The organism is Streptomyces sp. NPDC005648, from assembly GCF_040605395.1.
Classification (GTDB): domain Bacteria; phylum Actinomycetota; class Actinomycetes; order Streptomycetales; family Streptomycetaceae; genus Streptomyces.
In genome coordinates this window covers 1-115343 of record NZ_JBEXCS010000010.1, presented here as the reverse complement: position 1 = coordinate 115343, position 115343 = coordinate 1, and the positions used below count along the sequence as shown (strand labels likewise).

The 115343-nt window shown below is 69.4% G+C and carries 97 protein-coding genes, 3 tRNA genes and 3 pseudogenes (1 of these 103 running past the window's edge); 55 read left to right on the top strand and 48 right to left on the bottom strand.

What is annotated here, in order from left to right; translation table 11 throughout:
- Positions 1-566, top strand: the 3' portion of a protein-coding gene (locus tag ABZT17_RS08540) for a phosphatase PAP2 family protein (protein ID WP_356345379.1). It extends 235 nt beyond the left edge of the window; 566 of the gene's 801 nt are visible here — the last part of the coding sequence; the start codon falls outside the window, past its left edge; its stop codon occupies positions 564-566.
- The gene (locus tag ABZT17_RS08535; protein WP_356345377.1) at positions 563-1507 is read left to right on the top strand and encodes a DMT family transporter; all 945 of its coding nucleotides are present in this window, start codon (positions 563-565) and stop codon (positions 1505-1507) included. The genes ABZT17_RS08540 and ABZT17_RS08535 overlap by 4 nt, the downstream gene beginning before the upstream one ends.
- Positions 1508-1540: 33 nt before the next feature.
- Here the strand turns inward: ABZT17_RS08535 and ABZT17_RS08530 are convergent, their stop codons facing one another.
- Positions 1541-2401, bottom strand: coding sequence for a phospholipid scramblase-related protein (locus ABZT17_RS08530; protein WP_356345375.1), 861 nt, complete (start codon positions 2399-2401; stop codon positions 1541-1543).
- A gap of 109 nt (positions 2402-2510) precedes the next feature.
- The gene (locus tag ABZT17_RS08525; protein ID WP_356345373.1) at positions 2511-4568 is read right to left on the bottom strand and encodes a phosphocholine-specific phospholipase C; all 2058 of its coding nucleotides are present in this window, start codon (positions 4566-4568) and stop codon (positions 2511-2513) included.
- A gap of 370 nt (positions 4569-4938) precedes the next feature.
- Between ABZT17_RS08525 and ABZT17_RS08520 the strand changes: the two genes are divergently transcribed.
- From ABZT17_RS08520 to ABZT17_RS08490, 7 genes are all read left to right on the top strand, one after another.
- Positions 4939-6156: a hypothetical protein gene (locus ABZT17_RS08520; RefSeq protein WP_356345371.1), complete on the top strand. Its 1218-nt coding sequence runs from the start codon at positions 4939-4941 to the stop codon at positions 6154-6156.
- Between the two features lie 529 nt (positions 6157-6685).
- Entirely contained in the window at positions 6686-7678 is a 993-nt protein-coding gene (locus ABZT17_RS08515) for an alpha/beta hydrolase (RefSeq protein WP_356345368.1), read from the top strand.
- Positions 7679-7691: 13 nt separating this feature from the next.
- Positions 7692-7964 carry a hypothetical protein gene (locus ABZT17_RS08510; RefSeq protein WP_356345366.1) on the top strand — a complete coding sequence of 91 codons (273 nt, stop codon included), beginning with the start codon at positions 7692-7694 and terminating at the stop codon, positions 7962-7964.
- Positions 7965-8012: 48 nt separating this feature from the next.
- On the top strand, positions 8013-8402 hold the full coding sequence (locus tag ABZT17_RS08505; RefSeq protein ID WP_356345364.1) for a nuclear transport factor 2 family protein: 390 nt from the start codon (positions 8013-8015) through the stop codon (positions 8400-8402).
- Between the two features lie 26 nt (positions 8403-8428).
- Positions 8429-9127 carry a type 1 glutamine amidotransferase domain-containing protein gene (locus ABZT17_RS08500; RefSeq protein WP_356345362.1) on the top strand — a complete coding sequence of 233 codons (699 nt, stop codon included), beginning with the start codon at positions 8429-8431 and terminating at the stop codon, positions 9125-9127.
- Positions 9128-9268: 141 nt separating this feature from the next.
- Positions 9269-10138 (top strand): helix-turn-helix transcriptional regulator, encoded by an 870-nt coding sequence (locus ABZT17_RS08495; RefSeq protein WP_356345360.1) that lies wholly within the window; start codon positions 9269-9271, stop codon positions 10136-10138.
- A 134-nt stretch (positions 10139-10272) separates the two neighbouring features.
- Positions 10273-11205: an NADP-dependent oxidoreductase gene (locus ABZT17_RS08490; RefSeq protein WP_356345357.1), complete on the top strand. Its 933-nt coding sequence runs from the start codon at positions 10273-10275 to the stop codon at positions 11203-11205.
- Between the two features lie 84 nt (positions 11206-11289).
- On the opposite strand, the gene ABZT17_RS08485 is transcribed toward ABZT17_RS08490, so the two are convergent.
- On the bottom strand, positions 11290-12159 hold the full coding sequence (locus ABZT17_RS08485; RefSeq protein ID WP_356345355.1) for a helix-turn-helix transcriptional regulator: 870 nt from the start codon (positions 12157-12159) through the stop codon (positions 11290-11292).
- A gap of 57 nt (positions 12160-12216) precedes the next feature.
- A complete protein-coding gene (locus ABZT17_RS08480; protein WP_356345352.1) occupies positions 12217-13089 on the bottom strand; it encodes a helix-turn-helix transcriptional regulator in 873 nt (290 codons plus the stop codon).
- Between the two features lie 310 nt (positions 13090-13399).
- Between ABZT17_RS08480 and ABZT17_RS08475 the strand changes: the two genes are divergently transcribed.
- The 8 genes from ABZT17_RS08475 (at position 13400) to ABZT17_RS08440 (ending at position 21915) form a co-directional block, all read left to right on the top strand.
- Positions 13400-13534, top strand: coding sequence for a carboxymuconolactone decarboxylase family protein (locus ABZT17_RS08475; RefSeq protein WP_356345495.1), 135 nt, complete (start codon positions 13400-13402; stop codon positions 13532-13534).
- A gap of 62 nt (positions 13535-13596) precedes the next feature.
- Positions 13597-14613 (top strand): zinc-dependent alcohol dehydrogenase family protein, encoded by a 1017-nt coding sequence (locus tag ABZT17_RS08470; protein ID WP_356345350.1) that lies wholly within the window; start codon positions 13597-13599, stop codon positions 14611-14613.
- A 59-nt stretch (positions 14614-14672) separates the two neighbouring features.
- Entirely contained in the window at positions 14673-15044 is a 372-nt protein-coding gene (locus ABZT17_RS08465; protein WP_356345348.1) for a DUF2255 family protein, read from the top strand.
- Positions 15045-15111: 67 nt separating this feature from the next.
- Positions 15112-16698 (top strand): Na+/H+ antiporter, encoded by a 1587-nt coding sequence (locus tag ABZT17_RS08460; RefSeq protein WP_356345345.1) that lies wholly within the window; start codon positions 15112-15114, stop codon positions 16696-16698.
- A 441-nt stretch (positions 16699-17139) separates the two neighbouring features.
- Positions 17140-17496 (top strand): amidohydrolase family protein, encoded by a 357-nt coding sequence (locus tag ABZT17_RS08455; RefSeq protein ID WP_356345343.1) that lies wholly within the window; start codon positions 17140-17142, stop codon positions 17494-17496.
- Positions 17497-17514: 18 nt separating this feature from the next.
- The gene (locus ABZT17_RS08450) at positions 17515-18501 is read left to right on the top strand and encodes an aldo/keto reductase (RefSeq protein ID WP_356345341.1); all 987 of its coding nucleotides are present in this window, start codon (positions 17515-17517) and stop codon (positions 18499-18501) included.
- 586 nt (positions 18502-19087) lie between these two features.
- Positions 19088-19462 carry a hypothetical protein gene (locus tag ABZT17_RS08445; protein ID WP_356345339.1) on the top strand — a complete coding sequence of 125 codons (375 nt, stop codon included), beginning with the start codon at positions 19088-19090 and terminating at the stop codon, positions 19460-19462.
- Positions 19459-21915 carry a caspase family protein gene (locus ABZT17_RS08440; RefSeq protein WP_356345337.1) on the top strand — a complete coding sequence of 819 codons (2457 nt, stop codon included), beginning with the start codon at positions 19459-19461 and terminating at the stop codon, positions 21913-21915. Before ABZT17_RS08445 ends, ABZT17_RS08440 begins: the two co-directional genes overlap by 4 nt.
- Positions 21916-22025: 110 nt before the next feature.
- Here the strand turns inward: ABZT17_RS08440 and ABZT17_RS08435 are convergent, their stop codons facing one another.
- Entirely contained in the window at positions 22026-22814 is a 789-nt protein-coding gene (locus ABZT17_RS08435; protein WP_356345335.1) for a hypothetical protein, read from the bottom strand.
- A gap of 784 nt (positions 22815-23598) precedes the next feature.
- Here ABZT17_RS08435 and ABZT17_RS08430 point away from each other — a divergent pair.
- The 5 genes from ABZT17_RS08430 (at position 23599) to ABZT17_RS08410 (ending at position 28102) form a co-directional block, all read left to right on the top strand.
- Positions 23599-24519: a hypothetical protein gene (locus ABZT17_RS08430; protein ID WP_356345333.1), complete on the top strand. Its 921-nt coding sequence runs from the start codon at positions 23599-23601 to the stop codon at positions 24517-24519.
- A gap of 42 nt (positions 24520-24561) precedes the next feature.
- Entirely contained in the window at positions 24562-24735 is a 174-nt protein-coding gene (locus tag ABZT17_RS08425) for a hypothetical protein (protein WP_356345330.1), read from the top strand.
- A 294-nt stretch (positions 24736-25029) separates the two neighbouring features.
- Positions 25030-25158, top strand: coding sequence for a hypothetical protein (locus tag ABZT17_RS08420; protein ID WP_356345329.1), 129 nt, complete (start codon positions 25030-25032; stop codon positions 25156-25158).
- A gap of 740 nt (positions 25159-25898) precedes the next feature.
- Positions 25899-26900, top strand: coding sequence for a helix-turn-helix domain-containing protein (locus tag ABZT17_RS08415; RefSeq protein ID WP_356345327.1), 1002 nt, complete (start codon positions 25899-25901; stop codon positions 26898-26900).
- A 464-nt stretch (positions 26901-27364) separates the two neighbouring features.
- Complete coding sequence (locus ABZT17_RS08410; RefSeq protein WP_356345325.1) at positions 27365-28102, top strand: type VII secretion system-associated protein; 738 nt, start codon at positions 27365-27367, stop codon at positions 28100-28102.
- 14 nt (positions 28103-28116) lie between these two features.
- On the opposite strand, the gene ABZT17_RS08405 is transcribed toward ABZT17_RS08410, so the two are convergent.
- Entirely contained in the window at positions 28117-29637 is a 1521-nt protein-coding gene (locus ABZT17_RS08405) for a protein kinase (RefSeq protein WP_356345322.1), read from the bottom strand.
- A 404-nt stretch (positions 29638-30041) separates the two neighbouring features.
- Here ABZT17_RS08405 and ABZT17_RS08400 point away from each other — a divergent pair, with 404 nt between their 5' ends.
- The gene (locus ABZT17_RS08400; protein WP_356345320.1) at positions 30042-30584 is read left to right on the top strand and encodes an RNA polymerase sigma factor; all 543 of its coding nucleotides are present in this window, start codon (positions 30042-30044) and stop codon (positions 30582-30584) included.
- Positions 30585-30606: 22 nt separating this feature from the next.
- On the opposite strand, the gene ABZT17_RS08395 is transcribed toward ABZT17_RS08400, so the two are convergent.
- Positions 30607-31113: a hypothetical protein gene (locus ABZT17_RS08395; protein WP_356345318.1), complete on the bottom strand. Its 507-nt coding sequence runs from the start codon at positions 31111-31113 to the stop codon at positions 30607-30609.
- A gap of 897 nt (positions 31114-32010) precedes the next feature.
- On the opposite strand from ABZT17_RS08395, the gene ABZT17_RS08390 reads away from it, so the two are divergent.
- The 3 genes from ABZT17_RS08390 (at position 32011) to ABZT17_RS08380 (ending at position 33836) form a co-directional block, all read left to right on the top strand.
- Positions 32011-32235 (top strand): hypothetical protein, encoded by a 225-nt coding sequence (locus tag ABZT17_RS08390; RefSeq protein WP_356345316.1) that lies wholly within the window; start codon positions 32011-32013, stop codon positions 32233-32235.
- Positions 32236-32393: 158 nt separating this feature from the next.
- Positions 32394-33020: a response regulator transcription factor gene (locus ABZT17_RS08385; protein WP_356345314.1), complete on the top strand. Its 627-nt coding sequence runs from the start codon at positions 32394-32396 to the stop codon at positions 33018-33020.
- 57 nt (positions 33021-33077) lie between these two features.
- Positions 33078-33836, top strand: a complete 759-nt coding sequence (locus tag ABZT17_RS08380; protein ID WP_356345312.1) for a type VII secretion system-associated protein — start codon at positions 33078-33080, stop codon at positions 33834-33836.
- Between the two features lie 1504 nt (positions 33837-35340).
- Here ABZT17_RS08380 and ABZT17_RS08375 read toward each other — a convergent pair.
- The 15 genes from ABZT17_RS08375 to ABZT17_RS08305 form a co-directional block, all read right to left on the bottom strand.
- The gene (locus ABZT17_RS08375; RefSeq protein ID WP_356345310.1) at positions 35341-36603 is read right to left on the bottom strand and encodes an MFS transporter; all 1263 of its coding nucleotides are present in this window, start codon (positions 36601-36603) and stop codon (positions 35341-35343) included.
- Between the two features lie 427 nt (positions 36604-37030).
- On the bottom strand, positions 37031-37279 hold the full coding sequence (locus ABZT17_RS08370; protein ID WP_356345308.1) for a cytochrome C oxidase subunit IV family protein: 249 nt from the start codon (positions 37277-37279) through the stop codon (positions 37031-37033).
- 3 nt (positions 37280-37282) lie between these two features.
- Positions 37283-37717 carry a cytochrome c oxidase subunit 3 gene (locus ABZT17_RS08365; protein ID WP_356345306.1) on the bottom strand — a complete coding sequence of 145 codons (435 nt, stop codon included), beginning with the start codon at positions 37715-37717 and terminating at the stop codon, positions 37283-37285.
- Positions 37718-37869: 152 nt separating this feature from the next.
- Positions 37870-38586, bottom strand: coding sequence for a hypothetical protein (locus ABZT17_RS08360; RefSeq protein ID WP_356345303.1), 717 nt, complete (start codon positions 38584-38586; stop codon positions 37870-37872).
- A 224-nt stretch (positions 38587-38810) separates the two neighbouring features.
- Positions 38811-39815: a DUF4331 family protein gene (locus tag ABZT17_RS08355; RefSeq protein ID WP_356345301.1), complete on the bottom strand. Its 1005-nt coding sequence runs from the start codon at positions 39813-39815 to the stop codon at positions 38811-38813.
- 424 nt (positions 39816-40239) lie between these two features.
- A complete protein-coding gene (locus tag ABZT17_RS08350) occupies positions 40240-40416 on the bottom strand; it encodes a hypothetical protein (RefSeq protein WP_356345299.1) in 177 nt (58 codons plus the stop codon).
- 290 nt (positions 40417-40706) lie between these two features.
- On the bottom strand, positions 40707-41645 hold the full coding sequence (locus ABZT17_RS08345) for a hypothetical protein (protein ID WP_356345297.1): 939 nt from the start codon (positions 41643-41645) through the stop codon (positions 40707-40709).
- Positions 41646-41936: 291 nt separating this feature from the next.
- Positions 41937-43442: a GMC family oxidoreductase N-terminal domain-containing protein gene (locus ABZT17_RS08340; protein WP_356345293.1), complete on the bottom strand. Its 1506-nt coding sequence runs from the start codon at positions 43440-43442 to the stop codon at positions 41937-41939.
- A 433-nt stretch (positions 43443-43875) separates the two neighbouring features.
- Complete coding sequence (locus tag ABZT17_RS08335; RefSeq protein ID WP_356345290.1) at positions 43876-44748, bottom strand: LysR family transcriptional regulator; 873 nt, start codon at positions 44746-44748, stop codon at positions 43876-43878.
- A 389-nt stretch (positions 44749-45137) separates the two neighbouring features.
- A complete protein-coding gene (locus ABZT17_RS08330; protein WP_356345287.1) occupies positions 45138-46292 on the bottom strand; it encodes a D-alanine--D-alanine ligase family protein in 1155 nt (384 codons plus the stop codon).
- A gap of 179 nt (positions 46293-46471) precedes the next feature.
- Positions 46472-47266: a M15 family metallopeptidase gene (locus tag ABZT17_RS08325; RefSeq protein WP_356345285.1), complete on the bottom strand. Its 795-nt coding sequence runs from the start codon at positions 47264-47266 to the stop codon at positions 46472-46474.
- Between the two features lie 65 nt (positions 47267-47331).
- On the bottom strand, positions 47332-48576 hold the full coding sequence (locus ABZT17_RS08320) for an MFS transporter (protein ID WP_356345283.1): 1245 nt from the start codon (positions 48574-48576) through the stop codon (positions 47332-47334).
- 472 nt (positions 48577-49048) lie between these two features.
- Positions 49049-50452: an RICIN domain-containing protein gene (locus ABZT17_RS08315; RefSeq protein ID WP_356345280.1), complete on the bottom strand. Its 1404-nt coding sequence runs from the start codon at positions 50450-50452 to the stop codon at positions 49049-49051.
- 295 nt (positions 50453-50747) lie between these two features.
- On the bottom strand, positions 50748-52226 hold the full coding sequence (locus tag ABZT17_RS08310; RefSeq protein ID WP_356345278.1) for a M1 family metallopeptidase: 1479 nt from the start codon (positions 52224-52226) through the stop codon (positions 50748-50750).
- A gap of 491 nt (positions 52227-52717) precedes the next feature.
- On the bottom strand, positions 52718-54079 hold the full coding sequence (locus tag ABZT17_RS08305; protein WP_356345275.1) for a mycothione reductase: 1362 nt from the start codon (positions 54077-54079) through the stop codon (positions 52718-52720).
- A 1384-nt stretch (positions 54080-55463) separates the two neighbouring features.
- On the opposite strand from ABZT17_RS08305, the gene ABZT17_RS08300 reads away from it, so the two are divergent.
- From ABZT17_RS08300 to ABZT17_RS08270, 7 genes are all read left to right on the top strand, one after another.
- Positions 55464-56537 (top strand): aromatic ring-hydroxylating dioxygenase subunit alpha, encoded by a 1074-nt coding sequence (locus ABZT17_RS08300; RefSeq protein ID WP_356345273.1) that lies wholly within the window; start codon positions 55464-55466, stop codon positions 56535-56537.
- The gene (locus tag ABZT17_RS08295; protein ID WP_356345270.1) at positions 56534-56719 is read left to right on the top strand and encodes a hypothetical protein; all 186 of its coding nucleotides are present in this window, start codon (positions 56534-56536) and stop codon (positions 56717-56719) included. The genes ABZT17_RS08300 and ABZT17_RS08295 overlap by 4 nt, the downstream gene beginning before the upstream one ends.
- A complete protein-coding gene (locus ABZT17_RS08290) occupies positions 56716-57651 on the top strand; it encodes a PDR/VanB family oxidoreductase (RefSeq protein ID WP_356345268.1) in 936 nt (311 codons plus the stop codon). The genes ABZT17_RS08295 and ABZT17_RS08290 overlap by 4 nt, the downstream gene beginning before the upstream one ends.
- 173 nt (positions 57652-57824) lie before the next feature.
- On the top strand, positions 57825-58793 hold the full coding sequence (locus tag ABZT17_RS08285) for an ABC transporter substrate-binding protein (protein WP_356345265.1): 969 nt from the start codon (positions 57825-57827) through the stop codon (positions 58791-58793).
- The gene (locus ABZT17_RS08280; protein WP_356345263.1) at positions 58790-59563 is read left to right on the top strand and encodes an ABC transporter permease subunit; all 774 of its coding nucleotides are present in this window, start codon (positions 58790-58792) and stop codon (positions 59561-59563) included. The genes ABZT17_RS08285 and ABZT17_RS08280 overlap by 4 nt, the downstream gene beginning before the upstream one ends.
- The gene (locus ABZT17_RS08275; protein WP_356345260.1) at positions 59560-60339 is read left to right on the top strand and encodes an ABC transporter permease; all 780 of its coding nucleotides are present in this window, start codon (positions 59560-59562) and stop codon (positions 60337-60339) included. Before ABZT17_RS08280 ends, ABZT17_RS08275 begins: the two co-directional genes overlap by 4 nt.
- 20 nt (positions 60340-60359) lie before the next feature.
- On the top strand, positions 60360-61178 hold the full coding sequence (locus ABZT17_RS08270) for an ABC transporter ATP-binding protein (RefSeq protein ID WP_356345257.1): 819 nt from the start codon (positions 60360-60362) through the stop codon (positions 61176-61178).
- Here the strand turns inward: ABZT17_RS08270 and ABZT17_RS08265 are convergent.
- The 13 genes from ABZT17_RS08265 to ABZT17_RS08205 form a co-directional block, all read right to left on the bottom strand.
- On the bottom strand, positions 61147-63291 hold the full coding sequence (locus ABZT17_RS08265; RefSeq protein ID WP_356345255.1) for a discoidin domain-containing protein: 2145 nt from the start codon (positions 63289-63291) through the stop codon (positions 61147-61149). The genes ABZT17_RS08270 and ABZT17_RS08265 overlap by 32 nt on opposite strands.
- Before the next feature lie 139 nt (positions 63292-63430).
- Entirely contained in the window at positions 63431-65026 is a 1596-nt protein-coding gene (locus tag ABZT17_RS08260) for an alpha-amylase family glycosyl hydrolase (RefSeq protein ID WP_356345252.1), read from the bottom strand.
- Positions 65027-65056: 30 nt separating this feature from the next.
- On the bottom strand, positions 65057-65917 hold the full coding sequence (locus ABZT17_RS08255) for a carbohydrate ABC transporter permease (protein WP_356345249.1): 861 nt from the start codon (positions 65915-65917) through the stop codon (positions 65057-65059).
- Positions 65914-66870 (bottom strand): sugar ABC transporter permease, encoded by a 957-nt coding sequence (locus ABZT17_RS08250; protein WP_356345246.1) that lies wholly within the window; start codon positions 66868-66870, stop codon positions 65914-65916. The genes ABZT17_RS08255 and ABZT17_RS08250 overlap by 4 nt, the downstream gene beginning before the upstream one ends.
- Positions 66871-66875: 5 nt before the next feature.
- On the bottom strand, positions 66876-68225 hold the full coding sequence (locus ABZT17_RS08245) for an extracellular solute-binding protein (protein WP_356345243.1): 1350 nt from the start codon (positions 68223-68225) through the stop codon (positions 66876-66878).
- A 110-nt stretch (positions 68226-68335) separates the two neighbouring features.
- Complete coding sequence (locus ABZT17_RS08240) at positions 68336-69331, bottom strand: LacI family DNA-binding transcriptional regulator (protein WP_356345241.1); 996 nt, start codon at positions 69329-69331, stop codon at positions 68336-68338.
- 92 nt (positions 69332-69423) lie between these two features.
- On the bottom strand, positions 69424-70155 hold the full coding sequence (locus ABZT17_RS08235; RefSeq protein ID WP_356345238.1) for an alpha/beta hydrolase: 732 nt from the start codon (positions 70153-70155) through the stop codon (positions 69424-69426).
- Positions 70156-70459: 304 nt separating this feature from the next.
- A complete protein-coding gene (locus ABZT17_RS08230; RefSeq protein ID WP_356345236.1) occupies positions 70460-71134 on the bottom strand; it encodes a GntR family transcriptional regulator in 675 nt (224 codons plus the stop codon).
- A gap of 41 nt (positions 71135-71175) precedes the next feature.
- On the bottom strand, positions 71176-72174 hold the full coding sequence (locus ABZT17_RS08225; RefSeq protein WP_356345233.1) for a proline racemase family protein: 999 nt from the start codon (positions 72172-72174) through the stop codon (positions 71176-71178).
- A 12-nt stretch (positions 72175-72186) separates the two neighbouring features.
- Complete coding sequence (locus ABZT17_RS08220; protein ID WP_356345230.1) at positions 72187-73083, bottom strand: dihydrodipicolinate synthase family protein; 897 nt, start codon at positions 73081-73083, stop codon at positions 72187-72189.
- Between the two features lie 31 nt (positions 73084-73114).
- Positions 73115-74512: an FAD-dependent oxidoreductase gene (locus tag ABZT17_RS08215; protein ID WP_356345227.1), complete on the bottom strand. Its 1398-nt coding sequence runs from the start codon at positions 74510-74512 to the stop codon at positions 73115-73117.
- Positions 74505-74807: a (2Fe-2S)-binding protein gene (locus ABZT17_RS08210; protein WP_356345226.1), complete on the bottom strand. Its 303-nt coding sequence runs from the start codon at positions 74805-74807 to the stop codon at positions 74505-74507. Before ABZT17_RS08210 ends, ABZT17_RS08215 begins: the two co-directional genes overlap by 8 nt.
- Positions 74804-75955: an FAD-binding oxidoreductase gene (locus tag ABZT17_RS08205; protein WP_356345225.1), complete on the bottom strand. Its 1152-nt coding sequence runs from the start codon at positions 75953-75955 to the stop codon at positions 74804-74806. Before ABZT17_RS08205 ends, ABZT17_RS08210 begins: the two co-directional genes overlap by 4 nt.
- A 121-nt stretch (positions 75956-76076) precedes the next feature.
- Here ABZT17_RS08205 and ABZT17_RS08200 point away from each other — a divergent pair.
- Positions 76077-76442: pseudogene (locus ABZT17_RS08200) on the top strand (hypothetical protein); the annotation flags it as partial.
- A gap of 17 nt (positions 76443-76459) precedes the next feature.
- Here ABZT17_RS08200 and ABZT17_RS08195 read toward each other — a convergent pair.
- Complete coding sequence (locus tag ABZT17_RS08195; protein WP_356345223.1) at positions 76460-77131, bottom strand: hypothetical protein; 672 nt, start codon at positions 77129-77131, stop codon at positions 76460-76462.
- A gap of 223 nt (positions 77132-77354) precedes the next feature.
- Between ABZT17_RS08195 and ABZT17_RS08190 the strand changes: the two genes are divergently transcribed.
- Both ABZT17_RS08190 and ABZT17_RS08185 read left to right on the top strand, forming a co-directional pair.
- On the top strand, positions 77355-78011 hold the full coding sequence (locus tag ABZT17_RS08190; RefSeq protein WP_356345220.1) for a helix-turn-helix transcriptional regulator: 657 nt from the start codon (positions 77355-77357) through the stop codon (positions 78009-78011).
- Positions 78012-78043: 32 nt separating this feature from the next.
- The gene (locus ABZT17_RS08185; RefSeq protein WP_356345492.1) at positions 78044-78574 is read left to right on the top strand and encodes a toxin-antitoxin system, toxin component; all 531 of its coding nucleotides are present in this window, start codon (positions 78044-78046) and stop codon (positions 78572-78574) included.
- 25 nt (positions 78575-78599) lie between these two features.
- On the opposite strand, the gene ABZT17_RS08180 is transcribed toward ABZT17_RS08185, so the two are convergent.
- The gene (locus ABZT17_RS08180) at positions 78600-79622 is read right to left on the bottom strand and encodes an alpha/beta hydrolase (RefSeq protein WP_356345216.1); all 1023 of its coding nucleotides are present in this window, start codon (positions 79620-79622) and stop codon (positions 78600-78602) included.
- Between the two features lie 218 nt (positions 79623-79840).
- Between ABZT17_RS08180 and ABZT17_RS08175 the strand changes: the two genes are divergently transcribed.
- Entirely contained in the window at positions 79841-80068 is a 228-nt protein-coding gene (locus tag ABZT17_RS08175; RefSeq protein WP_356345214.1) for a hypothetical protein, read from the top strand.
- Between the two features lie 24 nt (positions 80069-80092).
- Here ABZT17_RS08175 and ABZT17_RS08170 read toward each other — a convergent pair whose 3' ends face one another.
- On the bottom strand, positions 80093-80779 hold the full coding sequence (locus ABZT17_RS08170) for a 4'-phosphopantetheinyl transferase superfamily protein (RefSeq protein WP_356345490.1): 687 nt from the start codon (positions 80777-80779) through the stop codon (positions 80093-80095).
- A gap of 144 nt (positions 80780-80923) precedes the next feature.
- Positions 80924-81784, bottom strand: coding sequence for a metallophosphoesterase (locus ABZT17_RS08165; RefSeq protein WP_356345211.1), 861 nt, complete (start codon positions 81782-81784; stop codon positions 80924-80926).
- A gap of 291 nt (positions 81785-82075) precedes the next feature.
- Between ABZT17_RS08165 and ABZT17_RS08160 the strand changes: the two genes are divergently transcribed.
- The 3 genes from ABZT17_RS08160 to ABZT17_RS08150 all read left to right on the top strand — a co-directional run bounded on the left by ABZT17_RS08160 (position 82076) and on the right by ABZT17_RS08150 (position 85843).
- A complete protein-coding gene (locus ABZT17_RS08160; protein WP_356345208.1) occupies positions 82076-83203 on the top strand; it encodes an ATP-grasp domain-containing protein in 1128 nt (375 codons plus the stop codon).
- 148 nt (positions 83204-83351) lie between these two features.
- Entirely contained in the window at positions 83352-85040 is a 1689-nt protein-coding gene (locus ABZT17_RS08155; protein WP_356345206.1) for a carbohydrate binding domain-containing protein, read from the top strand.
- 113 nt (positions 85041-85153) lie between these two features.
- Entirely contained in the window at positions 85154-85843 is a 690-nt protein-coding gene (locus tag ABZT17_RS08150) for a hypothetical protein (RefSeq protein ID WP_356345204.1), read from the top strand.
- Positions 85844-85850: 7 nt separating this feature from the next.
- On the opposite strand, the gene ABZT17_RS08145 is transcribed toward ABZT17_RS08150, so the two are convergent.
- The 4 genes from ABZT17_RS08145 to ABZT17_RS08130 are packed head-to-tail and all read right to left on the bottom strand — an operon-like array spanning position 85851 to position 92305.
- Positions 85851-87101 carry an alpha-L-fucosidase gene (locus tag ABZT17_RS08145; RefSeq protein WP_356345201.1) on the bottom strand — a complete coding sequence of 417 codons (1251 nt, stop codon included), beginning with the start codon at positions 87099-87101 and terminating at the stop codon, positions 85851-85853.
- A gap of 4 nt (positions 87102-87105) precedes the next feature.
- Positions 87106-90150, bottom strand: a complete 3045-nt coding sequence (locus ABZT17_RS08140) for a glycoside hydrolase family 38 C-terminal domain-containing protein (RefSeq protein WP_356345199.1) — start codon at positions 90148-90150, stop codon at positions 87106-87108.
- Between the two features lie 56 nt (positions 90151-90206).
- The gene (locus ABZT17_RS08135) at positions 90207-91544 is read right to left on the bottom strand and encodes a 6-phospho-beta-glucosidase (protein ID WP_356345196.1); all 1338 of its coding nucleotides are present in this window, start codon (positions 91542-91544) and stop codon (positions 90207-90209) included.
- Positions 91541-92305: a DeoR/GlpR family DNA-binding transcription regulator gene (locus ABZT17_RS08130; RefSeq protein ID WP_356345488.1), complete on the bottom strand. Its 765-nt coding sequence runs from the start codon at positions 92303-92305 to the stop codon at positions 91541-91543. Before ABZT17_RS08130 ends, ABZT17_RS08135 begins: the two co-directional genes overlap by 4 nt.
- A gap of 129 nt (positions 92306-92434) precedes the next feature.
- Here ABZT17_RS08130 and ABZT17_RS08125 point away from each other — a divergent pair, with 129 nt between their 5' ends.
- The 8 genes and pseudogenes from ABZT17_RS08125 to ABZT17_RS08090 all read left to right on the top strand — a co-directional run.
- Positions 92435-93487, top strand: a complete 1053-nt coding sequence (locus tag ABZT17_RS08125) for a carbohydrate kinase family protein (protein ID WP_356345194.1) — start codon at positions 92435-92437, stop codon at positions 93485-93487.
- A 47-nt stretch (positions 93488-93534) separates the two neighbouring features.
- Complete coding sequence (locus ABZT17_RS08120) at positions 93535-94812, top strand: extracellular solute-binding protein (protein ID WP_356345191.1); 1278 nt, start codon at positions 93535-93537, stop codon at positions 94810-94812.
- A 34-nt stretch (positions 94813-94846) separates the two neighbouring features.
- The gene (locus ABZT17_RS08115; protein ID WP_356345484.1) at positions 94847-95821 is read left to right on the top strand and encodes a sugar ABC transporter permease; all 975 of its coding nucleotides are present in this window, start codon (positions 94847-94849) and stop codon (positions 95819-95821) included.
- Positions 95818-96690, top strand: coding sequence for a carbohydrate ABC transporter permease (locus tag ABZT17_RS08110; protein WP_356345189.1), 873 nt, complete (start codon positions 95818-95820; stop codon positions 96688-96690). Before ABZT17_RS08115 ends, ABZT17_RS08110 begins: the two co-directional genes overlap by 4 nt.
- A gap of 27 nt (positions 96691-96717) precedes the next feature.
- Positions 96718-97653 carry an alkaline phosphatase family protein gene (locus ABZT17_RS08105; protein ID WP_356345186.1) on the top strand — a complete coding sequence of 312 codons (936 nt, stop codon included), beginning with the start codon at positions 96718-96720 and terminating at the stop codon, positions 97651-97653.
- Positions 97650-100640, top strand: a complete 2991-nt coding sequence (locus tag ABZT17_RS08100) for a glycoside hydrolase family 2 TIM barrel-domain containing protein (RefSeq protein WP_356345184.1) — start codon at positions 97650-97652, stop codon at positions 100638-100640. Before ABZT17_RS08105 ends, ABZT17_RS08100 begins: the two co-directional genes overlap by 4 nt.
- Positions 100641-100689: 49 nt before the next feature.
- Positions 100690-102525 (top strand): LamG-like jellyroll fold domain-containing protein, encoded by a 1836-nt coding sequence (locus ABZT17_RS08095; RefSeq protein WP_356345181.1) that lies wholly within the window; start codon positions 100690-100692, stop codon positions 102523-102525.
- 20 nt (positions 102526-102545) lie between these two features.
- Positions 102546-103901, top strand: a pseudogene (locus ABZT17_RS08090) (PHP domain-containing protein); the annotation flags it as partial.
- A 47-nt stretch (positions 103902-103948) separates the two neighbouring features.
- Here ABZT17_RS08090 and ABZT17_RS08085 read toward each other — a convergent pair.
- The 3 genes from ABZT17_RS08085 to ABZT17_RS08075 form a co-directional block, all read right to left on the bottom strand.
- Positions 103949-106177 (bottom strand): DEAD/DEAH box helicase, encoded by a 2229-nt coding sequence (locus ABZT17_RS08085; protein WP_356345178.1) that lies wholly within the window; start codon positions 106175-106177, stop codon positions 103949-103951.
- Positions 106178-106448: 271 nt separating this feature from the next.
- Entirely contained in the window at positions 106449-106970 is a 522-nt protein-coding gene (locus ABZT17_RS08080; protein WP_356345482.1) for a hypothetical protein, read from the bottom strand.
- An 85-nt stretch (positions 106971-107055) separates the two neighbouring features.
- A complete protein-coding gene (locus ABZT17_RS08075; protein WP_356345176.1) occupies positions 107056-107406 on the bottom strand; it encodes a metallopeptidase family protein in 351 nt (116 codons plus the stop codon).
- Between the two features lie 85 nt (positions 107407-107491).
- Between ABZT17_RS08075 and ABZT17_RS08070 the strand changes: the two genes are divergently transcribed.
- The 4 genes from ABZT17_RS08070 to ABZT17_RS08055 all read left to right on the top strand — a co-directional run bounded on the left by ABZT17_RS08070 (position 107492) and on the right by ABZT17_RS08055 (position 109445).
- The gene (locus tag ABZT17_RS08070) at positions 107492-109078 is read left to right on the top strand and encodes a metallophosphoesterase (protein ID WP_356345173.1); all 1587 of its coding nucleotides are present in this window, start codon (positions 107492-107494) and stop codon (positions 109076-109078) included.
- Positions 109079-109158: 80 nt separating this feature from the next.
- A tRNA-Glu gene (locus ABZT17_RS08065) sits at positions 109159-109231 on the top strand.
- Between the two features lie 41 nt (positions 109232-109272).
- A tRNA-Asp gene (locus tag ABZT17_RS08060) sits at positions 109273-109347 on the top strand.
- A gap of 24 nt (positions 109348-109371) precedes the next feature.
- A tRNA-Phe gene (locus tag ABZT17_RS08055) sits at positions 109372-109445 on the top strand.
- 68 nt (positions 109446-109513) lie between these two features.
- Here ABZT17_RS08055 and ABZT17_RS08050 read toward each other — a convergent pair.
- Both ABZT17_RS08050 and ABZT17_RS08045 read right to left on the bottom strand, forming a co-directional pair.
- Complete coding sequence (locus tag ABZT17_RS08050) at positions 109514-109912, bottom strand: hypothetical protein (RefSeq protein WP_356345171.1); 399 nt, start codon at positions 109910-109912, stop codon at positions 109514-109516.
- A 112-nt stretch (positions 109913-110024) separates the two neighbouring features.
- The gene (locus ABZT17_RS08045) at positions 110025-110636 is read right to left on the bottom strand and encodes a response regulator transcription factor (RefSeq protein WP_356345169.1); all 612 of its coding nucleotides are present in this window, start codon (positions 110634-110636) and stop codon (positions 110025-110027) included.
- A 208-nt stretch (positions 110637-110844) separates the two neighbouring features.
- Here ABZT17_RS08045 and ABZT17_RS08040 point away from each other — a divergent pair, with 208 nt between their 5' ends.
- The 3 genes and pseudogenes from ABZT17_RS08040 to ABZT17_RS08030 all read left to right on the top strand — a co-directional run.
- Entirely contained in the window at positions 110845-111171 is a 327-nt protein-coding gene (locus ABZT17_RS08040; RefSeq protein ID WP_356345167.1) for a hypothetical protein, read from the top strand.
- Positions 111172-111229: 58 nt separating this feature from the next.
- A complete protein-coding gene (gene hrpA / locus ABZT17_RS08035) occupies positions 111230-115213 on the top strand; it encodes an ATP-dependent RNA helicase HrpA (protein ID WP_356345165.1) in 3984 nt (1327 codons plus the stop codon).
- Positions 115214-115241: 28 nt separating this feature from the next.
- A pseudogene (locus ABZT17_RS08030) lies at positions 115242-115343 on the top strand (ATP-binding cassette domain-containing protein); the annotation flags it as partial.

Below are 115343 nucleotides of genomic sequence, written 5' to 3'. Positions count from 1 at the left end.
CCCTGGTGCACCTCGCGAACACCTACTACGCGACCGTCCACTTCCCCGCCACCACCGCCTTCCTGGTCTGGCTGTACCTGAAGCGCCCGGCGCACTACGTCTGGGCCCGCCGGGTCCTCGCCACGGTCACCTCCGCGGCCCTCGTGCTGCCCTTCGTGTTCCCGCTGGCGCCGCCCCGGATGCTGGCCGCCACGGGCCTGATCGACACCGCGAAGGTGTACGGCCCCTCGGTGTACGGCCCGCCGTCCTCGGACCATCTCTCGAACCAGTTCGCCGCGATGCCGTCGCTGCACTTCGGGTGGGCGCTGATGGTGGCCATCGGCCTGATCGTGGCCACCCGTTCCCGCTGGCGCTGGCTGTGGCTGCTGCACCCGGTGATCACCCTCCTGGTGATCGTCGGCACGGCGAACCACTACTGGCTGGACGCGATCGTCGCCACCGCCATGCTCGGCGCGGCACTCGCCCTGATCCACCGTCCGCAGCGGACGGTCACCACGGCCGGACGGGGCAGCGAGAAGCTCGCGCCCGTGGCCGACGACAAGATCCTCGTGGGAGCCGGCCGATGAACGCCACCGTCCTCGCCATCGTCCTCTCGCTGTTCTCCGCCGTCGCCTACGCGGCCGCCGCCGTCGCCCAGGAGCGGCTCGCCTCCCGCAACCCCGGTTCCGGCCTGGGACGGATGCTGAGCTCGGGCGCCTGGTGGGGTTCGGTCCTGCTCAACGGCTCCGGCGCGCTCCTGCACGTGGTGGCCCTCAAGTACGGTCCGCTGACCGTCGTACAGCCGCTCGGCGCGCTCACCCTGGTCGCGGCGGTGCCCATGGGGGCGCGGATCGCCGGACGGAAGGTGAGCGCCGTGGAGTGGCGGGGCACCGCGCTGACGCTGCTCGGGCTGGCCGCGATCCTGGTGACGGCCTCCGGGAAGGCACCGGAGACCGTACTGAGCACGTCCGAGGCGGTGGCCGTCGCCGGCGTCACCGCGGCCCTGATCGGTCTGTTGGCCCGCCCGGGCTCCCGCCCCGGCCTGCGCCACGCCACCGCGTCCGGCTTCGCCTCCGGTGTCGCCTCCGCCCTCACCCAGACGGTGACGGTGGCCGCCACGGACCGCTCCGGCTCCCTGCTGAGCTGGCAGGTCATCGGGGTGGCCCTGCTGGTCGCGGCCTTCGCGGCGGCCGGCCTCCTGCTGTCCCAGACCGCCTACCAGGACGGCCTCGGCGCCCCCCTGGCCATGGTCACCCTGGCCAACCCGGTCGCCGCCGCCGCCATCGGCCTCAGCCTCCTGGGCGAGCGCCTCCAGGGCGGCCCGGCGGGAGTGCTGCTCGCCCTCGCCGGCGCCGGCCTCGCGTCCTGGGGCGTGGTCCTGCTGAGCCGGGTCGCACCGGAGGCGGTACTGGTGGACGAGGAGCACCCGGTGGCGGCGGTTCTGGCCCTGAAGCCGGAGACGGCTCTGCTGGAGAACCCGATCCTCCCCAAGCAGCCGGCGGACCCGAACTACCTGACCCCGCTCTGAGCGGCGCCGTCAAAGGGGCCCGGCAGGCCCCGCTCAGCCCAGCCCGCGCGAGTCCTGCTTCAACGCCGTGTCCACCGTCAGCGCCGTGGCCACGACAAGACTCAGCAACGGCTCGGGCAGCTGGTAGTGGATCTGCAGCACATAGTTGTCCGCGGTGGTGAACATCGTCTTGGCGAGGCCCTCCCACGTCTTCGTGATCCGGGCGACCTCGTTCTCCGCGTGGTCGACGATCGCGAAGTTCCAGGCCCGCCAGTTCTCCGCCTTGATCGCGCCGATCTTCTGCCCGTCCACGTTCATCGCGAAGTTGATCTTCCCGATCATGTTCTCCTGGACGATCTCACCGACCGGCGAGCCGTCCGGACGGGACACGATCACCCGGGACTTGAAGACCTTCGCGGGCCGGGTCAGCACCAACTGCGGCTGACCGTAGGCGTCCCGGATCTCCAGCCGGTGCGTCATGAACTGGTCGAGGCTGGAGACGAAGCGCGCCACCTTCTTCAGCGTGCTCTGCCCGACCTCGGTCACCGAGCCGATCTGGTTGCCGTTCTGGTCCATGACCTTGTACTCGTTGGTCAGCTCGATCAGCTTGGCCTTCTGGTTGACCACCAGAACCGGCTCGGTGAACAGGGTGCCGCCGCCGGGGCCGCCCCCGGCGACCCCGGCCTGCTGCTGCACCTGACGCTGCACCCGCGGGTCCGGCCCCGCGGACTGCTGCGGAACCTGCTGCTGCGGCATCTGCGGGGCGGCGGGCGGCTGTTGGGGAACAGCCTGCGCCTGCTGCTGGTCCGCATGGGTGTGCTGGGTCCACTGGGCGCCGTCCCAGTAACGGAGGGTCTGCGGCGCCCCGTGCGGATCCGGATACCAGCCTGCAGGAGTGTTCGAATGCGTGGTCACCGGGGCACACTACCCCGCGTCCACCGGCACCTGAACAGCCCCCCGCGATACGGTATTTTCCCCCACTGACTTCGCTCGAGCGGGGGACCCCCGTCCCTTCACCGGCAGTTCACCCGGTGATGATCGCGGGGTCGCTCACCCCCGGCCGCCCGTTCTCGACATGTCCGGCGAAGCGCCGTACGAACGCCGCGTCCGCCTCGGAGGTCACGGTCAGGTCGTACCAGCGCCGGCTCGCCGCGAGGTCGACGGTGTGCCGGACGGTGGCCCCGGGCCGGACCGTGAACGTGCGCGGCCGGCAGCCGTATCCGCCGGCCAGCTTCAGACGGACCGTGCCGGAGCCCTTGTTGGTGAAGCTCAGCTCGAGGTCGTCGCCCTTGTGGCGGGCGGTGACCTCGGGCCCGGCGGCCTTGTTGTCGCCCTTGAACGCGCGCAGGAACCCGTTGGGGCCGTGCACGGTCAGGTCGTACGAGCCCTTGGAGTACGCCGAGTTCCAGGTGTCGGCGACGGTCTTGCCGGCCTCGGTGGTGTAACTCCACGGCCCGTCGGCGCGGTTGCCCGAGGTCACGAGGAAGGCGGCGCCCGCCTTCGCCCCCGAGGCGAAGGTGAGCGTGAACTTCCCGGCGGCCGGGTCGGCCGAACCGTCCACGTACGGGGTGTACTTGAGCGGACGCGCCGGGCGCAGGCCGCGCTCCTGCCGGGGCAGGGAGCCCTTGGCCGGCGGGGTCGGCACGTAGTCGGGGTGACGTTTGTCGTCCGGCGGCAGGTAACCGTCGGTACCGGGCAGGGCGACCGGCCTGGTGTCCTTGTGGGAGAAATCGAACGCCGAGGTCAGGTCGCCGCAGATGGCGCGCCGCCAGGGCGAGATGTTCGGCTCGTGGACGCCGAAGCGGGCCTCCATGAAGCGGATGACGGAGGTGTGGTCGAACGTCTCGGAGCAGACGAAGCCGCCCTTGCTCCACGGCGAGACGACCAGCATCGGCACCCGCTGACCGAGCCCGTAGGGGCCGGCGACATGGCTGCTGTCGCCCTTGAAGAGGTCCGGGCCGAGGTCGACGGTCGACTTGCCCTGCGCGGCGGACGTCGGCGCGAACGGCGGGAGCAGGTGGTCGAAGAAACCGTCGTTCTCGTCGTACGTGATGAACAGGGCCGTCTTCGCCCACACCTTCGGGTCGGAGGTGAGCGCGTCCAGCACCTGGGAGACGTACCAGGCGCCGTAGTTGGCGGGCCAGTTGGGGTGCTCGGTGAAGGCCTCGGGGGCGACGATCCAGGAGATCTTCGGCAGCCTGCCGCCCTTGACGTCGGCCTTGAGCTGGTCGAAGAAGCCCTCGCCCTTGCGGGCGTCGGTGCCGGTGCGGGCCTTGTCGTAGAGCGGATCGCCGGGTGCCGCGTTCTGGTACTGCTTGAAGTAGAGCAGCGAGTTGTCGCCGTAGTTGCCGCGGTAGGCGTCCTGGATCCAGCCCCAGCTGCCGTTCGCGTCGAGGCCGTCGCCGACGTCCTGGTAGATCTTCCAGGAGACGCCGGCCTTCTCCAGGCGCTCGGGGTAGGTGGTCCAGCTGTAGCCCACCTCGTCGTTGCCGAGGACGGGCCCGCCGCCCTGGCCGTCGTTGCCCGTGTAACCGGTCCACATGTAGTAGCGGTTCGGGTCGGTCGAGCCGATGAAGGAGCAGTGGTACGCGTCGCAGATGGTGAAGGAGTCGGCGAGCGCGTAGTGGAACGGGATGTCCTCGCGGGTCAGGTACGCCATCGTCGTGGAGCCCTTGGAGGGGACCCACTTGTCGTACTTGCCCCCGTCGAAGGCGGCGTGGCCGTCGTTCCAGCCGTGCGGGAGGTCCTGGATGAAGGCCAGGCCGAGGTCGTCGGCGTCCGGGTGGAAGGGCAGGATGTCCTTGCCGCTCGCGTCCGCCTGGTACCAGACCGGCTTCCCGTCCTGCCGGGTCACCACCGGCCGCGGGTCGCCGTAGCCGCGGACGCCTCTGAGGGTGCCGAAGTAATGGTCGAAAGAACGGTTCTCCTGCATCAGGACGACGATGTGCTCGACATCCTCGATGGACCCGGTGCGGTGGTTCGCGGGCAGCGCGGCGGCGCGCTCGATGCTGTTGGACAGGGCGGTGAACGCCGTGGTCGCGCCCGCGAGTTGCAGGAATCGGCGCCGGTTGACTTCGGGCATGGGTGAGTGCCTCTTCTCATCCTGAGGTGCGGATGGCCGGAACAAGACGGAATGCGCGCGGTGCGAGTTTTCCAACAGCAGCAAACGTCAGGGAAGGGTCCGGTGGCGTCTGTGTGAAAGTCGTCGGTACGCGCGGGTGTTCGGCCCCCGGCCCGGCGGCGGACGCGGGAGACGCCGGCGCTTCTCCCCCACGGAGGAAGCGGTGTCGTACGTGTGGCCGACCGGCGCCTGTCTGATCGATCGCAACTGCTGTACAAGTGAGGGCTGTGCACATCGGTCGGCCCGTGTCCGGGGAGGGCACAGGGGTCCGCCGACCGGGTTCGATCCGACCGATCGTCTCCACCCGACCGATCGTTTCAAGGGGGGCATCATGCGCGTACGTCTGCGTGCCTGGATCCTGTTGGGCGCGGGCCTGCTCGCCGTGGGCACCGGACCGGCGTACGGGGCCGGCGCTTCACCGGCCGCGCCGGCGGGGTCCGTGCCGTACACCGTGCGGGACCTCGGCACTCTGGGCGGTACCCGCAGCGAGGCGACCGCCATCGACAGCACCACGGTCGTCGGCAGCTCGCTGACGAGCGGCGACGCCTCCGAACACGCCTTCGTGTACGACCTGCGCGGCCACACGATGACCGACCTCGGCACGCTGGGGGGCTCCAGCCGGGCGACCGGCGTGGCGGGGAACCACATCGTCGGGGAGTCGGACCTGACCACCGGTCAGACCCATGGCTTCGTCTACGACATCCGGACCCGCCGGCTCCTCGACATCGGCACGCTCGGCGGCAGCGGCTCCGACATCACCGGTATCGACGGTGACACCGTGGTGGGGACGTCGTCGCTGTCCGGCGACGCGGTCGCCCACGCGTTCGCGTACAGCCTGCGCACCGGGACCATGACCGATCTCGGCAGCCTCGCCGGCCCGTCGGGCGCCAGCACCGCGGCGGCCGTCGACGACGGGATCGTCGTGGGCAACTCCTCGCTGCCGAACGCTTCCGCCGGCGCGACGCACGGATTCGCGTACGACCTGCGCACCCGGACGATGACCGATCTGGGCACCCTGGGCGGAAGCTCCAGCACGGCCGGCGACATCAGCGGTTCCACCGTGGTCGGTCAGTCCCGAACCGCCGGCAACAGCCTGAGCGGATACGCCTACGACCTCCGCACCGGCGTCCGCACCGACTTGGGGTTCCACTTCCTGATCGCGCAGCTGGTCAGCGGGCACACGGTCGTCGGCGGTGACAGCCTGCTCTCCAGCTCGTACGACCTCAGGACGCACACCACCGCCACGATCGGCTCGGGGCGCGGTGTCACCGAGGTCAGGCAGATCTCCGGGAAGCTCGTGGTGGGTGACAACTTCGCCCCCAACTCCTTCGCCTTCGTCGCCCGCGTCGACAACGGCGACTTCACCTACCTGGACTCGCTCGGCGGCCTCAACTCGGCCGCGGCGCAGGTCAACCGGCACGGGGTCGTGGCGGGCAGCGCGGCCCTGCCGCCCGCCGACCCGTCCACCGCCAACGGCCCTTTCCACGCAGCGGTCTGGGTGCCGCGGAAAGCGACCCGGGCCAACGCAGCCGCACACCGGCCGTTCTGATCACCGCGCCTTTTCGACCGCGGTCGAACTGCGCCCCCGCACCCCCGGCTCGGGCCGACGCCGGCGCCGAAACAAGGAGCCCGGCCCGTCCGGCAGGCAGTCACGCTGGTGAGGGCCACCCCGGCGGGATGTGAGGAAGGCGCCGGCTTCGGCCCGCTCGACGCGCCGGACCGGGTGACCTGGGCGCTGCGCCGTGCGCAGCCGGCCGTGCGGGCACTCAAGGAGCGGGCCTGCGCCCCTTGGGCATGGCGGCCGCGCACTACACGCTCATGATGTCCGTCCGTGCCGAACCAGGGCCGGCCGGAGCGGAGTCGCCCGTCACCTGAAGGCGACTCCGCAGGCCATCGCCTCCCTGGTGCCCCCCTGGAGGGTCACGAGGGGGCCGTCGGCGGCAGAGCCGCCGGAGTGAGTTCGGCCGGCATCCGATGGAGCAGGGCATGGACGACGGACCGCTCGGCGGAGGTGAGAACCACGAGACCGAGGCCGGATTATTCATATCCAGGGGACGATTTCTTCCCCCCCATAGCGAGTGGACATCACCTCACCACCGGCGAATCATGGTGTCCGGACCGCCAATCGGCGGAACACCGGCGAAAAGGGGACAGGCGCCATGGTCGAAGTCGTTTCGTTCAGGAACAAGGAAATAGAAATAGCGGGACACCTTCATCTTCCGGACGACTTCGACGAAAAGAAGAAGTACCCGGCCCTGGTCGGAATTCACCCGGCCGGTGGCGTGAAGGAGCAGACCATCGGCCGATACGCCGAGCGGCTGGCCGCCCACGGATTCGTCACCGTGGTCTACGACTCCTCTTATCAGGGAGCGAGCGGCGGCGAACCGCGCCTTCTGGAGGACCCGCCGACCAGGGTGGAGGACGCCCGCTGCGCGGCGGACTTCCTCACCGCTCTCCCCTACGTCGACACCGACCGGATGGGTGTCTTCGGCATCTGCGCCGGTGGCGGTTACGCGATCAGCGTGGCCCAGACCGAGCGCCGCTTCAAGGCCGTGGCCACGGTCAGCGCGGCTCCGATGGGCGAAGGCTCCAGGGCCTTCCTGGGACACCTGTCCCCGGTGTCCGAGCAGATCAAGACACTGGAACTGGTCGCTCGGCAGCGCACGGCGGAGGCGAGGGGGGCGGCGCCCGTCTACGCCCCGTTCGTCCCGGAGACGCTGGAGGAGATCGACGACAACACGCCGGATCTCCTGCGTGAGGGATACGACTACTACCGGACTCCGCGTGGCGCGCATCCCAATTCCAAGGGCCGTTTCCTGCTTTCCGGCATGGACAAGATGTACGCGTTCTCGGCGTTCGACCAGATTCCCCAGCTGCTGACCCAGCCGCTGCTTCTCATCGCGGGCAGCAAGGCGGACACAAAGGTGTTCAGCGACCAGGCCTACGAGCTTTCCAACGGCCCGAAGGAACTGTTCGTCGTCGACGGCGCGACCCATATCGCGATGTATGACGTTCCGGAGTACATGGATCAGGCGCTCACCAAAATGGTGAAGTTCTTCGCCGTCCTTTAGAAGAGATATCACCATGTCCCGTCCCGGCGGCCCCACCGTCGCGATCGCCTTTCATTCGGGCCACGGCCACACGGCGGTCATCGCGGAAGCCGTGGCACGTGGTGCCGCCGACGCGATCGTCTTCGGCGCGGCGACGTACATGGGCACCGCCTCCGCTGCCTTCCACGCCTTCGCCCAGGCCGGCAGCAAACGCTGGTTCCACATCGCCACCGCGGAGCACCTCGGCGCGCGTGTCGCACGGCAGGCCGCGATCTTCCGCGCGGGCCGTGACGCCCTCGCCGCCTGAGCACGGGAACCCTTTCCGCCTCACCCACCCCCCGCAAGGAGTACCCCCATGTCCGAGTCCCCGAGCCTCGCTCTCATCCGCCGGGTCTACGAGTCCCGCATGGCACCCGAGGTCACCAAGGAGGTGATGGCTCCGGACTTCGTCTGGGACATCACCCCCGGCTTTCCGAACAGCGGTGTCTACCACGGCTGGGACAGCGTGGCGAAGGACTTCTTCGGCAGGATGACGGGCTACGAGTCCTTCGGCGCGGTGCCCGAGGAGTTCTTCGCGGACGACGCCGGCCATGTCTTCGTCTACGGCCACTACCACGCCGAGACGAAGACCGGGAACAAGGCCGATGTCCGGTTCCTGCACCTGTGGACCGTCCAGGACGGCCAGGCGGTGCGAATGCGCCAGATCGCCGACAGCCACGTCCTCCAGGAAGCCCTCAAGGGCTGACCCTCCCCTCTTTCAGGAGCAACCCCATGGCGAAGATCCTCTTCGTGATCACCGCGTCCGACCACTGGACGCTGGCCGACGGAACCCGCCAGCCGGCCGGTTTCTGGGCCGAGGAGGCCATCGGCCCCTACCAGGTCTTCAAGGAAGCCGGATACGAGATCGCGGCGGCGACCCCCGGCGGTGTGCCGCCGACCGCAGACGCCCTCAGCCTCACCGCGGACTTCAACGGCGGCGAGGAAGGCGCCGAGCGCATGCGCACCGCGCTGCGGGAGGCCACCGAGCTGGCGCACCCAATGCGCATCGAGGACGTGAACATCGACGACTACGTGGCCGTCTTCTACCCCGGCGGCTGGGGTCCGATGGAGGACCTGCCCGACAACGCCGCCTCCGGCAGGCTGCTCACCGACTGGCTCGCCTCCGGCAAGCCGGTCTCCCTGGTCTGCCACGGCCCCGCGGCCCTGCTGGCCACCATCGGCCCCGACGGCACATCCCCCTTCTCCGGCTACCGCCTGACCGGGCTGTCCAACGCCGAGGAGAAGCAGAACGGTCTCGCGGACCGCGCCAAGTGGCTGCTGCAGGACCGCCTCGTGGGCGAACTCAAGGCCGACTACCGCGAGGCCGACCCGTTCACCCCGCATGTCCAGGTCGACCGCACCCTCTACACCGGCCAGAACCCGTACTCGGCCGTCCCCCTCGCCCAGGAGCTGGTCAAGGCGCTGGGCTGACGATCCGGAGACACCCGCGCCGGTGGCCCTGCGCGCATCGCACCCGGGCCGCCGGCCGTCGCCGCCCCACCCCTGGCCGATCAGGCAGGGTACGGATCCGTCCCCCTCACAGGATGCTGCGTCTGTGCCAGTCTGAAGCCCATGAACCGCAATCCGCATCTGAACGAGCTGGGTGAGTTCCTCAAGGCGCGCCGTGCCGAGCTCACCCCCTCCGATGTCGGTCTCCGCGGCGGGCCACGGCGGCGTGTGAAGGGGCTGCGCCGTGAGGAAGTGGCACTCCTCGCCGCGATCAGCACCGAGTACTACACCCGGATCGAACAGGGCCGGCTCCAGGCATCGGCTCCCCTCCTCGACGAGATCGCCCAGGCCCTGAGACTGAACGACGCCCAGCGCACCTATCTCTTCGACCTCGCGGCGAAGGAGAGGGTACGTCCGTCCGCGTACCGGGAGCGCCAGCAGGTCGACCCGCAGCTGCAGCGCATGCTGGACGATCTCAGCGCCTCCCCGGCCTTCGTCATCGGCCGGTGCACCGACATCCTCGGCTGGAACCAGCTCGCCGCCGCCCTGTGGACCGACTTCGGCCGCTACCCCGTACAGGAGCGTGTGTTCGTCCGGCTGCTGTTCACCGAACCCTGGATGCGCGAGCTGTACGTCGACTGGGAGGAGGTCACCCGGCTGGCCATCGCCCAACTGCGCATGGAGAGCGCGCGCTACCCCGACGACCAGCCCCTGACCGCGCTGGTCGAGGAACTCTCCGCCCAGGACGCGCAGTTCCGGCAGTGGTGGACCGAACACGACGTCGCGATGCGGGGCAAGGGCGTCAAGAAGCTGCGGCACCCGGTGGTGGGCGAGCTGACCCTCGACTGGAACACGCTGACCTGCGGCACGGACCCCGACCAGCACATCATCGTGTGGAACGCCGAACCCGGCAGCGCCTCCCACGACGGGCTGCGCCTCCTCGCCTCCTGGGCCGCCGACCAGAAGCCGACGGCGTCCGACGCGGCGACCTGAACGCCCCTCGGGGGGAAGGACGCGTCCCCCCTGTAGCCGTATCCCCGCCAGGATTCCTCCCCTTTTCCGGGCCTGCGCGAGACGGAAAGGTCGGACACCTCAGCGACCGTGGGTCAGACAACGAGGTGTTTCGCATGAAGGCTGTAGGTTTCACGGAATTCGGTGGGCCGGAGGTGCTTCAGGTTCTTGAGCTGCCTGCCCCGGATGCCGGTCCGGGCGAGGTGCGCGTCCGGGTGCGCGCCGCGACCGTCAACGCGGTCGACGCCCTCCAGCGCAGGGGACCCGCCCGCTCTCCGGACGCCCGGCCGCCGTTCGTGCCCGGCATGGAAGCGGCCGGCGTCGTGGACCAGATCGGCGCGGACACGGACACGGACCTGCGCGTCGGTGACCAGGTGACCGCGATCGTGCTCGCCGACGGCTCCCACGGCGCCTACGCCGAGCAGGTCGTCGTCCCGGCACAGTCCGTGGTGCGCGCACCCCAGGGCGCGAGCGACGTGCAGGCCGCGACCCTGCCGATGAACGGTCTGACCGCGCGCCTGGCGCTCGACACCCTCGGCCTGGAGGCAGGGCAGACCGTCGCCGTCACCGGGGCAGCCGGCGCGGTGGGCGGTTACGCCGTCCAGCTGGCCAAGGCGGACGGGCTGCGGGTGGTGGCCGACGCGTCGGAGCAGGACGAGACCCTGGTCAAGGGGTTCGGCGCCGACATCGTCCTGCGCCGCGGCGCCGAATACCCGGACCGGGTCCGCGCGGAGGTCCCGGAAGGCGTCGACGGACTCCTCGACGCCGCCTCGCTCGGCGCGCTCGCCGCCCGGGCGGTGCGTGACAAGGGCCGGGTGGTCACGCTCCTCGGCTACGACGGTCCCGGTGAGCGGGGCATCGTCTACGAGCCGATCGTCGTGTTCCGCTACGCCCGGGAACACGCCAGGCTCGACCGGCTGCGGCAGCAGGCGGAGGACGGCCGGATCACCCTCCGGGTCGCCAGGACGTTCCCGGCGGAACAGGCCGCCGAGGCACACCGGGTCCTCGCGGCGGGTGGTGTCCGGGGCCGGCTGGTCCTGACGTTCTGACACGGGCCACGAGCGGGCGCCGTATGGGCGCGGCTCGGTGACCACACCGGGCCCCGCCCGTCCTCGGGCGCCTCCCCGGACGGCTCAGGCTGCCGTATCGTCCGCGGGCTGTACCGGATCCGCGGTCCACGACGCCAGGAACAGCAGCCCGTCGTGCGACGGGGTTCCCGGTTCGGCGGTGGCGATCAGCAGCTTCTGCGCGGGGTCGGCGGCGCAGGTCAGACTGTCCCAGTCCAGGGTGAGGTCACCGACGAGAGGGTGGCGCAGCCGCTTCGTGCCCATCCGCAGGCCGTTCATCTGACGGCCCGCCCACCACTGCCGGAAGTCGGCGTCGGCGACCGACAACTCGCCTACGAGCGCGGTGAGTCCGGGGTCACCGGGGTACCGGGCTGCCTCCAGACGCAGCTGGGCCACGCAGGTCCGGGCGTTGGTCCGCCAGTCGAGGCAGAGCTCCCGGAAGGCCGGATCGGTGAACATCAGCCGCGCGTAGTTGCGCTTCTTCGCGGGGACCCTGCCGAAGTCGGTGAGCAGAGCGACCGCCAGCGGGTTCCAGGCGAGGATGTCCAGGTGCCGGCCGACGACGAGTGCGGGGCTCGTGGTCAGCTCGTCCAGAAGGCGTCTGAGCTGCGGGTGGGCCCTCTGCGCCGGCCGACGGCGCGGTTCACGGGCGCCTCCCGCCGCCAGCTCGAACAGGTGGTCGCGCTGGGCGTCATCGAGACGCAGGGCGCGGGCGAGCCCGGCGAGCACCGTCCTCGGCACGGCGGCGCGCCCCTGTTCCAGCCGCGTGTAGGAGTGGGTGCTGATCCCCACGAGGTGGGCGACCTCCTCACGGCGCAGCCCGGGCACGCGACGGAGCGTCCCGGACTCGGGCAGACCGACGGCGCGCGGGCCGAGTCGGCCCCGGCACTCCTTCAGGAATTCTCCCAGTTCCGGCAAACGCGCTTCGGTGTACATAGCAGCGAGTGTCACAGTATTCAGTCGAAATGTAAGGGGGAGGTTTTTCTCCCCGGGTCAGCCGGCCTGACCGACCGGAGATTCGCCCGGCCGACTGCTGGTGGCCCGCGAGGCGAGGGCGCGCAGTCCGTCGTACGACGGGCTGCCCGGTTCCGCCGTCCAGACGACGAGTTCCTGGTCGGGATCGCTGCCGCAGACGAGGGTGTCCCAGTCCAGGACGAGTTCGCCCACGAGCGGGTGGTGGAACCGCTTGACGCCCTGCCGGCGCGGCGGCACACGACGGCTCCCCCACCACTGGCCGAAGTCCCGGTCCTCCACGGAGAGTTCGCCGACCAGGCTGATCAACTGCGGATCCTCGGGATATTCGGCGGCCGTCATGCGCAGATGGGACACACAGTCACGGGCGACGGCCCGCCAGTCCGCGTAGAGCGTCCGCATGGCGGGATCGGTGAAGAGGATGCGGACGCAGTTGCGCCTGTTTTCCGGCACCTTCGCGAAATCGGTGAACAGGGCGGCGGCGAGCGGATTCCACGCCAGGATGTCCATACGGCGGCCGAGCACCATACCGGGACTCGCGGTGAGATCGTCGAGCAGGCGGCGCAGCTGCGGGTGCGCCGTCTGCGCGGCCGGCCGGCGGTGCCGGGCCCGTGGCCGGCCGCCCAGCTCGAACAGGTGGTCGCGCTGGTGGTCGGACAGGTGCAGGACATGGGCGAGCGTGGCCAGCACCGATGCCGACGGCTGGATGCGGCCCTGCTCCAGCCGTGTGTAGTGGTCGGTGCTGATGGTGGCGAGCAGGGCGACTTCCTCCCTGCGCAGGCCGGGCACCCGGCGGCCGCCGGTGTCGGGCAGACCGACGGTGCGCGGGGTCAATTCGGCCCTCCGCGCCTTGAGGAATTCTCCCAGCTCATTCGGATGCCCGTCGCCGGTCATGACGCCAGTGTGGCATCACCCGGCCACCGGGAGGGGGGTAAGGATTTCTCCCCTGGATAAGCAGTTACCCGCATGGAATTCTCCCCTTTGCGGGTTTCCGGGAAAGTGACAGAGTCGGTGACGTGCCGGGATACCGGGATGATGAGCGACCTCTGGAATCCGGAATTCCCCCGGTGACCCGCGCACTCCCCCCACCCGAATCCACGCCAGGAGCACCCCACCTCATGTCCGAACGGAAGAAGTTCGCCCCGCCGGCCATCCAGGAGTTCGCCCCCAAGCTCGCGGAGGTGACCGACACCGTCCTGTTCGCCTGGAGAACGGTGTCACCAAGGACGAACTGATCGAGGTCATCACCCATCTGGCGTTCTACGCCGGATGGCCCAACGCCATGACCGCGATGACGCAGCTCAAGGAGATCGTGGAGAAGGCGGAGCGGTCGGGCTGACGCCTGAGGGACGCGCCCGCCCCTGACGGCACGACAGACACGGATACAGCCGGGAAGACACCATGCGAGCAACCATCATTCACGCGCCGGGCGACATCCGGGTGGAGAACGCCCCCGAGCCGGCCATCACGGAGCCGACGGACGCGATCGTCCGCACCGTCGCCGCCTGTGTCTGCGGCTCCGACCTGTGGAGCTACCGGGGCGTCCTGCCGGTCGCCGGACCGTGGGCGATCGGTCACGAGTACGTCGGTGTCATCGAGGAGGTCGGCAGCGAGGTCTCGACCATCAGGCCGGGGCAGTTCGTCATCGGTTCCTTCGTGGCCTCCGACAACACCTGCCCCAACTGCCAAGCCGGGTACCAGACTTCCTGCCTGCACGCGCAGCAGGTGAACGGCGCCCAGTCCGAGTACGTCCGCATCCCGCTCGCCGACGGCACGCTGGTCGCCACCCCCGAGCAGCCGGACGAGGCGCTGATCCCGAGCCTGCTCACCCTGTCCGACGTCATGGGCACCGGCTGGTACGCCGCCAGGGCGGCCGAGGTCAGGCTCGGTTCCACGGCCGTGGTCGTCGGTGACGGCGCGGTCGGCCTGTCCGGTGTCATCGCCGCGAAGGAGCTGGGCGCCGAGCGCATCATCGCCATGAGCCGGCACGCGTCCCGGCAGAAGCTGGCCCTGGAGTTCGGCGCCACCGACATCGTCAGCGAACGGGGCGAGGAAGGCGTCGCCCGCGTCAGGGAGCTGACGGGCGGCGTCGGCGCCGACTCGGTCCTGGAGTGCGTCGGCTCGCAGGAGTCGATGCACCAGGGCCTGCAGTGCGCGCGCCCGGGCGGCAACGTCGGTTTCGTCGGCTTCCCGCACGACACGCGGATCGGCGGGCAGGAGCTCTTCTTCTCCCACGTCGGCCTGCGCGGCGGCCTCGCCCCGGTGCGCTCCTACCTTCCCGACCTGATCGGCCGCGTCTTCGACGGCCGTATCGACCCGGGCAGGGTCTTCGACCTCACCCTGCCCCTGGACGAGGTGGCCGAGGGCTACAGGGCCATGGACGAGCGGCGCGCCATCAAGACGCTGCTGCGCCCGTGACATTCCAGCGGCCTTGACGCGTCGCACCCCCACCGGACCACGAGGACGGGAACACACCGATGACGCACTGGACGGGCGAGGAGCTCGACCGTATCGCCGGGGCCGACGAACTGGAGATGGCCCCGCTCCGGCCTGACGGCACCCTGCGCGCACCGGTGCCGATCTGGGTGGTCCGTGACGGCGACGACCTGTACGTCCGCTCCTTCCGGGGTGAGCGCGGCGGCTGGTGGCGCACCGCCGTCGCGACCCATGGGGGCCATGTCCGCTCCGGCGGCGTCGACAAGGACGTCACCTTCGCCGAGGTGCCGGACCCCGGCACCAACGACCGCATAGACACGGCGTACCGGAGCAAGTACGGCCGTTTCGGCGGCGCGTACGTCGATCCCATGGTGGCGGCAGGCTCCACGACACTGCGGCTGCTGCCCAGATGACCAGGAAGATCCCCGCCCGACGCGCTGTGCCGTCATCGCCGGCCGGCCCCGCACCGGAGTAAGTGTCATGCTCGGTCTCGAACTCGTCGTAGTCCTGGGTGCGGCCGTGCTGGCGGGGAACTTCCTGGGTCAGCGCTACCGTGTCGCACCGCCTGTCGTGCTGCTGGTCCTCGGCGCCCTCATCGGCCTCGTCCCGGCCGTCCGCCAGACCCAACTCCCGCCCGAAGTGGTGCTGTTGCTCTTCCTTCCCGTCCTGCTGTACTGGGAGAGCCTGACGACATCGATGCGGGAGATCCGCTCGAATCTGCGCGGCATCGTCCTGCTCAGCACGGTCCTGGTGATCCTCACCGCGGGGGCGGTGGCGGTCGCGGGCCACGCACTGGGACTGCCGTGGGGGCCGGCCTGGGCCCTGGGCGCGGCCGTGGCGCCCACCGACGCGACAGCGGTGAGCGCGCTGGCGGGGTCCCTGCCGCGCCGTCAGATCACGGTCCTGCGTGCGGAAAGCCTCGTCAACGACGGTACCGCGCTGGTGATCTACGGCCTCGCGGTCGGTATCACCGTGGGCGAGGAGCACCTCACCCTCCCGCATGTGGGCGCGCTGTTCCTGCTCGCGTACGGCGGCGGGGCCGCGGTCGGTGTCGCGGTCGCCCGGGTCAACATGAACCTGAGGCGCCGGCTGGACGATCCCCTGCTCGGCAACCTCGTCATGATCCTGGCGCCGTTCACGGCGTATCTGCTGGCCGAGTTGATCCACGCCTCGGGTGTTCTCGCGGTCGTGGTGAGCGGCCTGATCATGGCCCAGGTGGCGCCCAGCCTCATCCGGGCCGAGCACCGCCGCCAGGCGCTGGCCTTCTGGCCGCTGGCCACATTCATCATCAACGGCGCGCTGTTCGTCCTGGTGGGAGTGGAACTTCAGTACGCGCTGCGGCACTTGAGCCGGTCCGACCTCCGGGACGCCCTGATCGCGATCGGGGTGGTCAGCGTGGTCCTCGTCGCGGTCCGGTTCGCGTTCCTGTTCTCCTCCGCCTATCTGATTCGCGCGATCGACCGGCGCCCCGAGCAGCGCGAGCGGAGAATGAGCGACCGGGCGCGCGTGGTCAGCGGGCTGGCCGGCTTTCGGGGCGCGGTGTCGCTGGCGGTGGCACTGTCCGTGCCCGAGACCCTCGACTCGGGTGCGCCGTTCCCCGGCCGGGCGTTCATCGTCTTCGTCACCTCCGGCGTCATCGTGGTGACCCTCGTGGTGCAGGGGCTGCTGCTGCCCGGTGTGGTGCGCTGGGCCCGGCTGCCCCGCGACACCTCCGTGGACGAGGAGCAGATCCTCGCCGAGACCACGGCGACCGAGGAGGCCATCAAGGCGCTGCCCCGGCTCACGGCCGAACTGGGCACCACCCCCAAGGTCGCGGAGTGGCTGCGGCAGGAGTACGAGGCCAACCTGGCGACGGTACGGGCCCGGGGCGCGGGCACCGACGACGATCCCGCCCTGCTCCACAACCGCCACTACACCGACCTCCGGCTCGCCCTCATCGCCACGAAGCGCGCGACCGTCGTCCGGCTGAGGGACGAGGCGCAGATCGACGACACCGTGCTCCGCCGGCTCCAGGCGGCCCTGGACGCCGAAGAAGTGCGGCTGGCCGGAGGCGAGCAGGTGGAGTAGAGGAGGCGACCGCCTCGCCCCCCATGTCCCGTTCCCAGCCCAGGAGAAGGAAGCCCGGCGCCATGACCTCCGGCCTCATCGACGTCCACGCCCACCACCTGCCCGACTTCTACGTCGAGCAGGCGACCGCGGCGGGCCACGCCCGTCCCGACGGCATGGGCGGCTGGCCGTCGTGGTCCGTGGGCGACCATCTGGAGCCGATGGACCGCAACGGCATCGACACCGCGATGCTCTCCCTGTCCTCCCCCGGCGTGCACTTCGGCGACGACAAGGCGGCCCGTCTCCTCGCCCGGCGCGTCAACGAGTACACCGCCGAACTGGCACGCGAGCACCGCGCCCGCTTCGGCACGTTCGTGTCGCTTCCGCTGCCGGACGTGGACGGCGCGTTGGAGGAGATCCTGCACCCCACCTCACCGGCTGTCCTGACCCGCGAATCTCCGGGTGATCGTCCCGCACTGCGGCGGCGCGATCCCGGTCCTGGCCGACCGCGTCGGCGAGTTCATGCGGCTCTTCGTACCTGCACAGGAGGCGCCGCCGCACGACGCCGTGCGGCAACCGGGGTCCCTGTACTACGACATGGCGGGTACGGCCTTCCCACGCCAGGTTCCCGCGCTGCTGAACGTCGTCGACCCCGACCGCGTGCTCTTCGGCAGCGACTACTGCTGGACGCCGGCGCCACTCGCGGACGCCCACATCACGGCGATCGACGCCGCCGCCCCTCCGGCCGAAGGCACCACATGGCGTTCGCTCACCACGGCCAACGCCCTGCGTCTGTTCCCGCGGATTCCGCCGCGCTGACATCCTGAAGGAGGAAGCATGCACACGCGCACCCTCGGACGCGACCTACGGGTCTCCGCCGTCGGCCTCGGCGCCATGGGCATGTCCCAGAGCTACGGCCCCAACCCCGGTGACCGCGGCGACATGATCGCCGTGCTGCGCGCGGCCGTCGATCTGGGGGTCACGTTCTTCGACACCGCGGAGGTGTACGGCCCCTACGTCAACGAGGAACTCGTCGGAGAGGCCCTGGCCCCGGTGCGCGACCAGGTGGTCATCGCCACCAAGTTCGGATTCCGCATCGAGAACGGCGCGGCCGTCGGGCTGAACAGCCGTCCCGAGCAGATCCGCTCAGTGGCGAACGCCTCGCTCGAACGGCTCGGGGTCGAGCGGCTCGACCTGTTCTACCAGCATCGCGTCGACCCCGAGGTGCCCGTCGAGGACGTCGCGGGCACGGTGGGCGAACTCGTCCAGGAGGGCAAGGTCCGCTGCTTCGGACTGTCGGAGGCCAGTGCGCGGACCATCCGGCGCGCCCACGCGGTCCACCCGGTGACGGCGGTGCAGAGCGAGTACTCGCTGTGGACCCGGGACCCCGAGCCGGAGGTCCTGCCGACGTGTGCGGCACTCGGCATCGGATTCGTGCCCTTCAGCCCGCTCGGCAAGGGGTTCCTGACGGGGGCGGTGGACGCCTCGACATCGTTCGCGGCCGACGACGTCCGCACCACCATCCCGCGCTTCACGGCCGAGAACCGGGCGGCGAACCGGGCCCTCGTCGCGCACATCACCGCCCTCGCGCAGGCCAGGGACGCCACACCGGGTCAGGTGGCCCTCGCCTGGCTGCTCGCCCGGCATCCCTCGATCGTGCCGATCCCCGGAACCCGGCGTACCTCGCGCATCGAGGAGAACACCGGCGCCACGCGTGTCCCGCTCTCCGCCGACGACCTGTCGGACCTCGACGAACTCGCGGGACGCATCGGGGTCCAGGGGGACCGCTACAACGAACACCACATGTCTCTGCTGGACAGGTAGCGGATCAGCGGTCGGCCCCCGTCGAGGGCGCCCTTCGTGTGCGGCAGGGCGCCCCCGGCCCATGGCCACAGGAGCACCTTGCCCCGGGGACAGTGGATCAGGGCGCTGACCAGCCTCTTCGCAGATGGATCAAGAGTGGGCGACTCTGACGGGGCTCTGTTTCGATCTCGGTCGAGCTGCGATGGGGACGCCTGCCTCCGCTCGGTGCCGGTCGTATGAGGGCCTCCAGGACGGCAATCCTGGGGACTCTGCCGGCGTCGACGGAGGTCGGTTCCGGATGCCGTCCGGCCCGATTTGAATCTAGGTTCTGATGTCTTGGGCCGGGACGATAGTGGCATCCGGCTGGACCGCGGGATCGACTTCGTCACCGGTTGATTGTGTCGGTGGGAAGCAGCAACGGGTGACGGTGAGTTCCGGAACACCCCATCAGCACGGCGGATCCAACCGGGACCAGCACCTCGCGTGCACGTGATGAACGAACCGGAGCCATCTGCCTGTTCGGCGTTGGCAGGAGCCTGGGCCTGGCCGTGCCGCGTACTGCACACTGTTTTCCACATGATCGGGGTCCGACGGTCGGGGGACGGCAATGCTGGACGTGGCACTGAAACTGGTCAACGACAATCCCGACAGCGCCGCCGCCATCGGTGAAGCGGATCTGGCCGGGATACGTCATCAGCTCAACACGGAGCCCGAGTTGCGCGGTCGCGTGCGTCTCGTGCGCAAGGCGCCTGAAAACGAGCAGATGGGGGCGGGGATCGGGTTGCTCACCGTCGCCATCGGCAGCAGCGGTGCTGTCACTGCTCTCGTCCGCTCGCTCCCGGCGCTCCTCAAAGCCCGGCGGGCTGCGGCCACGGTGGAACTCTCACTCCCCGACGGCCGAAGCGTGAAGATCACCGCGGACTCCGCCGGTGACGCTCAGTCTCTCCTGGACACCGCGTTGCGGAACCAACAGCAGCCGTGACCCTCCGGCTGCCCGACCCTCGGGGCTCCCGTGCGGTCCTGATCGGCACCTCCCGGTATGACAGCAGCGACCTGCCCGACCTCCTCGCAGTGCGCAACAACCTGGAGGTCCTTCAGGAGTTGCTCACCTCGGACTCCTTCGGCGGTTTCCCGCTCCAGCGGTGCACCGTTGTCCAGGACGCCGCAGATCCCCGCTCGGTCTGCGCCGCGGTCCGCGAGGCCGCTCTGACCGCCACCGATGCGCTGCTGGTCTACTTCTCCGGCCACGGCGTCCTCAACGAGAACCTGGACGAGCTCCACCTCGCGCTGACCGGCACGGACGAGAGCGACCTGAGGTGGACGTCCATACCGTTCCAGGCGATCAGGGAGATCTTCGAGGCTTCGCCTTGTCCCAACAAGATACTGATCCTGGACTGCTGCAACAGCGGCCAGGCCCTGGACCCGCTGATGGGGGTCCAGACCAGACCGCGCGACACGCTGCGTATCCGGGGCACGCACATCCTGACGTCCTCGGCACGCGACTTCCCCTCGTACGCGCCTGTCGGCGAGCGCTACACCGCCTTCAGCGGCGAACTCATCCGCCTGCTCCGCGACGGACTGCCGGACAAGCCGGAACTGCTGACACTCAGTGAGGTATACGGACCTCTGTCCCAGGCTCTGGATCAACGCGGCTACCCGGTACCGCGTCAACAGGGCTCGGACGGGTACAACCAACTCGGCCTGGTCCGCAACAGAGCCGCCATCGTGCAAGCCGGAGCCGCGGGCCAGCCGGCGCCGAATGACGACGCCGAAACCGCCGACGAAACTGCAGTCGGCGAAATCCGTTTCAGACCGAGCCGCATATTTCATCGGATCCGCGTGTGGGGCATCGGACTCCCTGCCTCTCTTGCTTTGCTGGAGGCCGCGTACTCGACCGGGGCCATGAAGGACAAGACCCTCGATCTGACCAAACCTACCCAGGTGATCGCGATGCTGGCAGTCGTAAGCATCGTCGCGGTGGGCTCGGCCCTGGGAAAGAAGTATCCGGGTGACTATTCGCTGGTGCTGAGCCCAGACGGCGTGGAGGTGCAGTACTCGGGCTCAGAGCACTTCTCCTATCCCTGGCACCGGATCAGCCGGTGCTGGGTACGGCGGAGACCGGCGACCCGGCTGCGCGGCCCGCGGTACGACCTGATGGTCCGGCCCATGCCGGGAGTCTTCCCGCAGATGGCGAGCCGGACCACGCCAGGTCCTCATCAGGAGGATGCCGAAGACACCCTCCGCTTCGCGGAACTGCGCAGGCTCACAACAAGCCCGTCGGCCGTCGAGGCCGCACTTGCCCAGTATGCAGGGACAGCATGGACTCCCAGCGCGGAGATCGCAGTACAGCAGGCTCCGAGCCCTGAGCCACAGCAAGTGTTCACCTCTGACCGCCGTGTCTTCGCAGCCGTGGCGCTGGTCGGCGCAGTCCTGGGGTTCAACTTCCTGCGCGCCGCATTCGCCCGGCCCATGGACGTGACAGCGCTGGCCATGTGCGCGCTGGCCCTCGGCACGACCTGGTTCGCCGCATCTCGACTCATCCGGCCGGTAAGGCTGGTGATCGGCGCGGCCGGGCTGACTCTGACACGTGGTGAGCTGGAGATCGCATACGCCTGGACGGAGATCGAACGGATCGGAGTGGTCAACTGGCCACGCGGCGCCCGCCTTTTCGGGCTGCTGGCGATCCAGCCCACCGGGAGCGTCGAGGGCATGGCGGACCGCACGAACATGCTGCTGCCGAAGCTGGCGCCCAAAGCCCTGACCCTGTGCCTGCTTCAGGAAGTCACGCTTGCCCCGCAGCGGCTCAGGGACGCCCTGGCGCGGTACGCGGACAGGGAGCAGCTCGCTCTGCCGGACGAAGCATGGCTGCGCACGTCGGCCCAGGCACCAGCACCGCCCAGGACCGGCGCCACGTTCCGCGGCCGACAGCCGATGGAGTTCTCCGCGCTGATCGGCTTTGCGCTGTTCATCCCGTTCATGATCGGCTTAAATGTGGCCGGGCCGAAGGCCACAGGATGGGCCTACGACCTCACAGACCTGCTGCTGGCTCCGCTCTTCTGCGTCGGTCTTCCTGCGTATTTCCTGACCGGCAGACAGCATGTGCACTTCCATGTGGGCCCGTCGGGCATCACGCTCAGCGCGCTCGGAAGGCGCTGGTTGCACATTCCATGGGGGGACGTGGACCGCATCGGTATGGTGGTGTGCCCCGACCCGCAGGAGCACGCCCTGATCCTGTGGCCGCGTCCCGACACCACCGTGCCCAGGTTCCTGTGGCTGCCTTTCCAACGGCGGTACGGCGGCCTGTGCATCCTGACCCTGGAGAAATACCGGATCAAGGCCCCTCCCGAACAAGTGAACCAGGCCATCGCGCACTACGCAGGCCGGCGACACTCCCGTATGGCGACACTGCGTTATACAGCCCCGAAGAAGAAATGACGCTGCGTCATCTTGCCGAAGCCGGGTGGGCGCCGACATCACGTGACCGCTCCGGCACGGACGCGTACGCAGTCTGGGCATGATCAGCCAGCCGAGTACGAGGCAGCACCCTACGCTGACTCAAGACCCTTGGCCGACGGATCACCGGCCGGCAAAGCACCGGCAGGAAAGTCGGGACGGTTCACTTCCACGAGACCCATGTATGTGGTGCGCCCCCATTGGGCCGTGCAGTCGACCGACATGCCATACGGCAGGAGGCGTTCCTCGAGCCGTACCATCCTGGCCTGCAACGCTCTGCGACTCATCGGTCCCTCTGCCGAGCCGAGCATCAGACACAGGTCGTGACAGCACCACGGCCGTGACGTGAAACAAAGGAGGTCGAAAAGGACCTGCTGGGAGCGATGTTGGGGACGGAGAAGGGCGTACTCCCACGCATCCGCCATTACCCGCTGCCGTGCGGGCTGCCTCATGTCCAGCCACCGGCGTTCCGCGGCGATTCTGCTGCCAAGCTCTTTGGGGGACGTGTTGCGGGGAACGACGTTGGCGGCCCCCGCCGACAGGAGTTCCGAGGGCTCTGTGTGGTCGGGTACGAGCACAATCACGGAGGAAATGTTGCTGAGCACCCGCACGCGTTCTTCGAGGCCTTCGCTCCAGCGGTGACTCGGGACGTCCAGGACGGCGAGCGGAGTGCCGGCCTCGTGCTGCAGCAGGGCGCTGTAAGCGTGTTCGGAGCCCCACGCGTGGCTCAAAGGAGGCATTACATGCTGACTGCGCAGGGCACGGAGCAGGGGTGCCGTCTCCTCTCGCGCGAGCGAGAAAATGACGCTCACGGGGTAGGTGACGTTCTCCTCGGTCGAGGGTGAGCGAGTGGCTGTGTCGCGGATTTCAGCGGTGAGCATGAAAGTGCCTCTGCCAGCCACGTCTCGTAGGGATTCGAGAAGGAGCGTTTTCACAGGCAGAGTGCTCCACCTTGGCCGTACAGCCCGCCAATGGGGCAACCGCACCCGAGGGGGCAGGCGTACCCGTTCTTTCCCGCATCGCCTTCTTGCCTCCGTCCGACATTGACCTGGGTTCGGTGCTCTACGCGCGACCGGGAACTGCACGCTTCACGCGGCAGGAGCCATGACAGGGAACCCACGCATCCGCGCCGCGCCGTTGCAGGAGCGTCGCCCGGCTCTTGAGAGGTACGCAGCGACCGAACGCGCACCACCGTAGGGCGCTGGGCGTTGCGCTGCGGCTGGCGAAGTCCCGACCGGGCACGAACGGGAGCAATGCTTTCCCTTTCGTGCCCGCCCGGTCATCCGCCCTGTGACTCTCGGCACAGCAAATACCACCGCCCGTAGCAGAGCTTGGTGTTCTCCTGCGGGTGCCATAGCACGGCTGTCCACAAGGGCTGAAGAATGATCCGGAAATGCCTCTACGGCCTCGCCGCGCTCTGCTGCTCCACGCCCGTGGTCGTGATGCGCGCCGCCTGCGCCGACAGGCCCGGGGCCGGTACGAACGGGAAGCCTTGTGGGCCTTTCGGTGCCTGACTCGCTCAACGAGCAGCTTTGAACCACGAGCCCGCTCCTACAGTCGCCCTTGCCGCCATCCAGGGGGCAGCAGTTTTCAGCGCACGCCTCTCGGGTGCTGTTACCGCCCCCGTGCGTGCCTGTATCTCCCAACACTCCTCAGGAGAACGCGATGAACATGCCCGACGAGTTCTCCGACCGTGAACGGGGCACAAGCTGGGCGCCGTCATCGTTCGGGACATCTGGCAGTACCCGATACCGGGTGCAGTCCGTGCCAAGTGCTTCCGCGTTGATCAACCCGCCAGGCGTGCGAGGCATCGCATGGGACCGGCTCCGGTTATGGCGCGACTACGCAGACCGGTATCGCGAAGCGATCGCCATCGTGGGAGGGTCGGCGGTGGCCCAGTCTTCGGCACGAGCCGGCAGTATCCGCAGCAACGATGTCGGCGTGCTCGCCGACCTGGCGGCTGTCCATCTGTATCTGACGAGTGAGCGGCGAAACCTCGACGAGGCACTGTCCGAGGGGGCCGTGGATGGACTCCTGTCTCTCGCCCGGTGCGTCGCATCGGGACTGCGTCGGCTTCCTGCCTTCCGTGGTCCTGCGACCGTACGCACAAGCACGGTCGGACCTGTGGCGGACTGGTATCGCGAGAACCGGTTCGTCACGGAGCAGGCTTTCTGGACCGCTTCAGCATCGGCAGCTGCGCTGGATGAGACCGGACCCGGTTTCGTCGTATGGTCGCTGACCGCCCGTCTCACCAAGGCCGTTGACCCGTCTGCCCCGGATCAATTGATCTTCCTTCCTGGCACTCGGTTCAAAGTACTGCGGGTGATGGACGGGCTACGGCCGTTGGTGCTGCTCCGCGAAATGGTCCCGTCAGAGCCGGAGTCCGAAGGCCATGCGAACGACGCCGACGGGCAGGAACCCACGTGGCTGGACGCGAGCACGTTGGAAGAGCTTGAAAGGAGGACGTCCGGCCCTCAGACGGCGAGCCCGTCCCAAACGCCGGAGTCTTCCACCATCGCCGGTCCATGGAACCGACCTCTCGGACTGATCGTCAAGCCAGGGCTCGACAGACACCCGGCCCACTGAAACAACGCCTTCGTAGCCAGGAGAGGGCGCATCAACGTGTGGATGGACATGGACGAGCGAACGACATCCCCGGACGACGAGATGGAACCGGAGGAGTCGAAGGAGGCCTTGCGGGCCGCACTCCTGAACGCATGGACGGCGGGGTTGCCGGAAGCGGACAGCCAACAGTGTTTCCGCAGCGTCTGGTTCAAAGGGTCTGAAGAACTGCGGATCTGACGTCGCTCCTGTTGTTACGCCGCCGCGAGGCCGCGATCATCGTCCGCGGCGAGCGCGGCCGGCTGCGCAGGGAACAATGGCCACCGATCGCCTCCGGCTTTCTCGCCACCAGCGCGCTGACCCTCCACTTGTCGTGGCCCAAGCCGCATACACCGCCCCGAGCGCGCGGGCACGCGCCTCTCTGAGCACGCCGCTGTACTCGACGCTCAGCTCATTCGTCTGCGCCGTGAAACTGCTGCTCGTCTGCCACCTGGCTCGCTGAACTTCGTACTCGGCCGGCTGTCCGCGACGACCATGAGCGTCGTCCTCCTGCTGGAGATACCCATCGCCGCCGTCGGCGCACGGTGGCTGATCGGAGAGCAGATCGCCCCGGGGCGGCGGCCCAGCCGGGGAGGCCGGGTGAGCGCAACACCCACCTGGTAGCTGATCGTGGTATTCACAACATCGTGGTCGAGTTGCGGCGCCTGCCGGGCGAACTCCCGCACGATGGATGGCGAGATGACACCCGACAACAATCCCATGGCCAACCGGTCCGCCTCCCGGCCCACCCTCCGCACCCGCCGTACGACACTCGTTGTGACCGCGAGCGACAAGGCAGATGCCGAATCGGCTTCAGGACGGAGCGGATAGGCATTGGCAGAGCCGTCCGCGCCCGAGCCACCATGGACGGACGTCCACACAACGTCAGCCTTATGTCATATACACACCATTGGCCGTGAACCGACGGACATCGGAAACACTCCGCCACACGGGCACCCGACTGTCCAACTTACGGAAGCCGGTCCGCGTCGCGGCATCGGCCCCGTATCCGGCCTGGGGGCCGATGCGCCCACGAAAGGAACCATCATGGGATCACGTCGGCACCGGACCAGAGCCACGTCGTGCACCGAGCACCCTCCGAGCACCGTGGAATGCAACAGCGCGGCATCGCGCTCGTCTCTTCCGGTCCGCCCCCGCACATCATGAGCAGCAGATTCGAGCGCGCTGTCGTGGAGGCAGCGGCGTTGCGCGACACCCTGGAACGTCTCGACGCCGATGCCGTGGCCCAGCGAATGCAACACGAACTTCGCCGATCACCTGAATACGTGAGCTTTGCGCGCGACTTCGAGCCCTCCGTTCTTCACACGGCGCTGCGTCGACACGCTCGCCTCATCCTCCGCTGGATGGTGAGCGGCACTCCCCCAAACTCCTACGACCTGTCGGAGGTGTACGAGCGGGCGCGGGAGTGGGCCGCCGCGGGACAGTCACTCGACGGCGGACTGCTCCTCCATCGCCGGGGTGCGCGCGCCTTCTGGGACGCTGTGCTCGGCCTGACCACGGAGGAAGAGCGCGGGCGCCTGGCGGACTGGGCCGACACGGGATGGCACCACCTCGACAGCTACCTCGACGTGGTCACGATGGTGTTCACGCAGGCCTACGCCGACCAGGCCGACCTGCCCTCCGCACAGGGCGACCGCCGGGCGCACACCCTCTTCGACCGTCTCTGCGCCCGCCTGCCGATCACCATGGAGGACCAGGAGCGCGCCGCCCGGCTCGGCTTCGATCTGACGCCTCCGTACGTGCCCTTCGTGGCCCTGCTCGACAAGTCCTCCCCCACCGAACGCGCCGAACTCGCGGCCCGTCTACGCACCGCCGGCGCACTCGCCTTCGTCGAAGACATCCGCATCACCGGACTCACCGATCCCGCATTCGACTGGTCCACGTTCCTGACCGACCAGCGGCTACTCCTCGCACAGGACCTGCCGACCGGACGGACCGGCCTGCAGACCACCGTCGACAACCTGCGCCTACTCGTCGGGGTCGCATCCCGGTCCCAGCGGCGCGGAAGCGTCCGGGTCGAAGATTTCCTCCCCCAACTGCTCCTGGCAAACTCTCCCGAACTCGCCAACTCAGTGACCCGCCGCGTCTTCGGCCCACTGACAGGCGGAGACAACGGCGAACTGACGACGACCCTCGCGTGCCTGGCCGAGAACCAATTCGACAGCGCCTCGACCACCGCCGCTCTTCATATGCACCGCAACACCCTGCGCTACCGGATCAAACAGATCGAGAAGGTCACCGGCCTCGATCTGCAAAGCCACGGCGATCGCACACTCGTATGGCTCGCCGTGATCTGGGCGCAGAACTCCTCACGGCCAGTCGAAGTCGCGACCCGCAGGAACTGAACGATCGCGGGCCGCGTCAACAGGCAACAACCCTCGAGGACCGATCTTGACCGGTCCTACACCACTCCGCGACAGAGCCACACCCTGGTCGGCACTCCATGTCTGTACGCACACTTGGGGATGCTCACGAGTGCACTTCGGAGGGTTACGAGCGTTGCGAGGTGCGCGAGAGCAGCAGACTGACGCGTACACGGTTTCTGGAACTCAGTGCCCTTGTGCAAAGGCCGGAGAAAGAAGACGGCAGAGGGCACACCCCCCAGGGGCGGAGCATGCCGAGGTAGACGGCGGCAAGCGCGTGTGGTGACCGCATTCCCCGCAACCCGACCGCCCGCCGCGCGAAGCACCCCCCACCCAGAACCGACGACACCGGCACCACTGACAGCGAGAATGCGATGAGCAACCCCATGGAACTGCCCGCGCAGCCAGATCAACCCGAGGTTCCCGTGGCGCCGGAGGAGCTTCGCGTGGCCGCCGAGAGCTCACCCGACGGCTGGATCCGCAAGGTGGACCCCGCCTGGCAGGGCGAGGGGCCGCCGCCCTCCTGGGCCGTGGTCGGCAGTTGGCGTTCCGGCCCGGACGGCACCATCCAGGACTGGCAGGAGAACCCGGAGTACACCCCATCACCCGCCGCCCTGGGCTGGCCCCAGCCCACCGACCCCGTCGACGCCGCGATCCAGCTCGCCCGTACCGGATACGGCCCGGCCGAAGACGTCCACCGCAGCCTCGTAGCCGCCGAAGTGGCCTTCTTGGTGACCGCCGACGGCACGCCCCTGTCCGGTGTGGCCCGCGACGGCACCCCCGTACTCCCCGTCTACACCTCGACCGAACAGCTCCGACACGCAGGGCGGCTGCTGGCCGAGGTCCGGGCGGTGGCCGATCTCCTTCCCCAGTTGCCCGAGGGACACCGGTTCTACGTCAATCCCGCCGGCGCGGTCAGCATGCTCGTGGAGACCGAGCCGCTGCGCGAGGCGATCGCCACACATGCACCCGCGCCGGTTGCCGCCGCGACCGCCCCCAGGGACGCCACGCAGACCGAAGATGACGAAGCTCAGGCCGAGGCAGGCACTACGGCCGAGGAAGTACCCGCCGAGGCGAACACCGCAGTCGAGGAGGTCGTGTCCATACCCGGGATGGACGAGTCGCCCCGCGCACTCACGGACCGGGCCGGGACCGCCGGCGTCTCCGGCGACGCCGGGGCATGAGGACCGGCGTCCGATCAGTGCTGGGTGCCGGCCGACCAGAGGGTAGTGCCCTGGTAGACCACGCTGACGTCGCCATCGGTGCCGAAATAGAGATAGGCGCCGTCGTGGCCTGAAGTGACGGAGCTCCAAACACCGAAGGTGTCCTTGTTGTAGACGACGAGGTTGCCGTCGGCCTGCATGATGGCGCGGTATCCGGTGCCGGAGGTGCCCGAGGACCAGCGTCGGTGGTGGTCCTCGTCGTAGATGACGAGGTTCCCGTCGGTCTGCATCGTCATGGTCGTCCGGTTGGTCTGCCAGGACTCGCCCGGCATCAGTTGCTGGTCGTGTCGCACGGTCAGCGTCGTCCATGCGATCGGGGCTGACACCACCTCGCTCGGGTGCGGATCCGCAGACTTGCCCGAAGGCGCGGCGGTCTTTGGCGCTTGGGCGCCGATACCTGCCGACGGGCTCAATGACGCCGAGGCTGACCGGGTGGGTGAAGCCGACGAAGCCGGAACGACGCGTGCTCGCTGCGGGGACGGTGTCGTCGAGGACAAGGAGGTCGCGTACGGCTCGGCAGTCGCGCTGCTGCCGGCCGCCGCGGGGGCCTTCGTGTCCGCCGCGGAGTCCGCTTCGAACGCCGCGTGTGTGGCGAACCCCGCGGTCACGAGGACGGCGATCCCGGCGAGAATCGCCCCCACTCTCCGTCCGCCGGCGCCCTTGCCGGCTGCGGCGGTTCGGAACAAGCGGCCTCGGATGGCCTGGGTACCGGCGGCTTCGAGTGCGTTGGCGAACTCGGCGGCGTCGGCCCAGCGCCGCTCGCGCTCGGGGTCGAGGGCGCGTCGCGTCACACGCCGGACTGCGGCCGGCACCTGCGGCTGCGGCGGACCGGGCCAGTCGAGCTGTGCGGTCGAGGCCGGCAGGCTCCCGGTCAGCAGCTCGTAGGTGAGTACACCCAAGCCGTAGACGTCGGCCCGCTCGTCCACATCCACCAGGACGTCCTCGGGAACTTGCTCGGGAGCCATGTAGCCGGGTGATCCCACACCCTGCGTCAGTCCCGAGGCGTGCGCCAGACTTTTGGCCAGGCCGAGATCAGCCACCAGCAGCCGCTCACGACCGCCCGACAGCGTCTGGAGCAGGATGTTGGAGGGCTTGATGTCACGGTGCACGATGCCGACCGCGTGCAGGTCGGCCACACCTCGTGCTGCCTGCACCGCGAACCGCAACGCGTCGTCTACGGTCAGGGGCCCCTGGGCCAGCCGGTCGGCCAGTGTTCCGCCGTCGGCGTAGGTCATGACGAAGTACGGTCGTCCGTCAGGCAGTTCACCGATGTCATGCACTTGCACCACACGGTCCGACGCTGCTTGGCGCAGCAGCCGAGCCTCGTCCAAGAAACGCTCCCGGAGGTCGGACCGATGCACCCACTTCTCCGCCATGACCTTCACCGCGACCGGCGCGTCCAGCAGGTCGTCGTAGGCGAGCCAGACCATGCCGAAACCTCCGCAGCCCAAAAGGCGTTGCAGGCGGTGACGTCCGACAGTGACAAGTGTTGACATGAAAGCGGAACTCCAGCGCAGTCGCCGTTCGACATTTGACCGGCTCGGGGATGCGGCGAAGTCGGCGCCCGCGCGTCGTGCCGCCCACCAGCGACACTCGGTACCGGTCACCGCCTCACACCGCCGAGACGGTGAGGGCACCTCACCGGGCGCCCGTCCGGCATGCCGGGTTCTACGCCCGCAGATGCCTATGCGCCAGTTTCTACGCGCGACACAGCCCCGCACAACGTGCGCAGGACCAACATGATCCCCATTCTTTGGACACCAGCACAACGAACTGTTCTTCGAGCACCGGTACAACAGATCTGCCCATAGGGTGCGATCACCGATCACGGCTTACATGCGGGGGACACGTACTTCGCTCCGCCGATCGTCCGACACCCTGAACACAACGGAGTACTCCCGTGCCGCTCCCCCCTGACGCCGAGGATCTCGCCGCCCTGGCCGCGAGTGGAGATTCGACCTCGCTGAACACCCTGCTGCAGGCGATCCACCCCGAAGTACTCCGCCGCTGCGGACGGTTCCTGCCCAACCACCAGGACGCCGAGGAAGCGGCGCAGGATGTGCTTCTGCAAGTCGCCCGGAAAATCACTTTGTTCGAGCGGCGCAGCCTCTTCAGCACTTGGTTGCACACCGTGGTCACCAACTGCGCTCGCCAGAAGTACCGCGAGCTGAAACGCCGATGGACCGAAATGCCGGTGTCCATCGAGGCGATGTACCCACCGGAGCCGCGCACCACGAGCGTGATCGCCGGCTACCGCGTCGACCTGTTGGAGGCGCTCGATCGTCTCGAGCGTGACTATCCCTCGCTGGCTCCGCCCTTGATCTACCGAGACATATGCCGCATGAGCTACGCGGAGATCGCCGAGCGCACCGAGCTGCCCCTGGGCACCGTCAAGTCCCGTATCAGCGCCGCGCGTCGCCATGTGCGCCAGTGGCTCGCCTGACCCGGGCGGGGCGCGCGGCCGTTCATACCTTCGTGCCGGCGTTCCAGATGGCGTGTCCCTGGTAGACGACCATCACGTTGCCGTCGTGGCCGAGGCGGAAGTACGCGCCGGGGTGGCCGCTCGTGCCGGTGTTCCAGATGTCGTCCCCCGCCTTGTCGTAGATGATGGCCACCGCGGCCTCCCGGGCCTGTCGGCGCACCTGGTCGAGGTAGCGCAGGTAGTCGCGGCGCTCGGCCCGCATCTGGGATTTGCGCTGGCTGCCGTTGCGGCCCAGTTGTCCCAGGCCCATGGCCATCATGGAGGCGCCCATCATCCCGGACATGAGGTAGCTGCCGGTGCCGCGGCTGCCGGTGGAGTACATCAGCGTCATCGTCGCGCCGCCGAGCCCCATCGGCAGATAGGTGAGCAGCGCGCCGGCATCGGCGGTCGCGGGTTCGCCCAGCACCGGGGGTTCGGCGAGTTCGAGGTTTCCCTCGGGCATCTCGGGACCGGCGACGCGCGGGCCGCGCTTGAACACCACCTCGCTCATCTCGGTCCGGTCCTCCTCTGCTGTTCGGTAGATGCGACTTCGACAGCCACGTTAGGAACAGCAGAACCGCGAGCCAGTCCGTCATCGGTGGACAGGGGACGGGCGGACCCCGCGCAGTGTCCGTTCATGCCGTCGGTCAGGCGGTCCCACCGCAAAAGGCCCACGCCCGGATCTGCTTCCGACGCCCGGTCCGGCAGCTGAGCGCCGGCGGGGTCATGTGGAAGCGGCTCACAGCCGCCCGCACGAAACCGCTCTTTGCGGCCACGGCCACGAAACAACACACCCGGCGTATGTCGAGGTTCTCAGGGCTCACGAAGACCGCGCCCACGACGGCACATGCCGAAAGGGCTTCACAATCGAACTGATGGGCATTGGCGATGGCACCCTCATTCGATCCACGATGGTCCGACCGGGGCCCGCCCGGAACGGCCTTGGCCGTCACGGGAGTTGCGCGCTGGGCAGGCAAAGGCAGCTGGTACGCGCCGGGGCACGAGAGGCATCCACTTCGGGGAATTTGTCATGTATTCATCATTAAAGAACTCGGGACCGCACGGCGACACCTGGGCGTTCGTCACCGGGTCACCGAGTGAGTGGAATGTCCACACCGTATGTGCGGGCGACGTTGCGCTCGCCCGGATACGGGCCGATCCCGAGGCTGCTGTGACCCGTCCGCGTCTGCCGGTCACTGTCGCATCGCCGTCCCATCGGCGCGGACGCGTCCGGGCCGAGGATCTCCTACCCCGGCTGCCCCCGGCGAAGTCCCCCCAACTCGCCGCCGCTGCGATCCGTCGCGGCTTCGGCCCGCAGAGCAGCGGGGACAACGGCGAACCCACGACGGTTCTTGGCTCCCTGACCAAGAGCCGGCTCGACAGCGTCTCCACGGCAGCCACCCACCGTGTGAGCCACGACACCCTGCTGTGCCGGATCAGACAGATCGGGAAGCTCACCGGCCGCGACCTGCAAAGTCACAGCGACCGGATGGTGGTGGGGCTCGCGGTGCTCTGGGCGCAGGTCTCCGCACGGCCGGCCACATCAAAATTCATGCGAACCAAACGGCTGCCGGCTGCATCCAAGGGCGCCGACCCCACAGGCACGTTCACTTCAGAAAGCGACCAGCGATGAGCCACCCGATGCAAGCCCCCGTCCGTCCGGTCCCGCGGCAGCGCCTGGCAGAAAGGGACCACCGCCGTCCGGCCGACCCGTCAGCGATCGACCCGTCGCCGAACAGGCATCCGCAGGAGACACACCGGCCGGTACCGCGGCCGTACGCCGGCGCCGTCATGCAGCTTCCCCCGAGCTCGGTCTCGGTCGCCGTGGAAGCCGCGGACCCGCTGACCTGCGCCGGGCTGGCGGCCGGCCTGAGCCACGCACCGAAGCTGACACTCACCCCCGTGGCGGAGGCCGACGTCGTGGTGGTGGCGATCCAGACCGCCGACAACTCCACGCTGGAGGCCCTGCAGAGCCTGCCGATGCCGCCCCCCGCACGGATCGTGCTGGTCGTCAGCGACGGCTGGTACGCCGACCTGACCGTGGCGGCCGAGCGCGGAGTACGGGCCGTGCTCTGGCGTGCCGAGACACAGCCGCAGGCCCTGATCCGCGCCGTACTCGCAGTCGCCGCCGGCCAAGCGCTGCTGCCCTCCGCCGTGCAGGGCGAACTGCTGGACCAGGCCGACCGCCTCCAGCGCAACGTACTGGTCCCCAAGGGCCTGACACCCTCCGGCCTCAGCACCCGGGAGGTCGACGTGCTCCGGCTGGTCGCACAGGGCCTCGACCTCGCCGAGATAGCCGACACCATGTGCTACTCCGAACGCAACATCAAGAAGATCCTCTACGGCGTCATCAACCGCCTCGGACTGCGCAACCGGGTCCACGCCGTCTCCTACGCCATCCGCCACAAACTCATATGAACCTGCTCGAAGCCCACACGCCCGCCGGATGCGTCACCCCCACGCAGCGAGGATCACATGAATGCCAGCCAGCCGCCCCGCGAGCACGGCCGGACACGGGACACCGACCGGACCACTCCGCGGTCGCGCTACCCGGAGTTCGACCTGGCGGCGTCCGCGGCCTATCGCCGTCCGTTCGGTGAGAGCGTCGACGCACCGGACTACATCCACAAGGCAGCCGAAGTCGCGCCCGACCACTGGATCGCCATGGCGGACCCCGCTTGGCAGGGCGAGGGGCCGCCGCCCCCCTGGACCTTGGTCGGCAGATGGCGTTCCGGCCCCGACGGCACCATCCAGGAGTGGCAGGAGAACAGGGAGTACCGCCCCTCCCCTGCGGCCCTGGGCTGGCCCGACCCCACCGACCCCGTCGACGCCGCGATCCAGCTGGCCAGCACCGGCTACGGCACGGCCGAAGACGTCCACCACAGTCTCGCGGCGGCCGAGGTCACCTTCTGGGTCACCGCCGACGGCACCCCGGTGACCGGCGCCGCACCCGACGGCACCCCCGTACTGCCCGTCCACAGCTCCACCGCCCAACTCCCAAGGGAAGGGCAGCTACTGTCAGAGGTCCGCCCCGTGGCCGACCTCCTCCGCCAGCTGCCCGTAGGGCACCACTTGTACGTCAACCCGTCCGGCGCGGTCAGCCTGCTCGTGGAGACCGAGCCGCTACGGGAAGCGGTCGCCGCGCACCTGGCGGCGGCCGACACCGGCTCCGACGCGGTCTCGGACCTCCCCGATACGGAGGCGTCGGCAGCGGGGGCCGGCCGGGAGGCGTGAACACCTCCGAGGAAGGGCTCGTAGGGTGACGGATGCCGTCGCCGCTCCCCCTACGAGCCGACTTGGACGTCCGTCCGCGGCCGGCCACGTCGGCACCGCCCTTGATTCGGCCTCCGTCGAAGTGCAGGGCATCCTGCTCGACCCCCGCCCGGCCGGTACGTCCACCCGTTCCGCTTCGGCGGCTCCGAGCCCCAGGGGCCACGGGGCGGTCCAACCGCCGCGGGGCTGACGGCATCTCGACCCGGCTCCCGCCGGCAGGAGATCCGCGGATTCCGTGCGGTCAGGTACGAGCACCATCACGGAGGAGATCCTGCGGAGCGCGCGTGCACGTTGTTCGAGACCCTCGGTCCACCGGGGCCCCCAAGAGCGTGGTCTGCTCACTCCGGAGCGAGAGAATGACGCTCACGGGGTAGCTGCCGTTTCCCTCGGCCATGGGCCAGCGGATGACCGTCTCACGGGTTGCGGCTACGGGCATGGCGGTGCCTCGGACACGAACGTCTCGTAGGAACAAGGGAAAGGCGTTTCCCGATGCGCCTCCTCGGCCGCCGCGGTGGGCAGTTCGGGTCGCAGGAGGCAGGCCTCCGCCAGCGCACACCCCCTTCTCGGCCCCGGCGGTGGCCGCATCGTCCGGGCGCCGACGACAGATCACGCCGCACCGGGCGTACCATCCGCCGGTGAGCAACCACGGCCGGGTGGGCGAGGCGTCCCGCCCGTTGCTTCCCGCATCTCCTCTGCCGACACGGGCCGGATGATGACCGGAGATTCCCTCCGTGGCCGTGGGGAAACGTGCGGTCGGCGCCCGTAAGCCGCGCGGCACTTGGCCTGTCGGCGCATTTCAGGGTCATCGACCCAGTGCCGTGCGGTTGTGCCCGCGGAACACGGCGTGCGAGGCCCTGCGGTGGATCGGGACCGCTGGCTCCCTACCGACCTGCGACATATTCACCGGCGTGAGTGTGATGCACATGCCCACAGTGCGGCCGGGCGTTCACACCGATTCCACGACGCCCGCCCCCAGCACCTCCATGTGTCCATGGGGCCACGTGTACATGTGTCGGTTCATGTGTCCGCGTGCCATGTGTCCGCGTGTCATGTGTCCGTGTGGTCACGTGTCCATGTGTCCGCGTGGCCATGTCTGCAGCGTCTCGGCAGGACCGGCTCCGGTCCCTCGGTCAGGCATCCGAAAGGGACGCCCCGTGACGGCACGAGGCCGTGAACGGCTACGCCTTCACCCGGATCAGCGCGTCGACGTTGCCTTCGCTCGGCTGGCGCATGCGGGCGCCCACCCTTCGCAGGATGGAGAGCATGCGCTGGTTGTCACTCCCTGTCGTGGCTGTGACGGCCTGACGGTCGAGGGCGTGCGTGCGGGCAGGACTCGACGCGCGGCGCCACAACGGGCATAGCGCGACGGCCGAGACGGCGAAGACATGGGCTGATGCACGGCGCCGAAGGACGCGGCATGAAGCCGCGTCCTTCGGCATCAGCAGTTGACAGGGGGTTTTCCGCATCATTGCGCGAGAGCGATGGCGCTTTCCGGCTGCTCGGACGGGTCGTCCTGACCGCGGAACGACAGCAGGCGCGAGGGAAGAAGCCAGAGGCAGGCGAGTGTTCCGCCGATCGCGCCGACCCACAGGGCCACGGGGATTCCCGCGGTCGCGGCGAGGACGGCGCCGGTGACCGCACCCAGCGGCCGGAGGCCGAAACTCACGGTCTGGTAGGCGCCCCGTGTCTGCGACCGGAGGTGAGGGGGCACCACGAGCGCGAACACCGAACCGACCGAGATGTCCTGAACGGATTCACCGACGCCGCCGAGCAGTGTCGAAGCCAGGACCAGAGCGAACACGAGGCCACCGGTGGCCCCGACCGCGGGGATCACGAGGAGCGGAGCATGCGACAGCACGCAACCGACCAGGAGCATCCGACCCAGACCGATGCGGCGGGCGAGCCGGGAAGCCAGGGCCGCGCCGGCGAGTCCACCGACGGCCTGCACGCTGAACACGAATCCGATCTGGGCGCTGGTCAAGGCCAGCTTGTGGACGTAGTACCAGACGAGCACCGACAGGAAGACCATGTTGAAGAAGTTGCCGGTGGCGGTGACCGAGAGGGCTGTCCTGATCAGCGAATTTCGCCGGATGAAGGCCAAGCCGGGCCGGCGGTCGCGACTCTGCGGGGAGCCGGGCTCGTGGTGTCGCCCAACCGGGCGCAGCCGGAGGAGGAACAGGGCGGCTGCGACGGCGGTGGCGGCGTCCACGCCGACCGCTGCTGGTACCCCCGCGAGCTGGACGAGCAATCCGCCGACAGCAGGTCCGGCCAGGATCGCAACGGTTTGACCCGTGTAGGAGGCCGCTTGCCCGGCCACGTAGAGCTCGGGCGGCAGGGTGGTGGCGAACAGGCCGCTCTCGCTGACATTCGACAGTACCGAGCACAGGCCGATGACGGCCAGGATGATGGCCAGCTGGGTGAGCGTGAGGACGCCGAAGGCTGTTGCGATCGGCACGCTGCTCAGGATGACAACCCGCAGGAGGTTGGCGCCGGCCATGAGCCTGCGGTGATATCCCGTTCGGTCGGCGAAGGAGCCAACCGGTATGGCCAGGAACAGGCTCGGGAGCCAGATCACGGCCGACAGGACGGCGCTGTGGACGGCGTCGGCGTTCAGGACTTCGATCGCGGCCAGCGGCAGGGTCACCGAGGAGATGGCATCGCCCAGGGCAGCCAGAGTGGTGGCGGACCAGAGCTTTCTGAATGCGGAATGGCGCAACGGCGTCGGCACCGAAGGACGTGGGGCCCGCAAGGTGATGGATTCCGTTTCTGGCGATGGCGGATATGGCGCGGGGTGTGCGACCGCTCCGGCGTACGCAAAAGGACGCCGGAGCGGTCGATCACTTTACCAGGAGTGCTGCTTCTTCATTTTCTTCACCTCCACATGTTCATGGACCCCTCTCCGTAAGGGAGTCACTGGGAAAATTATTGAGGAAGTCGGCGAATATCGCCAATGCCGATACTGTCGTCACTGATGCCGGATCGGCATTGGTCGAATTGCGATTCCCCGCGCACGTCAATTCAGCCCTGCAGAAATGAGAACCCGCCGGCCGGACAGGCAAATTCCGAATCGCCGGTAGAATTCAGTGAAATGGGGTCGTCACCACGTGAACGCGCCTGGGGCCCCGCGCACCGAATGTGCGCTGGGGTGCGGGGTCTCACAGGATCAGGTAGAGCGCGAGCAGAGTGGCGCCCGTGGCCACGACGTACACCTCGAAGGCGCCTCGCAAGGCCGTCGGTGCGTTGCGCAGCTCCATGAAGTGCAGACCGACCAGGCGTACCTTGATCAGCGCGATTGCCACGACCGCGCAGCCGACCACGGTCGACGTACCGCCTGACGGACCCCCTTCGATGCCCAGCAGCCAACTCGACAGCGTGGCCAGGACGAGTGCCGGAAAGACCCACATGTGTCACGCCACCAGGTAGAAGAGCGGGAAGAGGACGAGCCAGAGCAGATCGACCATGTGCCAGTAAGCGGCCGCGCCCTCGGCGACGAGCAGTTGGCCCCGGCTCAGGGCCGGCCGACGGGACAGGACGACGAGGACCGTCAGTGCGCCGATCCCAATCGCCAGGTGGGCCAGGTGGATGCCGGTGAACACGAAGTAGTACATGAAGAAGTCGTTGCTGGTCGGTGTATGTCCGTCGTGGATCACGAGCGCGTATTCGGTGCCCTTGACCGCGGCGAACCCGAGCGCGCACAGAAGCGCCCATGGCAGGGTCCGTGCGGGTCGGCCGGCTCGCAGTTGCCGTAGTCCGCGGGCCACCAGCCTGGAGGCGGTCAGCAGGAGCAGTGTGTTCAGCAGCCCCAGGTCTGGATGGAGGGCCTGCTGAGAAGCTCGGAACATCTTCGGTTGCCTGCCATGCAGCACGGCTATGAACCCGAAGAACACCGAAAACATGACCATGTCGCCGAGGAGGAAGATCCAAAGACCTGGCTCACCGGGGATATGACGGTGCCGATGAGGTACCGAGTGCTCGGTCTCGGCCATGGTGGCGGTCATGCCGCGGGTTCGAGGACGGCCGGGACCCGGTCGTCCTCCAATCGGCTTGCCGCCCGCACCATCAGGTACGTCATGACAAGGAACCAGGCTCCGAAAGCGCCGGCCGCGACCCAGAACGAGAGGATGCCGTTCCAGGCGAAGGGGCCGGTCTTGAAGAAGGTCAGCAGGATGCTCGGCAGGAAGAGGAAGGCCATCCAGAGGTTCAGGTACGCGGACCAGCGAGGCAGGAGCGGCGAGGGGCGCTTGTCGGCCAGGATCGCCACTCCGACCACGGTGGCCTGCCCTATCGCCGGAAATGCGTTCATGACCAGGGTGATCCAGCCCAGGTCGTTGAGCGCCATCGTGATGTCGGGCGAACGGTCCGGCCGGTAGGCCGTCGCGGTGAAGATCAGGACCGGTACGAAGATCGCGGCCACGTTCGCGGCACCACACACGAGTTGTACGGCAGCCAGCGGCTCCAGCCGCGCGTCGATACGCCTGATCAGGCTCGCCAGCGCTGCGACGAAGGGGGCGGTCACCACTGCGCCGACGAGCATGACCACGAGCCCGGCCCGGATCGAGTTGGCGTGGTCGGTGTAGAAGGCGGCTACCCGCTCCGCCGACCAGCTGGGCGCCATCGGCGGTATCCAGTGGGCGATCAGCAGGGCGGCGAAGAACAGGGCGATGAACAGGTAACCGAAGCTCGCGCAGACGATCAGGATTCGGCGGGACATGCTGGAATCTCCTGGTTCCGGAGGGGACGGGTACGGAGCGGGCTTCGCTGCTCGGACCTGAGGACATGAGGGGGTGGGACGGGGGCTGCCTGGCCCGGCGATCGACCTGGGGAAGACCACCGGGCCAGGCTGCTCGGGTGCGCCGGACACAGGAGAGGCGAGTTTGGATTCCCGTTGTCCGGCGCGAGCTTCGGGTCTGACGTCTGGCCGATCTCCGGGCGGGGTCAGGCCGGTTCACTCAGGTACGGGAACTCGGCGCGCAGCGTCCCGGTCGCGTCGCCGGCGTCCAGGCCCATGTCGACAGGAGCGTTCAGCACGATCTCGAACATCGCTTCGGGAGCAGACTCGGCGAGTCCCCTGCCATTGCGGGACTTCGCACCGAAGCCGGCTTCGGTGCCCACCTGGTAGCGCAGGACGTCCGGGAAGATGATGTCCCTCGTCGCGGCGCCGTAGCCCTCCGGGTCGGAGTGCGTGCCGTTGGCGGACACGAGGCCCGCGACCTTCCGGTGTACGAGGTCGCCGTAGTTGGCGAGGTCATCACCCGGATCAGTGGCGTTGTAGTCGTCGAAGCCGGCCTCGGTGACATCGAACAGCGTGCTGGTGAGCGGTGTCGCGCACCGGTTGATCTGTATCCAGCCGCCGTGGTGGTCGTCGAGCGCGGTGGTGGCCCAGAGACCGATCGTCCCCGATCCGAGGAACTCGTCCGGTACTTCGAGGACGATGGCGGTGACGTTGCTGCCGGCGAAGAGGTTCGATGCTTGCTGCGGTTCGAACGCCGAGAGGTCCACAGGCGCGCCGCTGCGGAGCGCGGTGATGACCGCGGTGATGACAGTGCCGTCGAGATAGAACGGGTCACCGGCCCGGCCGACGAATGCCTTGAGGCCATCCGTCGTGGTGACCGTCTCCTCAGTCCTGCCGCTGGCCACGGGAATTCCCGAGGCGTTGCGGTCGGTGGCCTCGGCGCCGGTGAGCCGCTCCAGGACCCAAGCCTGCTGGCCGTCCGGTTCGGGTGCGAGGAACCCGAACCGGAACGTCAGGTCCTGCACCGCGTCGTCGTCGGTGTCGATGTGGAACTCGTACAGCGCCTCGGGGTGGAAGCCCTTGTCGGCCGAGACCGGGTTGGTGTTCATGACGAAGACGGTGCCGCTTTGACCCTTGAACAGATAGACATCGCTGATGTCCAGGCGGGGGTCCTGCTTTGCGGCAGCTGAATCCTGGTGATGGGACATTGATCGGCCTTTCGTGTGGGCTGAGCGGGACAGGGCATGGCGATGCCCTTCGGCTCGGCAGTTGTTGTGTCACAGCAATCGGGATGGTCGGTTCTTCGAACCTCATTGGGGCGCTGCGGCGCCCGCCAGCCCGTTCGGTTGAGCGGGGCCCGCGGTCCGGCGTCCGTTCAGGTCTGACGCCGAGCCGCTTGGGGTCAGGCGTGGCCACCGTCGGCGCGCCCGCCGTCGTAGCGCTCCGGCCCGGCGATCGCCGTGCTCAGGTGCTCACGGTCGTCGCCGAGCAGCGGGTCGCTGCCAACGCGCCGAGGTCGACGTGGCTCACGTCGAACATCCTGACCCGGGCCGATCATGCGTCGCCAATGCCTATCCGATGGCCCGTTATGCCGGCTCGGCATCAACCTTCCTGCGGGGAGACCTGGACGGATCACGCGGGACCGTGCCCCGGGGTGACTGACAGCGGTCCGCAGATCGCTCCGGATCCGGCCCCCGGCAGGTCGATCGCGGTGAGCGCCGGCGAGGAGACCGAGCCGCCGTGCGCGGCCAGGGTGGTGACGGACCAGCGCTCGCGTGTCGCTGTGGTTCCATCGGTCTTCCTCGGCACCGGCGGTCGTTCAGGTGATTCCTTTCGGGGCGGGCCGCCCTGGGCAGGCAGTGCACCGCGAGGCGGGCAGGCGAACGGTGGAGACGGGAGTGCACGGTGGCCGGCTCCTCTGGCAGGGGCTGTGCGGGAGCCGGCCGCGTCCGGGCGCCGGCGTCGGGAGGGCGAGCCGTCGACCGGACACTCGGACTCTAGGACCGCCACCGATCCGTCCGAGCCGGCCTATGGGATCTTGGGTCCCGACAGACCCTCTGGTCGTCCCTTTCGTACCTGCCTCGTCACGAGACAGGTTGTCAGGCGGTGACGTCCCGGTTCCGCCAGCTGAGTGAATAGGCCGCTCGGCGAGCACGCATCAATTCGCCGAGCGGTCGATGCTCCGGCGCCGCGATCCAGGGATTGAAGCTGCTCTTCTCGACGGTCTCGGCGAACGCCTTCTCCGGCGACTGCCGAGGCAGACGCAGTCGTGCCACGGTGAGCCAGGGCGCGTCCCATCGGACCGATGAGTCTTCGATCGGCGTACGGCTCTCGTCCTCGAAGAACTGGGCTTGGAAAAGGAACTCCAGGTCGTCCTCCTCGAGTCGCGCATAGACGTCGGCGGCCAGGTTTTTGCGGGCTGCTTTGTTGATCTGCGTCGAGGCGGCACACAGCTTCAGCCGTGCCGCGTAGTCGCCGAACGCGATGGGCATGATGCTGTAGAAGTCATGCGTGGCGAATCCGCTGAACGCTTTCACCATGTCGCGGAAGTTCGCGACAGCGCTCTGTGTGAGCTGGGGCTTCGTCGCGGCCTTGTAAAGCGCAGCGCCAGGCGCGCTCGTGGAGAGATCGACGATCTGAACGACGTCCGCGCTGCCCCTGACCGCCAAGGTCTCCTGACTGACCAGGGTGAAGTTCTGCTCGACGGCGACGGATGACGGCGTCGAGGCCCCGAGTACCTTGATCGCGAACCCGCGGATGTCGGGGGCCCGGTCGACGGAGAAGTTTCCGTTGGACAGCCGAACCTGTGCCTCGAAGACAGTGGGAGCGGCGAATATGCCCTGCCGCGCGTAGTCAGGAAGATCTTCTTCCACCACGAGGGCGGCCTTCAGAGCGGCTACCTGATTGCGGTGCAGCGCCCTGCCGTGGCCATGCTTCTTCAGACGTTTACGCTGCAGCTCACTGAACACTTGGGCCTGTTCCGTATGCTGGGTACTCTCGTCGGGCAGAAAAACTTCGTGCCATTCAGTGCTCGGCATGTGAAAACCCTTCTCGATGTTCGGCCCTCTGCCGGACAGAGGGCGGTTACCGCCTGGCGTCGGTATCGGCGCCCTTGGACTTCAGCCCCGCCGTGCGGGCCTTCGGGATTGTGGTGCGTTCGCGCCGATGACGCCCGTACGAGGAGTACCGCGAGGCAGCCGGCAGATGAGTGCATGGATCACTGCTCCGACGAGCGTTTCATCCACCATCCGCCACAAGAACTTCACTATGACCGTGCCTTCGCATTCAGAGCCGCCACGCGGCCATGGTCTGGGACTTCCAACGGGTACTCAGGGCCGTTTCGCATCGCGTCGGATGGTGTCGGCAGCCCGTTCGGCGACGGCGAGGACCGTCGCGTTGACCCCGGTGTTGGGGATGGACGGCATCACCGAGGCGTCCGCGACACGCAGACCGTCTACGCCGTGCACCTTCAGGTCCGGGTCTACGACAGCGAGGTCGTCCATCCCGATCCGACAGGTACCGACCGGGTTGTGGAAGGTCGCCGCGTTCCTGCGGACGTACGTGCCGAGGTCGTCTCCCTTTCCCGGAGCGGTCTCCCGTGCCCCCCACTGATGCCAGGCCGGCATTCGGCCGAGTTCGCGCGCTATGCCGAGGGCCGTCAGCATGGCGGACACATCACCGCTGTCGGCGAGGTAGTTCGGGTCGATCAACGGCAGCCGGTGCGGGTTCGAGCTTCGGAGCCGAACCGTCCCCCGGCTTGCGGGCGCCGTGTGAGCGAAGGTGACCGTGTGTCCATACTCGGGTGTCGCGACCCCGGCGACGTCCGCCGGAGCGTCGAGCAGCATCAGCTGGACGTCCGGAAGGGCTGCAGCGCCGCTGTGCACCAGGGCGCTGACCGTACTGAAGCCATGGCTGGTGGTCAGTTGCCGCTCCGCCGCATAGACCACGGGGCACTGCAGGTGATCGTGGAGGTTGGCCCCGACGCCGGGGAGGTCGGCCAGCACCGGGACGCCGACAGCACGCAGATGTGCTGCGGGACCGATTCCGGAGAGCAGCAGCAGGTGTGCGGAGCCCACCGTCCCGGCGGCCATTATGACCTCGGCGCGCGCCTCGGCTCGTTCCACCATCCCAAAGGACGTGTATTCCACGCCGGTGCAGCGTCCGCGCTCGATCAGCAGGCGGCTGACGGCCGCCTCGGTTGCCAGGTGCAGATTGGGCCGGTGCAGCGCCGGGACCAGATAGGCGTCCGCGGCGCTCTGTCTGCGGCCGCCTGCCCCCGCCAGATCGCACCAGAATGCACCGTGCTGACGTTCACCGTTGATGTCGCCGGTGAGATCGTGACCGGCCTCGGTGAGTGCCTCGAGGAAGGTCAGCGACGCGTTGTCGAGCTGGGTCGTCGGCGCCGCCCACACCGGCCCGGTGACGCCGCGCAGGGCGGGGTCGCGGCCCATTGCCGTCTCCGACCGGCGGAAGTACGGCAGCAGCTCGGGGTAGCTCCAGCCCTTCGCGCCGCTGTCCGCCCATCCGTCGTAGACGGCTCGGTGCGCGCGGACGTGCATCATCGCGTTGATCGAACTCGATCCTCCGAGGACTCGTCCACCGGGCCAGTGATGACTGCGCGACAGCGTCCCGGGCTGGGGCGTCGTCCAACGCGACCAGATGATCTCCTTGGCCGTGATGAGCGGGAAGCCGACCGGCAGGTGCATGGCCGGCGGCCCGATCGCGGAACCGGTCTCCACGAGGAGCACCTGCGCCGCCGCGTCTTCGGACAGGCGCGCCGCGACGACGCAGCCAGCCGTACCGCCACCGACGACCACATAGTCGTAGGCAGTCATCTCTCCCCTCCTACCGGTGCCTGGAAGCGGGGCCAGGCGGGGTGGGCCCCTGCGTGGGTGACTGTCCGTGAGAACTGGGCGGTACCTGGAGGTTCGTCCTCAGACCGGCGGATGGTCAGCCCGAGGGCGCTCCAGCTCCTGCGCGTCACGGCATCTGTCAGGGGTGCATGGACAGCTGTGGCGGCGTCATGCACGAGCAAGCCGCGACGACACACTGTCAAAACCTTTTCCGTCAAGCCGATTTCCATTCTCCGCCGAGCATTGCGGGCCCACGGCCCGTCCCGCCAATGCCGATTGGGGGAACCGTCATGCCGATCGGGCATAACGTCAGTACACAGTTGTTCTGCTCGCTCTCGCCCCGCCGTGGCGGTGACGGTGCGCAAGGCGTAGTTCCGCGGCATCGGGTGTGCCCGACCGCCGCCCATCGGCACCTCTATGCCGAACCGAGTGCCTCGATCACGATCTTGGCGAACTGGTCGACGGACGGCATCTTCCGATTCTTGGCGTACGCCAGCGCCACCATGCGCGGGGCGACACCGGTCAGCTGGACGTAACGGATGTCGGGGCGCCGGTAGAAGTCGGCGAGGCCGGCCGGGACCACGATGAACCCGGTACCGGACGCGACGGCCTCCAGGCTCTCCTCGATCGAGGTCGGCCGCTCGTCTTCCCGGCGGTTGCGCACCGCTGTCGCGTCGACGTCGGTACCGCGCCACTCGGGTACGTCATCGGAGTCCTGCAGCAAGCGGTACGGCGTCAGCTCCTCGATGTCGATCATCTGCGCCTGCGCCAGCGGATGCTCGTCGGAGAGAGCGGCAACGCGCGGCTCGGGGAACAGGGGAACGATCTCGAAGGTGTCGACCGGCAGTGGCAGCCGGACGAAGCAGACGTCGACGCGGCCGTCGAGCAGATAGTCGACCTGGTCGGTGGGCGTCGTGTGCAGGACTTGCACATTGACCTCCGGTGCCAGCGCCCGGAACTGCCTGACGATCGGTGTGACGATGACCCCTGGCATGAAGCCGATGGTGAAGTGGTGCCCCTCACGGCTGGCAAGGCGGACTCGCCGCTGCAGAGCCAGCGATGCCGCGAGCAGCGGCCGTGCGTCCTCCAGCAACTGACCACCTGCCGGCGTGAGCGCCGTACCCAGCGGACCGCGTTGGAGCAACAATGCTCCGAGATCGTCCTCAAGGGCGCGGATCTGTCGACTCACTGCGGGCTGCGTCATGTTCAGTCGTTCGGCGCCACGCACAAAGCTGAGCTCTTCGGCAACCGTCACGAAATAGCGGAGACGCCGGAGGTCGATATCCATGGCGTCATGTTAGCCACGCTGCTTTTCCTGTCGAACTGCCGTCCGCAGAAACGCCTTGGACTTCGGTGATGCCCAACCGGCATGACTTCTTAGCGAATCGGCATTGGCGTTACCCGGCATCCGTGCTCATGATGGAATGACATAAAACGGCCCCCGATCGACGATCAACGGAGGGCCCCCGCATGGTGCTCGCAGTGCGTTCAAGCGCGACCCACTCAAGGATTCGTGTCTATTCTCGGGTATCCACAAGGAGATGCCCCAGGAATTCAGCGAACCGGCTGCTCTTCAAACTCAAGGCCCAGTCGCACCCAGAGTCGATCTGCTCACCCGGATTTCCGGGTCGCCGTGGTCTACATCGCCAGGAGAACGCGGCGAACCGATGAGGCGGATCACCTGAGCCCGGTGCTCCGCCGGAGCGCCGCCTGAAGCAGACGATCCACCAGGTCCCCGTACCCGATGCCACTGGCCTGCCACATCTGCGGGTACATCGAGACGGGGGTGAAGCCGGGCATGGTGTTGATCTCGTTGATCATGAACTGTCCCTCCTCGGTGAGGAAGAAGTCCGCGCGGACCAGGCCCTCGCAGGAGGTGGCCTCGAACGCCTTGACGGCCAGTCGTCGCACCTCACCGGTCTGGCTCTCGGTCAGTGCTGCGGGCACCACCCCGGGGGTGGACTCGAGGTACTTCGCCTCGAAGTCGTAGTACGCCTGTGCGGTGGGCGCCGGGATCTCGGCCGGCACACTGGCCCGCGGTCCGTCGGGGAACTCGAGCACGCCGCACTCGATTTCACGGCCCCGCACCAGGGCCTCCACGAGGATCTTCGCGTCGTGCCGGTGCGCCTCCTCGATCGCGGCCTCCAGCCCCTCCCGGCCGTCCACCCGCGTGATACCGATCGAGGAGCCGGCGCGTGCGGGTTTCACGAACAGCGGCCAGCCGTACCCGCTGGCGAAGCCGCTGATCCGTGCCAGGACGCCCGCCGGGTCGAACTGCCACTCCCGGGGTCTGATCACCAGGTACGGCCCGACCGCGAGGCCGAACGAGCTGAACACCCTCTTCATGTACTCCTTGTCCTGGCCGATCGCCGAGGCGAGAACGCCGGCGCCGACGTAGGGGATGCCGGACAGTTCAAGCAGGCCCTGCACAGTGCCGTCCTCGCCGTACGGTCCGTGCAGTACGGGGAAGACCACGTCCGCTTCGCCGAGAACCTTGGGCTCCGTGCCGCGTTCGCTGAGGACGACAGTCCTGTCGGTCGGGTCGATGGAGATGACGACGTTGCCCCGGTCCGAATCCGTGAGCTGCTCGACCGCGGGCTGCCGCCGGTCGGCCAGCGTCATACGGTCGGGATCGTCCGCCGTCAGGACCCAGCGGCCGTCGTGGGTGATGCCGACAGGCAGGACGTCGTATTTCTTCCGGTCGATGGCCCTCAGGACGGCCCCCGCGGTCACCACGGAGATGCCGTGCTCTGAGCTGCGGCCGCCGAAGAGGACCACCACCAGCGGTCTGCGGCGCGATCCGGACGGAGGAGAGGTGGATTGTTCGGTCAAGGTTTCTGCTTCCTTCACTGAGCGACGCGGGAGATTACCGGGGCATGGAATGAGAATTCGAGCGCTCGGTCCGGACGTTGGCGATATCACTGCCGGCAGGCGTGCGGCGCCGGCCTTCCGGGCGGGAAGACGACGCCGCACGCCGGTGGACAGAAGTCCTCGGTTGTCCAGTCAGCTGGTCAGCTGGTCAGCGAGGAACGGGAGACGGGGAAGTTGAAGTAGGTGTCCGGGTAGGGCTCGGCGGCGAGGGTGAAGTGCCACCATTCCTCGGCGAGATTCACGAATCCGACAGACTCGAGCTCGTTCTTGAGCAGCAGCCTGTTGCTGTGCTGAACTCCCACGATGCGCGGGTCGAGCGTGTGCGCAAGCGTGTCGAAGCAGTCGAATCCGGTACCCATGTCGATCGAGTTGTCCGGGAACCGCTGCGCCTGGGGTGCGTAGCAGGGCTCAAGCTTCTCCCCGGGCACGTAGGCACGCGTCGGCTGAGCCGGCAGCTTCACGAGCGTGAGGTCGATCGTGCTGCCACGGCTGTGTCCCGACTTCGCCGCGATGTACCCGTCGGAGAAGAGGTTGGCCTTGTCCACCTGCGGGTAGAACTCGTCCTTCATCTTCAGGTCGGTCAGGTCCTGTGCCCAGTCGACGAACTGGTCCACCGCGCGCTGCGGCCGGTAGCAGTCGTACACCTTCAGCGTGTAGCCCTGGGCCAGGAAGTAACGCTCGGCCTTGGCAAGCGCCTTTGCGGTCGGGGCGGTGACGATGCACAGCGGTTCGACGTAGCCGTTTATCGGCGTTCCGATGAAATTGTGCGGCGTGCTGTAGCGCATTTCCTGCAGAATCGCGGGAGCCACATCGTGGAGCGCCACGAAATTGGCGGGCGCCTTGCTGTCCGTGTCGGCGGCCCGCGCGGTGACGGAGGCGCTCGTCACCGTGACAAGGACGGCCGCCAGAAATGCCAGCAGCACTGGGACGCGCATTCGCGCGTTATTGATTATCACGAGCCCGTACTGAACATGACGAGGAACACAATGTCACCTGTCTTTCACAGAATTTTACTTGATATATGGGCGGGGAATTTTCCCAGACCCGCGAACGGCGCCAGCGAGAGCGCCATGACGAAAAGGCCGAAGAAGAGGGTGCAGTGCAGAAGGCCGTATTCGCCCACGAGTAGACCCGCGACGAGTACCGGAACGCACATCGACGTATAGGTGATGGTGTAGATGGCGGCCATCAGCCCCGCCCTTTCCGTCGCGAGTACGTTCGCTGTCACCAGACGGACACCGCCCTGGAACGCGGGGCCGAAACCCGCACCGGCCACCGCGGTCCCCACGTACAGGGCTGTGCGCGAATCCTGGTGCGCGGCCAACAGCGTGAGGGCCACTCCCGACGTCAGAAACAGGGAACCCCCCAATGCCGTCCGGCCGGCGTCGGCACGCCGGGTCAGCAGGACGGCGGGGATCGCACTGACCGTCAGCAGGGACACGACCAGTCCGTCGGCGGTCGCCGATCCCGATCCTGTTATGCCCTGGACCAGGTCGGGGCCCAGGGACAGATAGAAGCCGCCCAGGGCCCACACGGCCACGAATACGGGTGCGGTGACGAGGAGGGCTCGGCGACTCGATTCGGGTGCGCGGATCCGGGGTCGCACCGAAGGCCACGCTCCCGGCCTGGGCGACCTCGACTCCGGTAAGAAAGCCAGGCCGAGCGTCTGCAGGGCCATCGCGCTGAACAGCAGCGTGTACACGCTGCTGAGGTGAGCCGGGATCAGGTCCATGAGCAGGCTCGTGCCGAGCGTCCCCAACGCCATGCCGATGAGCGGGGCGATGCTGACGAAGAGCGGGCCCCACCGCCGGGTCACGTCGAGCAGAGCAGCACCCAGTGCACTCGTCGCGGCACCTGTCGCCAGCCCCTGGAGCGTCCGGGCGAGGATCAGCGACGTCACTCCGCCGGCCTGCAGGAAAAGCAGCATGGACAGTGCTTCGAGGACGAGAGCGGCGCCGATGACCGGCCGCCGGCCGACATGGTCGGAGAGCGATCCGACGGTCAGGAGTGCGACCAGGACGCTCAGGCAGTACACACCGTAGACCACGGTGACGGCGCCGGAGGACAGGTGCCAGCTTTCCCGATAGACGCGGTAAAGCGGAGTGGGTGCGCTGGATGCGACGAGGAACGTGGTGAGCACGGTGGACAAGAAGACAGCCGGCATCCGACGGGTGACCGCGTCGCCGGCCCGGGTAGCGGGCCGTTTGACCCTTGATTCGGGCCTGACATGAAGCTCTTCGAGCATCGTTGCTCGGCTCTCTGTATGGGAAGGGAGGAGTGGGAGACGCGAGCGGTGCCCGCGGGGCGCACATCACCTGGCCTGTCGGCGCGTTCCAGAGTCATCGCCCTGGCGACGGGGCACGGTCGCCCGCAGAGCGTGGTACGCACGAGCAGACCGCGCTTCCACGACTCCGACGGCTGCGCGGCGGCTTGACCCGCATCAGCGCGGCCTCCCACCGACGGGGGCCGGTGGGAGGCCGACGTGGACCACCGTAGGGGACCAGGTGATACGCCGACGGCCGCCGTGGCGCATCGGGCACCAACAGGACCTCGACAGGGGCCGAAGAGGCACTTCGGCCCGGCAGGTGTTAGGTCCCTCGAGCGCGCTGGTTGAACGAGGCCTTGCTTATCGCGTTCGCCGCCGACGCAGGGATTCTCCCGAGAGGCGGCTCACCGGGTGCCTGGGCAAGCCTTCGGTAAGCCGCCCACGGTGGGGATCAGGTGGGGATGTTCCACCGCTGGTTGACGGCGGTGGTGCAGTTGGTGATCTGGAGCTGGGTGAGAGCGGTGGTGTAATTGGCGGTGCCGTCAAGGCACTTGCCGGACTGCGGGTTGTAGATCGTGCCATCGGCGCGCGTCTGCCAGCTCTGGCCGCCGGAGCCGTCGCAGTCGTACAGCTCCACGAGGGTGCCGTTGGCCGTGCCCCCGCCCTTGACAGCCATGCACTTGCTCTCGACCATGATCGTGCCGTTGAGTTGCAGCGTCCACTGCTGCGAGTTCGTGTCGTTGCACCAGTACAGCTGGACCGGGTTGCCGTTCGTGGTGTTCCCCAGGCGGTTGTCCACACACATCCCGGCGGAGTTGCTGATGGGGCCAGTCGGGTTCTTCTCATTGGTCAGGGAGAACCCACTGTTCGGCGTCAGCACCGCATAGGACAGATCCGAGCAACCGAGGTCGGACGACTTCACCGTGGTCGCCACGGTCGAGTTGGCCTCCGTGGCGGCCGTCCACCCTCCGCCGAAGGAGGTCTGGTACTTGAGTCCCGTGGTCTGGTACACCGCGCCCTTGGTCTCCGCACAGTACTGGCCCTCGCCGGTCGCGGGGTCGTAGTGGGTGTAGACCTCCATCATGTCCCAGCCGCCGCCGGTATTGCTCAGTTTGCCGGTGTCCGCGCTCTTGAAGAAGGTCTCCCATTCGTGTGTGTCGTAGTTGTAGAGGTAGGAGGTCCATTCGTTGGTCGTCGCGTTGGTCTGAATGTCCTGGACCGAGTACGACGGCCGGCCGTTCACCTTCTTGGTGTAGGTGTCCACGAAGTCGGAGTCGACGACCACGTACTTCCCCCAGCCCGGGCTTGCCGCACACCAGTCCCACGCACCGACCCAGACCGTGCCCCCGGAGTAGATGGTGGTCATCTCGATGCAGGTGGCGTTGCTCGGGTCCAGGGTTGGCGCATAGACGGTGTCGTCGCCGGTGACCGGGGTCGAGACATTCACGCTGTGGGTGGCCTGTGCGCCGTGCATGGTCCCGCCGGAGGGGAAGACACCCCAGTAGGCGTGGTACTTCCCCGTCCAGGATGACAGGGCGCCGGTGGTGGCATCCGTGGCGGACGGCGCGTCTTCGTAGACTCCGACGGAGCCCTGGTGCCGGGAGGCGTTGAGCTCGTAGAACCGCCGGGAGGCCTCGGCGGGCAGTTGCTTTCGAGCCGCCGCGCCCGTGGTGCCGGGGACCACTCGCTCGCTGTGTTGGGCATCAGGCGCCGGTGAGTCGGAGTCCGACTGGGCGGGGGTCGCTGCTCCAGCAGGTCGGGCGGGAGCCGCGGCTTCGGAAGCAGGTGTCCCGGTGGTGAGCGCCAGCACGGCGGCGACCCCCACCAGGGCAGCGCCCAGCTTGTGTATGCGCACTACTTGTCCTATCTGACTGTGCATAGATCGGTATCCGAGTACGGGCCACGACGTGACCGTTGTGTCCGGTGCGGCCCGGGCGGTCGCCGAGGCCGACACACCGTCGTCGCCCGTACCAGGGCCTTCAGAAATGGAGAGATCCAGCGCGGCGATCCGCCGCTCAGCGGAAAAGGGCGCGCTTGTGACGGGGAAAACGCGGCATCACGGTGCTCCGCGTCATGTTCGGGGAGGGGCGGTTCGGGGTTCGTTCACCCGGTGACGGAGGATGCGGGCCGGCAGCCCCTGTGGCGCCGGTTCAGTGCTTGTGCACCTCGTTCGTCGCCTCGATCTGCTTCCAGGACTCGGGCTGAGCCGGGAGAGAGGACATGCGGGCCGCGGCGCGCCCCGCCGGCTTGGCCGGCTCGAAGAGCCATGTGTCGAACAGCGGGCCCAGGTCCTTGCCGGACACCTTCTCGGCGTACTGCTGGAAGTCCGCGACCGACGCGTTGCCGTAGGTGTGCTTCTGCGGCCACCCCTTGAGCACGGCGAAGAACGCGTCGTCACCGATCTCGTTGCGCAGTGCCTGGATCGCCAGCGCCCCGCGGTCGTAGACGGCGATGTCGAACTGGTTGTCCGGCCCCGGATCACCCGGCGCCACCGTCCAGAACGCGTCGTCGGCCGGATGCGAGGCGTACACCTTGTCTGCGAGCTCCTGCGTCGTGCCCTGACCCTCGTGCTCGGACCACAGCCACTGGGCGTAGCGCGCGAAGCCCTCGCTGATCCAGATGTCCTTCCAGCCCTTGAGGGAGACATCGTCCCCGTACCACTGGTGGGCCAACTCGTGCACGACCACCGATGGGTTGGGCCCGCTCGCGAACTGCCGGGGGCTGTAGTAGGGCCGGGTCTGGGTCTCCAACGCGAACCCCGTGGGCACGTCCGGCACATACCCGCCGAGCGCGTTGTAGGGATACGGTCCGAAGTACCCGCTCAGCCAGTCGGCGATCTCCCCGGTGCGCTCCACGCTGGCCCGGGCCGCTGCGTCCCTGTCACCGAGGTTCTTGCTGTAGGCGTTGATGATGGGGATGCCGCTCTCGCTCTTGCCGGTCGTGATGTCGAATTTTCCGACCGCGAGCGTGGCGAGGTAGGTGGCCTGCGGCTTGTCCGACCGCCAGTGATAGGTCGTCCAGCCGCCCCGGGAACGCGTCGACCGGAGCCTGCCGTTGGAGATGGCCTGGGTGCCTTCCGGCACTCGCACCGACACGTCGTAGGTTGCCTTGTCCAGGGGATGGTCGTTGCTGGGGAACCACCACCACGCCGACTCCGGCTCGTTGGCCGCGACCGCGCCGTCGGCGGTGTGCAGCCAGGTGGTGAAGCCGTACGCCTTCTTCGACGAGGGTATCCCGCGGTAGCGCACCACGACGGTGATGTCCGTGCCCTTGGCCAGGCCGGTCCTGGGAGTGATCACCAGCTCGTGCTCACCGGAGGTCGTGAACGCGGCTTCGACGCCGTTGACCCGCACCTCGCTCACGTTCAGTAGGAAGTCCAGGTCGAACTGGCTGAGGTCCTGGGTGGTACGAGCCCGCAGAGTGGCCGTGCCCTCCAGCTCGTCCGTGACGGGCTGGTACCTCAACCGCAGGTCGTAGTGGGAGACGTCATATCCACCGTTGCCGTAGGCGGGGTAGTAGGGGTCGCCGATGCCCTGAGCGCCAGGTGTGTAGGTCGCCGCGAATGCCGGGACGGCCAGTAGAAGGGAGACGGTGGCGAGTGCGCCCGGCGCGATGACTCTGTAATGCACTGAAGCTCCAAGTCACGGAGAAAAGGCAGGGGTTCAAGCCCTGTGAAAGCAGAATTCGGCATGCTGAAGTCGCCGTCGTCACATGGTCGTCACCCCGCCGCCGGCATCGCGGCCACCTCGTCGCGACCGTGCCTGTTCGTACCCGTCGAAGTGCCCACACCACTGCTCGGGAGCCAGCCGCGCATCGTCAGGGACGAGGTCCGGCGAGAGCACCGGCCCCAGTTCACGCAGAACATACGACCCCACCCTGCGACGGACGTGACGCCGAAGCGGGGGGTCATCTCGACCGAGGACCACGCCGTGCCAACGGCTGCCCAGAAGTTCGAGGCCAGGCGAGTGGGCGCCCCCATCAGCTACACACGCTCCGGTCATGACGTTCCTGCGATCAGCCCGGGGGCAGTCGACCGCGCCATCGTCGCCGCTGCCAACTCCGTGCACTGACCGCCCCTGCGGCGGGGCGTCCGTATCACTCGGTCACGGTGGGCTGCCCGTCACAGCGCCAGCAGCGCTTGTTCGACCACTTCGGTGAGAGCGGGATGGATGTAGAGGACCTCACGGGCGATCTGGTCCACGGTCAGGCCCAGCGTCATCGCCTGGATCAAGGGCTGGATCAGTGTCGCGGCCTGCGGGCCGATGATGTGCGCACCGATCAGCGTCCGGTCGCTTGGATCCGCCAGCACCTTGACGAAGCCTGTGGTGTCCTCCAGTGCCCATCCATAAGCGGTGTCGGCGTAGTCACGCACACCGATCAGGCAGTCGATTCCGCGTTCCCGCGCCTGTCGTTCGGTCAGGCCGACGCTGGCCACCTGGGGGTTGGAGAAGACCGCGTGCGGAACCAGGCGGGGGGCAAGCGTGCGGATGTCGTCGGGGTACAGGAGGTTGTGACGCACCACGCGTACTTCGGCGTTGGCCATGTGCTTGAGCTGGAAGTGGTTCGTGGCATCGCCGAGCGACCAGATGCCTGGCACCGAAGTCCGGTAGGCGTCGTCGGTCACGATGTGGCCGTGCTCGTCAAGTTCCAGCCCGGCGGCCGCGGCGTCGAGGCGGTCGGTGTTGGGCCGGCGCCCCACAGCGATGAGCAACGCGGCTGCTTGGACCGTCTCACGCCGGTCGCGCCCAGCGGTTCCGGCGACGTGGACCGCGACGCCCTGCCCCCGGGCCTCGACGGACACGACCTCGGTGTTCAGCAGGAGCCGGTGACGCTCAGCGGCGATTTCGGTGAACCGGGCCGACACCTGCTCATCCTCTTGCGGCAGCAGCCGCGGCCCCCGCTGCACGATCGTGACCCTCGATCCCAACGCGCCGAAGACGTAACCCAGTTCGGCCGCAATGAACCCGCCTCCGACGATCACCAGGGACTCGGGGACTTCGTCGATCCGCATGATCGTATCGGAGGTATGGAAGGGGACGTCCTCGAGACCCGGGATCGCCGGCACCACCGGACGTGCCCCTACCGCGACGACGAACGCTTCGGAGCTGATCCTTTGCGATCCGACCTCCACCACCTTCGCCGAGACGAAGCGCGCCGGTTCGGTGTAGACATCCGTCGCCAGGCGGCGGTAGGCGACCGCGCTGTCGTGGAGCGGGTCGATCCGGCCGAACACCCGGTCACGGATGGCCTTCCAGTCGACGTGATCGACTGTGGCGTGTACGCCCAACCGCTTCGCCGACCTGGCCGCGGTCGCCGCATCGGCGGCCACGACGAACATCTTCGACGGGATGCACCCGCGGTTCAGGCAGGTCCCCCCGAACCGGGCGGGCTCCACGATGGCCGTCCGCAGATGCGCCGTCTCTGGGCCGAGCAGCATGTTTCCGCTGCCCGCCCCGAGCACGACGAGGTCGTAGTGTTTCATCTCTTCCCAACTTCCCGACCGCGAGCCCCGCTGCCGTCGCGGTCGGCAACGACGGTCCCGGAGCGGCGCCGCAGACCCAATGCCGTTCACCGACCATTCCATGGTGGACCCGCGGCTTCCGGCACCGCCAATGCCGATTTCCCCGTCCGTGATGCCGGCCCGGCATGGGCGGTTCCATGTTCGCCGGGTTCTGTTCGAGATGGAGAAGGGCTGCGTTCGGTATCCGACACCTATCCGGGCGCGGCACGTGGGGCGTGGCGGCCACAATCAGTCCGTGTCGCGTCCGGGTGGGCAGCCCCGAGCGGACTCCGCTATGGCTAGTGCACCCCCCTCGGCCAGAACGCGCAGCCGCTGGGCAAGCGCGCCCTGTAGACCACTTCCAAGATCTCAGACCGACGCCGGGGTCGAGGATCTCGAGGAAACCGCGATCTCACCGGAACGGAGAGTCAGGTCCAGGGGCCCATTTCCGTCGACCAACCCTGCTCGGCCTCCTTTACGGTGCCCCAAGCGAGGGTCGCCCCGTTGAAGCGGGCTTCCGGGCTGTACTTACTTGAGCACCACGCAATGGCCCTCGCGGACGTCCATGAGCTCGTTGAGGTACCAAAATTTCCAGGTCGACGTAGGCGACGGCGAACCGACCCGGCTGTGCTGATGTCCGCCCCACGGAACGGGCAGTTCCGGGGTGCACCGGACGTTGCGAGAGCCAGCGACAGCTACCACGCAACACGGCGGGGCCACTGCCACATGCCCTGCCCACCGCGCGGCTCCCGGACGGTCCCTGAAACGCTCGCGAGGTCGGTCTCGGCCAAGAACCACCAATCCGGGCCGTCACGCATCAGCCATCCCGCCTCAAGACATTTCCGCAGGACATGATCACGAAGGCGACCGCCCCCAACAGCGAGGAATCCGCTGGTCAGCCCCCGCCCCCTGGCAGCCGACCACCGCCACTCAGTGCCTCTTCAGCGGCTCATCGGCCCGACTGCTCGCCGCGCCACCCAGAGCCGCAGGCGAGCCAGCACGCGGCCTCACACCAGCCTGACCAGCGGCAACACGCTCGACAACCGAAAAGGGCGCGGATTCGACCCGGATTCGCCCCGAGGGCTAAGTGGATATTGTTGGGCGATTAACGCCAGGTTGTGAGTCGTCGTACTCGCCGTCGCCGTCGCCGTCTCCGGCTCCCCGAGCTTGAAACCGAGTGGCCGTACCACGCGGCACTCGACTCTGGCGTCTGGGGGGTGGCAGAACAAGGCTCTGACCAGCCTCTTTACAGAAGTACTTCCGTCTGGCAGAAGCCTCCTTGCCGAGCGTGGGCAAGTCTCACGACCCTGATTTCAACCACGGCACGCGGGGCGAGGGCGCCCCGCCGACAGGGACGGGAACTGCCATGCCGCACATCACCGCTTTCGCCAGGAACCAGTGGTACGTCGCCGCGTACAGCCACGAGGTCGGCCGCGAGGAGCTTCTCGGCCGTACGATCCTCGGCGAGCCCCTCGTCTTCTACCGGACCGAGGAGGACGGCACCCCGGTCGCGCTGGCCGACCGCTGTGTGCACCGCCGGTTCCCGCTCCATGAGAAGCCCAGCCGGCTCGACGGCGACAAACTCGTGTGCGGGTACCACGGGTTCACCTATGACACGAGCGGTACGTGCGTGTATGTGCCGGGGCAGAAGCGCGTACCCCGCACCGCCCGGGTCGCCTCCTACCCCGTGGTCGAGCAGGACTCCCTGGTGTGGGTGTGGATCGGCGACCCGGCGCTCGCCGACGCCGGCACCATTCCCCGGGCCAGGCACCTCGACTCCCCCGGCTGGGTCACCGTCCGCGGTATGGAACCGATCGACGCCGACTACGGCCTGCTCGTCGACAACCTCCTCGACCTCTCCCACGAGACCTATCTGCACGGCGGCTACATCGGCACCCCGGAGGTCGCCGAGACGCCGATCACCACCGAGGTCGACGAGGGCGCGGGCATAGTCCGGGTCAGCCGGCACATGGACGACGCCGAGTGCCCGCCGTTCTACGCCAAGTCCACCGGCATCGCGGGCCGGATCACCCGCTGGCAGGACATCGAGTACCACGCCCCGTGCCTGTACCTGCTGCACAGCCGGATCGCCCCGGTGGGTGTACTGCCGGAGGCCGACGGCACCGACCCCAACGCCTTCCACACCGAGATCACGTACGCGATCACTCCGTCCGGCGACGGTCACGTGTACGACTTCTGGATGGTCTCCCGTGACTGGGCCGTCGAGGACGACGAGGTGACCGAGTTCCTGCGGGGCAACAACCACACCGTGGTGATGCAGGACGTCGACGCGCTCAATCTGCTGCAGCGCACCCTCGGCACCGAGCGGACCGGGTACCAGGAGCTCAGCATCAACATCGACACCGGTGGCCTGGCGGCGCGCCGTATCCTCGCCCGGCTGGTCGAGGAGGGCGACAAGCCGGTGGAGAAGGTCCTGTGAGCAGCCCCACCGGCGAGATCTACCGCATCGACTGGCTGCCGGGCACCGATGTCCTGCACGGCACCTGCCACTGCGGGGCCGAGCACTCCGCCCAGGATCCGGTGGAGATGTGGGAGTGGATGCTCGCCCACCCCGAAGGACACCAGCCGCGAGGACACCAGTCTCAAGGAAACAGCTCATGACCGTGTACGAAGCCGAACTCGTCGTTGACCGCAGGGAGTTCGCGGCCGACGGCGTGCTCGCCCTCACCCTGCGCCATCCGCTCGGCGAGGACCTGCCCCCGTGGGAGCCGGGCGCCCATGTCGATGTGGTGCTGGGGCCCGGACTGGAGCGCCAGTACTCGCTGTGCGGGGACCCGGCGGACCGCTCCGGGTGGCGGATCGCGGTGCTGCGGGAGCCGGACGGACGGGGCGGATCCGCCCATGTGCACGAGCAGTTGGGGCAGGGCGACAAGGTGCGGGTGCGCGGGCCGCGCAACCACTTCCGGCTGGAGAGCGCGCCCCGCTACCGGTTCATCGCGGGCGGGATCGGGATCACGCCGATCCTGCCGATGCTCGCCGCGGCGGAGGCGGCGGGCGCCGAGTGGACCCTGCTGTACGGCGGCAGGACGCGCGACTCCATCGCCTTCACCGACGAGTTGGGGCGCTACGGGGACCGGGTGACCGTCTGCCCGCAGGACGAGACGGGACTGCTGGACCTCGCCTCCGTGCTGGACGACCTGCCCGAGGGCGCCCTCGTCTACTGCTGCGGTCCCGGGCCGCTGCTGGACGCCGTCGAGGAGCGCTGCCCGGGCGAGCGGCTGAGGGTCGAACGGTTCACGCCGAAGGCCCGTCAGGGCGGCGAGAACGCGGAGTTCGAGGTCGAGCTGGCGCAGAGCGGCCGTACCGTCACCGTCGCCCCGGACGTCTCGGTGCTCGACGCCGTGCGCGGCGCCGGTGTCGAGGTGCTGTTCTCCTGCACCGAGGGCACCTGCGGCACCTGTGAGACCGATGTGCTGGAGGGCACCCCGGACCACCGGGACTCCGTGCTCACCGCCGAGGAGCGGGAGAGCGGGGAGACGATGATGATCTGTGTCTCCCGCTGTCTGGGGAAGCGGCTCGTGCTGGACCTGTGATCCCGGGGACGGGACATCGCCGCCCCCAAAAGTGTCAACAATGTTGTCAGCGAACCCATTGACCGGATTCTTCGGACGGCTCTACCTTCACGCTGAGCACACACGCGCACTACTGTGCGCTCTGCGCACGACCTGTCGGAACACCGTTGCACGTTGTCTGTACAGGAGGAGTCATGCGTCGTCTGTCCGCGGGGCTCGCTGCCGGCGCCCTGCTGCTCGTCGCGACGGCCTGTGGCTCGTCGAGCGGGAGTTCGGCCGGCGGGAGCACGTCGTCCGCAGGCGTCACCACGGTCAGGGTGGGGCTCATCCCGATCGTCGACGTGGCGCCGCTCTACCTCGGCGAGAAGCGGGGCTTCTACCGGAAGCAGGGCCTGAAGCTGTCGCCGACCCTCGCGTCGGGCGGCGCCGCGATCGTGCCGGCGGTGGCTTCCGGGCAGTACCAGTTCGGCTTCTCCAATGTGTTCTCCCTGATGCTCGCCCAGTCCAACGGCGTTGCCCTGAAGGCGATTTCGAACGGGGTCGCCTCGACCGGCGTGCAGGGCAAGGACTTCGGGGCCCTGCTGGTGAGAAAGGGCAGCTCCCTGAAGTCGGCGAAGGGCCTGGAGGGCAAGAAGGTCGCCGTCAACACCCTCAAGAACGTCGTGGAGTTGTCGGTCCGGGAGTCGGTGACGAAGGCGGGCGGGGACCCGGACAAGGTGAAGATGGTGGAGATCCCCTTCGACCAGATGCCGGCCGCGCTGGACAAGGGAGAGGTCGACGCCGCGATGGCCGTGGAGCCGGCGCTCACCACCATCAAGGACCAGGGCGGACAGGAGATCGCCTCTCCGCTGGTGGACGTGGCGCCCGGCCTCACCGTCGCCATGTACTTCACGTCGGCGCGGTACGCGCAGCAGAACCCCGCGGTGGTGAAGGGGTTCCAGACGGCCACCGCTCAGTCCCTCGCCTACGCGGACGCCCACCCGGACGAGGTGCGGCAGATCGTCTCCTCGTACACCAAGGTCCCCGCACCGGTGCTGTCCCAGGTGACCCTCCCCAAGTGGCCTGCCGACGCGAACCGGGCCTCGATCGAGACCCAGGCGAAGCTCGGCCAGGAGTTCGGTTTCTTCAAGAAGGCACCCGACCTCGACACCCTGCTGCCGTGAGGGGGCTGAACACCGCGCTCGGCGCGGCCGGGCTCGCGGCCTTCCTCGCCCTCGGCGAGGCGGTGCCGCGGCTCGGCCTGGTCAAGGAGGCCTACTTCCCGCCCATCAGCCGTATCGCCTCGGCCCTGTGGGGCGAGCTGAAGGACGGCGCGTTCTGGTCGGCGCTCGGTGACACCCTCACCGGCTGGGCGATCGGCCTCGCCATCGCGGTCGGCGCCGGTGTCGCCGTCGGCGTGCTCGTCTCGATCGTGCCGTATCTGCGCGAGGCCACTGCCTCGACGATCGAGTTCCTGCGGCCGATCCCCTCGGTCGCCCTGATCCCCCTCGCGGTGCTGCTGTACGGCACCCAGCTGAGGTCGGTACTGCTGCTCGTCGTCTACGCCTCCTTCTGGCAGGTCCTGATCCAGACGCTGTACGGCGTCCAGGACGTCGACCCGGTCGCCGAGGAGACGGCACGCTCGTACGGTCTCGGCACCTGGGCGCGGGTCCGTCATGTGCTGTGGCCGACCGCGCTGCCGTACGTCATGACGGGCGTCCGGCTCGCCGCGGCGGTGGCGCTGATCCTCGCCATCACCACCGAACTCGTCATCGGCGCACCGGGGTTGGGGCAGCGCATCGCCGTCGCACAGACCTCGCAGGCGGTGCCCGACCTGTACGCGCTGATCGTGGTCGCCGGGCTGCTGGGACTGATCGTCAACGTGGGCGCCCGTACGGTGGAGCGACGGGCGCTGGCCTGGCACCAGTCGGTGCGCGGGGAGGTGGCGGTGTGAGGCGTCTGCTGCCGCGGGTGTTCTTCGCGCTCGCCCTGCCGCTGGTGCTCGTCGCGGTGTGGTGGGCCGCGTCGGACGGCAGCACCAACCCCTTCTGGCCGCCCCTGCGCACGATCCTGAAGACGTTCCCGGACGTCTGGACGGGCGACCGGCTGCGTACGGACGTCCTCCCGAGCGTCTGGCGCCTGGCGGCCGGCTACGCGCTCGCGGCGGTCGCCGGCATCGCGCTCGGCACGGTCATCGGCTCCTACCGGCGGGTGCGGGCGGTCTGCGAGCCCGTCCTGGAGTTCCTGCGCGCGATCCCGCCGCCCGTCCTCGTCCCCGTCATCATGCTGTTCGCGGGCATCGGCGACACCATGAAGATCGTCGTGATCGCGAGCGGCTGCGTCTGGCCGGTCCTGCTCAACACCGTCGAAGGCGTACGCGCGGTCGACCCGGTCATGCTGGAGACCGCCCGCTCCTACGGCATCACGGGCGTCGCCCGACTGCGGAAGCTGGTCCTGCGCTCGGCGAGCCCACAGATCTTCGCCGGTCTGCGCCAGGCGCTCTCCATCGGCATCATCCTGATGGTCATCAGCGAGATGTTCGCGGCGAGCGGCGGCATCGGCTTCACCATCGTTCAGTTCCAACGGAGCTTCGCGATCCCCGACATGTGGACCGGCATCCTCGTCCTCGGCCTGCTCGGCTTCCTGCTCTCCGTCGTCTTCCAGCTGGTCGAACGACGGGTTCTCGCCTGGTACCACGGCCTGCGCGCGTCCACCCGGCGGTCCCCGTGAACATCGTGAAAGGGCGGTCCATGCACGCGCTCGACGTATCCGGCCTGCGGAAGGTCTACGAGGGTTCCGGCCGCCGCGTCGAGGCGGTACGGGACCTCACCTTCACCGTGGAGGCGGGCGAACTCGTCTGTCTCGTGGGCCCGTCGGGCTGCGGCAAGACCACCCTGCTGAAGTGCGTGGGCGGACTGCTCACACCGACCGCGGGCCGTGTCACGCTCTCCGGCAAGCAGGTGAGCGGACCGCCGCCGGGCATGGCCTTCGTGTTCCAGGAGTACGGGCGGAGCCTGTTCCCGTGGATGCGGGTCGGCGAAAACGTCGAACTCCCGCTGAAACAGAAGGACTTGAGCAAACAGCGGCGCAGGGAGCTGGTCGCCGGCGCGCTGGAGTCGGTGGGTCTGTCGGACGCGGCCGGGGCATACCCGTGGCAGCTGTCCGGCGGGATGCAGCAGCGCGTCGCCATCGCCCGCGCACTGGCCTACGAACCTCAAGTGCTCCTGATGGACGAGCCGTTCGCGGCGGTCGACGCCCAGACCCGCGCCGATCTGGAGGACCTGGTACGACGGCTGTGGCGTGAGCGCGCAATGACGATCCTGTTCGTCACCCACGACATCGACGAGGCCGTGTACCTCGGCGAACGGGTCGTCGTCCTGTCCGCCTCCCCCACCGTCGTACAGGAACAGCTCACCATCGATCTGCCCGCCGAACGCGACCAGTTGCACACCCGCGTGGACCCGCGCTTCGCCGAGCTGCGCACGCATGTGTACCGGCAGATCCAGGCGGCGAAACGCGGGGTCCCCGAGGACGGGGTCACGAAGTCAGATACGCCTCCACCTCGCTGAACTGCCCTGCGGGCCAGCCGGTGTTGGCGCTGACGGACAGGCGCAGATAGCGCAGGCCGGTGCCCGTGGGCAGGGAGACGGTGGCGGTGTTGCCGGTCGCCGGATCGAAACGGTAGCCGGTGGCGCCGAGGACGGTCGAATAGGCCGAACCGTCGGTGCTGCCCAGCACGGTGACGGTCTGGGTGCGGGCGCCCCAGGCGGAGGACGGCGGCAGCTTCAGCACCAGCCGGCGAACCGCGTAGGAGGAGCCCAGGTCGACCGTCCAGGACTGCGGGAAGGCGTTGTTGGTCGACTCCCAGTAGCTGCCGGCGTCACCGTCGACCGCCTTGCCGGGTGTGTAGACGTCCTGCGAGCCGGTCGCGGTGGCCGGACGGCCCTTGGTCAGGTTGCGGTTCGGGTCGGGGTCGGGGTTGCCCTGACCGGGCTGCGGCCAGGTCGAGCAGTCCGCCCAGGTGCTGCTCCAGCCGGAGTTGCCGCCGCCGTCGGTGAGGGCGAAGGTGCCGGAGTTCGCCGGGTAGGGGCAGTTGTAGATTCCCGCGGCGCCGACGCCCGTCGCCGTGACGTTGCGGAGGGTGGCCGCGCCCTGGGCCTCCGCCTGGACGACGACCGTACCGGTGCCCCGTACGGTCGCGCCGTCCACGGTGACGTTCCTGACCGGGTAGCCCTGTCCGCCGCCCGACACGAACTCGAAGGCGCTGTAAGGGCTGTCGGTGACGGTGGTGTTGGTGATGTTCACGGTGGCGTTGACGGCGCTGTCGTAGGAGTCGACGCGCAACGCGCCCATGGGGTGGTTCCAGTTGGGATTCATCGCGCCGGTCCGGACGAGGGTGTTGCCGTCGACCGTGATCGTGCCGGCGAGCGGGGAGAAGGGGTCGAGGAACTTCTGGTTGGAGATCGCGATGCCGCTGCCGAGGGCGTTGGTGTCGGAGACCAGGTTGTTCCTGACGGCGATGTCGGTGCCGCCGTAGATCGCGATGCCGTTGGCGAGGTTGGGCTGCGAGACGGTGTTGTTCTCGAAGCTGGAGTCGGTGTCGGGCGAGTACAGCGACCACATGGCGAGCGCGTCGTCGCCCTGGTCGCGCAGGAAGTTGTTCCGGACACGCACGCCCCTCGCGGTGCCGTTGAGGTTGATGCCGTCGGCGGTGGTGTCGAGGATGCGGCTGTTCTCGATGACGAGGTTGTCGTTGTTGCCCGTCAGCCACAGGCCGACCTTCAGGTGCTGGATCCACATCCCGGAGACCGAACTGTTGGGCCCCAACGAGCCGTTGACGAAGTTGTCCGGGTTGGAGTCGACGCGCTCGGTGACCTCGCCGATGACCGCGAAGTCCTTGATGCGGACGTTGCCGGAGGAGTTGGACTGGTCGATGAAACGGGAGGTGTGGACCACGGAGTACCAGCTGCCGGCCCCTTGCAGGGTGACGTTCTGGACGCCGCTGAGCGAGGACGTCAGCCTGTAGTCGCCCGGCGGGATCCAGACCACTCCCCCCTGGGCGGCGGCGATCGCGTCCCGGAAGGCCTGGGTGGAGTCGCCGGTGCCGCTGGGGTCGGCGCCCTTGGAGGTGACCGAGACCGAGCCGGCGGGCTGGGTGGCGGCGACACCGACCTGCTCGAAGTCGGCGACGTCCACGGTGACTTGGGTGCCGGTCGACTGGAAGGCGACCGTGTCGCCCGGCTGGAGGTTCTGGCCGAGCAACATGCGGGCGTCGTCGAAGAAGTGGTGTGTCTTGGCGCCCGGGATCCAGCCCGTGTCGATGTAGGAGTACTTGGAGGTCACCGGGAGCGTCCTGGCGAGTCTGGTGCCGTTGACGTACACGTCGAGCGAGCCGGACTGGCCGTCGGGCACGCTGTAGGCGAGGTTCACGGCATTGGCCGCGCGCGGCACGGTGAACTCGACGCGCTGGCCGGAGGCGAGACGTACGGCCTGCCGTCCGGAGGCCTCCGAGGCGAGGGTGCCCTGGGTGTAGTCGGGGCCGATCCTCGAGCCGGTGGTCGTCGCGGACTCGGCCTCGACGGAGGTGAAGGGCAGGGTGGCGCCGGCGGCGGCGTGGGCGGCCGGAGCGAGGGTGACGAGCGCGCCGGCCGCGAGGGCGACGACCGCCCCGATTGCTGGCATGCGCCTGACAGAACTGGACCTGGACATGTGCCGATCCCTTCGGGGTGGGGGTACGGGGACAGCGAGGTACGGGGACAGCTGGGGGGCAGGGACAGCTGGGTTCGGGGACAGCGGGGTTCGGGGACAGCGGTGTGCAGTTTCAGCCGCGCAGCCAGACCGCCGTGTCGGTGGGCAGTCGGCCGTCCGCATCCAACGGGCCGCTGCTCAGCAGGAGTTCGGTGTGGGACGGGAGGTCGGCGCTGTCGTCGGCGAGGTTCACGACGCACACGGCGCCCTCCGCACGGGCGAAGGCGAGGACACCCTCGGGTGAGGGCAGCCAGGTGAGCGGGCCCTCGCCGAATGCCGACCGGAGTGCGATCGCGGCCCGGTACAGACTCAGCATCGAGGCGGGGTCGGCTGCCTGGCGGTCGGCCGCGTACTCGGGCCAGCCGGCGGGCTGCGGCAGCCAGGGCTCCCCGCCGAATCCTGCGTACGGCGCCTCGGCCGCCCACGGCAGTGGCACCCGGCACCCGTCGCGTCCCGGGTCCGTGCCGCCGGAGCGGAAGTACATCGGGTCCTCGACACGCTCAGGGGGGATGTCGGCCTCGGGCAGGCCCAGTTCCTCGCCCTGGTAGAGGTAGACGGAGCCGGGGAGGGCGAGCGAGAGCAGGGCCGCCGCGCGGGCGCGCCGGGTGCCGAGGGCGAGGTCGGTCGGAGTGCCGAAGGCCTTCGTGGCGAAGTCGAAGCCGGTGTCCGCGCGGCCGTACCGGGTGACCGTGCGGGTGACGTCGTGGTTGCACAGGACCCAGGTGGCGGGGGCGCCGACGGGAGCGTGCTCGGCGAGGGTCGTGTCGATGGACGTGCGCAGCCGTTGCGCGTCCCAAGGGCAGGACAGGAAGCTGAAGTTGAAGGCCGTGTGCAGTTCGTCGGGGCGGAGGTAGCGGGCGAAGCGTTCGGCGTCCGGAAGCCACACCTCGCCGACGAACATGCCGTCGTACTCGTCGGCGACCGCCCGCCAGGAGCGGTAGATGTCGTGGAGCTCGTCGCGGTCGACGAAGGGATGGGGGTCGGGGGCGTCGGCGAGGTCGGGGAGGGCCGGGTCCTTGGCGAGCAGGGCGGCGGAGTCGATGCGGACGCCCGCGACACCCCGCTCGAACCAGAAGCGCAGGATGTCCTCGTGCTCCTGACGGACGGCCGGGTGGGCCCAGTTGAGGTCGGGCTGCTCGGGTGTGAACAGGTGGAGGTACCAGTCGCCGTCGGGCAGGCGCCTCCACACCGGTTCGGTGGAGCCGGCGAACTGCGACGGCCAGTCGTTGGGCGGCAGTTCGCCGTGCGCGCCGCGTCCGCGCCGGAAGTGGAACAGCTCGCGTTCGGGGCTGCCGGGTCCGGCGGCGAGCGCGGCCCGGAACCACGGGTGCTGGTCGGAGACGTGGTTGGGCACGATGTCGACGATGGTGCGGATGCCGAGCTCGCGGGCCTCGGCGATCAGTTTCTCGGCCTCGGCGAGGGTGCCGAAGGCCGGGTCGACGGCGCGGTAGTCGGCGACGTCGTAGCCGCCGTCCTTCATCGGCGACAGGTACCAGGGGTTGAACCACAGGGCGTCCACACCGAGTTCGGCGAGATACGGCAGCCTGGCACGGACGCCCGCGAGGTCGCCGGTGCCGTCGCCGTCGCCGTCGGCGAAGCTGCGGACGTAGACCTGGTAGATGACGGCGGAGCGCCACCACTCCTTCTGGGCATGGCGGGACGGTCCCACAGTGCGTGCCTTTCTGTCGGAGGGAGGGCGTCAGCCCTTGGTGCCGCCCGCGCTGATCCCGGCGATGATGTGCCGCTGGAAGACCAGGAAGAGCGCGACCATCGGGAGGCTCGCGATGACCATCGCGGCGATGAGCACGGTGAGCTGGATGTTCTGCGACAGCTGGACGAGAGCGACGCTGATGGGCTGCTTGTCGGTGTCGGAGAAGACCATCAGCGGCCAGAGGAAGTCCTGCCAGACGGCGACGAGGGCGAAGATCGAGACCACCCCCAGCACCGGCCGGGACATGGGCAGCACGATCGACCAGAGCGTGCGCAGCTTTCCGGCGCCGTCCATCTCTGCGGCCTCCAGCACATCGCGCGGGAGCTGGTCGAAGAACCGCTTGAGCAGATAGAGGTTGAAGGCGTTGGCGACGGCCGGCAGCCAGATGGCGACGGGTTTGTTGAGCAGTCCCAGGTCCGCCACGGTGAGGTACTTCGGTACGACCAGGGCCTGCGCCGGGACCATGAGGGTGGCGAGGATGCCGCCGAGGATCAGCCTGCCGAAGGCGGGCCGGAGCCGGGAGAGGGCGTAGGCGGCAGCGGTGCACAACACCAGCTGGCAGACCCAGGCGCCGGCCGCCTGGACGACCGTGTTCCACAGATGCTGCGGGAGCTGCATCAGCTCCCAGGCGTCCGTGTAGCCGCCGAGGTGCCAGTGTTCGGGGACGAGGGTCGGCGGGGTCCGCGCGATCTCGTCCGGCGACTTCATCGCGCCGGTCACCATCCAGTACACGGGGAAGAGGAAGGCGAGGGCGAAGAGCAGGACGACGGCGGTGAAGACGGTCCAGTACAGGGCCTTGCCGCGGGGGCGGGCCAGGGTCGCCGGGGAGATCAGGGTCCGGGTGCTCACGCGTCCTCCTCCCCGGAGCGGGTCAGGCGCAGATAGACGGCGGAGAAGGCGCCGAGCAGCAGCAGGAGCATGACGCTGAGGGCGCAGGCACCGCCGAAGTCGTTGTAGAGGAAGGCGTACTTGTAGATCAGGTAGAGCACGGTGACGGTGGCGTTCTCGGGGCCGCCGCCCGTGATCACGAACGGTTCGGTGAAGACCTGCATGGTGGCGATGATCTGAAGGAGCATCAGCATCAGGATCACGAAGCGTGTCTGAGGGATCGTCACATGCCTTACGCGCTGCAGCAGGTTGGCTCCGTCCAGCTCGGCCGCCTCGTACAACTCGCCGGGGATGGACTGAAGGGCGGCGAGGTAGATCAGGACGGTGCCGCCCATGTTGGCCCAGGTGGCGACGAGGACCAGGGAGACGAGCGCGGTGTCGGCGCCGTTGGACCAGTTCGAGGTGGGCAGGTGCAGGAAGCGCAGCGCCTCGTTGGCGAGGCCCGCCCCGGGGTCGTAGAACCACTTCCACAGCAGGGCGCTGACCACGGGCGGGATCATCACCGGGAGGTAGACCACGATCCTGAAGAACGCCTTGGCGTGCCGGAGTTCGTTGAGGACGAGGGCCATCACGAAGGGGATCGCGAAGCCGATCAGCAGGGCGAGGAGCGTGAAGGTCAGGGTGTTGCGCCAGGCCGCGGAGAACTCGGGGTCGTGCCAGACGCGGGTGAAGTTGGCGGTGCCGACCCACTGCGGCGAGGAGCCCGGCGTGTACTTCTGGAAGGCGATCACGACGGCGCGGATCGCCGGGTACCAGGAGAACAGGGCGAAGCAGATCAGGCCGCCGAGGAGGAAGGCGTAGGCGCGGGCCTGGTCGGCGAGGCGGCGCCGTCCCCGGTCCCCTGCCGGGGACGGCGCCGGGACCGTGGGGGCGGCGGTCGTGCTGGTCCGCTGCCGCTCGGCCGTCTTCGTCATGGCCGTCAGCCCCGGGCCAGGATGCCGTCGATCTTGCCGGAGGCGTCCTTGAGGAGCTGGTCGATGTCGGCGTCCTTCTTGGTGAGGACGGCGGAGACGGCGGAGTCGAGGACGGAGTAGATCTGCTGGGCGTCCGGCGGCTCGATCTTCAGCTGGAGGCTGTGGTTGCCGTCGAGGAAGGCCTGGTAGTTCTCCACCGGGACATTGGCGTTGGCCTTCTTGACCTGCTGGTCCTTGGCGTCGGCGGGGCCGGTGAACAGGCGCGGTTCGGGCAGTCCGACCGGGGCGTTCGCCTTCTTGGCGCGGGCGTAGTCGCCGAGGAAGCCGGTGCCCGGGGTGAGGAACATGTGGTCGAGCCACTTGAGGCCGGCGCGGATCTGGGCGGGCGTGTCGTGCTTGTTGAACATGTAGCCGTCGCCGCCGATGAGCGTGCCCTTGCCGCCGGGCATCGGACCGAGCGCGAGGTCCTTGTAGTCTCCGCCCTTCTCCTTGACCAGGATCGGGATGTTGTCCGGGGCGGAGAGATACATGCCGAGCTTGCCCGAACCCATCATCTGCTGCACGTCGTTGATGACCAGGAGCTGCTTGCTGCCCATCGAGTCGTCACTCCAGCGCATGTCGTGCAGGTTCTGCAGGACGGCGTGGCCCTCGGGGGTGTCGATGGTGGCCTTCTTGCCGTCGGGGCCGACGACGTCCCCGCCCTGGGAGTAGAGCTCGGCGGTGAAGTGCCAACCCCCTTGGTTCTGGGCGCTGTAGTCGGCGTAGCCGACGGTGCCGTCGCCGAGGGCCGCGATCTTCTTGGCGTCGGCGCGGACCTCGTCCCAGGTCGTCGGCGGCCGGTCGGGGTCCAGGCCGGCCTTCTGGAAGAGCTTGCGGTTGTAGATCAGGCCCATGGAGTAGCCGGTGCGGGGGATGCCGTAGATCTTCCCGTCGACGGTGTAGATGTCGCGCAGCTGCTTCTGGATGGAGTCGTAGCTCTTCAACTCCTTGATGTACGGCGTGAGATCGGCCGCCTGACGGATGTCGACGACGTGCCTGGCGTCGGTGAAGTACGTGTAGAAGACGTCCTCCATCTGTCCGCCGGCGAGCTTGGCGTCGAAGGTCTTGGGGTCCTGGCAGGGGAACGCGTCGTGTGCCACGACGTCGATGTCCGGGTGCCGCTTCTCGAAGGAGGCGATGTCCTGCTCGAAGAAGCCGCGATCGACCTTGGCGCTCCTGGGCGGCTCGCAGTTGACGGTGATACGGGTCTTGCCGCTCGCCGAGCCGTCGTCACCCGACCCGCAGGCGGAGGCGGCGAGAGCGAGAGAACAGACGCTGAGCGCGGCGAACGTACGACGGAACCCGGTGCTTCTCATCGGTGGACCCCTCGTGGCAGGAGCGGTGGGCGCCGCACACTCAAGCACCGCCAATATATGTCCGCAAGATGTCGCGCAGAATCTGTAATTATTCGACAGGTGGACGAGTCTCAGGGGCGGGGAGCTTGCGCGGTGGACCCGCGTACCACCAACTCGGGCTCGAACAGCAGCTCTTCGGGCGCTACGGAACTCCCGCTGATCTGCGCGTTCAGCAGCTCCACGGCCGCCCGCCCCATGGCCTCGATGGGCTGGCGCACGGTGGTCAGCGGGGGTTCCGTGCAGTTCATGAACGCGGAGTCGTCGTATCCGACCACCGAGACCTCGGAGGGGACGGCGAGACCCTTGCGGCGGGCCGCCCTGATCGCACCGAGGGCGAGGGGGTCGCTGGCGCAGATGATGCCCGTGACACCCCGGTCGATGAGCCGGGAGGCGGCCGCGTGACCGCCTTCCAGGGAGAACATCGCGCGGGCGACATGCTCGTCGGGGAGGTCCCCGAGCGCCTGTGCGGCGGCCAGTTTCCGGGCCGACGGCATATGGTCGCCGGGGCCGAGCACCAGCCCGATCCGCTCGTGCCCGAGCGAGGCGAGATGCCGCCAGGCCTGCTCCACGGCCACCGCGTCGTCGCAGGAGACGCCCGGGAAGCCGAGGTCGTCGATGGACGCGTTGACCAGCACCACCGGGATGTTGCGCTCGGCGAGCCGCCGGTAGTGGTCGTGCGGGGCGTCGGCCTGGGCGTACAGACCGCCGGCGAAGACGACTCCGGAGACCTGCTGTTGCAGCAGCAGGTCCACGTAGTCGGCCTCGGAGACACCGCCCTTGGTCTGGGTGCACAGCACCGGCGTCAGCCCGAGCTGGGCGAGCGCCCCTCCGATGACCTCGGCGAACGCCGGGAAGATCGGGTTCTGCAGCTCGGGCAGGACGAGACCCACCAGCCGCGCGCGCTCACCGCGCAGCTGCGTGGGCCGCTCGTAGCCGAGAACGTCCAGGGCGGACAGCACCGCCTGCCGGGTGGCCTCCGAGACACCGGGCTTGCCGTTGAGCACCCGGCTGACCGTGGCCTCACTGACCCCGACCTTCTTCGCCACCTCGGCAAGTCGTCGCGTCATGAGCGCAAGAATAGCGCAAGGAACGCAAACGGCTTGCGTCGAATGGAGGGGTCAGGAGTCGGTTCCGACCGCGCTCGCCGGGTGCCGCGGCCTCACTTCAGGTGTCGGCCGTAGAACCGGTTCACGTCCTCGCCCTCGAACCAGGGGGTGCCGGTGTGCCCGCCCATATTGGCGTGCAGCGTCTTCTCCCTGGTGCCGAAGGCGTCGAACAGGTCCAGGGCACGCTGCCGGGGGTTCCCCTCGTCGTCCCACTGCAACAGCATCAGCAGCGGAACGCCGACCCGCCGGGCCTCCTCGCGCTGGGCGCGGGGTACGAAACCGCCGGCGAAGAAACCGGCGGCGGCGATACGCGGCTCGGCGACCGCGAGCCGGATACCCAGGGCCATCCAACCCGAGTACCCGACCGGACCGCCGATCCCGGGCAGTGCGAGAAGGACGTCCAGGGTGGTCCGCCATTCCGGTGCCGCGTTCGCCACCAGAGGTCCGACGAGGGACTCGAAGATCTCGTCGACCGGCTCACCCGCCTGCATGGCCCGGCGCAGGTCGGCGCGGGCCTGCTCGTCGGCTGCGGAACGGGGCCGGTCACCGCACCCGGCCGCGTCGATGGCGGCCACCGCATAGCCGTACGCCGCGGTGTGCCGGCCCCGGGCCACCAGCCGGGACTGCGACTTGGGCAGGCCGTTGTTGTGGGCCATCAGGATCAACGGGACCGGGGCGGACGCGGACGCGGGTCCAGGTGTCCACAGGGTGCCGGGGATCTCGCCGAGGGTGAACTCGCGCTCGACAACGCCGTCGTCGAGGCGCTGTTCGGAAGTGAATCGCATGGTCGTGCCTTTCGGGAGTGCACGCGGACGGCGCTCCCGGACGACCTATCGCCCGACCGTGACCCCAGAGGGGAGCACCCATGTCAGTAGTGTGTTCACGGGTACCACCTCCTCGTTCTGTCGCACGGCCCAAGGAAAAGTAGCAGCGACCGCCGGGGCACGCCAACGGCTTTTCGCGGCTGGGGCTGCGGCTAGGACTGGGGGCTGCGGCTGCGGCTGCGGCTGCGGCTGCGGCTGCGGCTGCGGCTGCGGCTGCGGCTGCGGCCGAGTCTCTGCCGGCTCGGGCCGTGTCACCCGCTCCGTTCTACCCTCGGGCCGCCCACAGACCGCGGACGTGTCCGAGGTGCCGGGTGATCACCTCGCGCACGCTCTCCTCGTCCTGTGCGAGCAGCGCGTCGAGCAGTTCGAGGTGCTCCCTGGCGGAGGCCTCCAGCTTTCCCGCCTCGGCGAGCGCGGTCAGGCCGTACAGCCGGGAGCGTTGCCTCAAGTCCCGTACCACTTCGACGAGATGGCCGTTTCCGGCCAGCGCCAGCAGTCCCAGGTGGAAGTTCAGGTCCGCCTCGACATAGGCGATCAGATCGCTCTTCGTGGCCGAGGTGACGATCTCCATGGCGATCGGCCGGAGCGCCTTGAGGTCCTCGGGGTCGGCGGTGGTCGTGAGGCCGACGGTCGTGGGGATCTCGATCAGCGACCGGATGTGGGTGTACTCGTCGAGCTGTTCCTCGGAGACCTCGGTGATCCGGAACCCCTTGTTCGGCACGATCTCCGCGAGGCCGTCCTTCACGAGCTCCAGCATCGCCTCGCGCACGGGGGTCGCGGAGACGCCGAAACGGGGCGCGAGGGACGGCGCCGAGTACACCTGGCCGGGGCGCAGCTCACCGCTGATGAGCGCGGCCCGCAGCACATCCACCAACCGCTCCCGGAAGTTGGGCTTCCTGCCGCCGAGATGGGGCAGAGCCGGTCGGTCGTGCACGGCCATGTGATCGTCCTCCTTGGGGTCACCGGACATTATCGGGTCGCCTACAGGACGAATCCTGCGGGGAAGGGGTCGTCGGGGTCGAGGAGGTACTGGGCGGTGCCGGTGATCCAGGCGCGGCCCGTGAAGCTGGGCAGGACGGCGGGGCGGCCGGCGACCTCGGTGGTGCCGAGGAGACGCCCGGTGAAGCGGGTGCCGATGAACGACTCGTTCACGAACTCGGTGTTCAGGGGCAGTTCGCCCCGAGCGTGCAGCTGGGCCATGCGGGCACTGGTGCCGGTACCGCAGGGTGAGCGGTCGAACCAGCCCGGGTGGATCGCCATCGCGTGGCGTGAATGGCGGGCGGTGGAGCCGGGGGCGTAGAGGTGCACGTGATGGCAGCCGCGGATGGTGGGGTCCTCGGGGTGAACGGGCTCGTCCTGGGCGTTGATCGCGTCCATGAGGTCGAGGGCCGCGGCGAGGATCTCGTTCTTGTGGGAGCGGTCGAACGGGAGGTCGAGCTGGTCGATGGGGAGGATGGCGTAGAAGTTGCCGCCGTATGCCATGTCATATACCACTGACCGATCAGACACCTTCACCGTCCGGTCCAGACCGACCGAGAACGACGGCACGTTCCGCAGCGTCACCGCCTTCGCCGCCCCGCCCTCCACCGCCACCTCGGCGACGACCAGCCCGGCCGGGGTGTCCAGCCGGATCGTGGTGACCGGTTCCACGACCTCGACCATCCCGGTCTCCACCAGCACCGTCGCCACGCCGATCGTGCCGTGGCCGCACATCGGGAGATAGCCGGAGACCTCGATGTAGACCACGCCCCAGTCGCAGTCGTCCCGGGTCGGCGGCTGGAGGATCGCGCCGCTCATCGCGGAGTGGCCGCGCGGCTCGTTCATCAGCAACTGCTTGATGTGGTCGCGGTGTTCACGGAAGTACAGGCGCCGCTCGTTCATGGTCGCGCCCGGGATGGTGCCGATCCCGCCGGTGATCACACGGGTGGGCATGCCCTCGGTGTGCGAATCGACGGCGTGCAGGACGATTGCGCTGCGCATGGACTCTCTCCCCTAGGCCAGGCCGGCGGCGACGGCGTTCTCGGTGGCCGTACGGACCGCGCTCTCCTGCTCGGGCAGCAACGGGACCCGCGGCGGTCGCACCGGGCCGCCATGACGGCCGACGAGATCCATGGACAACTTGATGGCCTGCACGAACTCGACCTTGGAGTCCCAGCGCAGCAACGGGTGCAGTTGCTCGTACAGCTTCTTCGCGGTGGCGAGATCGCCGTCGACCGCGGCGTGGTACAGCTCGGCACTCGCGGCGGGCAGCGCGTTCGGGTAGCCGGCCACCCAGCCCTTGGCGCCCGCGATGGCCAGTTCGAGCAGAACGTCGTCGGCACCGATCAACAGGTCGAGTTCCGGGGCCAGTTCGGCGAGCTGGTACGCGCGGCGCACATCTCCGGAGAACTCCTTGACGGCGTGGATGTAACCCTCCCCGTGCAGCTTGGCGAGAAGCTCCGGCACGAGGTCGACCTTGGTGTCGATCGGGTTGTTGTACGCCACCACCGGTACGCCCGCCTCGGCGACCTCGGCGTAGTGGGCGAGGACCGAACGCTCGTCGGCGCGGTAGGCGTTGGGCGGCAGCAGCATCACCGAGGCGCAGCCCGCGTCCCGGGCCCGCTCGGCCCAGCGCCGCGACTCGGCTGAGCCGTAGGCCGCGACACCCGGCATCACGCGCGCGCCGCCGATCGCGGCGACGGCCGTGTCGACCACCCTGGCCCGCTCCTCGGGGGTGAGCACCTGGTACTCGCCGAGCGAGCCGTTGGGGACGACACCGTCGCAGCCGTTCTCGACCAGCCAAGCACAGTGTTCGGCGTACTTGTCGTAGTTCACGGAGAGGTCGTCGTTCAGCGGGAGCGCGGTGGCGACGAGAATGCCGCGCCAGGGGCGGTGGCCGGTGGCAGTCATGACAGTTTCCCCTTCAATAATATGTGACATATCACTGAGCACTTTCCTCACCGGCCCGGGCCAGCACCCCCAACGGCACAGGCCGCGCGAACGGCCGTCGCGAGGCCGTGAGTTCGCACCCCGCGAGTCCCGCGACCGCGGGTCCGCACATTCGGCCCTGGCACCAGCCCATGCCGGCCCGGGTCAGCAGCTTCACCGTGCGCAGGTCGCCCGCGCCCAGTTCGCCCGCGGCTTCCCGGACGGCGCCGGCGGTGACCTCCTCGCACCGGCAGATCACGGTGTCGTCGGCGACCTGCTCGGTCCAGTGCGCGGGCGGCCGGTACACCTGGTCGAGCGCTGTCGCGAACTGCCTCAGTCTCGTACGGGACTTGGCGGCCGAGGCCCACTCTCCCGGGTCGGGTTCGGTGCCCGCCAGGCGGGCCGCGGCGGAGTTGCCCGCGATGTGGCCCTCGGCGAGTGCGAGGGCCGAGCCGCCGATGCCGGTGGCCTCTCCCGCCGCCCAGACGCCGGGGACGTCGGTGCGCTGTTCCTCGTCGACGCGGACATGTGTGCCGTCGAGCCGGCAGCCGAGGCTCTCCGCGAGGTCGGTGTGGGCGAGCATGCCGTGGCTCACGGCGAGGGTGTCGCAGGGGATACGGCGCCCGGTGCCGGGGCGGACCCGGCCCTCCGCGTCGAGCGCGGCGACGGTCACGGCCTCCACGCGGTCGGTGCCGTGCGCCTCGACGACGGTGTGGTGGTAGAGCGTGCGCGTCCGGCGTCGTAGCAACTGGCCTGTGTACAGGGCGGCTTCGCCGAGCTTGGCCGGGTGGGCGGCCAGGGTGCCGGTCTGCCGCAGGAAGGCGCCGGGGGCGGCGGACTCGACGAGTGCGGCGATGTCCACTCCGGCCGCGGCGAGTCCGGTGGCGACCGGCAGGAGCAGGGGGCCGGTCCCGGCGACCACGGCGGTCCGGCCGGGAACCGTGAGGGTTCCCTTGAGCATGGCCTGGGCGCCGCCCGCGGTGAGGACGCCCGGGAGGGTCCAGCCGGGGAAGGGCAGCACCTGTTCGTAGCCGCCGGTGGCGAGGAGCACGGCGTCGGCGTGGACGGTGGCCGGGTCCTCCTGTTCGGGGCCGAGCAGCGCGTGCACGGCGAACTTCTGGGTGAGCCGCTCGACGAACCAGATGTGATGCTCCGTCAAGTGCCGTACGGTGCCTGCCTTCACGTGGCCGCGCAGACCGTCCCTCAGGCGTTCCCAGGTCTGCCACTGGTGGTGCAGGGCCTGGGGCCGGTGTGCGTGGAGTTCGGTGGCGGGCTGCCGGTAGAACTGTCCGCCGGCCTCCACCGCCGAGTCGATGAGCGTGACGCGGATTCCGTGCGCGGCGGCCGCCGAGGTGGCGGCGAGGCCCGCCGGTCCGGCGCCGATCACGGCGAGGTGCGGTCGGTCAGTCATCGTGGCCGGTCCCCTCCTGTGTGCGGATCGCATCACCCGGGGCCACCGGTACCAGGCAGGCCCGTTGGTTGGGGCGGCCGTTGACGGTGACCAGGCAGTCGAAGCAGACGCCGATGCCGCAGAAGATCCCGCGCGGGCGGCCCTCGCCCCGGGTGCCCCGCCAGGAGGTGACGCCGGCCGTCCAGAGCGCGGCGGCGACGGTCTGGCCCGGCAGGGCTTCGATCTCCCGGCCGTCCAGGGTGACCGTGAAGGCGGGGCCCGGGCGGGCGTCGGCCAGGTCGAGCGGCGAACTCATGCGGCCTCCTCGGTGAAGCGGTCGGGGCGGAAGGGGGTCAGGTCCAGGTCGGGGGTTTTGGCGGTCAGCACCTGGGCGATGAGGTGGCCGGTGCCGGTGGACAGTCCGATGCCGGCACCCTCGTGGCCGCAGGCGTGGAAGAGGCCGGGGACGCGGGGGTCGGGGCCGATGGCGGGCAGGTGGTCGGGCATGTACGGGCGGAAGCCGACGTAGGAGCGGAGGGCGTGGACGTCGGCGAGGAAGGGGAACAGCCGGGTCGCGCCCGCCGCGAGTGCCCGCAGGGCCGGCAGCGAGAAGGACCGGTCGAAGCCGACGCGTTCACGGCTGGCGCCGATCAGGACGGGTCCGGCCGCCGTGCCTTCCACCACGGGTGAGGTCTGCAGGGCGGCGGAGTCGCTGGCGACGTCGGCCACGTAGTCGGCGGCGTACACCTTGTGCCGGACCATCCGTGGCAGGGGTTCGGTGACGAGGACGTAGCCGCGTCTGGGGAGGACCGGCAGGGTGGTGCCGGCGAGTGCGGCGAGGTCGCCGCCCCAGGTGCCGGCGGCGTTGACGAGGGCCGGTGCGTGGATGTCGCCCCGGTCGGTGCGGACACCGAGGACCGTCCCCTCGGGGCTGCGCGGTACGGCCGTCACGGTCCTGCCGGTGAACAGGCGGGCGCCCGAGGCCCGCAGCAGGCGTGCGGCGGCGAGGGCGGGCATGACCTGGCTGTCCTGCGGATAGTGGACGCCGCCCGGCAGGCCCGGGGCGAGGTGGGGTTCGAGGCCGTAGAGGGCGTCGCCGGCCACTGGTTCGGCGCTGACGCCGGCGGCGCGCTGCTCGGCGGCGAGGCGTTCCAGTGCGGTGAGGCTGCCGGGCGAAGTCGCCACCACTACGCCGCCTTTGGCCTCGTACTCGATCGACTGCCCGTGTTCCTGGGCGAGTTCGGTCCACAGGCGGCCGGAGAGCAGGGCGAGGTCGAGTTCGGGTCCTGGTTCCTTGTCGGAGACGAGGAGGTTGCCCTCCCCCGCTCCGGTGGTGCCGCCGGCCACCGGGCCGCGGTCCACCACGATGACGTCGAGGCCCGCGCGAGCGGCGTAGAGGGCGCAGGCGGCGCCTACCATGCCTGCTCCGACGACGACGACATCGCAGGTCAGTCGCTGACTCACGTCAGTACTATGTCACATACCACTGTGCCTGGAAATGGTTCGCGGGCCCCGATGCCCCCCCACCACCCGGTTCACCCCCTCCCACCCGCCCCCCGAAGCCGCATCCGCCGAGTACCGTGGCGGGACCTACGTCGACTATCTCTGCTCGGACGGGTACAGCCTCACGCTCTCGGCCCCGGTCGAGGTGGAGACCGTTTCGCGGGGATGGCCGCGGCCGACGACTATCTGTGCCACTTCGAGACGGCCCGTGCTCCCGCTCCTGCGTCAACTGCCCGGCCCCGCCCACCTGGTGAACGCGCGCGGGCGTGGGGCGGCGTCCGCGGACCCGGCTCATCTCGCCGGCTCGCTCACCAAGGGCCCTGGCTTCGCGGCCGTACCGGAAGAGGGTGGCGCCACCCGCTTCCACGGCACCCGGCTGATCCCCTGCCGGGGCGTCCCCCTGGTGCTGGTGATCTCCGCTGCTGACGAGGCACCGTCGGCGACCTGAACGCCGGCGGGGCCCGGTCAGACCTCGCCGGCCGGCACCACCCTCAGGTGGGCGCCCGCGAGCCGTGTCCCGCGGGCGCGCGGCCGGTCGCGGCGCGCCTCCCGCAACACCAGCGTCAACCGCGTGTACCCCATGTCCTGCAAGGTCCTCGGCGTCTCGTCCACGAGCCGGCACTCGGTCGCGCCCCAGCGCGGATCGGGATGGACCACGGACCGTACGGCCCCGTCGTGCACGACGGCCCGCTCCCCCATCGCCCGGATCCAGTGCGGCAGACCCTGCCGGTAGGCGGCCTCCATGATCGGGTCCTGGGCGATGTCGCGCCGGATGGCCTGCAGCGCGTGGTCGTGTCCGTACCGCTCCACGGCGGTGGCGAAGTGGGCGAGCAGGGGCAGGCACCAACTCGACTCGTGCTCGCCCAGGACCGAGCCGGCGTCCGGGTGGAAGAGCACGAAACGCAGGAAGTTCTGAGAAGGCATGGCCGTCGGGTGCGGGCCGACCCCGGCGAAAAGTGACGCGAAAGCGCTGTTGGAGAGGACCACGTCCCAGCGGTGGTCGATCACGACGGACGGGAACGGAACGGCCTCCAGAAGGGTGGCGTAGTCCCGCAGATACGCAAGATTGGCCTGGTCCTCCGGACTCGCGGGGACGGGCTGCGGTGCCGGCCGCTGCCCTCCTGCCTGATACGCCATCGGGAGGTCACCCCTCTTGCCTCTGCGGCCTTCACGCGGCGCCTTGATCCTGCGGCCCGGACGCGAGTCGTGTCAACTATCGTGGCATTTCATGCCGGTTGACGGCTGAAACTGGCCACAGTTGTGGCGAGACCTGGATGTGAGTTCGAACCACCCGGTAATGTCCGTCGAGTTCACGGCAACGGCTTGTGAGAAGCCTGTGAGAAACGTAGGAGATCTGTCGGTGACGGATGGCTTCGAGAGTCCGGGCACCACGACGACGTCCCACGCCCTGTCGGCCGTCGTCGCACGCGTCACCGCGCTCGCCGACCGCCTCGGCATCGCGCAGACGGAGATCTTCGACATCCGCCGCCTCTCCGTCACTTCGGGCGTCCCCGAACCGGTTGTGAGGGCGCTTCTGACCGGCCGCCCGGCGGGCGAACCCGACGTCCAGGCCCGCTTTCTGCAGCGCCTGGACCTGCTGCGCCGCACCCGTCTGAAGCCCAACGGCCGCAAGTACACCCAGCAGGAGATCGCGGACGGCGCGGGCATGTCCCGCCAGCAGGCCGGCGCGCTGATCAACGGCGACCGCCGCCCCACCATGGAGCACTGCGACGCCATCCAGCGCTTCTTCCGGGTCCATGCGGGCTTCCTCACGGCCGAGGACCCCGAGGCCCTCACCCACACCCTGCAGAGCACCGAGCAGGAGCTCCTCCAGAGACTCGCCGAACGCGAGGAGTCGACGGCCCCGGCCGACGACCCCCTGGAGAAGCTGCTGCAGGACCACGGCGTCCGGGGCATCGCCTGGCGGGCCGCCCAGCTCCCCACCGACCAGCACCGCGACAAGGTGGCCGAGTGGCTGGACATGCTCCTGGAGAGCGTCAAGCGACCCGAGAAGTGACCCGGGGGAGGACTGTGGCCATCGCCAGGGAAATGCGCCGCCTGTGCGGCGAGTTGATCTCGGAACTGACCCTCCCGGCCCCCGCGGCCCCCATGGACCTCTACGGCGCCCTGTGCGAGGCGATGAGCCGCCGCCGCGGCCGCCCGGTCCACTTCCGTACGGCGGCCTTCCCGGCCGGCACGGCGAGCGGGCTCTGGCTCGACATGGCCGACCAGGATCTCGTCGTCGTGGAGGAACGCACCGCCCCCGACCACCAGTTGGTGATCCTCGGGCACGAGCTCTGGCACATGCAGGCCGGTCACGGCACCCACCATGTGGAGGGCGCCAAGGTCGCGGCCCGGCTCCTGCGGGACACCACCGACCTCCAGGCCACGGTCCGCAAGGTGGCCGCCCGCAGCCACTCCGACCTGGCCGACGAGCAGGAAGCGGAGACCTTCGGTCTGCTCCTGGCCAGCAAGTGCCGTACCTGGTTGGCCGGTTCGGGGGCCCGGGGCCCGATCCAGCGCGACCACCTCGCCGGCCGTATCGAGGCCTCCCTCGGCTATCTGGGCCCCCAGAGCTGACGCGCCCCTGCCGCCCGCCGCAGCCTCAGGTGGCGCTGCGCTCGCTGGCCTCCCGCAGCTCCAGCTCCCTGCCCCGGCTCGCCGTACCGCCCGGGCGCCCCTCCAGCAGCAGCTCCCGCCAGTGCTCCCGGCTCCAGTGCGCCGGGTCGGTGGTGCCCGTGAACTCCTCGACCAACGACACGAACCGCCCCGGGTCGCTGTGGAACGGGAAGTGCCCGGCGCCCTCGAAGATCTCCAGCCGGCTTCCCGGCATGGCCTCGTGCGCCCCGTAGGCGTGCCGCACCGGTACCACGCTGTCCCGGTCGCCCCACAGCAGCATGGTCGGCATGCCTTCCGTCAGGTAGCAGCGGTCCAGCATGGTCACGACCTGTCCGCGCCAGTCCACGACGGCCCGCAGGGTGCGGATGAACGCGTTGCGGGAGGTCTCGTCCGGCAGGGCGTCCACCAGGTTGACCAACTCGGCGGCGTCCTGACCGAGGTCGGTGTCCAGGAACTTCATCAGGCCCACCGCCAGCCCCACTTGCAACCGCATTCCCGGCAGCCGGAGCCCGGACAGCATCAGATGGGCGCCCGGCAGCGACACCAGCCGCAGCACGGGATTCACCTCCCGCCCCACCCCACCCGCGCTGACCAGGATCAACCGCTCGGTCCGCTCGGGGAACTGATAGGCGAACTGCATCGCCACACCGCCGCCCAGCGAGTGCCCGACCAGGGTCGCCGACTCGATGCCGAGCGTGGTGAGCAGGTCCCGGACGCCGTTGGCGTACGCGGCGACCGAGTAGTCGGCACGCGGCTTGTCCGAGGCGCCGTGGCCGAGGAGGTCGGGGGCGATCACCGTGTGGGTGCGGGCCAGGTCGGGGATGAGCTCGGCCCAGGTCGCCGAGGAGTCGCCGATGCCGTGTATCAGGACGAGGGCGGGGCCCTCGCCGGCCATGCGGAACGCACGCCGGTAGCCGTGCACCACGCGGTACCGCAACTCCAGTTCACCTTCGCCGACCGGGCGCAGCCGTACGGCGCGCACCGGGCGCCGGTGCGGGACATCGACCACGCAAGCCTCCCGTTCCCTGGCCACCCGGGGGTGACCGAAAGCCCTTGTCCTCCAGCGTAGAACCGCTTTCCCACAAGGGATTTCGAGGACGTTTCGCCTCCGCTAAGCGAGCGAACCGGAATGTGCCCGGACCCGATTGTCAGTGGGGCACGGCAAGCTGGAGTCGCGCACTCACACAGGGTGCGGGACCGAGGACGCCGACACGGGGAGAGCCGACGATGCCCACTGCCGTACTGACCGACCGCGAGCGCACCGCCGTACAGGCCTACCTGCGGCTGTTGCACACCGTACGAGCCGCCTTCGACGGTCCGCCCGGCGAGGCGCGACCACCCGTGGTGCCGCCCTCCGTGCTGGCCGAGGCGGAACAGGCCCTGGCGGCCGCCGGGCTGACGGGGAACGAGGAGGAGTTCTTCCGGCTGCTGCAGGCCTGGTGCCCGGAGCCATGACGGCCGGCGCCGGCCGTCGGCGGTTCACACCGTGTCGTGCGGCACCGTGACCGCCGACGCCACGAGCCCCCGCTGGACGGTCCAGCGGCCCTCGAACCGGCTGAGGCGCCGTCCCCCGACCACTGGCCCGGGGACGAGGAGTTCTGCCCGGAAACCGCCGCTGAACCGCGCGCCCGGGTCGGTCAGGACCTCGATGTCGGCCTCGGCGAAGTCCAGCCAGCGGCCGGTGAGGGGGAACCACGCCTTGTAGACCGACTCCTTGGCGCTGAACAGGAGGCGGTCCCAGTGCACGGCGGGCCGGTCGGCCGCCAGGCGGCGCAGCCGGGCGGCCTCGGCCGGCAGGGCCACGGCGTCGAGGACGCCCTCGGGGAGCGGGCTGTGGGGTTCGGCGTCGATCCCGAGGGAGGCGAGGTCGGTGGCGCGGACCAGGGCGGCGGCGCAGTAGCCGTCGCAGTGGGTCATGCTGCCGACGAGCCCGGGGGGCCAGCCGGGGGCGCCACGTTCGCCGGGGAGCAGGGGCTGCGGGGGTACGCCGAGCTTGTCCATGGCGCGGCGGGCACAGGCGCGTACGAGGGCGAACTCGCGGCGGCGCTTCGGCACGGCCTGCGCGACGACCGCTGCCTCCTCGGGGTACAGCGGCGCGGGCTCGGTGCCGTCATCCCCATGCACCTCGACGGCGACGACACCCGCCGGCAACAACTCCTCGATCACCGACCCGACCTCCCTCACCCAGCCCCACGCACCACAACAGCTCCAGCTCCAGCTCAGCTCCAGCGAGCGATCCAACCCGACGGCCATCATCCCGCGCCGTCGGTTCCGGATCCCGGGCCGGGGCGGATCCCGGGCGGGGGCGGCTCAGGCGTCGGCGGTCTCCCGGGGGAGGATCCTCCGCAGTCTGCCCGGGTCGACCGGTCGTTTCTTCCACTCGCGGGGATAGCCGACCGACACCTCCTCGAAGCGGACGCCCTGGTGCCAGGTGGTCCGGGGGATGTGGAGGTGGCCGTAGACCATCGTCTCGACGCGGAAGCGGTGGTGCCAGTCGGCGGTGCGTTCGGTGCCGCACCACATGGCGAACTCGGGGTGCCAGAGGACGTCACAGGGGTGACGGTCGAGGGGGTAGTGGTTGACGAGGACCGTGGGGAGGTCGGCGGGAAGCGCGGCGAGCCGCTCCTCGGTCTCGGCCACCCGGGCCCGGCACCAGGCCTCACGGCTGGGATAGGGGTCGGGATGGAGCAGGTACTCGTCGTTGCAGACGATGCCGGTGCCGTGCGCGTACTGAAGCCCCTCGGCCTTGGTGGCGCAGCCGGCCGGCAGGAACGAGTAGTCGTAGAGGAGGAAGAGCGGTGCCACGGCGACCGGGCCGCCGGGGCCGTCCCAGACGGGGTACGGGTCCTCGGGGGTCGTGACGCCGAGGTCACGGCACATCTCGACCAGGTGCTCGTAGCGGGCGACCCCGCGCAGGGTGACCGGGTCGCTGGGGTGGGTCCACAGCTCGTGGTTGCCGGGTGCCCAGATCACCCGGGCGAAGCGGCTCGCCAGGGTCTTCAGCGCCCAGCGGATGTCGGCGACGTTCTCCGAGACGTCGCCGGCGACGAGCAGCCAGTCCTCGTCGCTCCCCGGCCGCATCCCCTCGACCAGGGCCCGGTTCTCGGGATATCCGATGTGCAGATCACTGATGGCCAGCAGCTGTCCGGCACCCCCGGCCGTCGACGTCACCTCGCGCCCCCTCCACTCGGAGGGACCACGACAACACATTCACTGCGTCCCGACAAGGCGGCGCCCGGACCGTGACACCGGTCCTGTCCAGGCAACTCCTGGTTCCGGTGGGCATGATCGGCAAATCCGTAACACGTACGTTGCACGCGCGGCCCCTTGAAAGCCGTATGATCGCCCCAACACCACCGCTACGAATTTCCCTTCACAGGGGCGGTTTGGTGACCCTCCAACTCCCTTGCCCGGGCACGGGCTGCTCAGCCCTGCCCGCGAACCGTGAAAGGACGGCCCTGCATGGTCTCTCGCGTACGCGTCTGGCTCAACCGCACGTACGCGGAGAACGTGTTCTTCATGGATCAGCTGCGGCGAAATCCCAGCGATCGGGCGGTCGAGATCCATGCGACGCACGGCGACGCCGACTCCCCCGTACTGGCCGCCGCCGACACGGCGGAGCTGGAGCCGGAGGGCCTGTCCCCGGCCGCGTACGTCGAGTACGCGCTCGACCAGTGCCAGCGCCGCGGCATCGACGTCTTCGTGCCCCGGCTGCACCAGTCGGCGATCGTGGCGCACCGCGCGGACTTCGAGGCGGTCGGTACGGCGCTGCTCGCGCCGCCCCCGGAGGCGGTCGCCGTCTTCGAGGACAAGGTGATCGCGTACGAGGCCGTACAGGCGATCGGGGTGCCGGTGCCGACGTGGTGGCGGGTGCGCGGTGCCGATGAACTCGTGGCCGCCGTCGAGGAGTTGGAGGCCGCCGGGCACAAGGCGTGCTTCAAGCCGGCGTCCGGTGCGGGCGGGGTGGGCTTCCGTGTGATCACGCGCGCCCCCTTCTCGATGGTTCACCTCAACGGGTTCCCGAGCCCCTACGTGCCCCTCGACACGGTGGTGGAGGTGCTGAAGCAGGCCGACGAGCCGGTCGACTGGATCGTGATGCCCCGCCTGGAGCAGCCGGAGGTGTCGGTGGACTGCCTCACCGGGCCGGACAACCGGGTGCGGCTGGCGATCGGGCGGACCAAGAACGGGCGTCGGCGCGGGTTCACGCTGCACGAGCAGTGGCTGGAGCCGGCGCGGCGGCTCGCCGAGGGGTTCGGGCTGCACTACCTCTCCAACATCCAGTTCCGGATGTTCGGGGACGAGCCGGTGCTGATGGATGTGAACACCCGGCCCGCGGGCGGGCTGCACCAGCTGTCGCTCTGCGGGGTCAACGCCCCTTGGGCCGCTGTGCAGTTGGCGCTGGGTGAGGATCCCGGGGAGATGACGCCGCCGTTCCTCGGGCAGGACTACACGGTGGTGTCGGGGCCGCGGCCGCTGCGTGCGGTTTCCCTGCCGGCGCAGCGTGTCGAGGAGACGACCGAGCCCCTGCTGCCCGCGGTGCCCGCGCCCGTGGAGGCCGTCGAGGTCGCGGCGGAGGCACTGCCGCTCTAGGCCGTCGGCCCGTTCACCGGTATGGACCAATTCCGTCGTTCTCCTTGACAGCGGGATTGGTCCATACCAACTTGGTTGCGCACCCCCTCTGTGCCGCTCTCCGCACAGTTCTGCACTCCCGAACACCCCCATCACTCAGGGAGATCGCGTGCGCAACACACTGAGACGTTCCAGACGTCGGCTTCTCGCTCTCCTCGGTTCCGCCGCTCTCGCGCTCGCCGGAGCCATCGCCCTTCCGGGTACCGCTCAGGCGGCCAACATCCTGACCAATCCCGGTTTCGAGTCGGGGAGTCTGTCTCCCTGGTCGTGCACCGGGAATCTCGGTTCGATCGTCTCCTCACCCGTGCACGGCGGTTCCAAAGCCCTGAAGGGCGCGGTGACCGACAGCGACAACGCGCAGTGCACGCAGACGGTGTCCGTGCAGCCCAACACCGCCTACAACCTGACCGGTTGGGTGCGCGGCAGCTATGTGTACCTGGGGGTGAACGGCGGCGCCTCGAACTGGACCACCTCCCCGTCGGCGTACAGCCAGCTGTCCGTGTCGTTCACCACGGGGGCCTCGCAGACCAGTGCCACGATCTATGTGCACGGCTGGTACGCCCAAGGGGCCTACTATGCCGACGACATCAGCCTCGACGGGCCCGGTGGCGGCGGTGGCGGGTCCGACACCCAGGCGCCGACCGCGCCCACCGGCCTGACCTCCACCGGCAAGACCTCCTCGAGTGTGTCGCTGTCGTGGAACGCGTCGTCGGACAACGTGGGTGTCACGGCGTACGACATCTACAGCGGCGCGAACAACGTGCTGAGCGTGTCGGGGACTTCGGCCACCGTCAGCGGGCTGTCGCCGAGCACGGCCTACACCTTCACGGTGAAAGCGCGGGACGCGGCGGGCAACACCTCCGGGGCCTCCAACTCCGTGTCCGTGACGACCGACGCGGGCACCGGTGGCGGGAGCGGGTTCAAGCAGGCCGCGCCCTATCTGTACGAGGGCTGGGGCGATCCGCCGAGTCCGAGCACCGTGATGAGCGCCACCGGCGTCAAGTGGTTCACGATGGCCTTCGTGCTGGACTCCGGTGGCTGCACGCCCGCCTGGGACGGCAGCCGGGCACTGACCGGCGGGGTCGACCAGAGCGCCATCAACCAGATCCGTTCGGCCGGCGGTGACATCGTGCCGTCGTTCGGCGGCTGGCAGGGCAGCAAGCTCGGTGCCAACTGCTCCTCCGCGAGCGCCCTCGCCGGGGCCATCCAGAAGGTGATCGACGCCTATGGGCTCAAGGCCGTCGACATGGACATCGAGAACACGGACGAGTTCGAGAACGAGGCCGTGCAGGCGAGGATCCTGACCGCCCTGAAGACCGTCAAGGCCAACAACCCCGGCCTGCGGACGATCGTCACCTTCGGTACGTCGACCACCGGGCCCACGTACTACGGCAACCGGCTGATCGAGCAGGCCCAGTCGCTCGGCGCCAACATCGACGTCTTCACGATCATGCCGTTCGACTTCGGCGGCGGCTCGGACATGTACGGCAACACCGTGAACGCGGCGGAGGGTCTGAAGGCCAAGCTGAAGTCGACGTTCGGGTGGGACGACTCCACCGCGTACTCCCACATCGGCATCTCCGGCATGAACGGCCTGTCCGACCAGCAGGAGAACACCACCCCGGCGATCTGGACCCAGATCAAGGACTGGGCCAACAGCCATCACATCGCCCGTCTCGCCTTCTGGTCGGTCAACCGTGACCGGCCCTGCCCCGGCGGCGGAGTGGTGAGCAACTGCTCCGGCATCAGCCAGAACAACTGGCAGTTCACCTCCATCACGGCCGGTTTCACCGGCTGACGACGGCTGGAAGCAGGGCTGGCGCCCCGGCCCCCGCGGCGGGAAGAATCTTTCCCCGCCGCGGGGGCTTTCCCGTGGCGGGGCGTGACGGCGGAATCGGGGGCTGCTCAGGGGTGAGAAGAAGCATCGCTGCCTGTGGGTGTCTGCTGCTCCTTCTGGCCGCCTGCGGGGTGCCCGGCGGCGAGAAGAGCGTGGGGCCGGGGCTGAGCCAGGCCGACTTGCGGGCCTCGATCGTCAACGACAGGAAGCAGCTCTTCGACGGCTCCCTCGCCTACACCCCTTCCGTCTCGGTGCCCGTCGGTGGCAGCCTGCGGTTCGACGTCCTCCTCACCGCGCGGGGCGAGAAGTCGCGGCACGCCGCGCGGGCCGCCGTTCCGACGCGGGTCTTCCGGGTGGGCGGGATGCAAGGCGCCATGCTGACGCCGTACAGCCGGGAGGTGAGGACGGTGATGCTGTCCGAGGCGAGGCAGCCCATCGTCCGGCCGGGCGAATCAGCGCTGTGGGAGTGGAGCGTGTCCGCCGACGAGCCGGGCGACTACGACCTCGGCCTCACCGTCATCACGTACCAGGGCGAGACGGACCGCGCCCTGGAGACGCTCAACCCGCCGATCGACGTGCGCCTGAAAGTGCGCGACACCTGGTCCCACCGCTTCGCCTCGATGCAGGACTGGCTGTTCACGGCGGCGGGCATCGCCGGCGCCCTGGCGGGGATCTACGCGCTCCGGACTCCCCTGGCCGACCTCGTGCGAGGACGGCGGGAAGCCCGGAGCCGACGTGAGGAGAGCCGGGACGGCTACCTGTGACGGGTCGTCAGAAGCGGCCCGCGCCCCGGTACAGCTCCAGCTCCCCCTCCAGCTCCACGGCCAGCACCGTGGCGTGGGGGTCGAGGTCCGCCTCCCCGGGCGGGTCGATCCACAGCACGCCGACCGCCTCGTGCAGTCCGCCCACGACCCGGTGGCCGAGCTCGGTGCCGGTGCCCAGGACCGTTACCCTGCGGACCTTCGTGGCCAGGCCCCGGACGCCGATCTCGGCGCGCGGGACGTCGAACAGGGTGAGATAGAGGGTCCGGCGGTCGGCGGAGAGGGTGCTGGGGCCGTAGTGGTGCCCGGCCGGCAGGCCCCGCACCGTGCCGTACACCGCGTCCGCGTGTCTGCGGATCCACTCCCCCAGGCCCTCCAGCCGCTCGACCTGCGGCTGCGGGATGGTGCCGTCCTCCATGGGGCCGACGTCGAGAAGGAGGTTGCCGCCTCCGCCGATCGTCTCCGTGAAGTAACGGATCAGCTGGGCAAGAGACTTGTGGTTGTGGTCACGGTGCTGGTAACCCCAGGAGTCGTTGATCGTCAGGCACAGCTCCCAGGGACCGTCCGGCGGCACGATCGGCGCGCCCTGCTCCGGCGTCGCGTAGTCGCCCTCGCTGAGCATGCGGGCGTTGAAGACGACATGCGGCACGTACGAGCGGATGAGCGCGGCGAGTTCGGGGATGCGCCACTGCTCCTCGCTGCGGTCCCACTCGCCGTCGAACCACATCAGGTCGGGGCGGTAGCGGGAGGCCAGTTCGGTGATCTGGCCGTCCCGGTAGGCGATGAACCGTTCCCAGGCCGCCAGGTCCTCGTCCTCGGCGGCCACCTCGGAGTAGCGGTTGTCCTCCTGCTCCGGCGGGCGGCCCGGCTTGCGGGTGGAGGCGTAGTCGGGGTGGTTCCAGTCGGAGTGGGAGTAGTAGAAGCCGACCTTGAGGTCCTTCTCGCGCAGGGCCTCGGCGTAGGGGCCGAGGTAGTCCTTGCCGAGGTTCAGGTCGCCGTACTCCGTGTCCCACAGGGCCACGCCGTCGTGGTGACGGCTCGTCAGGACGGCGTACTTCGCCCCGGCGCGGGCGAACAGGTCCGCCCACGCACGGGGGTCGTATCGCGCGCCGGTGAACCGCTCCAGCTGGGACATGTACTGGTCGTGCGGCACGATGTCGTCGTAGAACGACCAGGACTCCTGGACACCGTCGACGGCGTAGATGCCCCAGTGGACGAAGATCCCCAACTTGGCGTCGGCGAACCACGGTTGCATGGGCATCGGGTCAGGCCCTCCGCAGCCGGAGCGTGAGGATCTGGAAGGGGCGGAGCGAGACGGTGACCTGACCCCCCGTCACCTCGACGTCCTTCAGGGGGCGTTCGAGCAGGTCGGTCACCTGGGCGCCCGCGAGCGGGAAGCCGGTGCGCAGGACTCCGGTCGCCCGGCCGCCACCCGACTCGTAGAGGCGCACGACGACGTCACCGCTCTCGTCGTCGGCCAGCTTCACGGCCTCGACGGTGACGCCCGCGCCGTCCACCGAGACGACCGGCTCCGGCGCGCCCGCCGAATCGGCCACCCGCAGCGGGAGGTTGAGGGCGTAGCCCTCGGCGACGGCGTCCTCGATGCTCGCGCCGGGCAGCAGCGAGTAGGTGATGCGGTGACGGCCCTGGTCGGCGCCCGGGTCCGGGACACGCGGGGCGCGGACCAGGCTGAGGCTGACCCTGGTCGTCGTACCGCCGTCCTCGCGGACCGTACGGGAGACGTCGTGGCCGTAGGTGGAGTCGTTGATGATCGCGACACCGTAGCCGGGCTCGGCGACATGGACCCAGCGGTGGCCGGAGACCTCGAAACGGGCCGCCTCCCAGCTGGTGTTGGTGTGGGTGGGCCGCTGGATGTGGCCGAACTGGATCTCGGCGGAGGAGTGCGGGGCACGGATGTCGACCGGGAAGCCCGCCTTGAGGAACTTCTCCGCCTCGTGCCAGTCGATGTCCGTCTCGAAGTCGATCCGGGGGCTGCCGGCGCGCAGCGTGATCGTCTGGACGATCTTCGAGCCCTTGCCGAAGGAGCGGGTGACCCGGATCGAGCCGAGCAGCGGGTCCTCGTCGACGACCGTGACGGAGTCGGTGTCCAGCAGGTCCGTGTAGCGGTTCTTGTAGTGCTTGTCGACGTCCCAGGCGTCCCAGTAGTTGGGGAGGTCGGTGTGCAGGCGGAGCAGGTTGCCCGCCTCGGCGAGGACCTCGCGGCCCCCGGCGCGCAGGTCGCGGACGGAGGCGAGGGTGCCGTCCTCGGCGACCTCGACGCGCACCAGGCCGTTGTCGAGCACGCGGCCGCCGACCGTGACGGGGGCCGGGGGTTCGGCCGCCGCGACCGGCGCGCTGCCGCCTGCCGGTACCTCGACGAACGTCGGGAAGCCCGTCGCCGTGCGGATGACCTCGGCGCGGTCGAAGGGGCTGGTGTTGAACACCCGGGTGCCGCCCGTGCCCAGCGCGGCGACCGCCTCGGCGGTCAGCGCCTCCAGTTCCTCGGCCACGCGCGCGTATTCGGCCTCGGCCTCGCGGTGCACCCAGGCGATGGAGGAGCCCGGCAGGATGTCGTGGAACTGGTGCAGCAGGACCGTCTTCCAGAGGCGGTCCAGCTTCTCGTACGGGTAGGCGTAGTCCGGCGCGTGCAGGGCGGCCGTCGTCGCCCACAACTCGGCCTCGCGCAGCTTGTGTTCGCTGCGCCGGTTGCCCTGCTTGGTGCGGGCCTGGGAGGTGTAGGTGGCGCGGTGCAGCTCCAGGTAGAGCTCGCCGACCCAGACCGGGGCGTCGGGGTACTCCTCGCGGGCCTTGGCGAAGAACTCGTCCGGGTGCTCGACGACGACCTTCGGCGAACCCTCCAGGTCGGCGAGCCTGCGGGCGCGTTCCATGATCTCGCGGGTGGGGCCGCCACCGCCGTCGCCCCAGCCGAAGGGGGCCAGCGAGCGGGTGGCGTTGCCCTTCTCGGCGTAGTTGCGGACCGCGCGGGACATCTCCTCGCCGCTGAAGCGGGCGTTGTAGGTGTCGACCGGCGGGAAGTGGGTGAAGATGCGGGTGCCGTCGATGCCCTCCCACCAGAAGGTGTGGTGGGGGAAGGTGTTGGTCTGGTTCCAGGAGATCTTCTGGGTGAGGAACCACTCGTTGCCGGCGAGCTTGGCGAGCTGCGGGTAGGCCGCGTTGTAGCCGAAGGAGTCCGGCAGCCAGACGCCCTTGGTCTCGATGCCGAAGTGCTCGATGAAGAACCGCTTGCCGTGGACCAGCTGGCGGGCGATGGCCTCGCCGCCGGGCAGGTTGCCGTCGGACTCGACCCACATGCCGCCGACCGGCGCCCACTGGCCCTTCTTCACGGACTCCTGGATGCGGGCCCACACGTGCGGGTAGTTGTCGCGCACCCACTCGTACTGCTGGGCCTGCGAGCAGGCGAAGACGAACTCCTCGTACTCGTCGGCCAGGGAGGTGACGTTGGAGAAGGTGCGGGAGGTCTTGCGCTTGGTCTCGCGGATGGGCCACAGCCACGCCGAGTCGATGTGCGCGTGGCCGACGCCGGAGACGATGTGGGCGCTGGCGTTGGCGGGCTTGGCGAGCACCGGCTTGAGTGCCTCGCGCACGGCGGTGGCGGAGCCGGAGACGTCGTCGAGGTCCAGCAGGTCCAGGGAGCGGTCGAGGGCGTGCAGGATCTCGTGCCGGCGCGGGTCGTGCTCGCCGAGCTCGACCATCAGCTCGCGCAGCACCTGCAGGTCGAGGTCGAGGTGCCAGACCTCCTCGTCGAGGACGGCGAGGTCGGCGCGCTGGAAGGTGTACAGGGGCTTGTCGCCGGCGGTCAGGACGTCGCCCAGCGGGGTCGGCGCGGCGAAGTTGTTTGCCAGGATGTCCGGGTTGGAGGCCGCCTCGACCAGGTAGTCGATCTGTTCGCCGCCGGCGGCGGGGTTGGCGATCGGCACGTACTGGTTGAGCGGGTTGACCGCCTTCAGGGGGCGCCCGTCGGGCAGGTGGACCAGGGCCTCGGCCTGGTTGCCCGGCCAGTCGCCGACGAAGCCGAGGTCGATGACCGCCTCGACCCGCCTGCCCGCCCACTCGGCGGGCACCCGGCCGTTCATCCGGAACCAGGTCGTGCCCCACGGCGGGCCCCAGGGGGTGTCCATCGCGAAGGGCTCGTAGCGGGCGGACGCGGCCTCCTCGAAGGGGACCGGCTCGCCCGGCGCCTGCCAGGCCTCGACCGTCAGCGGGACGGTGGCGGCGTAGATCGCGGGCTTGATGCGCTGGGTGTGGAGGCGTTCGGCGCGCTCCTCGATCCGGCGGCGTTCGTCGTGCATGAGAGGTCTCCAGAGAGGGCGGGGCAAGCGGGTGGAAAGCGCTTTCCGGCAGAAGACTACTTGAGGTATGCCAGACCAGGGTGGACCGAGGTGTACCCCTCGACCAGTCGTCGGGCCACGTTCACCGAGTCGACCAGCGGGTGCAGCGCGAACGCCTTCACGGCCGTGGTCCGGGACCCGGACTCGGCGGCGGCGAGCACCTCGCGCTCGACGGCCTTGACCGCGCAGACCAGGCCGGTGGCGTGGTCGGGCAGCGGGGCCACGGAGACCGGGTGGGCGCCGTTGGCGTCGACCAGGCAGGGCACCTCGATGACCGCGTCGGTGTCGAGCACCGAGAGCGTGGTGCGGTTGCGGACGTTGAGGATCAGGGTGGTGCGCTCGTCTCGGGCGATGGCCCGCATCAGGGCGAGGGCGACCTTCTCGTAGCCGCCCGAGAGGTCGTCGGCGTCGCGCTCGCCGGCGCCGGCGCTCTCCCGGTTCTCGGCCATGTACGTCGCCTCGCGCTCGGCGCGGGTGCGGTCCCAGGCGGCCAGGGCGCGCGCGTCGGGGGCGCGCATCTCCTCGTAGAAGTGGGCCTGCTGGTCGCGCAGGAACGCGCCGCGGGTCTTCTCGGCCTGCTGGTAGGCGCGGACGGCCTCGCGGTTGAAGTAGTAGTAGTGCAGGTACTCGTTCGGGATCGCGCCGAGGGACTGGAGCCAGTCGGCGCCGAAGAGCTTGCCCTCCTCGAAGGAGCCGAGCAGGTCGGGGTCGGCGAGCAGCCGGGGCAGCTCGTCGCGGCCGGCGATGTGCAGCCCGCGCACCCAGCCGAGGTGGTTGAGGCCGACGTAGTCGATCCAGGCCTCCTTGGGGTTGCCGCCCAGCACCCGGGCGATACGGCGGCCGAGGCCGACCGGGGAGTCGCAGATGCCGATGACGCGGTCGCCGAGGTGGCGGGACATGGCCTCGGTGACCAGGCCGGCCGGGTTGGTGAAGTTGATGACCCAGGCGTCGGGGGCGAGCCGGGCCACCCGCCGGGCGATGTCCACGGCGACCGGGACGGTTCTGAGGCCGTAGGCGATGCCGCCCGCGCCGACCGTCTCCTGGCCGAGGACGCCCTCGGCCAGGGCCACGCGCTCGTCGTTCGCCCTGCCCTCCAGGCCGCCGACGCGGATGGCCGAGAAGACGAAGTCGGCGCCGCGCAGGGCCTCGTCCAGGTCGGTCGTCGCGGTCACCTCGGGGGCGTCGGCCACTCGCGCGGCCTGCTCGGCGAGGACCCGGGTCACCGCGGACAGCCGTCCGGCGTCCAGGTCGTGCAGGACGACCTCGGTGACCCGGCCCTCGCCTCTGTCGCCCAGGAGCGCCCCGTACACGAGCGGCACCCGGAACCCGCCGCCGCCCAGAATCGTCAGCTTCACTCTCGTACCTTTCCTGCCTCGACCACCTCGACGCCCGCCTCCTCCAGGGAGGAGCGGGTCGCCGGGTCGGCCGGGGCGTTCGTGACCACCACGTCCAGGTCCTCGGGACCACAGACCTTCGCCATGCCCGTACCCGGGAACTTGGCGGCGTCGGCGAGCAGGACGACCTTGTCGCTGGCCTTGATCATGGCCCGCTTCACCGGCACCTCGACGACCGTCGTGTCCATCACCTGCCCACCCGGGCGCACTCCACTGGTGCCGAGGAAGAGCCAGTCGGCGTGGAGCTGGCGCAGGTTGTCCTCGGTGAGGAAGCCGACCAGGGAGCGGTACTCGCGGCGGAGCATGCCGCCGAGCAGCACCAGTTCGATGCCCTCGTCGTCGGCGAGCTCCTCGTAGACCACCAGGTTGCTGGTGATCACCGTGAGGCGGCGGCCGTGCAGCTGGCGGGCGAGCCGGAAGGCCGTGGTGCCGATGTCGAGCAGGACGGACTGGCCGTCGCTCACCATCGCCGCGGCCCGCTCGGCTATCGCGTCCTTCTCCGTCACGCGCACCTCGGCGACCTCGGCGAAGGGCTGATCGCCCTCGTCCGCGACGGCGCCGCCGTGCACGCGCGTGAGCAGCCCGTCCTCCTCGAGCTTGACCAGGTCGCGCCTGATCGTGGCCGGGCTCACACCCAGCTGCTCGGAGAGGTCGGTCACAGCCGCGGGGCCACCGGAGCGCAGGGCCCGCAGGATGAGTTGGTGTCGTCGTTCTGCCAGCACGGCGTGCACACTACTCGTCATCTTCAATCATTTCCATGCTCAGTTCTGCTCGGGTATTGACCAATCTCGTGGATCAGCGCACGATTCCCGTCATCGAAAATGACGAGTTTTGACGAGAGGCTGTTTCGCGTGGACGACGACAGGCCCGACGTGCTCCTGACCGGGCTGCTCTTCTACGACCTCGTCCTCACGGGGCTCGGGAAGCCGCCGACCCCGGGCGAGGAGATCTGGACGGGCGGCATGGGCTGCGGCCCCGGCGGCATCGCGAACCTCGCGGGGGCCGCGGCCCGGTTCGGTCTGCGCACCTCCCTGGCGGCGGTCTTCGGGGACGACTTCTACGGCGAGTACTGCCGTGACGTCCTGTGCGACCAGGAAGGCATCGACCTCTCGCTCTCCCGCACCGCGGACGGCTGGCCCACCCCCGTCACCGTCTCGCTCGCGTTCGGCCAGGACCGGGCGCTCGTCACCCACGGCCAGGAACCCCCGTACTCACAGGACGTGCTGATGGGCGACCCGCCCGAGGCGCGCACGGCCCTCGTGCACCTCGAGGCCGAACCCCGCGAGTGGATCTCCAAGGCGGCCGCGAACGGCACGCACGTCTACGCCGACGTCGGCTGGGACGCCACCGAGGAGTGGTCGGCCGACCTGCTGGACCAGCTCAAGCTGTGCCACGCCTTCCTGCCCAACGAGGGCGAGGCGATGGCGTACACCCGCACCGACAGTGCCGTGGCGGCCCTCGGCACGCTCTCCGAGCTGGTCCCGGTCGCCGTGGTCACCCGCGGCGGGAACGGCGCGGTGGCGGTCGACCAGATGACCGGCGAATACGCGGAGGTCCCGGCCCTGGCCGTGGACGTCCTCGACGCGACGGGCGCCGGCGACGTGTTCGGCGCGAGCTTCGTCGCCGCCTCGCTCGGCGGCTGGCCCCTGGAGGAACGGCTGCGGTTCGCCGTCCTCGCCGCGGGCCTGTCCGTCCAGCACCACGGAGGGGCGCTCGCCGCGCCCGGCTGGCACGGCATCGCCCGCTGGTGGCACACCCTCACCGACCCCGGACTCAAGCGCGCGTACGGCTTCCTCGCGGACCGTCTCCCGGCGGACGTCGGTCCGCCGGTGCGGTACGCGCCGGTGACCCCGCCCGCCCCCCACACGCTCGTCGGCCCACGGGCCCTTGACCGGCTGCACTGACCCCTCAAGACCCTCAGCACCTCGAACAGGAACAACAGGAGTGACCCGTGGACCTTTCTCGTAGAGGCTTCCTCCAGGCCGCCGCGCTCACCGCGGCCGCGTCCGGCCTGACCGTCGCCTGCGGCGGCAGCTCGGGATCGGGCGGCACCAAGAACGGCAAGAACCTCACCCTGTGGTACTGGGGTGGCGCACTCAGCGAGAAGGTGGTCGCGGAGGCGAAGACGCACTTCGGCAGCGAGATCAAGCTGACCACCGCATCCATCGGCGGCGACTTCAAGCAGAAGCTCACCACCACGCTCGCCGCGGGCACCTCGGTGCCGGACATCACCGGCATCAAGGGCGAGGACATCGCTTCCTTCCTGCCCAACGCCAACCGTTTCCTGGACCTGAACGACCTGGGCTTCAAGAAGCTCGCGCCCCAGTACCTGGACTGGAAGACCAAGCTCGCCCAGACCAAGGACGGCAAGCAGATCGGCTTCCCGATCGACATCGGCCCCACCGCGCTCTTCTACCGCGAGGACTTCTTCACCAAGGCCGGAGTGGACCCCGACCCCGCCAAGGTCGCCGCCCTGGTCAAGACCTGGGAGGACTACTTCCAGCTCGGCACCGAGCTGCAGAAGAAGAACCCCGGCACCTACCTGGTCAACAACCTCGGCTCCATGTTCGACATGACCACCGGCCAGGGCACCCAGCGGTTCATCGACAAGAACAACCACTTCATCGGCGACCAGGACCACATCCGCGCCGCGTGGACCACGTCGGTGCGGCCCTACACCCTCGGCCTCGACGCCAAGATCAACGACAACACCTGGAACGCCGCCGTCGGCAAGACCCTCCTCACCGAGCTCGGCGCCGCCTGGCACGCGCTGGACATCGAGCAGGCCGCGCCGCAGACCAAGGGCAAGTGGCGGGTGTGCCCGATGCCCGTCGGACCGGCCAACCAGGGCGGCTCCTACCTGGCCCTGCCCAAGCAGTGCCGCAACCCCGAAGAAGCGTTCAAGATCATCAGCTGGATCCTCAGCCCCGCCAACGACGCCCGCGGCTTCACCGACGCCGCCATCTTCCCCGCCGCCCCGGCCGCCTACACCACGCCGGCCATGACGGGCCCCGACGCCTTCTTCGGCGGACAGAAGATCATCGAGGTCTTCGGGCCGGCCGCCAAGGCGGTGCCGCTCGCCTACGAGGCCCCGGCCGACGCCGCCGTGATGGCCCCCTACAAGACGGAACTGACCAACATCGAGGCCAAGGGCAAGAAGCCCGACGACGCCTGGAAGGACGCGGTCAGCCAGGCCAAGCAGATCGCCAGGCGACTGGGGGTGAGCTGAGGTGTCGTCACCTCCGGTCACCGGCCCCGCCACGGTGCCCGCGCACCGTGGCGGGCCGGGCCCGGCCCGGTTCCGTCCGCGGCGCGCCACGCCCGCGGGCACCGTTCGGCCCAAGCGGCGCGGACCACTGTCGTACTGGCGGCAGTACCTCGCGATCTCGCCGTTCTACCTGATCTTCGCCGCGTTCTCGTTCTTCCCCGTCTTCTACTCGCTGTACCTGGCCTTCCAGCGCTGGGACGGCATGGGCACCATGCAGTTCGTGGGCCTGCAGCAGTTCCGGTTCCTGTGGGACGACCCGGTCTTCTGGCTGTCGATCCGCAACACCCTGGTGATCTGGGTGCTGTCCACCGTGCCGACCCTCTTCGGCGCCCTGATGCTGGCGACGCTGCTGCACTCGGTGCGCCGCTTCAAGGGCTTCTACCGCATCGCGCTCTACGTGCCGAACGTCACGTCGATCGTCGCGGTGGCGATCTTCTTCGGCGCGGTCTTCAGCAACAACTTCGGCCTGGTCAACGCGATCCTGGGCGTGGTCGGCATCTCGCCGGTGCCGTGGCTGAGCAACCCGTGGCTGATCAAGGTGGTCATCTCGCTGCTGATGACCTGGCAGTGGACCGGCTACAACATGATCATCTATCTGGCCGGTCTGCAGGCGATCCCGACCTCGATCTACGAGGCGGCGAAGATGGACGGCGCGGGACCGATCCGCACCTTCTTCCAGATCACCATCCCGATCATGCGGCCGATCATCCTGTTCACGGTCATCATCTCGACCATCAACGGCCTGCAGAGCTTCAGCGAACCCCAGGTCCTGTTCGCCAGCAACGCCGCCAACGCCAACCTCGGCGGCCCGGGCCAGGCGGGTCTGACGACGCTTCTGTACTTCTACCAGTCGGCCTTCCTCAACAACGACTACGGCTACGGCGCGGCCATCGTGTGGGCCTTCTTCGTACTGATCATCATCCTCGTCGCCGTCAACTGGCGCATCACCACACGAGGGAGGAAGGCATGACGGCAGTGGACACCGCGCGGCCGGCCACCGTCGGCGGCAGGCGACTGCGCCGCCCCAGGGGCCTGACGGCGCACATCATCCTCGGCGTGTCCGTCCTGATCTCGGTCTTCCCGTTCGCGTGGACGATCATCATGGCGACCAACACCACGGAGGACATCTACAAGAGCCCGCCGAAGTTCACCTTCGGCTCCCATCTGCTGGAGAACATCCGGCATGTGCTGAACACCATCGATTTCTTCGGGTCGATGCTCAACACGGTGATGGTCGCGACCGTCACCACCGTCCTGGTGCTGTTCATCGACTCCCTGGCGGCCTTCACCTTCGCCAAGTTCGACTTCCCCGGGCGCAAGCTGCTCTTCGGCACGCTGCTGCTGTTCATGATGCTGCCGCTGCAGCTGGCGATCCTGCCGCAGTTCATCCTGATGTCGAAGATCGGCTGGGTGGGGATGCTCAAGGCGCTGGCCCTGCCGTCCCTGGCCAACGCCTTCGGCATCTTCTGGCTGCACCAGTACATCCAGAACGGCGTGCCCGACGAACTCCTCGACGCCGCGCGCATCGACGGCGCCGGGTTCTTCCGGCAGTACTGGAACATCGCGCTGCCGATGATCCGGCCGGCGCTGTCGTTCCTCGCCATCTACGCCTTCGTCAACTGCTGGAACGACTACATCTGGCCGCTGGTCGTGCTGACCAACCCCGGCCATGTGACGCTCCAGGTGGAGCTCGCCCAGCTCAACGTCGGCCACACCACCGACTACAGCATGGTCATGGCCGGTGTGCTGATGGCGGCGCTCCCGCTGGTCATCGTGTTCAGCATCTTCGCCCGCGGGTTCATCGCGGGCGCCACCGAGGGCGCGGTCCAGGGCACCTGACCAGGTGCCGGAAGAGAGGGGTGCGCGGTGAGGTACGGCATCGGCAAGGTGCTCGTGGTGGGGATGGACGGGCTGCGCTACGACCTGCTCACCCGCTCCCCGGCCGTGGCGCCCGTGCTGCACGGCCTGATGGCCGCGGGCGCCCACGGCACCAGCCTGCTGCCCTACGGCGAGGTGGACGGCCAGGCCGAGGACGGGCCGTCCACCAGCATGGCGTACACCGACTCGGGGCCGGGCTGGTCGAGCGTGCTGACCGGGGTGTGGCCCGACCGGCACGGGGTGCGGGGCAACGACTTCACCGGTGCCGACTACGCCCGGCACCCCGACTTCCTCACCCTCGCCGTCACCGCACGCCCCGGCCTGCGCACGGCGGCCGTGGTGTCCTGGCCGGAGCTGGTCCGGCGCGGCACCCTCGGCCCGGCCATCGGCCGGCGGGTCCGCTTCGACGGTGAGTCGGACGGCTACGGCACCGCGGACCGCCTCGTCGCCCGCACCGCCCTGCGGTGGCTCACCGAGGACGACCCGGACGCCCTGTTCGTGTACTTCGGCGCCACCGACGAGGCCGCCCACGCCACCGGTCCCTTCAGCCTCGCCTACGACCGGGCGCTGCTCACCCAGGACACCCATCTCGGGTGGCTCCTGGAGGCCGTCGAGGGCCGGCGCCGCGACCGCGCGGAGCGGTGGACCGTGCTGGTCACCACGGACCACGGGCATCTCGACGCCGGTGGCCACGGCGGTGACAGCCGCGCCGAGCGGGAGGTCTTCGTGATCCTCGCCGAGCCCGGCGAGGCCGGCGGCGCCCGGCTCGACGCGCCCCGGCTCATCGATGTCGCCCCCACCGTCCTGGACCGCCTCGGCATCCCCGTCGACCCCGCCTGGAACCTGCCGGGCCGCGTACTGCCCCGGCAGTCCGGGCACGGTTCGACACCACCCGTATCAGCACCGACTCCGGAATGGTCATGACCGACGCACTCCCCGCCGATCCCCTGATCTCCCTCCGCCCCTGGCAGGCCCCCGAGGTGACCTCCTGGGGGCGCCTGCCCATGAACGCCGTCGACCGGCGCGCCGGAGCACTCCCCCTGGACGGTGACTGGCGCTTCCAGTTGCTGCCAGCTCCCGACGCGCCGGTCGGCGGTTCGTGGGGTTCCTCGTACTTGCCTGGCGTCTGGACCCTGCAGGGCACGGACGACCTGCCGCAGTACACCAACGTCAGGATGCCCTTCCCCGACTTCCCGCCCGGCTCCCCCACCGCCAACCCGACGGGGGTCTACGAGCGTGAGGTGGACGTCCCCGCCGACTGGGCCGGGCGCCGGATCGTGCTCCAGGTCGGGGCCGCCGAGAGCGTGCTGCTCGTGCACGTGGACGGGCGGCCCGTCGGCATCTCCAAGGACTCCCATCTGGCCGCCGAGTTCGACCTGACGGGGCTGGTGCGCGCCGGTGGGCGGGCCGTCGTACGGCTCACCGTGGTGAAGTGGTCGGACGCCTCGCACATCGAGGACCAGGACCAGTGGTGGCACGGAGGTGTCACACGGTCGGTGCTGCTGTACGCGACCGACCCGCTGCACCTCGCCGATGTGACCGTGCGGGCCCGGCGGGACGGCGAGCTGCGGATCGACTGCCAGGTGCGCGACGCGCGCGGCGCACTGTCCGGCGGCTGGTACGTCAGCGGTGAGCTGGAGGGTGAACTCCTCACCCAGGACGGCGAGTTCGACCGGGTCAACATCGAGGACGACCGGGTCTCCGACTTCCTCGGCGAGGCCCGCATCCACGGTGTCGTCCCCGAGGTGCGCACCTGGAACGCCGAGACGCCCGAGCTCTACGACCTCACCGTCCGTCTGCACCGCCCCGACGGCACGGTCGCCGACACCTCGCACCACCGCGTCGGCTTCCGCGACGTCGAGATCGCCGGCCGGGACCTGCTGGTCAACGGCGAGCGCGTCTACATCCGGGGCGTGAACCGGCACGACTTCCACCCGCTGACGGGCCGGACGGTGTCGTACGACGACATGCGCGCGGACCTCGTCCTGCTCAAGCGCTTCGGCTTCAACGCGATCCGCACCTCCCACTACCCGAACGACCCCGCGCTCTACGACCTCGCCGACGAACTCGGCTTCTACGTCGTCGACGAGGCCGACATCGAGTCCCACGACCACGCCCACGAGATCGCCGACGACCCCCGCTATCTGAACGCCTTCGTGGACCGGGTCTCGCGCATGGTCCTGCGCGACAAGAACCACCCGTCGATCATCATCTGGTCGCTGGGCAACGAGTCCGACTACGGCGCGAACCACGACGCGGCGGCCGGCTGGGTACGGCGCCACGACCCGACCCGGCCGATCCAGTACGAGGGCGCCGCCAAGCTCGACTGGGCGGCCACCGACGACTGCTCCGACATCGCCTGCCCGATGTACGCCCCGCTGGAGGACTGCGTCGCCCACGCCCTGTCGGGTCGGCAGACCAGGCCGCTCATCCAGTGCGAGTACTCCCACGCGATGGGCAACAGCAACGGCACGCTGTCCGACCATTGGGCGGCCATCGAGTCCACGCCAGGTCTTCAGGGCGGGTTCATCTGGGAGTTCTGGGACCACGGCATCCTCCAGCGTGTGAACGACGGCAGACCTGTCGGGCGTGGGGGCGCCGGACTGTATGACAACGGTGTCGCCGCGCCCGGCCACCGCTGGGCGTACGGCGGCGACTTCGGCGAGACCATCCACGACGGCGCGTTCATCGCCGACGGGGTCGTCTTCCCCGACCGCACCCCGAAGCCCTCCCTGTACGAGCACCGGGAGATCGCGGCGCCGGTGCGCATCGAGTGCTTCAAGCACGAGGGGGTCGTCCTCGGCAACCACCAGCACTTCCGCGGCCTGGACTGGCTGACCGGCACCTGGGAGCTGTCCCTGGCCGACGGCCGTACGCTGACCGCGCCCGCCGTACTGCCCGGGCTGCGGCCCGGCGAGACGGCCGCCGTCCCCCTGCCCTTCGAGCTGCCGCGCGACGGCGGCGAGGCCTGGCTGACGCTGCGGGTGACCGTGGCCGAGGAGCAGCCGTGGGCGCCGATCGGCACGGAGGTGTGTGTGCCGCAGGTGCGGCTGCGCGGTCCCGCCGTGGAGGAGGGCGCCTTCGCCGACCGGTCGGTGGTGAGCGAGGCCGGTCCGCTCGACCCTCCCACCGCGCGGACCGCGGACCGTCCGGTCGAGGTCGACGGCGAGGGGCTGCTGCTCCATCCGCTGCTGGCCTCGGCCCCCGTCCTGTCCCTGTGGCGGGCGCCCACCGACAACGACGAGCTGGGCGGCATGGCGCTGCGCTGGCGGACCTGGGGCCTGGACGCGCTGGTCCGCAAGGTCGTGTCGGTCCGGGAGGACGGCGGCCGGGTGACCGTGGACGCCGAGTACGCGGGCGCGGTCGGGGTCGTACGGCACCGGCAGGTGTTCACGCCCGTGGCGGGCGGTGTGCGGGTCGACGAGGAGGCCGAGCTGCCGGACGAGTTCGACGACGTGGCACGCGTCGGGTCGGTGTTCGAGACCGTGCCGGGCCCGGATCTGCTGGAGTGGTTCGGACAGGGGCCCTGGGAGTCGTATCCCGACCGGAGCGCGGGCGCGCCCGTCGGCCATCACTCCGTCCCCGTCGACCAGTTGTTCACCCCGTATCTGCGCCCGCAGGAGAGCGGCGGCCGGCACGGCGTACGGCGGTTCACGCTGTCCGCGCCGGACGCGACCGGGCTCGCGGTCGAGCTGGACGCGCCGCGCCAGGTCTCGGTGACCCGGTTTCGCGCCGACGAGCTGACGACCGCCTCCCACCACGACGAGCTGGTGCCGCGCGCCGGGTGCGTGGTGCACCTCGACGCGGCGCACCGAGGGCTCGGCACGGCCTCGTGCGGCCCCGACACCTTCCCCGAGTACCGGATCGCACCGGGCGTCCACCGCTGGAGCTGGACCCTGCGCGTTCTGTAACCCCCCGCCCCCCGCCTTCCTCCCGTACGACCCTTCCCACGGAGCACACGTGTGTACTTCGCATGACCACCACCAGGGCGAGGCCGCGCAGGCCGGTGCCGGCAGACGCAGCTTCCTCCGCGCCACCGCGCTGCTGGGCGCCGCCGCCACGGCCGGGGTCGCGCTGCCGGCCGTCGCCGAGGCGGCGCCCGAGAGCGCGGGCGGCCGGCGGCCCGACCCGGAGAGCCGTCGTTTCACGCTCGCGGTGATGCCCGACACCCAGTACCTCTTCGACGGTCCGAGCATCGACAAGGCACCGGTCGAGGCGTCGCTGCGCTATCTGCTGGAGCACGGCCGGGACGAGAACATCGTCTTCCTGTCCCACCTCGGCGACCTCACGCAGAACGGCGCCCAGGAGGAGTTCGCCGCGATCGGCGAGGCGTTCGCGCTGCTCGACCGGCGAGGCGTCGGCTACAGCGTCCTGGCCGGCAACCACGACGTGCGGTCCTCCACGGACGACCAGCGCGGGTCGACGCCGTACCTCGACACCTTCGGACCGCAGCGCTTCAAGGCCAAGTCCACCTTCGGCGGGGCCTCTTCGGACGGCTACAACACCTACCACCTGTTCCGGGCCGCCGGGCGCGAGTGGCTGGTGCTGGCGCTGGACTGGCGGCTGTCGGCGAAGGGATACGCCTGGGCCAAGGACGTCCTCGCCAAGCACCCGAGCACGCCGGTCGTCCTCACCACGCACGAACTCGTCGTCGAGGACGACCAGTTGTCGGCGTACGGGCAGCAGCTGTGGGACCAGCTGATCGAGGACCACGACCAGATCTTCCTGACCCTGAACGGCCACTACTGGCCGGCAGGCCGCGCCACCCGCAGGAACGCGGCCGGCAACGACGTCCACCTCCACCTCACCAACTACCAGAACCGGTACTTCGGCGGCGCGGCGATGATCCGCCTCTACCGCTTCGACCTGGACCGGGGCGTCATCGACGTGGAGACGGTCTCCCCGTGGATCCTCGGCCGCGCCGGGAAGGGCCTCAACGAGCTGGAGCGGCAGGAGATCGAGCTGAGCGGGGACGCGGACCGCTTCTCGGTGGAGATCGACTTCGCCTCCCGTTTCGCCGGCTTCGACCCGGTGCCCGCGCGGCCCGCGCGCCCGGCCGCGAAGATGCTGATCCCCGGCACGGTCGCCTACTGGCGCTTCGACTCCGCCGTCTCGGGCGGCACGGTCCGCGACCGGTCGGGCAAGGGCAACGACCTCACCGTCGTGTCGGTCGGCGGCGGTTCGCTCGGCTGGTCCGCGGACCACCACCCCGACCAGCCCGGCCACGGCAGCCTGGAGTTCCAGGGCTACAAGTCGCCCCTCAAGGGCGCGTATCTGCAGACCGTCGACGGAGCACCGCTCAACTCGGCCGTGTTCAAGGACGGTTACACCATCGAGGCGTTCTACCGGATGCCCGCCGACTGGGACCCGGACCACAACGCCTGGGCGGGACTGGTCAGTCGGCGAGGGACGGGCGGCGCCGCGGGCAAGACCGGCGACGACCCCGACGAGCCGCTGGCCACGCTGTCGCTGTCCAACGACCGCGAGCCGCAGTGGGCCATGCGGCCGCTCAACCAGGAGGGCATCGCCACCAACTGGGGCCAGGAGACACCGCTGGAGACCTGGTGGCACCTCGCCGTCGTCAACGACGGCAGGCACACCACGCTGTACGTCCAGGGCTGCCCGGTCGTGCGCAACCCGAGGGCCTCGGCCGTCGGGATCACCTCCGTCGGCGAGCCGTGGCTGCTGGGCGGCTACACCTACGCCGACAAGATCGACCAGATCTTCTACGGCCGCCTCGGCGACGTCCGGATCGTGTCGCGGGCGCTGCCCGTCTCGTCCTTCATGACCCACTGACGCCCCGGAGGCCTCCGACCATGACAGAGCAGCAGCTGCCCTCCTGGGCCGACCCGTCCGTCTCCCCCGTCGATCTCGACCCGCAGGGTGTGTCGAGACGTGGACTCCTGCGCCGTGCGGGCCTGTTCGGCGCGGCCTTCGCCCTGGGCTCGGCGGCGACCCCCGCCCTGGCCGCTCCGGGCGCCTCCTCGCGGACGCGGGGCTTCGGCGGCGAGGACCCGCGCCTCGCCTATCTCGTGGGCGACCACCATGTGCACTCCGTCTACAGCCACGACGCCAAGTACACGTTCTCCCAGCAGGCCCGGGCCGCTGCCCAATACGGCCTGGACTGGATGGTGTTCAACGAGCACTCCAACTTCGGCCACGCCCACTACGGCGCGCAGCTGGAGCACCAGGAGATCCTCAAGGCCCGCGCGGAGAACCCGCGTCAGCTGATCTTCCAGGGCCTGGAGTGGTACATCCCGGCCGCCGAGCACTGCACGGTCTTCGCCGCGCCCGGGGCGAACGAGGTCGATCTCCTGACCCAGTTCGAGCTGGCCTACGACGGCAAGCTGCTCGGCTACACGGACGGCTCCGCGACCGGCACGGACACCGCCCGCAACGAGGCCCACGCCGTCAAGGCCATCAAGTGGCTCGCCGAACAACGCCGTTCGGGATACGTCGACGACGTCCTCGTCCTCGCCAACCACCCGCTGCGCCTCGGCATCGACTCCCCGCACGAGATGCGGGGCTGGCGGGACGCGGCCCCCGAGATCATGATCGGCATGGAGGGCGCGCCCGGCGCCCAGGGCGCGGCGATCCCCGGCTGGCGGGGCTCCACCTCCATCCGCGGCGAGTACGAGAACAAGCCGTCGGCCCAGTCCTGGGCGGGCTACCCGGCCGACGCCTACCTCACCTACGGCGGCTTCGACTGGGCCACCGCGACCGTCGGCGGCCTGTGGGACGCGATGCTCGCCGAGGGCCGGCTGTTCACGATCACCACCAACTCCGACAACCACCGCACGGTCTTCGACACCTGGAAGAACGGCGACTGGCCGGCCGGGCAGAACTTCGACAACACCGGCAAGCTGCCCGACCCGGTGAACACCGACACCCCGCAGCCCGGCAGCGACTTCTGGCCGGGCGAGTTCAGCCGCACCCACGTCGGGGTGACCCGCTACGGCTACCGCGCCGTGATGGCGGGCCTGCGCGCGGGCCGCGTCTGGCTGGACCACGGGCATCTGCTGGACGGGCTCGACGTCCGGCTGAAGCGGGACTGCGACGCCGGGCGCGGTGTCACCCTGGGCGGCCGGCTGCGGGTCCGCAAGGGCGAGAGGATCACGCTGTACGTCACCGTCACGACCGCCAGCCGCGCCAACCCCCAGGGCATCCTGCCCCCACCAGGATCGGTGAGGGCCACGGCGCTCAGTGCCGGCGAACGGACTCAGCCGTTGCGCTTCCAGCGCGGCTTGTCGTCGCGGCGGCCGAAGGAGGAGCCGCCGGTGCCGGTGGTGCCGGTGGTGCCGGTGCCACGGTGGTCGTCACGGCGGCCGTACGGACGCTCGTGGCCACCGGAGCGGAAGCCCGGGCGGTCGTCGCGGCGGTCGCGGTTGAAGGGACGGTCGCTGCCACGGTGCCCGCCACGCTCGTCACGGCGCTCGAAGGAGCGGCCGGACGGACGGTCGTCGCGACGGAAGCCGCCACGGTCGTTGTCACGACGCTCGAACGAACGGCCGCCACGGTCGTCACGGTCCCGGTTGAAGCCACCCCGGTCGTCACGACGCTCGAAGGAACGGCCACCACGGTCGTCACGACGCTCGTCGCGACGGAAGCCACCACGGTCGTTGTCACGACGCTCGAACGAACGGCCGCCACGGTCGTCACGGTCCCGGTTGAAGCCACCCCGGTCGTCACGACGCTCGAAGGAACGGCCACCACGGTCGTCACGACGCTCGTCGCGACGGAAACCGCCACGGTCGTTGTCACGACGCTCGAACGAACGCCCACCACGGTCGTCACGGTCCCGGTTGAAGCCACCCCGGTCGTCACGACGCTCGAAGGAACGGCCACCGCGGTCGTCACGACGCTCGTCACGGCGGAAACCGCCACGGTCGTTGTCACGGCGCTCACGGCGCTCGTACGACGGCGCGGCCTCCGCACGCTCGACGTCCTGCGCGGCGGGCTGCTCGGGCACGGACACCTCGGCCGCCTCGACTGCGGCCTCGGCCACCGTGGCCTGCGCCTCGGCAACCGCCGTCGAGCCCTCGAATGTCACGGTCTCGCCGCGCTCGCGGGCGACCCGGGCGACTAGACGGTCGGCCTCCTCGCGCAGCTCGGTCGCGCGGCGCTGGGCCCGCTCCAGCTCCTTGGTGAGCTGGGCGACCTCACGCTCGGCCTGCTGCGCCGCGTTGGCCGCGGACTCGGACTGGACCTCGGTCATCGAACGGGCGCCGGTGATCTCGGCGACCTCGGGCTCGAAGGCCGTACCGGAGTTGATGATGTGACGCCCGGCGTCGACGCCCGCGTCCTCCATCAGCCGGAAGATCTGGCGGCGCTGGTGCGGCAGGGACAGGGAGACGACCGTGCCGGTGCGGCCCGCGCGGGCGGTGCGGCCGGCGCGGTGCAGATAGTCCTTGTGGTCGCCGGCGGGGTCGACGTTCAGGACCAGGTCGATGCCGTCGACGTGGATGCCGCGGGCGGCGACGTCGGTGGCGACGAGCGCGTTGACGTAGCCGTCCTTGAAGTCGGCCAGGGTGCGGGTACGGGCGCCCTGGGTCATGCCGCCGTGCAGCGCGTCGGCCTTCACACCGGCGTCACGCAGCTGCTCGGCGATGCGGTCCGCGCCCAGCTGGGTGCGGACGAAGATGATGGTGCGGCCCTTGCGGGAGGCGATGGCCGCGGTGACCGGCGCCTTGTCCTTGGGCTTCACGATCAGGATGTGGTGGGACATGGTCGTGACGTTGCCCTGGGCGCTGTCGACCTCGTGCGAGACCGGGTCGACCAGGTAACGCTTGACCAGCGTGGAGATCTCGTTCTCCATGGTCGCGGAGAACAGCATCCGCTGGCCGCCGGCCGGGACCTGGTCGAGCAGCTCGGTGACCTCGGGCAGGAAGCCCAGGTCGGACATCTGGTCGGCCTCGTCGAGGACGGCGACCTCGACGTTCTCCAGGGAGCAGGCGCCGCGGTTGATGATGTCGCGCAGCCGGCCCGGGGTGGCGACGAGGATGTCGACGCCGCGCTCCAGGGCGTAGATCTGGTTGCCCATCGACGTACCGCCGCAGACGACCTTCATCTTGAGGCCGACGACGTCGCCGTAGGGCTGGAGAGCGTCCGCGACCTGCATCGCGAGCTCACGGGTCGGCGTGAGGATGACGGCACGCGGCTTGTGCTTCTCGGTGCGGCCGCCGGCGAGACGCGCCAGGGTCGGCAGACCGAAGGAGAGGGTCTTGCCGGAGCCGGTGCGGCCACGGCCGAGGATGTCCTTGCCGACCAGGGCGTCCGGGATGGTCGCGGCCTGGATCGGGAAGGGGGTGGTCACGCCGTTCTGGGTGAGCTTGCGGACGACACCCTCGGGCAGACCGAGGTCCGCGAAGGTGACCTCGGGGGTGCTGGTCTCGTCGTTGTTCTCGTCGTTCTCGGGCACGACGACGTGATCAGTACTGGAAATGGACATGCGTAAGCGAAACCTTCCGGAGTCTCGTCGGCACGCGCCCGTCAACTCCGTGATTTCGCAATACGACCGCCTCTATGCGGTCAGCCACGGCAAGGGAGAGAACGCGCCACGCGGCGCTCTCTGCAATGGCGCCGGGCAATGGGATCAAACGATCTACCACCATACGCACCCCCCACCCCCGAAGGCAAACCCGACCCCGGGGACGTAGGCGAGATCACACTCCCACCCCCGGGGGAGGTGGGCCAGATCACGCTCCCGCCCCCAGAGGCGCCTAGGCCGGCGACCCCGCCGCCGGTGCCGGCTCCCGTTCCTCCAGCTGCGCCGCGGCGTCCTGGTGCGCCGAGGACGACGGCTCGGCCGAGGGCGGGGGCTGGGACGCGGACGCGGTCGGCTGGTCGCTCGGCGTCGGCGGGGCGTCCGTGTGCGTCGCGGTCGGCGTCGCCTTCGTCGGCGAGGGATCGCCGGGCTGCTGCGTCTGCCCCGCCCCACCCTGCGCCGGAGCGGACGCGCTCGCACCGGCGGACACCGAAGCGGACGGGGAGGCCGAGGCCCCCGCGGCCTCGCCCTTGCCCTTCTTCCCCCCGTGCTTGCCGTCGGCGGCCGCCCCCATCCCGAAACCGCCGCCGGAGACCGCGGTTCCGCCGTCGGGCGCCGTATCGCCGTGCCGCCCCGCCGAGTGCGACGGCTTCGCGCCGCCCCCGCCCCCGTCCTCCCCCACGCTCATACAGCCGGCGGCCGCGGCGACGGCCATGACCGTGACGGCCAGACGGAGGGGTACGGACAAGGGGCGCACGGCGGGCACGGGGGGCCACCTCTCAGGCGGAGGGAGACGTCAACATGCCCAACTCCCGCCGCCCACAAGAGGACACGCGCGGCCCCTATCCGTACCCGAGGGCGTGCAGCCGCGCGTCGTCGATCCCGAAGTGGTGGGCGATCTCGTGGACCACGGTCACCTCGGTCTCCGCGACCACGTCGTCCCTGCTCTCGCACATCCGCAGCGTCGGCAGCCGGTAGATCGTGATGCGGTCCGGCAGCACCCCCGCGTACCACTCCCCACGGTCCGTCAGCGGAGTCCCCTCGTAGAGCCCGAGCAGCTCGGGATCGTCCGCGGGCGGTTCGTCCTCGACGAACACCGCGACGTTGTCCATCAGCCGCGTCAACTCCGGCGGAATCCGGTCCAGCGCCTCGGCGACCAGCTCCTCGAACTCCTCACGCGTCATCTCCAGCACAGGCCCATTGTCGGCCACCGAGCGCCCGTACGAGAGTCAGGGGCCCGCTCGCATATCCGCGCCCGGACTTGGGCATACGGGACCAATGGTCCGCGTCCCCGCCGTAGCCGCCACCCTCGTGAACCGCATACGCAGGTCCCCGCGCGCCCTGACCCGGTACTACGGCGCCCGCCGCCGCCAGCCGACCCTGGAGCTGGTGCACCCCCCGCATCCCTGGATCCGGGCGCTCGGCCTGGCGGCCGTGGTCCTGCTCGGCGCCTGGCTCGGACTGCTCATCGTCGGCAACGTACGCGTACCCGTCGGCCCCATGAACACGACGATGACCCTGCGCCCGTCCCTCTCCGGCGGCACGAAGATCAACGTCTCCCCGCTCGGCGCGCTCCAGTTCGACACCCACCGCGCACCGGTCCGGCTCGACGTCAACGTCGACCAGCTCGACCCCGTCCGCTCCCAGGCCCTCGTCGACCACCCCGAGCGCATCTCCGGACTCCAGGAGGAGGTCGCCCACGACGTCGAGCACGGCACCCTCGACCTCGCCGTGCGCTCCTGCGTGGCGGTCGTCGCCGGCGCCACCGCCCTCGGCCTCGCGGTCTACCGCCGCCCCCGCCACGCCCTCGCCGCCGGCGGCACCGCCCTGGCGCTGCTGATGGCCTCCGGAGCATCCGCGTACGCCACCTGGAACCCCGACTCCGTCCTGGAGCCGAAGTACTCCGGCCTGCTCTCCTCGGCCCCCTCCCTGGTCGGCAACGCCCGCAACATCGTCACCGAATTCAACGTCTACCAGCAGGAGTTGGCCCGCCTGGTGACCAACGTGACCAAGCTCTACGACGTCACGTCCACGCTCCCCGCCTACCAGCCGGACCCGACCACCCTCCGCGTGCTGCACGTCTCCGACATCCACCTCAACCCGGCAAGCTGGAAGATCATCGCCTCGCTGGTGCAGCAGTACAAGGTCAACGTCATCGTCGACACGGGCGACACCATGGACCACGGCACCGCGGCGGAGAACGGCTTCCTCGACCCGATCGCCGATCTCGGGGCGCCGTACGTCTGGGTCCGCGGCAACCACGACTCGCCCGTCACCCAGCGCTACCTCCAGCGCATGAAGAACGTCCACGTCCTCGACGACGGCCGCGCCGAGACCGTCGGCGGACTGCGCTTCGCCGGCATCGGCGACCCGCAGTTCACCCCCGACCGCTCGAAGGTGCTGGGCGCGGACCAGTCCGAGGAACTCGCGGGCGACCGCCTCGCCTCGGCACTGAGGGACCAGAAGGCGGCCGGCACCCCCGTCGACGTGGCCATGGTCCACGAACCGTCCGCGGCCCGCCAGGTCGACGGCGAGGTACCGCTGGTCCTCTGCGGCCACCTCCACCACGAGGGCGACGAGATCCTTCCGCGGGGCACCCGGCTGCGCATGGAGGGCTCTACGGGCGGCAGCGGTCTGCGCGCCCTGGAGCACAGGTACCCGGCCCCCGTGGAGGCCTCGATCCTCTACTTCGACCGCGACACCCGGCGGCTGCAGGCCTGGGACTCGATCAAGCTCGGGGGCCTCGGCGAGACGACGGCCGAGGTCACCCGCCACCTCCCGAAGGACGTGATCGACCAGCGGCTCGGCCGCGAGCGACCGGAAGCCACCCCCTCGGCCTCGACGACCTCGCCGTCGGCTCCGTAAACCGTTTTGGCGATACCTCCCGCCATCCCATATGCTTCTCACGTCCCCGACGCGCTGAGAAGCGCCCAGGCGGGCCGATAGCCCTCATCGTCTAGCGGCCTAGGACGCCGCCCTTTCAAGGCGGTAGCACGGGTTCGAATCCCGTTGGGGGCACGCAAGACCGTGTGCGACACTGGTGGTCGCCCACACAGCTTGGTCCTGTGGAGCAGTTTGGAGTGCTCGCCACCCTGTCAAGGTGGAGGCCGCGGGTTCAAATCCCGTCAGGACCGCTGAGGTCTCCTCGGAGATCTCGTGGCTGGGTAGCTCAGTTGGTACGAGCGATCGCCTGAAAAGCGATAGGTCGCCGGTTCGACCCCGGCCCCAGCCACAACCGCCCTGCCCAGGGCTTGAGCCCCTCTCCATCACTACGGAGAGGGGCTCTTTCATGTCTGTCCACTACTGCGGCTCGAGGTTCTGCTTCTGCTTCACCGCGGCGGTGGTGGGCGCACCGTTGATGGTGAACTGCGCGGGCTTGTAGGTGGTGTCGTCCTCACACGTCACCGTCGCCTTGCCTGTCGCACCTGTCTTGGGAATCTTCTTGAAGACGACCGAGTACGAATTACTGGATCCGGCCAGCGAATTGTCCGTCTTGGTCTCGATGGCGCCCGCCGAGGTGACTGCCTTGATCTTCACGACGGTGGGAGAGGAACCGTTGTCGCAGTCGTCGACCGTGCCGGAGAGGGTGACCTGGCCAAGGGTGTCGGCGGCCCCCGCCTGAGCGGCCACCGCCAGCGACGACGTTCCGACCAGGGGCAGCACCGCGGCGACCGTGAGGATTGCGAGGCGATTGCGCATGACTTCTCCTTGGTTCGAGAAGCGGGTCTCCTCCAAGGTCTTGCTTCGGCATGTATGGGTCAAGGGCAACGATTACCCCCCACCCACGGGGCAGAACTACCCATCACGGCCTCTATTCGCTGCTGGTGAGCCCCTGCTCGACGGCGATACGGGTGAGGTCCGGCCGGCGTCGCGAGCCCGCCTTCTCACCGATGCGGTCCAGGTGCGAATGGACGGTGTGCTTGCTGATTCCCAATTCCACGGCGATTTCCTGATCCGTTGAACCATTCGCGAGAAGCCGCAGGATCTCCTGCTCCCGTTCCGTGAAACCGGGGGACCGCTTCACCAGGTGACTGGCCGGTGCGGACACATAGCTGAGCCCGGAGCCCACGGTCCGGATCGCCCTCAGCACCTCGTCCGCCTCCGCCTGCCGGCTCAGATAGCCGCTCGCGCCCGCCTGGATCACCTGGACGGCGTCGATCTGCGGGGAGGGCGACACGACGAGCACGGCATGCCCCCGCTCGCGCAGCTTGGTCACGGCGGCGGTCAGGCTCGGCCCGGTCTGCTGGAGGTCCATCAGCACCACCTCCGCACCGCGCAGGCAGCCGTCCGCCTTGTCGACCGAAGGCGCGGCAGCGACCAGGCGCAGATCGGGAGTGGTGTCGATGAGCTGCGAGACACCGTGCCGGAAGACGGGGCAGTCACCGACGACCGCGATCCGCACGAGCCCGGCGCGACCGCTCATCGGCATCTCCGTTCTCGAATTCCCACGCTCGGACCGACGCGTCCGCCCTCAGCATCGGCGACACCGGCGCCTCCGGCACGGCGGACTGACCCGGCCGGGGGAGGAGACGGTATGGGCCACACCTCGGGTTCCGCTTGGCAGCGGTGGTCCGTGGCGCTACGTTCTGGCTGGTCGGCGTAGGGGTGGGACAGGGTGGGAGGCGGGGGCCGTGAGTCGGGACGACACCAAGGCGATCAGAGACGTCGAACTGGAGAAGGACCGGGCCAGGTACGGGTTGCTGGCCGTGGTGATCAGCAATCTCGCCATCGCCGGGGTCGCGATCTTCGGGGTGTGGCGGCTGGACGGGGACAAGTCCGTGATCGTGGGGGTGCTCAGCGCCGCGTTCACCGCGGTGAGCAGCATGACCACGGCCTATCTGGGGATCAAGGCCGTGTCCAACACGGCGAAGTCGATCGCGCTCGGGGACGGTATGGCGCGGCAGCAGCAGGCGCCGCCCGTCGCTCCGACGGCGCCGCCGCCCCAGCGGACCCCGTGAGGCACCCGGCACAATTCGTTCGCCACGGATTTCCCGGGGATGAGATCCTGGATCGCGTATGTCTACGCACCCTGCCCCCGGCACCCAGGCATCCGGCACTCCGGCTCCCGGCACCCCGGCCCTCGGCACTCTCGCTCCTCGCCTGACCGAGCTGTCCCTGCGCGACGCGCAGCGGCTCGGGCGCAGGCTCGAAGGCGCGCGCAGGATCCGCAAGCCGGAGGCGCGCGCCGCGGTCCTGGCCGAGATCGAGGCGGAGGTCGCGAAGGCCGAGGCCCGGATGGGCGAGCGGCGTGCCCGCGTGCCCGCCGTGTCGTATCCCGAGCAACTGCCCGTCAGCCAGAAGAAGGACCAGATCGCGGACGCCATCCGCGATCACCAGGTCGTGATCGTCGCCGGTGAGACCGGTTCCGGCAAGACCACGCAGATCCCGAAGATCTGTATGGAGCTCGGCCGGGGGGTGCGCGGCATGATCGGGCACACCCAGCCCCGTCGGATCGCCGCCCGTACGGTCGCCGAGCGCGTCGCCGAGGAGCTGGACACCCCGCTCGGCGAGGCCGTCGGCTGGAAGGTCCGCTTCACCGACCAGGTGAACCCGGACGCGACCTTCGTCAAGCTGATGACGGACGGCATCCTGCTCGCCGAGATCCAGACCGACCGCGAGCTGCGCGCCTACGACACGATCATCATCGACGAGGCCCATGAGCGGTCCCTCAACATCGACTTCCTGCTGGGGTATCTGGCGCAGTTGCTGCCGCGCCGGCCCGATCTGAAGGTCGTCATCACCTCGGCGACCATCGATCCGGAGCGGTTCTCCCGGCATTTCGGGGACGCTCCGATCGTGGAGGTCAGCGGGCGGACGTACCCGGTGGAGGTCCGCTACCGGCCGCTGCTGGAGGAGGACTCCGACGACGCCGACCGCGACCAGATCACCGCGATCTGCGATGCCGTGGAGGAGCTCCAGGGGGAGGGCAAGGGCGACATCCTGGTCTTTCTCTCGGGCGAGCGGGAGATCCGGGACACCGCCGACGCGCTGGTGCGGAAGAACTACCGCTTCACCGAGGTGCTCCCCCTCTACGCCCGTCTCTCGCACGCCGAGCAGCACCGCGTCTTCCAGCCGCACACGGGGCGCAGGATCGTTCTGGCCACGAATGTCGCCGAGACCTCGCTGACCGTCCCGGGCATCAAGTACGTGATCGACCCCGGCTTCGCGCGGATCAGCCGGTACAGCCATCGGACCAAGGTCCAGCGGCTGCCCATCGAGCCGGTCTCCCAGGCCAGCGCCAACCAGCGCAAGGGCCGCTGCGGCCGTACGTCCGACGGCATCTGCATCCGTCTCTACTCCGAGGACGACTTCGTCGCCCGCCCGGAGTTCACGGACGCGGAGATCCTCCGCACGAACCTGGCCTCCGTCATCCTGCAGATGACCGCGGCCGGTCTGGGCGACATCGAGAAGTTCCCGTTCATCGACCCGCCGGACCACCGCAACATCCGTGACGGCGTCCAACTGCTCCAGGAGCTGGGCGCGTTGGACCCGGCGGAGAAGGACGTACGCAAGCGGCTGACGCAGACCGGGCGCAAGCTCGCGCAGCTGCCCGTCGACCCGCGGCTCGCGCGTATGGTCCTGGAGGCCGACAAGAACGGCTGTGTGCGCGAGGTCATGGTGATAGCCGCCGCGCTCTCCATCCAGGACCCGCGCGAGCGGCCCGCCGAGAAACAGGCGCAGGCCGACCAGCAGCACGCCCGCTTCAAGGACGAGACCAGCGACTTCCTCGCCTACCTCAACCTGTGGCGCTACATCCGCGAGCAGCAGGCGGAGCGGGGTTCGAGCTCCTTCCGCCGGATGTGCAAGCAGGAGTACCTCAATTTCCTGCGCATTCGCGAATGGCAGGACATCTACTCCCAGTTGCGCACCGTCGCCAAGCAGATGGGCATCCACCTCAACGAGGACGACGCCCCCGGCGACCGCGTCCATGTCTCCCTCCTCGCCGGTCTGCTCTCGCACATCGGCATGAAGGACGTGAAGGACGGCGCGAAGAACGAGTATCTCGGCGCGCGGAACGCCAAGTTCGCGATCTTCCCGGGCTCGGCGCTCTTCAGGAAGCCGCCCCGGTTCGTGTTGTCGGCGGAGCTGGTGGAGACGAGTCGTCTCTGGGCGCGGGTGAACGCGCGGATCGAGCCCGAGTGGGTCGAACCGCTCGCCGGGCACCTGCTCAAGCGGACGTACAGCGAACCGCACTGGGAGAAGGACCAGGCGGCCGTGATGGCGTACGAGAAGGTCACGCTCTACGGCGTCCCGATCGTCGCCGACCGGAAGGTCAACTACGGCCGTATCGACCCGGAGGCCTCCCGCGAGCTGTTCATCCGCAACGCGCTCGTCGAGGGCGACTGGCGCACCCACCACAAGTTCTTCGCCGACAACCGCAGGCTGCTGAGCGAGGTCGAGGAGCTCGAACACCGGGCCCGGCGCCGGGACATCGTCGTCGACGACGAGACGCTCTTCGACTTCTACGACGCCCGGGTGCCCGAACACGTCGTGTCCGGCGCCCACTTCGACTCCTGGTGGAAGCGGAAGCGGCACGAGGAGCCGGAGTTCCTGGACTTCGAGCGGGAGATGCTCATCCGGGAGTCGGCGGAGGCGGTCACCAAGGCCGACTACCCGGACTCCTGGCGGCAGGGGCCGCTGAAGTTCCGTGTCACCTACCAGTTCGAGCCGGGCGCGGACGCCGACGGTGTGACCGTCCACATCCCGCTGCAGGTGCTCAACCAGGTGACGGACGAGGCCTTCGACTGGCAGATCCCGGGGCTCAGGGAGGAGCTGGTCACGGAGCTGATCCGGTCGTTGCCGAAGCCCATCCGGCGCAACTACGTGCCGGCGCCGAACTTCGCGCAGCGGTTCCTCGCCGCGGCCGTGCCGTTGCAGGAGCCGTTGACGGTGACCATGGCGCGCGAGCTGAAGCGGATGGTCGGAGTCCCCTTCACCGCCGACGACTTCGACTGGTCCCGGGTGCCCGACCACCTCCGCATCACCTTCCGCGTCGTCGACGAACGGCGGCGCAAGCTGGCGGAGGACAAGGACCTCGAGGCGCTGAAGCTGCGTCTGAGGCCCAAGGCCCGCCAGGCCCTGTCCCAGGCCGCCGCGGCCACCGCCTCGCGCGAGGGCGGCGAGTCCCTGGAGCGCAAGGGGCTCACCGACTGGACGATCGGCTCGCTGACCCGTGTCTTCGAGACCCGCCGGGCCGGCCAGCCGGTGAAGGCGTATCCGGCGCTGGTGGACGAAGGCGACACGGTCTCCGTACGCCTCTTCGACACCGAGGCGGAGCAGGCGGAGGCGATGTGGAAGGGCACCCGGCGGCTCGTCCTGCGCAACATCCCCGTGAACCCCGCCAAGTTCGCGAGCGATCACCTGACGAACGCCCAGAAGCTGGCGCTGTCCGCGAATCCGCACGGCTCGGTCCAGGCGCTGTTCGACGACTGCGCGATGGCGGCGGCGGACAAGCTGATCGGGGACTTCGGCGGGCCGGCGTGGGACGAGGAGTCGTATCGCAAGCTGTACGACAAGGTGCGCGCGGAGATCGTCGACACGACGGTCCGCACGGTCGGCCAGGTACAGCAGGTCCTCGCCGCCTGGCAGGCCTGTGAGCGCCGTCTGAAGGCCGTACGGAGCCCTGCCCTGCTCCCCAACCTCCAGGACGTGCGCAAGCAGCTGGACGCCCTTGTGAAGCCGGGCTTCGTCACGGAGACGGGGCTGCGCCGGCTGCCCGACCTGATGCGCTATCTGGTCGCGGCGGACCGCCGGCTCCAGCAGATGCCGACGAACGTCCAGCGGGACACGACCCGTATGGAGAAGGTCCACGAGATGCGGGACGAGTACGCGTGGCTCCTGGAGCAGCTGCCCCAGGGCCGCCCGGTGCCCTCCTCGGTCCTGGACATCCGCTGGATGCTGGAGGAGCTGCGGGTCAGCTACTTCGCCCACGCCCTGGGGACGGCGTACCCGATCTCGGACAAGCGGATCGTGAAGGCGATCGACGCGGCGGCTCCGTAACCGCCCGCACACCCACAGTGAGTTCGACCACGCCCCCGCCAAGCCCCGCCGCCTCTCCGGCGGCCAGGCCCAGCGCGTGGCCCTGGCCCGGGCCCTCGCCACCAACCCCCGTCTGCTCCTCCTCGACGAA

Bases quoted from the DNA above. Each gene is read 5' to 3' on its own strand.
- ABZT17_RS08435 (WP_356345335.1), bottom strand. From the start codon at position 22,814: ATGCTCACCGCTGAAATCCGCGACACAGCCACTCGCTCACCCTCGACC.
- ABZT17_RS08485 (WP_356345355.1), bottom strand. From the start codon at position 12,159: ATGTACACCGAAGCGCGTTTGCCGGAACTGGGAGAATTCCTGAAGGAG.
- ABZT17_RS08520 (WP_356345371.1), top strand. From the start codon at position 4,939: ATGCGCGTACGTCTGCGTGCCTGGATCCTGTTGGGCGCGGGCCTGCTC.
- ABZT17_RS08405 (WP_356345322.1), bottom strand. From the start codon at position 29,637: ATGTCAACACTTGTCACTGTCGGACGTCACCGCCTGCAACGCCTTTTG.
- ABZT17_RS08325 (WP_356345285.1), bottom strand. From the start codon at position 47,266: ATGCGCGTCCCAGTGCTGCTGGCATTTCTGGCGGCCGTCCTTGTCACG.
- ABZT17_RS08395 (WP_356345318.1), bottom strand. From the start codon at position 31,113: ATGAGCGAGGTGGTGTTCAAGCGCGGCCCGCGCGTCGCCGGTCCCGAG.
- ABZT17_RS08510 (WP_356345366.1), top strand. From the start codon at position 7,692: ATGTCCCGTCCCGGCGGCCCCACCGTCGCGATCGCCTTTCATTCGGGC.
- ABZT17_RS08360 (WP_356345303.1), bottom strand. From the start codon at position 38,586: ATGTCCCGCCGAATCCTGATCGTCTGCGCGAGCTTCGGTTACCTGTTC.
- ABZT17_RS08290 (WP_356345268.1), top strand. From the start codon at position 56,716: ATGACCGTGTACGAAGCCGAACTCGTCGTTGACCGCAGGGAGTTCGCG.
- ABZT17_RS08340 (WP_356345293.1), bottom strand. From the start codon at position 43,442: ATGACTGCCTACGACTATGTGGTCGTCGGTGGCGGTACGGCTGGCTGC.
- ABZT17_RS08070 (WP_356345173.1), top strand. From the start codon at position 107,492: ATGGTCCGCGTCCCCGCCGTAGCCGCCACCCTCGTGAACCGCATACGC.
- ABZT17_RS08460 (WP_356345345.1), top strand. From the start codon at position 15,112: ATGCTCGGTCTCGAACTCGTCGTAGTCCTGGGTGCGGCCGTGCTGGCG.
- ABZT17_RS08380 (WP_356345312.1), top strand. From the start codon at position 33,078: ATGAATGCCAGCCAGCCGCCCCGCGAGCACGGCCGGACACGGGACACC.
- ABZT17_RS08415 (WP_356345327.1), top strand. From the start codon at position 25,899: ATGGTGAGCGGCACTCCCCCAAACTCCTACGACCTGTCGGAGGTGTAC.
- ABZT17_RS08345 (WP_356345297.1), bottom strand. From the start codon at position 41,645: ATGCCGAGCACTGAATGGCACGAAGTTTTTCTGCCCGACGAGAGTACC.
- ABZT17_RS08300 (WP_356345273.1), top strand. From the start codon at position 55,464: ATGCCGCACATCACCGCTTTCGCCAGGAACCAGTGGTACGTCGCCGCG.
- ABZT17_RS08505 (WP_356345364.1), top strand. From the start codon at position 8,013: ATGTCCGAGTCCCCGAGCCTCGCTCTCATCCGCCGGGTCTACGAGTCC.
- ABZT17_RS08085 (WP_356345178.1), bottom strand. From the start codon at position 106,177: ATGTCCATTTCCAGTACTGATCACGTCGTCGTGCCCGAGAACGACGAG.
- ABZT17_RS08050 (WP_356345171.1), bottom strand. From the start codon at position 109,912: ATGCGCAATCGCCTCGCAATCCTCACGGTCGCCGCGGTGCTGCCCCTG.
- ABZT17_RS08385 (WP_356345314.1), top strand. From the start codon at position 32,394: ATGCAGCTTCCCCCGAGCTCGGTCTCGGTCGCCGTGGAAGCCGCGGAC.
- ABZT17_RS08525 (WP_356345373.1), bottom strand. From the start codon at position 4,568: ATGCCCGAAGTCAACCGGCGCCGATTCCTGCAACTCGCGGGCGCGACC.
- ABZT17_RS08140 (WP_356345199.1), bottom strand. From the start codon at position 90,150: ATGCACGACGAACGCCGCCGGATCGAGGAGCGCGCCGAACGCCTCCAC.
- ABZT17_RS08265 (WP_356345255.1), bottom strand. From the start codon at position 63,291: ATGCCAGCAATCGGGGCGGTCGTCGCCCTCGCGGCCGGCGCGCTCGTC.
- ABZT17_RS08215 (WP_356345227.1), bottom strand. From the start codon at position 74,512: ATGACTGACCGACCGCACCTCGCCGTGATCGGCGCCGGACCGGCGGGC.
- ABZT17_RS08450 (WP_356345341.1), top strand. From the start codon at position 17,515: ATGCACACGCGCACCCTCGGACGCGACCTACGGGTCTCCGCCGTCGGC.
- ABZT17_RS08420 (WP_356345329.1), top strand. From the start codon at position 25,030: ATGAGCGTCGTCCTCCTGCTGGAGATACCCATCGCCGCCGTCGGCGCA.
- ABZT17_RS08160 (WP_356345208.1), top strand. From the start codon at position 82,076: ATGGTCTCTCGCGTACGCGTCTGGCTCAACCGCACGTACGCGGAGAAC.
- ABZT17_RS08305 (WP_356345275.1), bottom strand. From the start codon at position 54,079: ATGAAACACTACGACCTCGTCGTGCTCGGGGCGGGCAGCGGAAACATG.
- ABZT17_RS08235 (WP_356345238.1), bottom strand. From the start codon at position 70,155: ATGCGATTCACTTCCGAACAGCGCCTCGACGACGGCGTTGTCGAGCGC.
- ABZT17_RS08470 (WP_356345350.1), top strand. From the start codon at position 13,597: ATGCGAGCAACCATCATTCACGCGCCGGGCGACATCCGGGTGGAGAAC.
- ABZT17_RS08245 (WP_356345243.1), bottom strand. From the start codon at position 68,225: ATGAGAAGCACCGGGTTCCGTCGTACGTTCGCCGCGCTCAGCGTCTGT.
- ABZT17_RS08285 (WP_356345265.1), top strand. From the start codon at position 57,825: ATGCGTCGTCTGTCCGCGGGGCTCGCTGCCGGCGCCCTGCTGCTCGTC.
- ABZT17_RS08270 (WP_356345257.1), top strand. From the start codon at position 60,360: ATGCACGCGCTCGACGTATCCGGCCTGCGGAAGGTCTACGAGGGTTCC.
- ABZT17_RS08195 (WP_356345223.1), bottom strand. From the start codon at position 77,131: ATGGCGTATCAGGCAGGAGGGCAGCGGCCGGCACCGCAGCCCGTCCCC.
- ABZT17_RS08500 (WP_356345362.1), top strand. From the start codon at position 8,429: ATGGCGAAGATCCTCTTCGTGATCACCGCGTCCGACCACTGGACGCTG.
- ABZT17_RS08230 (WP_356345236.1), bottom strand. From the start codon at position 71,134: ATGGCCGTGCACGACCGACCGGCTCTGCCCCATCTCGGCGGCAGGAAG.
- ABZT17_RS08480 (WP_356345352.1), bottom strand. From the start codon at position 13,089: ATGACCGGCGACGGGCATCCGAATGAGCTGGGAGAATTCCTCAAGGCG.
- ABZT17_RS08425 (WP_356345330.1), top strand. From the start codon at position 24,562: ATGGACATGGACGAGCGAACGACATCCCCGGACGACGAGATGGAACCG.
- ABZT17_RS08045 (WP_356345169.1), bottom strand. From the start codon at position 110,636: ATGAGCGGTCGCGCCGGGCTCGTGCGGATCGCGGTCGTCGGTGACTGC.
- ABZT17_RS08175 (WP_356345214.1), top strand. From the start codon at position 79,841: ATGCCCACTGCCGTACTGACCGACCGCGAGCGCACCGCCGTACAGGCC.
- ABZT17_RS08100 (WP_356345184.1), top strand. From the start codon at position 97,650: ATGACCGACGCACTCCCCGCCGATCCCCTGATCTCCCTCCGCCCCTGG.
- ABZT17_RS08445 (WP_356345339.1), top strand. From the start codon at position 19,088: ATGCTGGACGTGGCACTGAAACTGGTCAACGACAATCCCGACAGCGCC.
- ABZT17_RS08210 (WP_356345226.1), bottom strand. From the start codon at position 74,807: ATGAGTTCGCCGCTCGACCTGGCCGACGCCCGCCCGGGCCCCGCCTTC.
- ABZT17_RS08535 (WP_356345377.1), top strand. From the start codon at position 563: ATGAACGCCACCGTCCTCGCCATCGTCCTCTCGCTGTTCTCCGCCGTC.
- ABZT17_RS08145 (WP_356345201.1), bottom strand. From the start codon at position 87,101: ATGCCCATGCAACCGTGGTTCGCCGACGCCAAGTTGGGGATCTTCGTC.
- ABZT17_RS08335 (WP_356345290.1), bottom strand. From the start codon at position 44,748: ATGGATATCGACCTCCGGCGTCTCCGCTATTTCGTGACGGTTGCCGAA.
- ABZT17_RS08465 (WP_356345348.1), top strand. From the start codon at position 14,673: ATGACGCACTGGACGGGCGAGGAGCTCGACCGTATCGCCGGGGCCGAC.
- ABZT17_RS08250 (WP_356345246.1), bottom strand. From the start codon at position 66,870: ATGACGAAGACGGCCGAGCGGCAGCGGACCAGCACGACCGCCGCCCCC.
- ABZT17_RS08495 (WP_356345360.1), top strand. From the start codon at position 9,269: ATGAACCGCAATCCGCATCTGAACGAGCTGGGTGAGTTCCTCAAGGCG.
- ABZT17_RS08220 (WP_356345230.1), bottom strand. From the start codon at position 73,083: ATGACTGCCACCGGCCACCGCCCCTGGCGCGGCATTCTCGTCGCCACC.
- ABZT17_RS08355 (WP_356345301.1), bottom strand. From the start codon at position 39,815: ATGTCCCATCACCAGGATTCAGCTGCCGCAAAGCAGGACCCCCGCCTG.
- ABZT17_RS08430 (WP_356345333.1), top strand. From the start codon at position 23,599: ATGAACATGCCCGACGAGTTCTCCGACCGTGAACGGGGCACAAGCTGG.
- ABZT17_RS08185 (WP_356345492.1), top strand. From the start codon at position 78,044: ATGCGCCGCCTGTGCGGCGAGTTGATCTCGGAACTGACCCTCCCGGCC.
- ABZT17_RS08490 (WP_356345357.1), top strand. From the start codon at position 10,273: ATGAAGGCTGTAGGTTTCACGGAATTCGGTGGGCCGGAGGTGCTTCAG.
- ABZT17_RS08240 (WP_356345241.1), bottom strand. From the start codon at position 69,331: ATGACGCGACGACTTGCCGAGGTGGCGAAGAAGGTCGGGGTCAGTGAG.
- ABZT17_RS08320 (WP_356345283.1), bottom strand. From the start codon at position 48,576: ATGCTCGAAGAGCTTCATGTCAGGCCCGAATCAAGGGTCAAACGGCCC.
- ABZT17_RS08225 (WP_356345233.1), bottom strand. From the start codon at position 72,174: ATGCGCAGCGCAATCGTCCTGCACGCCGTCGATTCGCACACCGAGGGC.
- ABZT17_RS08110 (WP_356345189.1), top strand. From the start codon at position 95,818: ATGACGGCAGTGGACACCGCGCGGCCGGCCACCGTCGGCGGCAGGCGA.
- ABZT17_RS08365 (WP_356345306.1), bottom strand. From the start codon at position 37,717: ATGTTCCGAGCTTCTCAGCAGGCCCTCCATCCAGACCTGGGGCTGCTG.
- hrpA (WP_356345165.1), top strand. From the start codon at position 111,230: ATGTCTACGCACCCTGCCCCCGGCACCCAGGCATCCGGCACTCCGGCT.
- ABZT17_RS08370 (WP_356345308.1), bottom strand. From the start codon at position 37,279: ATGTGGGTCTTTCCGGCACTCGTCCTGGCCACGCTGTCGAGTTGGCTG.